The sequence below is a fragment of the Nonomuraea phyllanthi genome (assembly GCF_006334985.2).
Lineage (GTDB): Bacteria > Actinomycetota > Actinomycetes > Streptosporangiales > Streptosporangiaceae > Nonomuraea > Nonomuraea phyllanthi.
The window spans coordinates 1-110,808 of record NZ_VDLX02000023.1 but is presented as its reverse complement, the minus strand read 5'-3'; the positions used below and the strand labels follow the sequence as shown (position 1 = coordinate 110,808).

At 70.9% G+C, this 110,808-nt stretch carries 117 protein-coding genes and 2 tRNA genes (1 of these 119 only partly in view); 55 read left to right on the top strand and 64 right to left on the bottom strand.

Annotated elements, in window-relative coordinates:
• On the top strand, positions 1–332 hold the 3' portion of the coding sequence (locus tag FH608_RS42820; RefSeq protein ID WP_193318940.1) for a nuclear transport factor 2 family protein. The gene continues 268 nt to the left of window position 1, outside the view; 332 of the gene's 600 nt are visible here — the last part of the coding sequence; its start codon lies off the left edge, out of view; the stop codon is at positions 330–332.
• Here FH608_RS42820 and FH608_RS42815 read toward each other — a convergent pair.
• Entirely contained in the window at positions 313–882 is a 570-nt protein-coding gene (locus FH608_RS42815; RefSeq protein ID WP_139636658.1) for a TetR/AcrR family transcriptional regulator, read from the bottom strand. The two genes, FH608_RS42820 and FH608_RS42815, sit on opposite strands and share 20 nt — an antisense overlap.
• Before the next feature lie 89 nt (positions 883–971).
• Between FH608_RS42815 and FH608_RS42810 the strand changes: the two genes are divergently transcribed.
• From FH608_RS42810 to FH608_RS52030, 3 genes are all read left to right on the top strand, one after another.
• Complete coding sequence (locus tag FH608_RS42810; RefSeq protein ID WP_226900412.1) at positions 972–2,405, top strand: MFS transporter; 1,434 nt, start codon at positions 972–974, stop codon at positions 2,403–2,405.
• Positions 2,406–2,510: 105 nt separating this feature from the next.
• Positions 2,511–2,681, top strand: a complete 171-nt coding sequence (locus tag FH608_RS52035) for a hypothetical protein (RefSeq protein WP_193318939.1) — start codon at positions 2,511–2,513, stop codon at positions 2,679–2,681.
• Positions 2,682–2,747: 66 nt separating this feature from the next.
• Positions 2,748–3,200 carry a hypothetical protein gene (locus FH608_RS52030; RefSeq protein WP_193318938.1) on the top strand — a complete coding sequence of 151 codons (453 nt, stop codon included), beginning with the start codon at positions 2,748–2,750 and terminating at the stop codon, positions 3,198–3,200.
• A gap of 237 nt (positions 3,201–3,437) precedes the next feature.
• Here FH608_RS52030 and FH608_RS42795 read toward each other — a convergent pair whose 3' ends face one another.
• On the bottom strand, positions 3,438–4,358 hold the full coding sequence (locus tag FH608_RS42795; RefSeq protein ID WP_139636651.1) for a phosphotransferase: 921 nt from the start codon (positions 4,356–4,358) through the stop codon (positions 3,438–3,440).
• A gap of 207 nt (positions 4,359–4,565) precedes the next feature.
• Here FH608_RS42795 and FH608_RS42790 point away from each other — a divergent pair, with 207 nt between their 5' ends.
• Together FH608_RS42790 and FH608_RS42785 are read left to right on the top strand one after the other, a co-directional pair.
• Positions 4,566–5,735 (top strand): MFS transporter, encoded by a 1,170-nt coding sequence (locus tag FH608_RS42790; RefSeq protein ID WP_264372951.1) that lies wholly within the window; start codon positions 4,566–4,568, stop codon positions 5,733–5,735.
• A 215-nt stretch (positions 5,736–5,950) separates the two neighbouring features.
• Positions 5,951–6,277: a hypothetical protein gene (locus tag FH608_RS42785; RefSeq protein WP_139636647.1), complete on the top strand. Its 327-nt coding sequence runs from the start codon at positions 5,951–5,953 to the stop codon at positions 6,275–6,277.
• A 150-nt stretch (positions 6,278–6,427) separates the two neighbouring features.
• Here FH608_RS42785 and FH608_RS42780 read toward each other — a convergent pair whose 3' ends face one another.
• Positions 6,428–7,222, bottom strand: a complete 795-nt coding sequence (locus tag FH608_RS42780; protein WP_139636645.1) for a type I restriction enzyme HsdR N-terminal domain-containing protein — start codon at positions 7,220–7,222, stop codon at positions 6,428–6,430.
• Positions 7,223–7,358: 136 nt separating this feature from the next.
• A complete protein-coding gene (locus FH608_RS52025) occupies positions 7,359–7,532 on the bottom strand; it encodes a hypothetical protein (protein ID WP_153261040.1) in 174 nt (57 codons plus the stop codon).
• A 413-nt stretch (positions 7,533–7,945) separates the two neighbouring features.
• On the opposite strand from FH608_RS52025, the gene FH608_RS42775 reads away from it, so the two are divergent.
• On the top strand, positions 7,946–8,827 hold the full coding sequence (locus tag FH608_RS42775) for a hypothetical protein (RefSeq protein WP_193318937.1): 882 nt from the start codon (positions 7,946–7,948) through the stop codon (positions 8,825–8,827).
• Between the two features lie 27 nt (positions 8,828–8,854).
• Here FH608_RS42775 and FH608_RS42770 read toward each other — a convergent pair whose 3' ends face one another.
• The 4 genes from FH608_RS42770 to FH608_RS53415 form a co-directional block, all read right to left on the bottom strand.
• Complete coding sequence (locus FH608_RS42770) at positions 8,855–9,040, bottom strand: hypothetical protein (protein ID WP_139636641.1); 186 nt, start codon at positions 9,038–9,040, stop codon at positions 8,855–8,857.
• Positions 9,041–9,287: 247 nt separating this feature from the next.
• Positions 9,288–9,773: an AAA family ATPase gene (locus FH608_RS42765; RefSeq protein ID WP_139636639.1), complete on the bottom strand. Its 486-nt coding sequence runs from the start codon at positions 9,771–9,773 to the stop codon at positions 9,288–9,290.
• 158 nt (positions 9,774–9,931) lie between these two features.
• Positions 9,932–10,294 (bottom strand): VOC family protein, encoded by a 363-nt coding sequence (locus FH608_RS42760; RefSeq protein ID WP_139636637.1) that lies wholly within the window; start codon positions 10,292–10,294, stop codon positions 9,932–9,934.
• 4 nt (positions 10,295–10,298) lie between these two features.
• A complete protein-coding gene (locus tag FH608_RS53415; protein WP_226900411.1) occupies positions 10,299–10,544 on the bottom strand; it encodes an SDR family oxidoreductase in 246 nt (81 codons plus the stop codon).
• A gap of 81 nt (positions 10,545–10,625) precedes the next feature.
• Between FH608_RS53415 and FH608_RS42750 the strand changes: the two genes are divergently transcribed.
• Both FH608_RS42750 and FH608_RS42745 read left to right on the top strand, forming a co-directional pair.
• Positions 10,626–11,198, top strand: a complete 573-nt coding sequence (locus FH608_RS42750) for a TetR/AcrR family transcriptional regulator (protein WP_139636635.1) — start codon at positions 10,626–10,628, stop codon at positions 11,196–11,198.
• A gap of 180 nt (positions 11,199–11,378) precedes the next feature.
• Positions 11,379–11,771: a DUF6461 domain-containing protein gene (locus FH608_RS42745; protein ID WP_139636633.1), complete on the top strand. Its 393-nt coding sequence runs from the start codon at positions 11,379–11,381 to the stop codon at positions 11,769–11,771.
• Positions 11,772–11,780: 9 nt separating this feature from the next.
• Here FH608_RS42745 and FH608_RS42740 read toward each other — a convergent pair whose 3' ends face one another.
• Complete coding sequence (locus FH608_RS42740) at positions 11,781–12,530, bottom strand: IclR family transcriptional regulator (protein WP_226900410.1); 750 nt, start codon at positions 12,528–12,530, stop codon at positions 11,781–11,783.
• A gap of 217 nt (positions 12,531–12,747) precedes the next feature.
• Between FH608_RS42740 and FH608_RS42735 the strand changes: the two genes are divergently transcribed.
• The 3 genes from FH608_RS42735 (at position 12,748) to FH608_RS42725 (ending at position 15,989) form a co-directional block, all read left to right on the top strand.
• A complete protein-coding gene (locus FH608_RS42735; RefSeq protein ID WP_139636629.1) occupies positions 12,748–13,959 on the top strand; it encodes an FAD-dependent oxidoreductase in 1,212 nt (403 codons plus the stop codon).
• Between the two features lie 72 nt (positions 13,960–14,031).
• The gene (locus FH608_RS42730) at positions 14,032–15,096 is read left to right on the top strand and encodes a maleylacetate reductase (protein WP_139636627.1); all 1,065 of its coding nucleotides are present in this window, start codon (positions 14,032–14,034) and stop codon (positions 15,094–15,096) included.
• Positions 15,093–15,989 carry a dioxygenase family protein gene (locus tag FH608_RS42725; RefSeq protein WP_139636625.1) on the top strand — a complete coding sequence of 299 codons (897 nt, stop codon included), beginning with the start codon at positions 15,093–15,095 and terminating at the stop codon, positions 15,987–15,989. Before FH608_RS42730 ends, FH608_RS42725 begins: the two co-directional genes overlap by 4 nt.
• 83 nt (positions 15,990–16,072) lie before the next feature.
• Here FH608_RS42725 and FH608_RS42720 read toward each other — a convergent pair whose 3' ends face one another.
• The 6 genes from FH608_RS42720 to FH608_RS42695 form a co-directional block, all read right to left on the bottom strand.
• Entirely contained in the window at positions 16,073–17,095 is a 1,023-nt protein-coding gene (locus FH608_RS42720) for an amidohydrolase family protein (protein WP_139636623.1), read from the bottom strand.
• A gap of 46 nt (positions 17,096–17,141) precedes the next feature.
• Positions 17,142–18,911 carry a thiamine pyrophosphate-binding protein gene (locus FH608_RS42715; protein WP_139636622.1) on the bottom strand — a complete coding sequence of 590 codons (1,770 nt, stop codon included), beginning with the start codon at positions 18,909–18,911 and terminating at the stop codon, positions 17,142–17,144.
• Positions 18,908–20,431: an aldehyde dehydrogenase family protein gene (locus tag FH608_RS42710; protein ID WP_139636620.1), complete on the bottom strand. Its 1,524-nt coding sequence runs from the start codon at positions 20,429–20,431 to the stop codon at positions 18,908–18,910. Before FH608_RS42710 ends, FH608_RS42715 begins: the two co-directional genes overlap by 4 nt.
• A 145-nt stretch (positions 20,432–20,576) precedes the next feature.
• Positions 20,577–21,440 carry an ABC transporter ATP-binding protein gene (locus FH608_RS42705; protein WP_226900409.1) on the bottom strand — a complete coding sequence of 288 codons (864 nt, stop codon included), beginning with the start codon at positions 21,438–21,440 and terminating at the stop codon, positions 20,577–20,579.
• A 20-nt stretch (positions 21,441–21,460) separates the two neighbouring features.
• Entirely contained in the window at positions 21,461–22,249 is a 789-nt protein-coding gene (locus FH608_RS42700; protein ID WP_226900408.1) for an ABC transporter permease, read from the bottom strand.
• Between the two features lie 41 nt (positions 22,250–22,290).
• Positions 22,291–23,370, bottom strand: coding sequence for an ABC transporter substrate-binding protein (locus FH608_RS42695; RefSeq protein ID WP_139636614.1), 1,080 nt, complete (start codon positions 23,368–23,370; stop codon positions 22,291–22,293).
• A gap of 502 nt (positions 23,371–23,872) precedes the next feature.
• Here FH608_RS42695 and FH608_RS42690 point away from each other — a divergent pair.
• Both FH608_RS42690 and FH608_RS42685 read left to right on the top strand, forming a co-directional pair.
• Positions 23,873–24,259: a type II toxin-antitoxin system RelE/ParE family toxin gene (locus FH608_RS42690; protein ID WP_139636612.1), complete on the top strand. Its 387-nt coding sequence runs from the start codon at positions 23,873–23,875 to the stop codon at positions 24,257–24,259.
• Positions 24,256–24,585 (top strand): helix-turn-helix domain-containing protein, encoded by a 330-nt coding sequence (locus FH608_RS42685; RefSeq protein ID WP_139636610.1) that lies wholly within the window; start codon positions 24,256–24,258, stop codon positions 24,583–24,585. Before FH608_RS42690 ends, FH608_RS42685 begins: the two co-directional genes overlap by 4 nt.
• Positions 24,586–24,750: 165 nt before the next feature.
• On the opposite strand, the gene FH608_RS42680 is transcribed toward FH608_RS42685, so the two are convergent.
• The 4 genes from FH608_RS42680 to FH608_RS42665 form a co-directional block, all read right to left on the bottom strand.
• Positions 24,751–24,823, bottom strand: a tRNA-Thr gene (locus FH608_RS42680).
• 20 nt (positions 24,824–24,843) lie between these two features.
• Positions 24,844–25,806 carry a 23S rRNA (guanosine(2251)-2'-O)-methyltransferase RlmB gene (gene rlmB / locus FH608_RS42675; protein ID WP_139636609.1) on the bottom strand — a complete coding sequence of 321 codons (963 nt, stop codon included), beginning with the start codon at positions 25,804–25,806 and terminating at the stop codon, positions 24,844–24,846.
• Positions 25,807–25,857: 51 nt separating this feature from the next.
• The gene (cysS, locus tag FH608_RS42670) at positions 25,858–27,249 is read right to left on the bottom strand and encodes a cysteine--tRNA ligase (RefSeq protein ID WP_139636607.1); all 1,392 of its coding nucleotides are present in this window, start codon (positions 27,247–27,249) and stop codon (positions 25,858–25,860) included.
• Between the two features lie 64 nt (positions 27,250–27,313).
• Positions 27,314–27,700: a PPOX class F420-dependent oxidoreductase gene (locus tag FH608_RS42665; RefSeq protein ID WP_139636606.1), complete on the bottom strand. Its 387-nt coding sequence runs from the start codon at positions 27,698–27,700 to the stop codon at positions 27,314–27,316.
• Positions 27,701–27,753: 53 nt separating this feature from the next.
• On the opposite strand from FH608_RS42665, the gene FH608_RS42660 reads away from it, so the two are divergent.
• On the top strand, positions 27,754–28,803 hold the full coding sequence (locus FH608_RS42660; protein WP_139636604.1) for a DUF2637 domain-containing protein: 1,050 nt from the start codon (positions 27,754–27,756) through the stop codon (positions 28,801–28,803).
• A 75-nt stretch (positions 28,804–28,878) separates the two neighbouring features.
• Here FH608_RS42660 and FH608_RS42655 read toward each other — a convergent pair whose 3' ends face one another.
• The 4 genes from FH608_RS42655 to FH608_RS42640 form a co-directional block, all read right to left on the bottom strand.
• Complete coding sequence (locus tag FH608_RS42655; protein ID WP_139636602.1) at positions 28,879–29,148, bottom strand: GlsB/YeaQ/YmgE family stress response membrane protein; 270 nt, start codon at positions 29,146–29,148, stop codon at positions 28,879–28,881.
• Positions 29,149–29,245: 97 nt separating this feature from the next.
• The gene (locus FH608_RS42650) at positions 29,246–29,548 is read right to left on the bottom strand and encodes a GlsB/YeaQ/YmgE family stress response membrane protein (RefSeq protein ID WP_139636600.1); all 303 of its coding nucleotides are present in this window, start codon (positions 29,546–29,548) and stop codon (positions 29,246–29,248) included.
• Between the two features lie 182 nt (positions 29,549–29,730).
• Complete coding sequence (gene ispF / locus FH608_RS42645) at positions 29,731–30,201, bottom strand: 2-C-methyl-D-erythritol 2,4-cyclodiphosphate synthase (protein WP_139636598.1); 471 nt, start codon at positions 30,199–30,201, stop codon at positions 29,731–29,733.
• A gap of 17 nt (positions 30,202–30,218) precedes the next feature.
• Positions 30,219–30,701, bottom strand: a complete 483-nt coding sequence (locus tag FH608_RS42640; RefSeq protein ID WP_020544658.1) for a CarD family transcriptional regulator — start codon at positions 30,699–30,701, stop codon at positions 30,219–30,221.
• A gap of 298 nt (positions 30,702–30,999) precedes the next feature.
• Here FH608_RS42640 and FH608_RS42635 point away from each other — a divergent pair, with 298 nt between their 5' ends.
• A complete protein-coding gene (locus FH608_RS42635) occupies positions 31,000–31,578 on the top strand; it encodes a copper chaperone PCu(A)C (protein WP_226900407.1) in 579 nt (192 codons plus the stop codon).
• A 52-nt stretch (positions 31,579–31,630) separates the two neighbouring features.
• Here the strand turns inward: FH608_RS42635 and FH608_RS42630 are convergent, their stop codons facing one another.
• Both FH608_RS42630 and FH608_RS42625 read right to left on the bottom strand, forming a co-directional pair.
• Positions 31,631–32,323, bottom strand: a complete 693-nt coding sequence (locus FH608_RS42630; protein WP_139636596.1) for a response regulator transcription factor — start codon at positions 32,321–32,323, stop codon at positions 31,631–31,633.
• Positions 32,320–33,492 carry a sensor histidine kinase gene (locus FH608_RS42625; RefSeq protein WP_139636772.1) on the bottom strand — a complete coding sequence of 391 codons (1,173 nt, stop codon included), beginning with the start codon at positions 33,490–33,492 and terminating at the stop codon, positions 32,320–32,322. Before FH608_RS42625 ends, FH608_RS42630 begins: the two co-directional genes overlap by 4 nt.
• A 132-nt stretch (positions 33,493–33,624) precedes the next feature.
• On the opposite strand from FH608_RS42625, the gene phoU reads away from it, so the two are divergent.
• The 3 genes from phoU to FH608_RS42610 all read left to right on the top strand — a co-directional run bounded on the left by phoU (position 33,625) and on the right by FH608_RS42610 (position 35,228).
• A complete protein-coding gene (gene phoU, locus FH608_RS42620; protein WP_139636594.1) occupies positions 33,625–34,269 on the top strand; it encodes a phosphate signaling complex protein PhoU in 645 nt (214 codons plus the stop codon).
• Positions 34,270–34,302: 33 nt separating this feature from the next.
• Entirely contained in the window at positions 34,303–34,578 is a 276-nt protein-coding gene (locus FH608_RS42615; protein WP_139636592.1) for a hypothetical protein, read from the top strand.
• An 86-nt stretch (positions 34,579–34,664) separates the two neighbouring features.
• A complete protein-coding gene (locus tag FH608_RS42610) occupies positions 34,665–35,228 on the top strand; it encodes an RDD family protein (RefSeq protein ID WP_139636590.1) in 564 nt (187 codons plus the stop codon).
• Between the two features lie 57 nt (positions 35,229–35,285).
• Here FH608_RS42610 and FH608_RS42605 read toward each other — a convergent pair whose 3' ends face one another.
• From FH608_RS42605 to mshA, 3 genes are read right to left on the bottom strand one after another with little or no spacing between them, the layout of a single operon-like run.
• Complete coding sequence (locus tag FH608_RS42605) at positions 35,286–36,029, bottom strand: phosphoglyceromutase (RefSeq protein WP_139636588.1); 744 nt, start codon at positions 36,027–36,029, stop codon at positions 35,286–35,288.
• A 16-nt stretch (positions 36,030–36,045) separates the two neighbouring features.
• The gene (locus FH608_RS42600; RefSeq protein WP_139636586.1) at positions 36,046–36,528 is read right to left on the bottom strand and encodes a type III secretion system chaperone family protein; all 483 of its coding nucleotides are present in this window, start codon (positions 36,526–36,528) and stop codon (positions 36,046–36,048) included.
• A 40-nt stretch (positions 36,529–36,568) separates the two neighbouring features.
• Positions 36,569–37,846: a D-inositol-3-phosphate glycosyltransferase gene (mshA, locus tag FH608_RS42595; protein WP_264372950.1), complete on the bottom strand. Its 1,278-nt coding sequence runs from the start codon at positions 37,844–37,846 to the stop codon at positions 36,569–36,571.
• Between the two features lie 154 nt (positions 37,847–38,000).
• On the opposite strand from mshA, the gene FH608_RS42590 reads away from it, so the two are divergent.
• Together FH608_RS42590 and FH608_RS42585 are read left to right on the top strand one after the other, a co-directional pair.
• Complete coding sequence (locus tag FH608_RS42590; RefSeq protein WP_139636584.1) at positions 38,001–38,744, top strand: SDR family NAD(P)-dependent oxidoreductase; 744 nt, start codon at positions 38,001–38,003, stop codon at positions 38,742–38,744.
• A gap of 156 nt (positions 38,745–38,900) precedes the next feature.
• Positions 38,901–39,707 (top strand): class I SAM-dependent methyltransferase, encoded by an 807-nt coding sequence (locus tag FH608_RS42585; RefSeq protein WP_139636582.1) that lies wholly within the window; start codon positions 38,901–38,903, stop codon positions 39,705–39,707.
• Between the two features lie 47 nt (positions 39,708–39,754).
• On the opposite strand, the gene FH608_RS42580 is transcribed toward FH608_RS42585, so the two are convergent.
• From FH608_RS42580 to FH608_RS42560, 5 genes are all read right to left on the bottom strand, one after another.
• The gene (locus tag FH608_RS42580) at positions 39,755–40,258 is read right to left on the bottom strand and encodes an O-acetyl-ADP-ribose deacetylase (protein WP_139636581.1); all 504 of its coding nucleotides are present in this window, start codon (positions 40,256–40,258) and stop codon (positions 39,755–39,757) included.
• Between the two features lie 102 nt (positions 40,259–40,360).
• A complete protein-coding gene (locus FH608_RS42575; RefSeq protein WP_139636580.1) occupies positions 40,361–41,302 on the bottom strand; it encodes a class I SAM-dependent methyltransferase in 942 nt (313 codons plus the stop codon).
• Between the two features lie 120 nt (positions 41,303–41,422).
• Positions 41,423–42,013 carry a helix-turn-helix domain-containing protein gene (locus FH608_RS42570; protein WP_226900405.1) on the bottom strand — a complete coding sequence of 197 codons (591 nt, stop codon included), beginning with the start codon at positions 42,011–42,013 and terminating at the stop codon, positions 41,423–41,425.
• Positions 42,014–42,058: 45 nt separating this feature from the next.
• Positions 42,059–43,984, bottom strand: coding sequence for a cytochrome c oxidase assembly protein (locus FH608_RS42565; RefSeq protein WP_139636575.1), 1,926 nt, complete (start codon positions 43,982–43,984; stop codon positions 42,059–42,061).
• Positions 43,985–43,987: 3 nt separating this feature from the next.
• The gene (locus FH608_RS42560) at positions 43,988–44,458 is read right to left on the bottom strand and encodes a DUF305 domain-containing protein (protein WP_193318936.1); all 471 of its coding nucleotides are present in this window, start codon (positions 44,456–44,458) and stop codon (positions 43,988–43,990) included.
• A gap of 124 nt (positions 44,459–44,582) precedes the next feature.
• Here FH608_RS42560 and FH608_RS42555 point away from each other — a divergent pair, with 124 nt between their 5' ends.
• The 6 genes from FH608_RS42555 to FH608_RS42530 all read left to right on the top strand — a co-directional run bounded on the left by FH608_RS42555 (position 44,583) and on the right by FH608_RS42530 (position 48,058).
• Entirely contained in the window at positions 44,583–44,939 is a 357-nt protein-coding gene (locus FH608_RS42555) for a BlaI/MecI/CopY family transcriptional regulator (protein ID WP_139636571.1), read from the top strand.
• The gene (locus FH608_RS42550; protein ID WP_139636569.1) at positions 44,936–45,841 is read left to right on the top strand and encodes a M56 family metallopeptidase; all 906 of its coding nucleotides are present in this window, start codon (positions 44,936–44,938) and stop codon (positions 45,839–45,841) included. The genes FH608_RS42555 and FH608_RS42550 overlap by 4 nt, the downstream gene beginning before the upstream one ends.
• A 62-nt stretch (positions 45,842–45,903) precedes the next feature.
• Positions 45,904–46,395, top strand: a complete 492-nt coding sequence (locus tag FH608_RS42545) for a helix-turn-helix domain-containing protein (RefSeq protein ID WP_139636567.1) — start codon at positions 45,904–45,906, stop codon at positions 46,393–46,395.
• Positions 46,396–46,398: 3 nt separating this feature from the next.
• Positions 46,399–46,818 carry a hypothetical protein gene (locus tag FH608_RS42540; RefSeq protein WP_139636565.1) on the top strand — a complete coding sequence of 140 codons (420 nt, stop codon included), beginning with the start codon at positions 46,399–46,401 and terminating at the stop codon, positions 46,816–46,818.
• A 119-nt stretch (positions 46,819–46,937) separates the two neighbouring features.
• Entirely contained in the window at positions 46,938–47,300 is a 363-nt protein-coding gene (locus tag FH608_RS42535) for a DUF2516 family protein (RefSeq protein ID WP_139636563.1), read from the top strand.
• Positions 47,301–47,323: 23 nt separating this feature from the next.
• Positions 47,324–48,058 carry an alanyl-tRNA editing protein gene (locus tag FH608_RS42530; protein WP_139636561.1) on the top strand — a complete coding sequence of 245 codons (735 nt, stop codon included), beginning with the start codon at positions 47,324–47,326 and terminating at the stop codon, positions 48,056–48,058.
• Positions 48,059–48,129: 71 nt separating this feature from the next.
• On the opposite strand, the gene FH608_RS42525 is transcribed toward FH608_RS42530, so the two are convergent.
• Entirely contained in the window at positions 48,130–49,035 is a 906-nt protein-coding gene (locus tag FH608_RS42525) for a TetR/AcrR family transcriptional regulator C-terminal domain-containing protein (protein ID WP_226900404.1), read from the bottom strand.
• 103 nt (positions 49,036–49,138) lie between these two features.
• On the opposite strand from FH608_RS42525, the gene FH608_RS42520 reads away from it, so the two are divergent.
• Positions 49,139–50,227 carry an FAD-dependent monooxygenase gene (locus FH608_RS42520; protein ID WP_139636557.1) on the top strand — a complete coding sequence of 363 codons (1,089 nt, stop codon included), beginning with the start codon at positions 49,139–49,141 and terminating at the stop codon, positions 50,225–50,227.
• A 28-nt stretch (positions 50,228–50,255) separates the two neighbouring features.
• Positions 50,256–51,863, top strand: a complete 1,608-nt coding sequence (locus tag FH608_RS42515; RefSeq protein WP_226900403.1) for a DUF2207 domain-containing protein — start codon at positions 50,256–50,258, stop codon at positions 51,861–51,863.
• Here FH608_RS42515 and FH608_RS42510 read toward each other — a convergent pair.
• Complete coding sequence (locus tag FH608_RS42510) at positions 51,860–52,768, bottom strand: asparaginase (protein WP_139636555.1); 909 nt, start codon at positions 52,766–52,768, stop codon at positions 51,860–51,862. The genes FH608_RS42515 and FH608_RS42510 overlap by 4 nt on opposite strands.
• Positions 52,769–52,827: 59 nt before the next feature.
• On the opposite strand from FH608_RS42510, the gene dtd reads away from it, so the two are divergent.
• Positions 52,828–53,253 (top strand): D-aminoacyl-tRNA deacylase, encoded by a 426-nt coding sequence (dtd, locus tag FH608_RS42505; protein WP_139636553.1) that lies wholly within the window; start codon positions 52,828–52,830, stop codon positions 53,251–53,253.
• Positions 53,254–53,386: 133 nt separating this feature from the next.
• Here the strand turns inward: dtd and ygfZ are convergent, their stop codons facing one another.
• The 4 genes from ygfZ to FH608_RS42485 all read right to left on the bottom strand — a co-directional run bounded on the left by ygfZ (position 53,387) and on the right by FH608_RS42485 (position 55,863).
• Positions 53,387–54,325 (bottom strand): CAF17-like 4Fe-4S cluster assembly/insertion protein YgfZ, encoded by a 939-nt coding sequence (gene ygfZ, locus FH608_RS42500; protein ID WP_139636551.1) that lies wholly within the window; start codon positions 54,323–54,325, stop codon positions 53,387–53,389.
• Positions 54,326–54,335: 10 nt separating this feature from the next.
• Positions 54,336–54,749 (bottom strand): Fur family transcriptional regulator, encoded by a 414-nt coding sequence (locus FH608_RS42495; protein WP_139636549.1) that lies wholly within the window; start codon positions 54,747–54,749, stop codon positions 54,336–54,338.
• 322 nt (positions 54,750–55,071) lie between these two features.
• Complete coding sequence (locus FH608_RS42490) at positions 55,072–55,368, bottom strand: DUF2470 domain-containing protein (protein ID WP_139636547.1); 297 nt, start codon at positions 55,366–55,368, stop codon at positions 55,072–55,074.
• Positions 55,369–55,374: 6 nt separating this feature from the next.
• The gene (locus FH608_RS42485; protein ID WP_139636545.1) at positions 55,375–55,863 is read right to left on the bottom strand and encodes an FABP family protein; all 489 of its coding nucleotides are present in this window, start codon (positions 55,861–55,863) and stop codon (positions 55,375–55,377) included.
• A gap of 185 nt (positions 55,864–56,048) precedes the next feature.
• Here FH608_RS42485 and FH608_RS42480 point away from each other — a divergent pair, with 185 nt between their 5' ends.
• The 3 genes from FH608_RS42480 to FH608_RS42470 all read left to right on the top strand — a co-directional run bounded on the left by FH608_RS42480 (position 56,049) and on the right by FH608_RS42470 (position 60,030).
• The gene (locus tag FH608_RS42480) at positions 56,049–57,233 is read left to right on the top strand and encodes an RNA-guided endonuclease InsQ/TnpB family protein (RefSeq protein ID WP_226900402.1); all 1,185 of its coding nucleotides are present in this window, start codon (positions 56,049–56,051) and stop codon (positions 57,231–57,233) included.
• A 205-nt stretch (positions 57,234–57,438) separates the two neighbouring features.
• Complete coding sequence (locus tag FH608_RS42475; protein ID WP_317135614.1) at positions 57,439–59,658, top strand: transglycosylase domain-containing protein; 2,220 nt, start codon at positions 57,439–57,441, stop codon at positions 59,656–59,658.
• Positions 59,659–59,667: 9 nt separating this feature from the next.
• A complete protein-coding gene (locus tag FH608_RS42470; RefSeq protein WP_139636541.1) occupies positions 59,668–60,030 on the top strand; it encodes a DsrE family protein in 363 nt (120 codons plus the stop codon).
• A gap of 28 nt (positions 60,031–60,058) precedes the next feature.
• Here FH608_RS42470 and FH608_RS42465 read toward each other — a convergent pair whose 3' ends face one another.
• From FH608_RS42465 to FH608_RS42450, 4 genes are all read right to left on the bottom strand, one after another.
• Positions 60,059–60,772 (bottom strand): type 1 glutamine amidotransferase, encoded by a 714-nt coding sequence (locus tag FH608_RS42465; RefSeq protein ID WP_139636539.1) that lies wholly within the window; start codon positions 60,770–60,772, stop codon positions 60,059–60,061.
• Positions 60,762–61,991 (bottom strand): Mur ligase family protein, encoded by a 1,230-nt coding sequence (locus tag FH608_RS42460; RefSeq protein WP_139636537.1) that lies wholly within the window; start codon positions 61,989–61,991, stop codon positions 60,762–60,764. The genes FH608_RS42465 and FH608_RS42460 overlap by 11 nt, the downstream gene beginning before the upstream one ends.
• A 163-nt stretch (positions 61,992–62,154) precedes the next feature.
• Positions 62,155–65,034, bottom strand: a complete 2,880-nt coding sequence (locus FH608_RS42455; protein WP_226900401.1) for an ATP-binding protein — start codon at positions 65,032–65,034, stop codon at positions 62,155–62,157.
• 168 nt (positions 65,035–65,202) lie between these two features.
• Entirely contained in the window at positions 65,203–67,152 is a 1,950-nt protein-coding gene (locus FH608_RS42450) for a hypothetical protein (protein WP_139636533.1), read from the bottom strand.
• Positions 67,153–67,331: 179 nt separating this feature from the next.
• Here FH608_RS42450 and FH608_RS42445 point away from each other — a divergent pair, with 179 nt between their 5' ends.
• From FH608_RS42445 to FH608_RS42435, 3 genes are read left to right on the top strand one after another with little or no spacing between them, the layout of a single operon-like run.
• A complete protein-coding gene (locus FH608_RS42445; protein WP_139636531.1) occupies positions 67,332–67,994 on the top strand; it encodes a hypothetical protein in 663 nt (220 codons plus the stop codon).
• Complete coding sequence (locus FH608_RS42440; protein WP_139636530.1) at positions 67,991–68,644, top strand: hypothetical protein; 654 nt, start codon at positions 67,991–67,993, stop codon at positions 68,642–68,644. Before FH608_RS42445 ends, FH608_RS42440 begins: the two co-directional genes overlap by 4 nt.
• Before the next feature lie 7 nt (positions 68,645–68,651).
• A complete protein-coding gene (locus tag FH608_RS42435; protein ID WP_139636529.1) occupies positions 68,652–70,448 on the top strand; it encodes a hypothetical protein in 1,797 nt (598 codons plus the stop codon).
• Positions 70,449–70,469: 21 nt separating this feature from the next.
• Here FH608_RS42435 and FH608_RS42430 read toward each other — a convergent pair whose 3' ends face one another.
• Positions 70,470–71,711, bottom strand: coding sequence for a hypothetical protein (locus FH608_RS42430; RefSeq protein ID WP_139636527.1), 1,242 nt, complete (start codon positions 71,709–71,711; stop codon positions 70,470–70,472).
• 226 nt (positions 71,712–71,937) lie between these two features.
• On the opposite strand from FH608_RS42430, the gene FH608_RS42425 reads away from it, so the two are divergent.
• Positions 71,938–72,486 (top strand): helix-turn-helix domain-containing protein, encoded by a 549-nt coding sequence (locus FH608_RS42425; RefSeq protein WP_139636524.1) that lies wholly within the window; start codon positions 71,938–71,940, stop codon positions 72,484–72,486.
• A 95-nt stretch (positions 72,487–72,581) separates the two neighbouring features.
• Here FH608_RS42425 and FH608_RS42420 read toward each other — a convergent pair whose 3' ends face one another.
• The 8 genes from FH608_RS42420 to FH608_RS42385 form a co-directional block, all read right to left on the bottom strand.
• Positions 72,582–72,887, bottom strand: a complete 306-nt coding sequence (locus FH608_RS42420) for a DUF1416 domain-containing protein (RefSeq protein ID WP_139636522.1) — start codon at positions 72,885–72,887, stop codon at positions 72,582–72,584.
• Positions 72,887–73,726 carry a sulfurtransferase gene (locus FH608_RS42415; RefSeq protein WP_139636520.1) on the bottom strand — a complete coding sequence of 280 codons (840 nt, stop codon included), beginning with the start codon at positions 73,724–73,726 and terminating at the stop codon, positions 72,887–72,889. Before FH608_RS42415 ends, FH608_RS42420 begins: the two co-directional genes overlap by 1 nt.
• Positions 73,723–74,136 (bottom strand): DUF4395 family protein, encoded by a 414-nt coding sequence (locus FH608_RS42410; protein ID WP_139636518.1) that lies wholly within the window; start codon positions 74,134–74,136, stop codon positions 73,723–73,725. Before FH608_RS42410 ends, FH608_RS42415 begins: the two co-directional genes overlap by 4 nt.
• Positions 74,137–74,307: 171 nt before the next feature.
• Complete coding sequence (locus FH608_RS42405; RefSeq protein ID WP_139636764.1) at positions 74,308–74,685, bottom strand: thioredoxin family protein; 378 nt, start codon at positions 74,683–74,685, stop codon at positions 74,308–74,310.
• A 189-nt stretch (positions 74,686–74,874) separates the two neighbouring features.
• Positions 74,875–75,681, bottom strand: a complete 807-nt coding sequence (locus FH608_RS42400) for an anti-sigma factor family protein (protein WP_139636516.1) — start codon at positions 75,679–75,681, stop codon at positions 74,875–74,877.
• On the bottom strand, positions 75,678–76,190 hold the full coding sequence (locus FH608_RS42395; RefSeq protein ID WP_139636515.1) for a sigma-70 family RNA polymerase sigma factor: 513 nt from the start codon (positions 76,188–76,190) through the stop codon (positions 75,678–75,680). Before FH608_RS42395 ends, FH608_RS42400 begins: the two co-directional genes overlap by 4 nt.
• Positions 76,191–76,299: 109 nt before the next feature.
• A complete protein-coding gene (locus FH608_RS42390; protein WP_139636513.1) occupies positions 76,300–76,965 on the bottom strand; it encodes an LmeA family phospholipid-binding protein in 666 nt (221 codons plus the stop codon).
• Between the two features lie 74 nt (positions 76,966–77,039).
• Positions 77,040–77,291, bottom strand: a complete 252-nt coding sequence (locus tag FH608_RS42385; protein ID WP_139636511.1) for a MoaD/ThiS family protein — start codon at positions 77,289–77,291, stop codon at positions 77,040–77,042.
• A gap of 176 nt (positions 77,292–77,467) precedes the next feature.
• Here FH608_RS42385 and FH608_RS42380 point away from each other — a divergent pair, with 176 nt between their 5' ends.
• Positions 77,468–78,160 carry a winged helix-turn-helix transcriptional regulator gene (locus FH608_RS42380; protein ID WP_139636509.1) on the top strand — a complete coding sequence of 231 codons (693 nt, stop codon included), beginning with the start codon at positions 77,468–77,470 and terminating at the stop codon, positions 78,158–78,160.
• Positions 78,161–78,298: 138 nt separating this feature from the next.
• Here FH608_RS42380 and FH608_RS42375 read toward each other — a convergent pair whose 3' ends face one another.
• Together FH608_RS42375 and FH608_RS42370 are read right to left on the bottom strand one after the other, a co-directional pair.
• Positions 78,299–78,961, bottom strand: coding sequence for a 2'-5' RNA ligase family protein (locus tag FH608_RS42375; RefSeq protein WP_139636507.1), 663 nt, complete (start codon positions 78,959–78,961; stop codon positions 78,299–78,301).
• A 393-nt stretch (positions 78,962–79,354) separates the two neighbouring features.
• A complete protein-coding gene (locus tag FH608_RS42370; RefSeq protein WP_139636505.1) occupies positions 79,355–80,518 on the bottom strand; it encodes an FUSC family protein in 1,164 nt (387 codons plus the stop codon).
• 94 nt (positions 80,519–80,612) lie between these two features.
• Here FH608_RS42370 and FH608_RS42365 point away from each other — a divergent pair, with 94 nt between their 5' ends.
• On the top strand, positions 80,613–81,218 hold the full coding sequence (locus tag FH608_RS42365; RefSeq protein ID WP_139636503.1) for a dienelactone hydrolase family protein: 606 nt from the start codon (positions 80,613–80,615) through the stop codon (positions 81,216–81,218).
• A gap of 22 nt (positions 81,219–81,240) precedes the next feature.
• Here FH608_RS42365 and FH608_RS42360 read toward each other — a convergent pair whose 3' ends face one another.
• Complete coding sequence (locus FH608_RS42360; RefSeq protein WP_139636501.1) at positions 81,241–81,936, bottom strand: anti-sigma factor; 696 nt, start codon at positions 81,934–81,936, stop codon at positions 81,241–81,243.
• A gap of 108 nt (positions 81,937–82,044) precedes the next feature.
• Positions 82,045–82,569 (bottom strand): sigma-70 family RNA polymerase sigma factor, encoded by a 525-nt coding sequence (locus FH608_RS42355; RefSeq protein WP_226900400.1) that lies wholly within the window; start codon positions 82,567–82,569, stop codon positions 82,045–82,047.
• A gap of 353 nt (positions 82,570–82,922) precedes the next feature.
• Between FH608_RS42355 and FH608_RS42350 the strand changes: the two genes are divergently transcribed.
• From FH608_RS42350 to FH608_RS42335, 4 genes are all read left to right on the top strand, one after another.
• Positions 82,923–83,387, top strand: coding sequence for a MarR family winged helix-turn-helix transcriptional regulator (locus FH608_RS42350; RefSeq protein WP_139636499.1), 465 nt, complete (start codon positions 82,923–82,925; stop codon positions 83,385–83,387).
• Between the two features lie 80 nt (positions 83,388–83,467).
• The gene (locus FH608_RS42345; protein WP_226900399.1) at positions 83,468–84,565 is read left to right on the top strand and encodes an NAD(P)/FAD-dependent oxidoreductase; all 1,098 of its coding nucleotides are present in this window, start codon (positions 83,468–83,470) and stop codon (positions 84,563–84,565) included.
• Between the two features lie 36 nt (positions 84,566–84,601).
• Positions 84,602–85,507: an LLM class flavin-dependent oxidoreductase gene (locus FH608_RS42340; protein WP_139636497.1), complete on the top strand. Its 906-nt coding sequence runs from the start codon at positions 84,602–84,604 to the stop codon at positions 85,505–85,507.
• Positions 85,508–85,627: 120 nt separating this feature from the next.
• A complete protein-coding gene (locus tag FH608_RS42335; RefSeq protein WP_139636495.1) occupies positions 85,628–86,848 on the top strand; it encodes an MFS transporter in 1,221 nt (406 codons plus the stop codon).
• 94 nt (positions 86,849–86,942) lie between these two features.
• On the opposite strand, the gene FH608_RS42330 is transcribed toward FH608_RS42335, so the two are convergent.
• A complete protein-coding gene (locus FH608_RS42330; RefSeq protein WP_226900398.1) occupies positions 86,943–87,890 on the bottom strand; it encodes a DNA polymerase domain-containing protein in 948 nt (315 codons plus the stop codon).
• Positions 87,891–87,939: 49 nt separating this feature from the next.
• Here FH608_RS42330 and FH608_RS42325 point away from each other — a divergent pair, with 49 nt between their 5' ends.
• Positions 87,940–88,536: a histidine phosphatase family protein gene (locus FH608_RS42325; RefSeq protein ID WP_139636493.1), complete on the top strand. Its 597-nt coding sequence runs from the start codon at positions 87,940–87,942 to the stop codon at positions 88,534–88,536.
• Between the two features lie 78 nt (positions 88,537–88,614).
• Here the strand turns inward: FH608_RS42325 and FH608_RS42320 are convergent, their stop codons facing one another.
• On the bottom strand, positions 88,615–92,352 hold the full coding sequence (locus FH608_RS42320) for a S8 family serine peptidase (RefSeq protein ID WP_193318935.1): 3,738 nt from the start codon (positions 92,350–92,352) through the stop codon (positions 88,615–88,617).
• A gap of 158 nt (positions 92,353–92,510) precedes the next feature.
• Here FH608_RS42320 and FH608_RS54255 point away from each other — a divergent pair, with 158 nt between their 5' ends.
• The 3 genes from FH608_RS54255 (at position 92,511) to FH608_RS42305 (ending at position 97,874) form a co-directional block, all read left to right on the top strand.
• Positions 92,511–95,609 carry a helix-turn-helix transcriptional regulator gene (locus FH608_RS54255; RefSeq protein ID WP_139636489.1) on the top strand — a complete coding sequence of 1,033 codons (3,099 nt, stop codon included), beginning with the start codon at positions 92,511–92,513 and terminating at the stop codon, positions 95,607–95,609.
• Between the two features lie 145 nt (positions 95,610–95,754).
• Positions 95,755–96,132 carry a hypothetical protein gene (locus FH608_RS42310; RefSeq protein WP_139636487.1) on the top strand — a complete coding sequence of 126 codons (378 nt, stop codon included), beginning with the start codon at positions 95,755–95,757 and terminating at the stop codon, positions 96,130–96,132.
• 89 nt (positions 96,133–96,221) lie between these two features.
• Positions 96,222–97,874 carry an FAD-binding dehydrogenase gene (locus FH608_RS42305; RefSeq protein ID WP_139636485.1) on the top strand — a complete coding sequence of 551 codons (1,653 nt, stop codon included), beginning with the start codon at positions 96,222–96,224 and terminating at the stop codon, positions 97,872–97,874.
• 209 nt (positions 97,875–98,083) lie between these two features.
• Here the strand turns inward: FH608_RS42305 and FH608_RS42300 are convergent, their stop codons facing one another.
• The gene (locus FH608_RS42300) at positions 98,084–99,118 is read right to left on the bottom strand and encodes a Rossmann-fold NAD(P)-binding domain-containing protein (RefSeq protein WP_139636483.1); all 1,035 of its coding nucleotides are present in this window, start codon (positions 99,116–99,118) and stop codon (positions 98,084–98,086) included.
• Between the two features lie 153 nt (positions 99,119–99,271).
• Here FH608_RS42300 and FH608_RS42295 point away from each other — a divergent pair, with 153 nt between their 5' ends.
• Positions 99,272–100,636 (top strand): sensor histidine kinase, encoded by a 1,365-nt coding sequence (locus FH608_RS42295; protein WP_139636481.1) that lies wholly within the window; start codon positions 99,272–99,274, stop codon positions 100,634–100,636.
• Positions 100,637–100,657: 21 nt separating this feature from the next.
• A complete protein-coding gene (locus FH608_RS42290; RefSeq protein WP_193318934.1) occupies positions 100,658–100,963 on the top strand; it encodes a pyrophosphohydrolase domain-containing protein in 306 nt (101 codons plus the stop codon).
• A gap of 240 nt (positions 100,964–101,203) precedes the next feature.
• Here FH608_RS42290 and FH608_RS42285 read toward each other — a convergent pair whose 3' ends face one another.
• Positions 101,204–102,991, bottom strand: a complete 1,788-nt coding sequence (locus FH608_RS42285) for a bifunctional metallophosphatase/5'-nucleotidase (RefSeq protein ID WP_139636479.1) — start codon at positions 102,989–102,991, stop codon at positions 101,204–101,206.
• Between the two features lie 108 nt (positions 102,992–103,099).
• Between FH608_RS42285 and mshD the strand changes: the two genes are divergently transcribed.
• Positions 103,100–104,029, top strand: coding sequence for a mycothiol synthase (gene mshD, locus FH608_RS42280; RefSeq protein ID WP_226900397.1), 930 nt, complete (start codon positions 103,100–103,102; stop codon positions 104,027–104,029).
• Here the strand turns inward: mshD and FH608_RS42275 are convergent.
• The 3 genes from FH608_RS42275 to dcd all read right to left on the bottom strand — a co-directional run bounded on the left by FH608_RS42275 (position 104,004) and on the right by dcd (position 106,419).
• Complete coding sequence (locus FH608_RS42275) at positions 104,004–105,008, bottom strand: inorganic phosphate transporter (RefSeq protein ID WP_139636475.1); 1,005 nt, start codon at positions 105,006–105,008, stop codon at positions 104,004–104,006. The two genes, mshD and FH608_RS42275, sit on opposite strands and share 26 nt — an antisense overlap.
• Before the next feature lie 6 nt (positions 105,009–105,014).
• Positions 105,015–105,632: a DUF47 domain-containing protein gene (locus tag FH608_RS42270; protein WP_043625094.1), complete on the bottom strand. Its 618-nt coding sequence runs from the start codon at positions 105,630–105,632 to the stop codon at positions 105,015–105,017.
• A gap of 211 nt (positions 105,633–105,843) precedes the next feature.
• Positions 105,844–106,419: a dCTP deaminase gene (gene dcd / locus FH608_RS42265; RefSeq protein ID WP_139636474.1), complete on the bottom strand. Its 576-nt coding sequence runs from the start codon at positions 106,417–106,419 to the stop codon at positions 105,844–105,846.
• A gap of 106 nt (positions 106,420–106,525) precedes the next feature.
• Here dcd and FH608_RS42260 point away from each other — a divergent pair.
• The 3 genes from FH608_RS42260 (at position 106,526) to FH608_RS42250 (ending at position 108,308) form a co-directional block, all read left to right on the top strand.
• A tRNA-Gly gene (locus tag FH608_RS42260) sits at positions 106,526–106,596 on the top strand.
• 379 nt (positions 106,597–106,975) lie between these two features.
• Complete coding sequence (locus tag FH608_RS42255; RefSeq protein WP_139636472.1) at positions 106,976–107,572, top strand: hypothetical protein; 597 nt, start codon at positions 106,976–106,978, stop codon at positions 107,570–107,572.
• A gap of 463 nt (positions 107,573–108,035) precedes the next feature.
• Entirely contained in the window at positions 108,036–108,308 is a 273-nt protein-coding gene (locus tag FH608_RS42250) for a hypothetical protein (protein WP_226900396.1), read from the top strand.
• Between the two features lie 651 nt (positions 108,309–108,959).
• On the opposite strand, the gene FH608_RS42245 is transcribed toward FH608_RS42250, so the two are convergent.
• Positions 108,960–109,259, bottom strand: a complete 300-nt coding sequence (locus FH608_RS42245) for a helix-turn-helix domain-containing protein (protein WP_193318933.1) — start codon at positions 109,257–109,259, stop codon at positions 108,960–108,962.
• 477 nt (positions 109,260–109,736) lie between these two features.
• Here FH608_RS42245 and FH608_RS53400 point away from each other — a divergent pair, with 477 nt between their 5' ends.
• Both FH608_RS53400 and FH608_RS53395 read left to right on the top strand, forming a co-directional pair.
• Entirely contained in the window at positions 109,737–110,216 is a 480-nt protein-coding gene (locus FH608_RS53400) for an IS110 family transposase (protein WP_226900395.1), read from the top strand.
• Positions 110,217–110,321: 105 nt separating this feature from the next.
• Positions 110,322–110,684, top strand: a complete 363-nt coding sequence (locus FH608_RS53395; protein WP_226900394.1) for an IS110 family transposase — start codon at positions 110,322–110,324, stop codon at positions 110,682–110,684.
• Positions 110,685–110,808 lie beyond the last annotated feature (124 nt).

Sequence of the window (110,808 nt, the reverse complement as noted above, 5' to 3'; positions counted from 1 at the left end):
CCGTTGATTGGGTGGGGTCTGAACACGTCGCGGGACTCCGACCTTGCGGTCAGGCCCCGTTCCCAGCCTTGGCGCTCTCGGGTTCGGGAAGGTCGGGGATCTGGCCGAGCGCGCAGGCCTTGGAGCGAGGCGCTGAAGGACTTCCAGGCCATCGCGGCCGCGGCGGCGAGGCCGACGCGCTGAACGGCCTGGCCACCGTCGCACTGGCGCTCGGCGAGTTCGACCAGGCCGAGCAGCTGTACGGCGCGGCCCTCGAGGCGGCGGTCGAGATGGGCAACTGCGCAGAGCAGTCACGCGCCGCGCCGGACCGGATCAGGCGAGCAACCGCTTGACCAATCCGTCGAGGTAGTCAGGCGTGAGCGGGCCCGCGTCGAACAGGACGCGCATGTAGATCGGCGCCAGGAGATGGTCAAGCACCTCCAGTACGTCAGGCGGGTCCTCGCCGCGGGCGCGGGCGCGGTCGAGCATGGCCTGCAACTGCCTGGTGCGGTCGGCCAGGAGCTCGTCGCGCGCCTGAAGGCCCTGCTGACCCTCGCCTGACAGCGCGATGGTCAGCCGCACCAGCGCCAGACCGTCGGGTCCGGTGACCTCGCGGGCCACGTTGGCGGCGTGGGTCCGCAGGTCACCGGCCAGGCTGCCGGTGTCAGGCATAGGCGACTGCGCGTTGAGCCGGGTCAGGAGCACATCGCTGAGCAGGGCTTGGAGGTTGCCCCACCGGCGGTAGAGGCTGGTGTCGGCCACGCCCGCGCGGGCCGCGATGTCGCCGACTGTGAAGTTTCCGTAGCCGCGCTCGCTGACCAGGTCGGTAACGGCCTGGTGCACCGCCGCGCGAACCCGGGCGCTGCGCCCGCCGGGCCGCCTGGCCCGCCCCTGCTCATCCATACCTCCACCTTAACGCAGTCGAGACTTGCGTTAGAGCTCATAGGAGTCTATGTTAACGCAGTCATTGACTGCTTTTAGGAGGGATGTGTGTGAAAGCGTTGCTCACCCTGACCTGTGCAGGTCAGTTCATGGTGCTGCTCGACAACACGATCGTCGGCGCCGCCCTGCCCGACATGCAGCAGCGGCTCCACACCGGGCTGACCGGCCTGCAGTGGATCGTCGACGCCTACGTGCTGCTGGTGGCCATGCTGCTGCTGTCGGGCGGCGTCTTCGCCGACCGGTTCGGCCGCAGGCGGGTGTTCCTGGCCGGGGTGGTGGTGTTCACGGTCGCGTCGGTGGTGTGTTCGCTCGCGCCCTCGATCGACTGGCTGATCGCCGGGCGGGTGCTGCAGGGCGTCGGGGCCGCGGCGCTGAGCCCCGCCTCGCTAGCGCTGCTCGCCACCGCGTATCCCGCCCAGAGGGACCGCGTCAGAGCGATCGGGTTGTGGGCCGGGTTCAGCGGCATCGGCCTGGCCGCCGGACCTCTGGCGGGCGGGATCCTTGTGGAGTCCTTCGGCTGGCCCGCCATCTTCCTGGTCAACGTGCCCATCGGGGCGGTCCTGCTGCTGGCCGGGCTGCGCGTGCTGGGGGAGTCCCGCAACCCGAGCGCACCGCCGATCGACGTCCCCGGCACGGTCCTGTCCGTCGCGGGCGTGGGCGCTGTGACCTACGGGCTGATCGAGGGCGGTTCCCGGGGCTGGACCTCGCCGGTGATTCTGGGCAGCTTCGCCGCCGGGCTGGTGCTGCTGGCCGCGTTCGTCGTGGTCGAGGGTCGTGTGTCGACGCCGATGCTGCCGCTCCGGCTGTTCCGTCAGCGGCTGTTCACAGTGTCCAACACAGCGATGGTCGTGGTCGGGTTCGCGCTGATGGGGTCGTCGTTCTTCTTCTCCCAGTTCTTCGTCTACGTCCAGGGCACTTCGATCCTGGTTGCCGGGCTGCGGACCCTGCCCACCTCGCTGGCCATGGTGATCGTCAGCCCGTACGCGGGCCGGCTCGCAGCCAGATACGGCTTCCGCGTCGTCGTCGGCATCGGCCTGGCGCTGGCCGGGCTGGGGCTGCTGGCGCTGGGCTTCGTCCACGCCGATACCGGCTACGGGAGCATGTGGTGGCGGCTGGTGGTCGTCGGCATTGGGTTCGCTCTTACCATGTCGCCGCTGACCGGGGCCGCCATCCAGGCGGTCAGCCCGCGGGAAGGCGGCCTCGCCTCGGGCGTCAGCAGCACCACCCGGCAGATCGGCGCGGTGCTCGGCGTGGCGGTGCTCGGGGCGATCGTCCACACGCGGGAATCCGGCGGCGCCTCCTTCGATTCCGGCCTCAACAGCGCCTTCCTCGCGGCGGGTGGAGTGACGCTGGCCTGCGCCGTATTCACCGGCCTGTGGCTGACCGCGGCCCGGACACCGAGGGGTGTCCAGGCCGAACAGTCAGGAGGCCAAGCAGTCAGTGAGCCGCCGCTGACAGCTCCTCCCAGCCGGCCCACGTCTTGAGCCGCTCGCGTAAGCCCGCTGGGTCACCGCAGCCCTTCGGTGCCGAAGAACGCCCGCAGCGGCGAGCGAGCCGCCGGCTATGGGGCGACAAGGATTTGGGACCGCATGCTCGCGCAGTCCCGCGTCGGGCGGCTGGAGGTCGGGCAGTTCTACGCCGCGAGCGACGGCATCCCCGAGCTCCTGATCCGCACCCCGCAATGCCTGAGCCACCATCCCGCCGACCCGCTCACCGAACAGGAGATCATGCACCGCGCTTCGGGAAACTCGCCCCATTGAGCAGGTCGGGAGACTCGACGTTACTTTGAAAGCAATCGGTTTCTGCGAAGTCGGTACAATTCCGCGATGATCACGCTTTTTCGCATCATTCTCGGGCTCGTCGCGGCAATTGCATTCATCGCGGCGTTCGAAACCCTCGGCAGGGCGTTCGAGACGAACCCCATGGCCGCGTACACCGAGCCAGAGCAGGTGTGCACGATAAGGACCGAGGACAAGGTCACCACAGAAACGTGCCAGAACGCGACAGCCAGCGCGCTCGGTGGGGTCGTCGCCGCGGTGATCGGCGGCGCCGCGATGATCACGGCTGCGGTGCTTCGGGAGCCGCAGCCCCGGCAGCCGGTCGCCCCGCCGCCGGCCATGGCCGGTCCCCACCCGCAGCAGCCGCAGTGGCAGCAACCGAACGGCCCCCAGCACGGCGGGCCCCAGACCAGCGGTCCCCAGACCGGCGGCCCTCAGCCCGGCGGCCCTCAGACCAGCGGACCCCAGCCCGGCGGCCCCGCGCCCTGGCAGCCGCGATGAGCCCGGTCACGTGCCCTCGCCCAGCGAGCCCGTTCCACGCACGGAGTCCGGTCCGACCATGAAGGCGCCCTCTTTCCAAGCGCGTCTCCAGCAGCGAAGAGCAGCCCGAACTCGCCGCACTTCAGACTTCTCGGCAGCGCGCGCCAATCGAGCCACCTGACCGCCCGCGTACCTGAATGCGAAGGGCGCCCCCATTCGGCGATTTCCCGAAGTTCAGGGGGAAACGGCTCCCGCCGGCTATGCGTTCGCTCGGCGGAGGCGTTCGGCCGACTGGGCGCGGACGGCGTCACAGGACACCGGGGTGTCGCCGTGCAGAGCCTCCCAGCGGGCGTTGTGCGCCGCCGGCCACAGGCCGGCCGCCCACGCGATCTCCCGCTCCTCCTCGGTGAACCGGCGCCCGCGCAGTTCCTGATAGGTCTCCAGGAACGCGGCGGAGCTCTCGATCGGGGCCAGGGTCGGTGGCGAGACGCTGGCGAACGCCCCGCAGGCCGCGCCCGCCAGCGCCGCCTCCGGCTGCCACGCCAGGCTGTCCCAGTCGTGCACGGCCCACACCTCCCCGTCGTGCCAGCGGAGGTTCTGCGCTTCGAAGTCGGCGTGGCCCAGGACGCACGGCAGGCCGGTGGCGAGCATCCGCTTGCGGACCCGCTCGGCCGTGTCGACGACGTACGCGGGCACGGCACCCTGATCCAGGTCGTCCAGCTCCCTCATCGCCGGCCACACCCCGGGCTCGGCGTGGTCCCACCGTACCCAGCGCGGATTCGGCAGCGGCGGCGCGACGGCCACCTCGGCCAACTCGGCCATCAGCCGGGCGAACACCGACGCGTACCGTACGGCGACCTCCGGCGAGTCGCCGCACAGCAGCTCGCCACCCGGTCGGGACTCCTCGGCGTGCACGGCCAGCGCACCGACACCGACGGCGGGCGTGAGCGGCCGGGCGCACGGAAACCCCCGCTCCGCCAACCGGGCCTGCGCGGCGACGCACGACGCGGCCCGGCCGTCGTCCTCCCGCGCCTTCACCACGACCTCCCGCCCGCCGGCCAGCCGCAGCCCGTACACCGCCGACGTCTGCCGCGCCTCGAACAGCACGCCGACCGGCTCGTCCCCCAACTGGTCCACGCACCAGACCGGCAGCCAGCCCGGCAGATCATCCAACGGCACGATCAGCACTGTGCCACGCGCGCCGAGCGCAACGGAAGCGGCCCCGGCAAGGGCTTCGGAGGCTTTCACCTTCCGCTGCCTGAGAAGAGCCGCATACGAACACGAAAACGCGTTGCCGTGGATGCCCTCGAAACGTATGGTTGTTCGCTCGTGATCACAGTGGTGGAGCGAGTTCTGCCTGCCCGGCTAGGGACAGGATTCCGGTGGTTGCTGGCCTCGAGCTGGCTGACGAATCTCGGTGACGGGGTCGCGGCCGCCGCGGGCCCGCTGCTGATCGCGACGCTGACCCGCGACCCGCTGATGATCTCGCTGTCGGCCCTGGTGAGCTGGGCGCCGCCGCTGATGTTCAGCCTGTACGCGGGCGTGCTGTCGGATCGGTACAACCGGCGCAGAATCGTGCTCGTCGCGAACGCGGCGCGGGCCGTGGTGCTGGCGGCGCTGGTGGCGCTCATGGTGACCGGCACCGTGACCGTGGCGACCGCCCTGATAGCGCTCACACTCCGGTCCGTCGCCGAGGTGTTCGCCGACAACGCGACGGCCACGCTGACGCCCATGATGGTCAGCAACGACGACCTCCTCATCGCCAACGCCCGCCTGGGCACGGGATTCATCACGCTCAACCAGCTCGCCGGCCCGCCGATCGGCGCGGCGCTGTTCGGCCTCGGCCTGACCTGGCCGTTCGCGAGCCAGCTGCTCCTGGTGCTGGCAGGGATCGTCCTGGTCACCCGGATCACGCTGCCGCCGCACGGCCGGCAGGCCGACGATCCCACGCCGGACACCGTACGCGAGCTCATCGCCGGGTTCACCTGGACCATCCGGCACGCGGCGGTCCGCACGCTGGCGCTCACCATCCTGATCTTCAACTTCACGTTCGGCGCGGCCTGGTCGGTCCTCGTCCTCTACACCCAGGAACAGCTCGGCCTCGGCGCCATCGGTTTCGGCCTGATGACCACCATCGGCGGAATCGGCGGCCTGATCGGCACCGGTTTGTACGGGACCATCACCCGCAGGATGAGCCTCGGCGCCCTGATGCGGATCGGGCTCATTATCGAAACGCTCACCCACCTGGGCCTGGCCCTGACCCATTCGCCGTGGGTCGCCGGAGGCATCTTCCTGGCCTTCGGCGCGCACGCGTTCATCTGGGGCACGACCTCGGTCACCATCCGCCAGCGCGCGGTGCCACGCGAACTCCAAGGCCGGGTGGGCAGCGTCAACACCATCTGCGTCTACGCCGGCCTGGTGGTCGGCTCGCTCATCGGCGGCGTCCTGGCCACCCGCTTCGGCGTCGCGGCACCCTTCTGGTTCGCCTTCGCCGGTTCCGCCGTGTTCGTGGTGCTGCTCTGGCGGCAACTCATGTTCATCTCCCACGACGACTGAGATGCTCCTGAGATCAGAAAGGCCGAACCGCTTTCACACCAGAGGCGTCACATGCCGCAAAGGCCCCGAACAGAGGGAGACGCCCGACGCCGCCGCTCGCCTCCGGAGTGACAACCACAACCGGGTACCGCCCGGCGCGACGCGTACTCGCCGCACTCGCGCTCGCCGCCGCGACCGGGTGCTTCCCGCTCCCGTCCGAGCCGGCTCCCGGGGGCATGACCGGAGTCACGGTCAACGCCGATCTCACCGCACCTCCCCTGACCGGATCCACGGTCTCCCTGGATCTGGAGCACATTCCCCCGGGATGGTCCCTGACCAGCGGCGATCTGGATTTCGTCAGGGGGCGGAAATACACGGGGAGCGCCTACAACTCGAAAACGCATGTGCGGATGTACGACGTGGTCTTCACCACGGCGAGCAAGAAGAGGGTCCGGCCGGGGCAGGTCATCATCACGGAGTACGGTGAACAGGACGGCGAGACCGGCCACGACGTCCTCGTCTCCACCGCCGAATTCACCGCCCGGGCCCCGCACTTCTGCTGACCCCGCTCTCCCGCGATCTCCGCGAGCTCGGCCATGCGGCGAGCAACTTCTCGACACCGGAGTCTCGGTGGCCCATCGTGACAGCCGATCACCCCGGCCACATGCGGCGGCGGGTGCCGAACTCGGCGGTCGCAACGGCCTCGCCTCCCCTCAGGCCAGGGTTTCCGGCCTGAGCACCTCGTCGCGCAGGATCCGGTCGATCTCGCCGGCATCAGCGTTGTGACTCGTCTGACGTCGGAGTTCCTTCCGCACAGCGTCAATGACCACATCGGATCGAAGCACCTGCGCCAAAGACTTGGGCGATGTAGCAGCGCGTGCCCGCCACAGATCATCGATCAGCCGACGCTTGAACGCCTCTTTCGTGAGGTAGAAAAGCGCGTCCGTCTTGCTCCCCAAGCTGTCGTCACCGAGCATGTCCACTTCGAGGGCCAGATCGATGACGACGGGAAGGCCTGCCGTCATGTGGTACGCCTGCCACACCTGCCCATTCGAAAGAATCATCCATTCGACGCCCTCGTTCACCGCGTACATCTGCACCTGGCGCAGGTGTCTGACGTTGAGCTTCTGGCTGCAGCGCTTGACCTCGATGAAGGCGACCAACTGCTTGTCGATGCGGATGCCGTAGTCCGCGAACTCGCCCTTGACCTGATATTCCGTGGTCAGTTCTTCGTATTTGTCGTATCCGAGGCCGTCACAGAGGAAATCGGTGATGAGAAGTCGGGTGTCCCCCTCGTTCGCATCACGAGCCACAAGGTCGCTGAGGGGCTTGTTGTAGCGCCTGACCGCCGCCCGGACACGATCTCGCGCATCGGTCTCCCATTTCGGAGCCGTGCGAGCCGTGGAGGCCTTCCTCGCAGGAGAGGTCGCCGCCGCCCCCTTGGACACTTCCAAGGTGCTGACGGACTGCTCGTTGCCGACGATCGCCTTCGCTGCCTGCTCAGTCATGGCTCCACCTGCGAGTAGTAGTGACAAGGCAGGTTAGAGCGAGCCGAGAGATCAACACATCAGCTATTTCCAATCGATACAGAAATGACTCTCGAAACAGCGGTGCCAAATCCGATAAATACACCAAAATGTCCAGCTAAGACCTTTTCCAGTGGCCGAGTTTGTCCAGATGGAGGTTCGGCGTCGCATTCGGTGGCACCGATCCGACGTGGTAGCTGTCGCGCCGCTTGGTCTGCTCATCGCTGCGCTGCCATGCGAGGCGCCGGCCGCACAGACTGTCGCCCTCGGGCGACATCAACGCCACAGCCACGGGCCTCACGGTGGATCGAACAAGTCAGCCGTCAAAGGATCATGCGATGGCCATCGCCATTTCACGACGCCAACCCTGTGACCAGGCCAAACTCGCATACAACTCCATGGACGTAACCCCATCGGAGACGCTGCCCGAACCAACTGCCCGAACTCCCCGTCTCACCATTTAGCTCCGGACCGGGAGGAACTGTCATCCAAGACGACAGAGCGGCGATAGGTGGCACAGCATTGACGGAGTCCCGACCAGAACCCACGTCAGCCGTACTACGGCTATTGCACCGGGCCTGGCGTCCTCCGGCGCATTCCGACCGGCCCCCGCCCATCTGGAACTGGCCCCCGTTGCAGCGGAGGTTCTTCCCCGACAGGCCTTCTCTCTTTCCCAACAGGCTCGTCCCGCTGCTGCTCCTGCTGGTGGTTTTCGTGGCCGCGCGGTGGCTCCTCTACCTCCTGGCGCTGTACTACTTCTTCCGCAGCGCCCGCCTTCTCGTCTGGCACCTTTTCGGCGACGCTGCCCCTTCAGATGTGCAGGACCCGACGGTGACGCGCATCAAGAGGCTTCGGACGTGGACGGCGCCCACGGTGTCGCTCGTTCTCCTCGCGTCATTCGCCCCGGAAGACGTCCTCCAGGAGAAAGTCTCCGAACCCCTTTTTACTCTTATCGTCGCACCCTGGCTGCTCGTCGCCACCGCGACCGTCGTCATCGGGATTCTCATCCGCTGCGCGCCGCCCGAACAGCGCCCGGCCATGCGCACGGCTCTGCGAAAGCCGCTGCGCAAGCTCGGCTATTACGCGGGCACCTTGCTCCTCCCCTATGGCCTCCTCATCGGCTTCGTATTGTGGGGACCTGAGGGCGGGGTCGACCTGAACGACGCCGGCTGGCCGATCCAGGCGGCCGTGGCGGCGTTCGTCTGGTTGGCCCTCGTCTTCCTGTTCGCCTCCGCCAGGGTCGTACGGACCGGCTTCGGCCTGGACACCGTGCACCCCGCGCTCCCCGCCTTGCTCACCGGCATCCTGGTCTGGGAGTGCTTCGCCCTCAACGGAATGCCCGGCGGACCGCCGGCGGTCGCATGCCTGCTGTTCCTCGGCGGCCCGATCATGGTGAGCGCCATCGTGTGGTGGGAACTCCACCGGCTCCGCGTCTCCCACGGGGTGACCCTGCGCGGAGGCCGTCCGGCCGGCAGTGTCCGGGATCAGTTCGCAGGTGAGCGAGTGGGAGGCGGAGACAGCGATCTCATCCGGTCAGCCGCCCACATGTACCACGCCGCCGAGCGGCGTGATGTCCGGGGCGGCTGAACGGGCGGACGTGGGTCTGCTGAAACATCAGGCACGGGATTTGCTGAACCAGCGCTGAGCCGAGGGCATGAGGAACAGGACGATGACGGCGTAGGCGAGTATGTGGGAGCCGAGCAGCGCCTTCCAGGTCACAGTGGAGAAGAGCGCCAAGTCGAGGATGGTGGCGCCGATCATCGACAGGTGCACGGCGACGATTGCCCACCGTAGGCGCATGCGGCGGCTCGACCACCGGCTCAACAACCACCCGAGAAGGGTGGTGCTTCCTGCGGCGTAGATCAGGGCAGGCAGAACGCCCCAATCCAAGGTGGAGAAGGAGGGCAGAGCGCGTTTTCCTCATGATTCTGCCCCGTTCGATAGGTGCGGCCCCGCAATCGGGCCGGCAGGGCTGGCAGATCGTTCCCCGGGCTGACCGGCTCCTACGATTCACGCGCCAGACCCCGCAGGCACCCGGTCATCCACGTCAGCCCGGAGATGGTTCGTCGAAAAGAGCAAGCTCGTCATCGTCGGGAGCCTGGAAGAGCTTCGCATACTCCTCGAGCAGTTCGCGGCTGATCGGGACCGTCCCCGGCTCCCCCTTCCCGTTGCGGGCCTCGAGGCGGCGGCACAGCTCATCGATCGGCGCGGCAAGGTAGCGCAGTTCGACGGCGACACCGAGTGCGCGCGCTCTCGAACGCTTCTCGTCGCGCTCAGAACGCGCCCAGAAGCCGAACTCCAGGATCACACTCTGCCCCAGCCTCAACAGATCCTGGGCATGCTCCCAGAACCGCCGCTCAAGCCGGTCGCGTGCCTGTTCGTCGAACAGGTCGATGCCGAGACTGGCCATCCATTCGTCCGGGCACAGGCGCACCGCTGGAACCTCGTCCGCCAGGCGCTTGGCCAGCGTCGTCTTCCCGGAGCCAGGCAGCCCGCACAGCAAGATCAGCCTGGATTCGCGGCTCGCATTCATCAGGCACCTCCACACGCGGCGGCAAACTACTCCGGCATACTCGCGCAACGATCCCGGCCGGCGGAATGGGTGGCCCGGGTGCGGCTGGGCAAGTGGGAAGGCGCAGGGTGCATTCGCCGAAACAGCACCGGCTCGGTCGTCCGTGCTCGCTTCCGGGGTCAGGCCGAGCGAACGCAGAAGGGATGTCCGGCCGGGCTGGCGTACACGCGCGAACCAGCGGGCGCGACGACATCGCCGGCCGGCCGCAGCCGGCGGCCGCCGGCGTCGAGCACCCGCCTGTCCGCGGTCGCCGCGTCGTCCGTGGCGAGGTCGAAGTGCACCTGCTGGGCGGCGCCGCCTGGCCACTGCGGCGGCACATGCCCCGGAGCGTGCTGGATCACGATCATGGGAAGGCCGTCGATCTGCAGGAAGTGGTGCGTCCCCGTCCTCGTGATCGAGCCGCCGAACAGCCGGTGCCAGAACGAGCTCTCGCTCTCCAGGTCCGCGGCGTCCACCACCAGGGACGTCAAGCTGAAGGTCATGGTGTTACTCCTCGAATCTCGTACGTGGCACATTCAGGTGGTCCACGATCTGCTGCTTGGCCTCGTCGACGCCCACGCCCTGGCTGTCGGCCATGTGTCGGAGATGGTCGACCGCTCCCTCCGATGACGACGAAGCCAGGGTCGGCATGGGTGCGGCGGCGAAGCGACGAGCCGTCGCCTCCCCGAGCCCTCGGCTGCCGCCGGTCACGAGCACCCGCAGGCCGGCGAGCGTGTCGTGCTCGATCGTCACGGGCGTACTCCTTCAGTAAGGTGAACCCGACTCCGGAAACTGTACACGCAAGCGGAGTCGGACTCACCTTATGGAGGACTGTTGCCGTCATCACGTCCACTGCGCGCCGACGCCCGCCGCAACCGCGAAGCGCTCCTGGCCGCGGCACGCGAGGCGTTCCTCGCCGACGGCGACGCCACCGTGGAGGAGATCGCCCGCCGAGCCGAGGTGGCCGTCGGCACGCTGTACCGCCACTTCGAAACGCGCGAGGCGCTCGTCGCGGAGGTGTACCGCCAGGAGGTCGCCGAGCTCTGCGCAGCCCCCGCCCGGCTGCTCACGCACCATGCCCCGGACGAAGCACTGCGCACCTTCCTGCTGCTGCTCGTGGAGCACGCGGCAGTCGGCAGAGGAATGGGCGAGGCGCTGGAAAGCATCATGGCAACCGATTCGCCCGTCTTCGACGACGCGCGCGACGAGATGGCCCGCGCCCTCGACGACCTTCTCGCCGCAGGTGCCGCGGCCGGTCTCGTCCGCAGCGGCATCAGCGGGCGCGTCGTGCTGCGCGCCCTCGGCGGCATCTGCGGGCTGCGCGCCAAAGGCTGGAAGGACGACGCGGTACGCATCGCCACGATCCTTTATGACGGGCTGCGCTACGGCGCGGCGAACCACGGCTAGATCGCCACAACACACCCGAGTCGAGGTCATCACATCGCGAGGAGGCCCGGCAGGTCTTCACAGGCGACAAGTAGGGGACTTTGCGTCGCGGGCCATGGGACCACACGAAGAGCGATGCCGCCACAGCGACGAACGGTATTGCGTACCAAGCCTGTCGGTGGCGGCCGGCAGCATGACGGCATGGCGATGCGGCCCTTCGATGTCTCCTGGCTCCGCGGCGAATACTCCGAGGAGTACTACGGCTTCATTACATCCGTACCACGCCTGAACAGGTGGTTGCCCGCCTCGGCGGTCGGTGGGAGGACTTCGTACCGGGCCCCTTCCCCGACGACCCGGATCACTACCCAGGCCCTGGGGAGCCTCTCGGCGTCACCACCATCGGCGACTGGACGGGTGTTCGACCCTGACTGGCTCGGCACCCGCGAAGACGTGATCACGAAACTCTCCGAGGGCACCCGCCTTGTCCCCCAAGCCGCTCTCGGCATCGAGGACATGGACTACTTCTCCTGGTGTGAGGACGGCGAGATCAGATTCGCCTGGGGCGGCGATGACGGCGGTCATCGATCCCCGTGACCCCCGGGTTCAGCCCTGCCGGACCTTGATGCCCGGTCGCCATCCCAGCATCCTCGAGATGGCCAGCCCGCTCGTGATGACCGAGGGAAGAACGGCCTGCGCCTGCACGGACCCCGACCGTACGACGACGGAGAGGGCGGCGACGACGCGCCCTTCACCGTTCATGATCCGTGCGGCGATGGAGTCGGCGCCCTCGGTCAGCTCGCCACGGACCATGGCGCAGCCGGTGCGGCGGCACTCGGCCAGCTCGCGCCGGAGCGCGTCCGGGTCGACGACCGTCTCGGAGTTGAACCGTTCCAGCTCCCCGTCGAGAACCTCCCGCACCAGGTCAGGGTCGGCGTGGCTGAGCAGGATCTTGCCGACTCCTGAGCAGTGCAGCGGCAGCCGGCCGCCCACCTGGGAGACCAGCCCCAGCGCGGACGGCGCGGACAGGCGCTCCAGGATGACGGCCTCGTGTCCTTCGAGGACCGCGAGCTGCACGTGCTGGTGGAGCGCGGTGTAGAGGTCCTCCATGTACGGCTGCGCCATCGTGCGCAGCGACTCGGTCAGCGGGGCCAGGGTGCCGAGCTGCCACAGCCTGAGCCCGACGGCGAATCGGCCGTTGGCGCGCTGTTCGAGCGCCCCGACCTTCGTCAGCTCCAGGACGAGCCGGCGAGCGGTCGGGTGCGGCAGGCCGGTCTTCCGCGCCAACTCGGCGAGGCTCAGCTCGGTCTCGCCCGGCGCGAAGGAGAACAGCAGGTCGAGCAGCCGAGAACTCACGCTTCGTCCTGGTTCGCTGGTACGCGGCACGTCGCACCTCGCTTCCTCGGCTCGGTTCCCGCGGATGCCGAAATGTTCGTTCAATGATTTATCAGCCTCCCGGCCCATCGGGGAAGTGCAGCATGAGGCACCGGGGCCGACGGGGAGTGAGTGACCATGCCGAGCGCCAGGGAGACGCCCCGTCGGATCGGGGACCGAGAACCGGAGGAGTTTGAGGATGACGCTACGCACGGCCGGACAGCCCAGGATCGCCATCGTGGGCGGTGGCATCGGGGGTCTCGCCACCGCGGTGTTCCTCCACCGCGAGGGGCTCCCCTGCACCGTCTACGAACAGGCGCCACAGCTGGCCGAGGTGGGTGCCGGCCTGGTGATCTCCCCCAACGCGGCCCGCCAGTTGCGCAGGCTCGGCGTCATGGAAACCCTGCGCGAGCGTGCCGTGCAGCTCGACACCGGCTGGGAGTTCCGCCGCTGGGAGGACGGGACGGTGCTGTCGTCGGAGAACCTGACCGACGCCTGCGAGCGCCTCTACGGGGAGCAGACCTACACCGCGCACCGGGCCGACGTGCTCAACGCCATCAAGGCGCAGGTGCCGCCCGAGAGCGTCGCGCTCGGTCACAAGTGCGTCGGGCTGGACACCGGCGCCACGCCGCGGCTGCACTTCGCCGACAGGCGGACGGTGGAGGCCGACGTCGTCATCGGTGCGGACGGGATCCACTCCGTCGTACGCGGTGCCCTGTTCGCGGCGACGCCGGCGACGTACTCGGGAATCTGCGCCTTCCGGGCGCTCGTCCCGGCGGCCAAGGCGCCGGAGTTCGCCCTGCGGCCCGCGCAGACGCTGTGGATCGGTCCCGACCACCATCTCGTGCACTATCCGGTGTCGGCCGGTGAGCTGGTCAACCTCGTCGCCTTCGCTCCCGCCGGCGACTACACCGTGGAGTCGTGGACGGCGACCGCGACGGTGGAGGAATTCCTGGCCGAGTTCGACGGCTGGGACCGGCGGCTGGTCCATCTGATCCGGGCCGCCGGAACGCCCGGACGATGGGCGCTGCTGGACCGGGCGCCCCTGCCGCGGTGGTCCGAGGGCGGGATCACGCTCCTCGGCGACGCCGCCCACCCGATGTTCCCCTTCTTCGCCCAGGGCGCCGCCCAGGCGCTCGAAGACGCCGCCGTGCTGGCGCGCTGCATCGCGACGGGCCTGGACGACCTGGCCGGTGCGCTCAAGCGGTACGAGGAGCTGCGCATCCCCCGTACGACCCGGCTGCAGACCGTGAGCCACGGGCGCTCCCACATCAACCACCTTCCCGACGGTCCCGAGCAGCGGGAGCGCGACGCGGCCTTCGCCGAGCACGATCCCCTCGTCGCCAACGCGTGGATCTACAACTACGATCCGGACGTCGCGCTGGAGGGCGGGGTGACCGCGCAGCGGTGACCGCCAATGATCATCACCGAGCCGCGGGAGTGCTGCCACAGCGCGCGGGAAGCAGAGCAGGAGGGAGCCTTGATGAGATTCACCCATGAGACGCTGCCGCAACGGGTGGTCTTCGCCCCCGGCGACGCGCCCGCGGCGGTGGCCCGCGAGGTGGCCGCGCTCGGGGCCCGGCGGGTCATGGTCATCGCCGCCCCCGCCGAATCCTCGCTCGCCGACGCCGTGTCGGCCGGGATCCCGGTCGCCGTACGGCACGACGAGGTCGTCATGCACGTGCCCGTCGAGGTCGCGGAACGGGCACGGGACGCCGCGGTCAAGGCCGGCGCCGACGCGCTGCTCTGCGTCGGTGGCGGCTCCACGACGGGGCTGGCCAAGGCGGTCGCCCTGACCGGCTCCCCGGCGGAGGGGCTGCCCATCATCGCGGTGCCGACGACGTACGCCGGATCCGAGGCGACGAACGTCTGGGGGCTCACCGAGGGCGAGACCAAGACGACCGGCGTGGACGACCGCGTCCTGCCCCGCTCCATCGTGTACGACGCGTCGCTCATGCTGACGCTGCCCCCGGAGATGTCGGTCGCGTCCGGCCTCAACGCGATGGCCCACTGCGTCGACTCGATGTGGGGGCCGCGTACCGACCCGATCGACCAGGCGCTGGCCGGCGAGGGCAGCCACGCGCTGAGACACGGCCTGCCCGCCGTGGTCGCCGACCCTTCCGGGATCGAGGGCCGCGAGCGGACCCTCTACGGCGCCTACCTGGCCGCCGTCGCGTTCGCGTCCGCCGGGTCGGGCATGCACCACAAGATCTGCCACGTACTGGGCGGGATGTACAACCTGCCCCACGCGCAGACCCACGCCGTCGTCCTCCCGCACGTGCTCGCCTTCAACGCGCCGAACGCGCCGGAGGCGGAGCGCCGCATCGCGCGGGCCTTGGGCAGCGCGACGGCGTCGGAGGGGCTGGCGGACCTTTACGCGACCGTCCACGCGCCGATCGCGCTGAGGGACTACGGCATGCCGGAGGACGGCCTCGCCAGGGCGGTGGCCCCGATCATGGCCGCCATCCCCGAGAACAACCCCACACCCGTCACCGAGGAGAACCTCACCGCTCTGCTCCGAGCGGCCTGGGAAGGAGCGACATCATGACCGCCGCGCACCGCGAAGTGTCCGCCGAGCAGGCCGCCCGTGAGGAGGAGCTGGTCGAGCGGGTGGCGCGCTCGTTCGACACCTGCCGCGACCCGCGGCTGAAGGAGCTGATGGTCGGCCTGGTCCGGCACGTCCACGCCTACATCCGCGAGACGCGGCTGACCGAGGAGGAGTGGCGCGAGGGGATCGCGTTCCTGACCGCCGCCGGCCACATCACCGACGACAGGCGGCAGGAGTTCATCCTGCTCTCCGACGTGCTCGGCGCCTCCATGCAGACCATCGCGGTCAACAACCAGGCGTACGGGGACGCGACCGAGGCGACCGTGGTCGGGCCGTTCTTCGTCGAAGGGGCGCCGGAGATCGCCAACGGCGGCGACATGTCCTTCGGCGCGCCCGGTGAGCCGTGCTGGGTCGAGGGCACCGTCGTCGGGCCTGACGGCAAGCCGCTGCCCGGCGCCCGGATCGAGGTCTGGGAGGCCGACGAGGACGGCCGTTACGACGTCCAGTACGACGACGAGCGGACCTCCGCGCGGGCGCACCTGTTCACCGACGGCGAGGGAAAGTACCGGTTCTGGGGGATCACCCCGACGCCGTATCCCATCCCGCACGACGGACCCGTCGGCCGGATGCTGGAAGCGGTCGGCCGCTCCCCGATGCGTGCTTCGCACCTGCACTTCATGGTCTCGTACGAGGGCTGCCGGACGCTGGTGACGCACATCTTCGTACGCGGCGACGCGCTGCTGGGCTCCGACGCCGTCTTCGGGGTCAAGGAGTCCCTGGTCAGGGACTTCCAGCGACAGCCGGCCGGCACGCCCACCCCTGACGGCCGGGCCGTCGACGGCACCTGGTCGCGGACGCGCTTCGACATCGCGCTGGCCCCCGCCGGCGCGTGAGCCCGGAGGGCGGGCGCAGGCCGTAGGAGGCCGCGGCCGGCACCCCCTTCCCGGGGCGCCGGCCGCGGTCGCATGTCAGAGCCTCACGACGTGGTCAGGCCGAACAGCCGGACGGCGTTGTCGTGGTAGATGTCCTGCCGCTGGTCGGCGCTGAGGTCCAGCTCCTCGATGTTCTTGATCGTCGCGCGGATGAAGCCCGGCCCCTTCTCGGGGTCGTACGGGCTGTCCGACGCGAACACCACCCGGTCGTGGCCGTAGAACCGGATCGAGGTGCGGAGCGCGTCCCCGGCGCCGAAGCAGGCGGTGTCGACGTAGAAGTTCTTGAAGTACTCGAAGGGCCGCTTCGTCAGCGGGTACCCCTCCACGTCCGCCTTCTGGCTCTCCGGCGTCCGGCTGCCCAGCTGGTCCCAGCCGGCGCCGACCCGCCCGGCGAAGTGCGGGATCATGGCTCCGCCGTGGTGGATCAGGAACTTCAGGTCCGGCCAGCGCTCGAAGGCGCCGGAGAAGACCATGCGGGCCATGAACGCGGACAGGTCGTACTCCCAGCCCAGCGCCCACCAGATCTCGAACTTGGAGCGTTCCTCGGTCGGGTAGTCGGGCCAGGACGAGTTCCTGTTGGGGTGGACCTGGATCATCTTCCCGCTGCCGGAGAGCGTCTCCCAGAACGCGTCGTAGCGCGGGTCGTCCATCGGCCCGCGGTTGACGTGGCAGTAGATCTGCACCCCGACCGCGTTCAGGCTGTTGAAGGCGTAGTCGACCTCCTTGATCGCCTGATCGACGTCGTCGAGCGAGACGGCGGCGCAGAACCCCGCGAACCTGTCGGGGTGGTTCGCGACCAGTTCCGCCATGCCCTCGTTGGCGATGCGCGCCATCTCGGCGTTGCGCTCGGCGGGGCCCAGGTCCTCGAGGGGCGGTGAGGCCACGTTGATGATCTGCTTGTAGTCCCCGAACTCGTCCATCTGGCGGAACCGTACGTCCAGGTCCGTCAGGGCGGGGATGTCACGGGTGCGCTTCTGAAGATTCAAGATGGCGGCGCTGTCGTTGATCGCGAAGAAGCGATCGGCGTAGGCGCGGGGTAGCAGGTGACAGAACGAATCGATCTTCATGAGAGAGAACTCCTTGGTGAGGACGGTCAGGTCGGCTTCTTGGTCGTCACGGCCCGAGGTCGAAGGGGTCGGTCATGATCTCGATGACGGCCGGCCCGGGCCTCTCGGCCGCGCCGCGCATCGCCTTGCCCAGCTCTCCAGCCGAGCGCACCCGTACGGCATGCGCCCCGAACCCCTGCGCCACCGTGGCCAGCGAGGGGCCGGCGAGGTCGACGAACAGCTCGCGCTCCCGAGGGGTGACCCCGCCCGTGAAGCGCCGGATCGCCGCCCCCACCGCGGCGTAGGACTCGTTGTTGACGACGAGGTAGGTCACGTCGATGCCATGGCGCACCGCCGTCCACAAGCCCTGGAGACCGAACTGGAAGGAACCGTCCCCGCACACGGCGACGACACGCCGGGAGGGATCGGCGAGCTTGATCCCCATGGCGGCACCGACGCCCCAGCCCAGCGAGCCCGACGACGTGGTGTGCATGGACGCCGCTGTCCGTTCCACGGCATGGAGCAGCGCCAGACCTGACGTGGTGGCATCCCCCACCACCACCGTGTCCTCGTCCAGCTCGGACGAGAGCGCCTCCATGACGGCCGCGACCGTGGTCGCTCCCGAGGCCGCCACTCCCGGGGCCGCTTCCGAGCTCTCGGGAGCGCCAGGGCCGCGCGACATGATCTCCGCATGCTCGGCCACGGCCGCCCGAAGGTGCCTCCCGTCTCCCGGGACGCAGCCGCCCGCCGCCTCCGGCAGGTCCGCCAGGGCCTCCAGCAGGTCCGCCAGGAACGCGCCGGAGTCGGCCGCGACGCCCAGGTCGGCGCCGTAGATCTTGCCCACCTCGGCCGGGTCAGCGTGAACGTGGATCACCGCCGCGGCGGGCGGCAGGCTGGAGCGGGCCGGCGCCTCGAACTCGGTGAAGCATCGCGCGCCGAGGAACAGCACCAGATCGGACTCCGCGACGGACCGGCGCCCCGGGTCGTAGAGCCCGGCGTAGTGGGGATGCCGCGACGGCAGCACCGTGCGCTCGAACCCGCGCCGGTCCTCGGCGAAGACCGGGATCCGGAGCGTCTCGGCCAGCCGCGCGACGTCGCGCACCGCGTCCGCTCCGGCCCGGGCGACGTCCGCGCCGGCCACGACGATCGGGCGCGCGGCGGCTCGGAGCAGGTGGAGCGCCTTCTGGAGGGCCGCGCGGGAGGGCCTTGCGGCGGCGTCGACCGCCAGTCGCCCGGAGTCGCGAGACCAGGCGTCGGCCGGGCTCTCGATCAGGTCCTGGGACAGGCCGACCCAGGTGGGTCCAGCCGGTGACGCCGTCGCCACCTGCAACGCGCGGGCGACGTCGAAGCCGATGTCGTGGCTGCGCAGGCTCTGCCAGTCCCATTTCGCGTCCTGGCGGACGTAGTCCCGCATGTGCGTCGATGTGGTGAAACCGCCGCGGCTCTGGATCTGTGCCGGTTTCAGCCCGTTCAGGACCAGCACCGGGCTCAGGGCGAGCCGGGCCGCGGACAGGTGGCCGAGGCCGTTGGCGAGGCCCACGTTGGCATGCAGGTAGGCCACGGCGGGGCGGCCCGTCACCCGTGCCATGCCGTCGGCCATGGACACCGCGATGGACTCGTGCGTGGTGAGCACGACGTCGATCCCGGGGGTCCGGGCCGCGGCGTGCAGGAAGGCGGCCTCGGTGCTGCCCGGGCAGATGAAGACGTACCGGATGTCCCAGTCGAGCAGCGTCTGGACCAGCTGTTCGGCGGCGAGCGCCGGAGCGGGGTCACCGGGCGCGCGGTCGACAGCCGAGGTCGGGTCAGCGGGGGCGCCGGCGCGGGTCTCGGCGGTCATCGCTTCCTCATGTCCTCTCTCTGCGCGATGACCTGTAGCTCCGTGTACTCGTGGATCCCCTCGACCGCGTGGCCGCGGCCGATCCCGCTCTGCTTGAACCCGCCGAAGGGCATGTCGACGGCCGAGGCGCCGACGCGGTGGACGTTGACGAAGACGGTGCCCGCCTCCAGCCTGGCGGCGACGTCGAACGCCTCGGCCTCGTCGTCGGACCAGACGGACGCCGCCAGGCCGTACTCGGTGTCGTTGGCCATCTCCACGGCCTCGTCGACCGAGGAGTAGGCGACGACCGGCACCAGCGGCCCGAACTGTTCCTCCTGGACCAGCCTGGCGCCATTGCCGAGGCCGGTGACGAGCCGCGGCTGGAACCAGTACCCGTCCGGCGAGCAGTGCTCCGACAGCCGGCCCAGGGGGACGGCGCTCCCGCCGCCGGCCAGCGCGTCGTCGAGCAGGCCAGTCACGACGGCGAGCTGACGGGCGTTGTTGAGCGGGCCGAGCGTCGCGCTCCCGTCCGAGGGCGGGCCGACGACCATGTCGGCGCACCCGTCGGCGAAGGCCCGGCAGAACTCGGCGTGGCGGTCGGCGGGCACGTAGATCCGCTTCGGGGCGTAGCAGATCTGGCCCGCGTTCGTCAGCGTCCCGCGTACCAGTTCGTCGATCAGCTCCGCGTCGATCGTGCGTCCGGGGAGCACCACGGCGGGGTCGTTGCCGCCCAGTTCGAGGCTGACGCTCTTGAGCGTCCCGCTCGCCGCGGCCATGACCTTGCGGCCCGTGGCGGTGCTGCCGGTGAACGCGACCTTGCGTACGGACGGATGGGTGGTGAGCAGCTCTCCGATGGCGGCGTCACCCGCCAGGATGTTCAGCACGCCCGGAGGCAGCAGCTCCGCCAGCGGAGACAGGGACGCCCGCAGGGCGAGGGGCGAGGACTCGGGCAGCTTCAGCACGACCGCGTTGCCGGCCAGGAGCGCCGGCGCCACCATGAGCTGCGCCAGGAGGACCGGGTAGTTCCACGGGACCATGACGGCGACGACACCCATCGGGACCCGCCGCCGGATCTGCCGGCCGCGCCGGTCGTCCAGCACGACGGGATCGAGGGCCGCGGCCTGGCCGGCATGCCATTCCAGGATGCCTCTCGCTCCCTCGAGCTCCACCCGGGCCTCGGCGGGCGGCTTGCCCTGCTCCCAGGAGAGCAGCTCCGAGAGCCGCGGCGCGTCGCGCTTCAGCGCCTCCGCCGCCCGGGCCAGGATCTCGGCGCGCGACGCGGCACTGGTGCGAGCCCACTGCGCGGCGCTCTGCCTGGCGGCCTCGACAGCGGCCAGGGCCTGCTCCGGGGAGGCGATGTGGCACCGGCCCACGATCTGGCGGGGATCGCTCGGGGCCGGGATCTCCACGACCGACTCCCCCTGCACGGGCCTGCCCGCGATCAGCAGCGTGGCCTCGGTGTGGTGGAGCCGGCCCGGTCCGGCGGATTGCTCGGTCTCGACCGAGGTGGGCGGCCCGCCGAGGTCGTGAAGCTGTGGCATGTTCGATCCTGTCCGCGTAGTTGTCTCCCGGCCGACGCTGTGGGGTGCCGTTGTTCCCTGGCCGGCGCTGTCGGGTGCCGTTGTTCCCTGGCCGGCGCTGTCGGGTGCCGTTGTCTCCTGGGCAGCGCCGTCGGGTGCCGTACCGTCACCGCCTGCGGCGGCGCCCGGTCGCCGGCGCGGCCGCCGCCTGCCGCTGGCTGCGGGAGACCTCGTCCCGCAGGTGCTGCCAGATGTCGTAGACGATGTCGCCGTACTCCTCCAGATGCCGCAGCTCGAGGACGTCCCGGGGCCGCTCGAAGGGCACGTCGACGAAGGCCTTCGCCTGTCCTGGCTGGGCCGACATGACCATGATGCGATCGGCCAGGGTCACCGCCTCGTCGACGCTGTGGGTGATGAAGACGACCGTCTTGCGGGTCTCGTCCCAGATCCGCAGCAGCTCGGCCTGCAGCAGCGTCTTGTTCTGCTCGTCGAGGGCGGAGAACGGCTCGTCCATCAGCAGTACGTCCGGATCGTTCGCGAAGGCGCGCGCGATGGACACCCGCTGCCGCATCCCACCCGAGAGTTGGTGCGGGTACGCGTCGGCGAAGGCCGACAGGCCGGTCTTCTCCAGGTAGTGGCCGACGGACTCGCGGATCTCCGCCCGAGGGACGCCGCGCATGGTCAGCCCGAACGCGGCGTTGTCCCACACACTCATCCAGGGGAAGATCGAGTCGCCCTGGAAGACCATCGAGTTCCCGGGACGTCCCTCGCCTCCGTGACGGACCTCGACGGCGCCGGACGTCGGGCTTTCCAGCGCGGCCAGCATGCGGAGCAGCGTCGTCTTGCCGCATCCGCTCGGGCCGACGATGACGAGGAACTGCCCGCGTGGGATGTCCAGGTCCAACGAGTCCAGCGCCGTCACCGTCGAACCCCGGACGTCGAACTGCTTGGTGAGCCCGCGGATGCTGATGTGGACATCCGCCGGGTCCTTGTCGCTCACCGCGGCGGCCGGTCCGGTTGTGGAGGCCACGTCTCTACCTTCGTCCACAGTCACTTGCCGTTCCTCCATGGAGTGAGGCGGGCACCGATGGCGCCGAGCAGCAACGCCAGGAGGTAGCCGATGACCGCGATCACCAGCAGGCCCACGTACATGGTCTCGACCGAGTAGACCTGCCAGGCGTTCCAGATCATGTAGCCCAGCCCGCTCTGCGCACCCACCATCTCCGCGATGGCGATGAGGATCAGTCCCAGCCCGACACCGAGTTCGATTCCGGTCAGGATGCTCGGCATCGCCCCGGGGATCGCGACCTTGCGGAAGACGTTCCAGCGGCTGGCTCCGAAGTTGCTGGCGACGTCGTAGTAGATCGGGGAGACGTTCGCCACCCCGGCGGCCGTGTTGAGCGCCACCGGATAGAAGACGCCGATGGCCACCATGACGATCTTCGAGGGCTCGTCCAGGCCGAAGATCAGCAGGATGAGCGGTAGCAGGGCGCTCTTGGGGATGGGGTACGTACCCGAGACCAGGGGTTGCAGGGCCGCCCGGACGGGCCGGTAGAGACCCATCGCGATGCCCAGCGCCAGACCGGGCACCAGGCCGACCCAGAAACCGATGAACAGGCGGCGCAGGCTGGCCCACGTGTTCGTCCAGAGCTCCCCGGACTGGGCCAGCACGCCCATCTGGTGGAAGATCGAGCTCGGCGCGGGGAAGAACCTGGTGTCGATCGCGCCCGCTCTCGCGGCCAGCTCCCAGATCAGCAGGAGGCCGACCGGCGTGAGGACGGCGAGCGTCCGCTCAAGCCGTCGTGACGGCAGAAGCCTCCTGACCGGTCGCGTGGCCACGGGTTCGGCACCCGGTGCGGCGGGCTTCCGCGCTACCTGCGTCATTTCCCTCCCGCCTGATCACTCTGCCCGGCGGCGCCGGCGCCCTCCACGTACTTCATGTCGACCAGCTTCGAGAAGTCCGGCTGCACGTCGGACTCCAGCAGGCCCTGGTCCTTGAAGAACTGGTAGTCGCGCTCCAGGCTCTCCTTGTTCACCGACGCGTCGGCGGACACGAAAGGCGGTGTCGTCTTGCCGAAGGTCTCAGGAGCGAGCCCGATCTTGTCCGCGACGATCGAGGCGACCTCCTCGCCCTGCGCTCCCTTCCATCCGCCGTTCTGAACCGCGTCGTGGTAGTACTTCGCCGCCTTCGCGTACGCGTTCATGAAGCATTGGGCGACGCGCGACCGTTCTGAGGAGAACTTGGCGCTGTAGAGGAGCACCGAGATCTGCTGGTTGTCGTAGACCTTCGTCGAGTCGAACATGCGCACCGCGGCCCCCGACTGCTCGGCGACCGTCGCGAACGGCTCGATCGTGGCGGCCGCGTCGATCGAGCCGTTCTGGAAGGCCGCGACCTGTTGCGGGAAGGCCACGTACTTGTGGCTGACGTCGTCGTACGTGAGGTTCCCCGACCCCAGGACGGCGGAGACCATGGACGACGTCGCCGTCGCCTGCGCCGGCTCCGCCACCTTCAGACCCTTGAGATCCCCGATCTCCTTCACCTTGCCCGAGTCGACGAGGTCCTTCCGGACGAGAATGGGCAGGAAGTCATAGCCGCCCGCGAGTTTCGCCTTGTCAGCCACGATGCGCACGTCGATGCCGCGAGCCACGGCATTGTAGAAGCCGGCCGACGGCGCGCCTGCTCCGATGTCCAGCTGGCCGGACCCCAGGGGCGCGATCATCTTCGCGGCGGAGTCGAACTTCACGGACTCCACCTGGAGGCCCTGGTCGGCGAAGTAACCCTTCTTGTCCGCGATGAACAGGATCGCGTCGGAAGAGCTGTTGAGCGCACCCATTCTGACGTGGGCGTTCTGGCAACTGTTGGCATCAGCCCCACCGTCGCCTCCGCACGCCGTCAGCAGCGGGAAGGCCATCACGCTTGCGAGCGCCGCGGTGAGATGACGATGAGACAGGTTGAGCATGAGGGGGAGTCCTTCTCGGTCTCGGGGATGGCACACCAGCGCTTTCGTCTCGTGGTCGCGTGAGTCCGGGCACGTAAGTGACGAGTCTGCATTCCCGCAGGCCTGTGGCAACCGCCATGGTCATTCAATGAACGGGACCCTGCGGCAGCGGCCACTCGGCTACTCCCGGGCGGGCGGCTACGCCATCTCCAAGAACGGGACCTCACGGGCAGGCTGGAGGTTCACTACAGTTCAGCACCGGACGGCCACTGCGGCTGAATCTCCCAAGCGCGGATCTTTCTGATCCGTCTGTCCGACCCGCATCTCTCAAGCCTGTATCTTCCAGCCCAACGCGCAGGGCGAGTCGGACACGAGGGCGGAGCGCAGGGCTCGGCACCTCCCAGCTGGCCGCAGTCGTCCGGCCGGACGTGGCCAGTTCGTGCACGAAGCCGTCTATCAGTCCGGACACCAGGAGAGGACCCATCCGCTAGCCTGGACATAAGTCACACGTTATAGTGCATGCATGGCCTGGGAGATCGTGCTGCTTGAGCCCGTCGAATCGTGGTTCCTCAAGCTCTGCGAGAGCGACCCAGACTCCGCCGTTCTGATCGAGAGAGCCATCGACCGCCTTGCAGAGGTCGGCCCCGCTCTCGGGCGTCCGCTGGTCGACACCCTGATAGACGGCGACATGAGCAACCTCAAGGAGCTACGGCCAGGCTCACGGAAGCGAAGCGAGATTAGAATCGTGTTCGTTTTCGATCCGGACAGGGAAGCTATCTTCCTCGTAGCGGGCGACAAAGCGGGCAGATGGTCGCGCTGGTACGAGGAAGCGATCCCACTGGCCAAAGCACGCTACACCGAATACCGCGCCGCGAAGTCGGCCGAGACGAAGGGGGAGGACAAGCGATGAGCCCAGGACGCAACTGGCGTGAGGTCAAGGCGGAAGCGCACCGGTTGTACCCCGAACTGGCCGACCCCCAGCGGCAGACCGACGCCGATGCCCATCTGGATGCCTACGTCGCCGGCCACCACCTGAAGGAACTGCGTAAATCGGTCGGCAAGACGCAGTCCGAGGTGGCTGCTGCTCTCGGGATCTCGCAAGCACGCGTATCCCAGATCGAGAACGGCGATCTGGACTCGATGGAACTCGAGACCATCCGCGCCTACGCAGCCGCCCTTGGTGGCCACGTCGATGTGACGATCAGCGTTGGACCTCACTCGGTACGCGTCGCTTGACCTTGAATCGCGGCCAGTAGTGCGCAGCGTTGTCGGTGATGTCAGCCCGTGTTCGAACAGCCGGAACGCCCTACAGGGGCACGTGTTAGCAAGATCTCGATATTGTTCTGACAAACCAAGAAGCCCCTGACGGCATATCGCCTGTCCAGGGGCTTCCTGCTGCAGAGCCGACGAGGGGAATCGAACCCCTGACCTTCTGTTTACAAGACAGATGCTCTGCCGATTGAGCTACGTCGGCGCGGCCTACCAGTGTAGACGCTAGCGACGCCTGTGACGAGCGACTTCATACAGCGCCACCCCCGCCGCCACCCCCGCGTTGAGGGACTCGGCGGCGGCGTGCATCGGGATGCGGGTCACCACGTCGCACTGCTCGCGCACCAGGCGTGAAAGGCCCTTGCCCTCGGAGCCCACGACGATTACCAGGGGCTCGCTGAGCAGGTCGACGTTGTCGAGGTCGGTCTGGCCGGCGCCGTCGAGGCCGATGACGAACAGGCCCGCCTCGCGGTATTCGCGGAGGGCGGCGGTGAGGTTGGCGGCGCGGGCCACGCGGATGGTGGCGAGCGTGCCCGCGGAGGTCTTCCAGGCCCCGCCCGTCACGCCGGCCGAGCGGCGGGAGGGGATGAGGAGGCCGTGGGCGCCGAAGGCGGTGGCGGAGCGGGCGATGGCGCCGAGGTTGCGCGGGTCGGTGACCGAGTCGAGGGCGACGATCAGAGGCGTCTCGGCGGCGTCTCGGGCCAGGTCCACGAGGTCGGAGGGGTGCGCGTAGTCGTACGCCGGGATCTGGAGCGCCACCCCCTGGTGGACGCCGCCCTCCGTGAGGCGGTCGAGCTTGTCGCGGGTCACCTCCAGCAGGGCGATCCCGCGCTCCGCCGCGATCCTGATGGAGTCGCGTACGCGGTCGTCGTTGTCGATGCGCTGGGCGACGTAGAGGGCGTTGGACGGCACGCCGGCCTGCAGGGCCTCGAGCACCGGGTTGCGGCCGCCGATGTATTCGGGGGCGTCTTCCGAGCGCCGCTGCCGGGCGGGGGCGGGACGGCGCCCGCCCCCGCGCTCCTCGCGCGCGATGCGCTCGGTGCGGGCCTTGTCCTTGTACCAGTGGCGCATCTCGGCGGGCGGGGTCGCGCCCCTGCCCTCGAGCCCGCGGCGGCCCTGCCCCCCGGTGCCTTTGGACGGGCCCTTTTTCTTCGCGGGCCTGCCCGAAGCCCTACCGCCTGCTGCCATGGGAACAAGGGTACTCGGGCCGCCGGGCACCTGATCCCACGCCGGAAGGCGTCAGTGGGTGAGCTCCCAGCGGGCGCCGTGAGGAGTGTCCTCGACCGTGATGCCCGCCGCCGCCAGCTGGCTCCTGATCGCGTCGGCCGCGGCGTAGTCTTTGCGCTCCCTGGCCGCCTTGCGCTGCTCCAGCGCCACCGCCACCAGCGCGTCCACCACCGGGGCCAGGTCGGACCCGGCGCCGCGCCACTGCGGGGAGCGGGGGTCGAGGCCGAGCACGTCGAGCATGTTCTGGGTCTCGGCGAGCAGCCGGGCCACGGCCTCCTTGTCGCCCTTCGACAGCGCCACGTTGCCCTCGCGCACCACCTCGTGCACGACCGCGAGCGCCTGGGGCGTGCCGAGGTCGTCGTTGAGGGCGTCCACGAACGCCTGCGGCAGCGGCGCGTCCGCGTCGACGTCGTGGATGACCTCGGCGGCGCGCGTCACGAAGCCCTCGATGCGCTGGTACGCGGCGGCGGCCTCGCGCAGGGCCTCCTCCGAGTAGTCGATCGGGGAGCGGTAGTGGGGCGCCGCCAGGTAGTAGCGCAGCTCCACCGGCCGGACCTTCTGCACCATCTCGGGGATCAGCAGCGAGTTGCCAAGCGACTTGCTCATCTTCTCGGCGCCGATCTTGACCAGGCCGTTGTGCATCCAGTGGCGCGCGAAGCCGTCGCCGGCCGCCTTGGACTGGGCGATCTCGTTCTCGTGGTGCGGGAAGATCAGGTCGATCCCGCCACCGTGGATGTCGAAGGTCGGACCGAGGTATTTCGTCGCCATGGCCGAGCACTCCAGGTGCCAGCCGGGACGCCCGGGACCCCAGGGGGTGGGCCAGGTCGGCTCGCCCGGCTTCTCCCCCTTCCACAGGGCGAAGTCGCGGGTGTCGCGCTTGCAGGACTCGTCGTCGGTGTCGGCGGCGGCCCGCATGTTGTCCAGCTTCTGGTTGGAGAGCTCGCCGTAGTGGTCGGCGTAGGACTGCACGTCGAAGTAGACGTCGCCGCCGGACGCGTACGCGTGACCGCGCTCGATCAGCCGCTCCATCAGCGTGATCATCTCGGGCACGTGCCCGGTGGCGCGCGGCTCGACGGTCGGCGGCAGGCAGCCCAGCGTCTCGTACGCCCAGGTGAAGGCCCGCTGGTTGCGCTCGGCCACGACGAACCAGGGCACGCCCTCCTCGGCCGCCACCCTGATGATCTTGTCGTCGATGTCGGTGACGTTGCGGCAGAACGTCACGTCATATCCGGAACGGGTGAGCCAGCGGCGGAGCACGTCGAAGTTCACACCCGAGCGGATGTGCCCGATATGCGGAGGAGCCTGCACGGTGGCCCCACACAGGTAAAGCGACGCCCGGCCGGCTTCGACCGGAACGAATTCGCGGATGGCGCGCGTGCTGGTGTCGTAGATGTGCAGGCTCACGAACGCAAGGCTAACGCCTCAGACGCTTGGTCACGCCGATATATCCCGCCGTGACATCGACAAATCAGCCCCGCAGCGTGACGCGCTCCGGAGAGATCCGTACGATGAGCCGCTCAGTGCCCGGTTTGTCCTCCCACGACCGCCCCCGGTACTTCTGCGAGAGCTCCTCGATGAGCGCCCCCGAAGGATCGGGCGTCATGGTCACACGCCCGCGTACCTCTACATATCTGTACGGGTCATCCGGGTCGATGACCAGCAGGCTCGCCCGCGGGTCCCGCTCGAAATTGCGCGGCTTCGTGCGGCCCTTCACGGTGGAGAAGAGCACGTCGTCGCCATCCGTACGCACCCACACGACGGTCGACTGCGGACCACCGTCCGGGTTGATACTGGTCACCGTCGCATAATTCGGGGCATCCAAGAGTTTGCGTGCATCTTCCGACAGCTCGGCCATGTATCTCCCTTGATCGGTCCTGGCCCCCATTCTTCTGTAGGCTCGAAACCGCCATGGACGTGACTCCCCCCTCTACGCTCCGCCGGCTGGGCCTCGCTCTGGCCGGGCTCGCCGTCGCCGCCCTGACCGGGGCCGCGTGCGCGCTCTCGTTCGACGACCTGCGCGCGCTGGCCGTCACCGGCGCCGGCGGGCAGGACCTCGCCTTCCTCTATCCCGCGGCCTTCGACGCCCTGCTCGTGATCGCGCTGCTCGACGTGCTGCTGCTGCGCTCGGCCCGGCTGTTAGTTCGCGTCCAGGCGGCGTTCGTGCTGGTCGTGCTCATCGCGGGAGCCGCGGCGGCGAACGTGGCGACGGCGCTGCGGTTCGCGTTCGACGAGCGGCAGGCGGCCGTCGGCGTGGCGCTGGCACCCTGGGTCATGCTGGCCGTGGCGCTGTGGCTCTGGCTGCTGCTGATCAAGCACGTGCAGGCGCATCGGGTGGAGGCCGGTGACGGCGCCGCTGAGACGGATCTCGTCCCCTTCCCTCCGCAGCCCCCCGCTGAGGGGCCGGCGCCAGAGATCCGGGAAGCCCGGCCAGAGCTCCGGGAAGTCCAGAAGGTCCGGGAGGAACCGCCGGGGCCGCAGAACGCCCCTGTGGCCGTTCAGGACGTTCAGGAAGTCCCGGTGGCAGCGGCCGAGCAGGAGGCGCCGGAAGCGCCGGTGGTGGGTCGTCAGGTCACCGAATGGCCCGTCCAGAACGACGACGCGCCCGAGCCGGCAGCCATCACTCCCGAGCCGGAGCCCATCACTCCCGAGCCCGAGACGCGCGCCCCCGAGGCGGAGACGTACGCGCCTGAGCCCGAGACCCGTCCCCTGCGCTGGGGCGATCGGGTGAAGCCGGCAGACGTCCTCGTGCACCCCCGCACGGACGAGAAGGACGCCGACACCCAGCCGCACCCCATCGTGGCGGAGGAGCCGCCCGATCCCGGGCACGGCCCCGAGCTGGCCGACGACGGCGAGCGGGAGGGCGACCACGAGGACGGCCACGAGGACGACCGCGAGCACGACGACGTCCCGGCGCCTTCCGGTCGCCTGCGCAGCACCCCGACGCCCCCCGAAGACTGACCCGACGCCCCCGAAGACTGAGCGGGCCCGCCCGGGACCTCACCTGGTCACCGAGCGGGCCCGTCGCTATTCCGCCTAGACCCTGGAGCCACGCCGCAGCCCCGCCACCAGGCCGACGCCGACCACCGCCAGCACCACCTGCATCACCAGCTCGATCCAGTCGATACCGGGGGTCGTCTCCACGCCGAGCACCTGCGCGATGGCCGTGCCGATCAGAGCGGCCACGATGCCGACGACGATGGTGAGGATCCAGCCGATGGCCTGCTTGCCGGGAAGCAGCAGACGACCGATGGCGCCGATCACGGCGCCGATCACGATGGCGCCAAGGATGGACTCGATTGTCATGACTCGAAACCTCCCCGCGGGAGTGAACGGTTCGCTCCCACGGTGAGGCCGCTACCCGATCTACCGGGTTTATGCGTACTTTTGACGAACGCCCAGGTCAGGTGGGTGTTCCGCGGGTTCCGCGGGTGCTCCGCCCGCCACGTCGGCCCATGCCCAGGCGCGTCACGATGAGCACGCCCACGATCGCCAGCAGGAGTTGGAGCAGGTGCTCGATCCAGTCGATGCCTCTCGTGTCGGCCCAGCCGACCGCCTGCGCGATCAGCGTGCCGATCAGGGCTGCCACGATGCCGACGAGGATCGTCAGGCCGATGGACATGTTCTGCTTGCCAGGCACGATCAGCCTGGCAAGGGCACCGATGATGGCGCCGATGATGATTGCTGAGACGATCGCGCCGATCATGTGTTGCTCCCCCCGAGACGTTCACATGTCTGCGGAAAGACCTACCCTCTGAGCAGGTGAGCAACCAAAGGGAGACGGCGGTCCGTACCGCGCCAGTGACGAACCGCCGCCTCCGGATTCAGCGGGCTGAACAGCGGCCCGCCGGGACACCCTCACGCATCCGTACGTAGGACGCCCGGCGTTCAGTGCAGGTTGACGACGAGAGCCGTCGCGAAAGCCGCGATGCCCTCACCGCGCCCGGTCAGCCCGAGCCCGTCGGTCGTGGTGGCGGACACGCTCACCGGCGCGCCCACGGCGGCGCTGAGCGCCTTCTCGGCCTCCGCGCGGCGCGGCGCCAGCCTGGGCCGGTTGCCGATCACCTGGATGGCCACGTTGCCGATCTCGAAACCCGCGGCGCGCACCTGGCGCGCCGTCTCCTCCAGCAGGGCGACGCCCGAGGCGCCGGCCCAGCGCGGGTCGGAGGTGCCGAAGAGCTGACCGAGATCGCCCAGCCCCGCGGCCGACAACAGCGCGTCGCAGGCGGCGTGGGCGGCGGCGTCGCCGTCGGAGTGGCCCTCCAGCCCGGCCTCGTCCGGCCAGTGCAGCCCCGCGAGGTTGAGCTCGCGGCCCGAGGCACCGGAAGCGAACGGGTGGACGTCGACACCGACGCCCACCCGGGGAAGATTGGTGTTCAGGAGTTGAGAACCTCGTCGAGCAGGGCCTCAGCCTTGTCCTCGTTGGTCTTCTCGGCCAGGGCGAGCTCACTGACCAGGATCTGGCGCGCCTTGGCGAGCATGCGCTTCTCGCCGGCTGACAGCCCGCGCTCACGGTCTCTGCGCCACAGGTCGCGAACCACTTCGGCGACCTTGTTCACATCGCCGGAAGCGAGCTTCTCCAGGTTGGCCTTGTAACGACGAGACCAGTTGGTCGGCTCTTCCGTGTGCGGCATCCGCAAGACGTCGAAAACGCGCTCAAGGCCTTCCTGGCCGACAACATCGCGCACACCGACGAGTTCTGCGTTTTCGGCTGGCACCTGGACGGTAAGGTCGCCCTTGTCGACCTTGAGCACCAGGTAGGTCTTTTCCTCACCCTTGATGGATCGCGTCGTGATTGCTTCGATCCGAGCAGCCCCATGGTGGGGGTAGACGACAGTGTCGCCGACCTGGAAAGTCATGTGACAAGTACCCCTTCCGCTGTACTCCAGGGTACCACGCATCCACAGCCTCCCGGAACAGTGAAATCCTCATAACTGCAGGTCAAGGCCGCATATTGGGGCTTGACAAGCGCTCAACTCTATGTCTGGGATTTCCGGACATAGCGAATGACCTGCAGGGGCGCGGATATGACCATGGATTGAGGTGGATATGGTGGGCGCGGCACATCACGCATGCGCGCTCCCTCCGCCCAGAGCATGCGGGAGCCCTCGGTAAGACCCTCGTAAGACCCCCCGTAAGACCAAGGAGAACCCGCCCGTGACCAGCCGTCGCTGGATTGTCGTAGCCGCCGCGTTCTTGGCAGCCCCCGTGCTCGCCGGCTGCGGGGCCGGATTCGACGCCAACACCAACAAGCCGTACGCGCCCAACGAGGCACAGGCGCTGATCGAGAACGGTGCTTACGGCACGCGCGGCATCCAGATCCCGCAGGCGTTCATCCTCGGCCCCGACTCGGGAGCCCAGATCCCCTGGCGCGGCTCGGCCCCGATCTACCTGAACATCCTCAACACCGCGGGCACCCCCGACACCCTGGAGGCGGTCAACGCGGGCGACATGGGGACGGTTAAGGTCACCGCGCCGATCCAGCTCCCGAGCAACCAGCTCGTGAACACCGGCAAGCCCACGCCCCAGATCATGCTCGAGTCGATCCCCAAGAGCCTCAGGGGCGGCGAAAGCGTCAAGCTGGACCTCCAGTTCGCCAACGCCGGGATCGTGTCCCTGCACGTGCCTGTGGTCACGCGCAGCCGCGAGTTCACGGAGTACCCGCCGGCCCCGGGCGCCACCGCGGCTCCCACGCCGACGCCGTCCGCGACCGCCGCGGAGGAAGAAGAGCACTGACAGGCGAAAACCCTTGTTCCGGTACGCGATCCGTACCGGGACAAGGGTTTCGTCATTCCTCGGTGGCGTCGAACTTGTAGCCCAGGCCCCGCACCGTGAGGATGCAGCGCGGGTTGGACGGGTCGGACTCGATCTTGGCGCGCAGGCGCTTGACGTGCACGTCAAGGGTCTTGGTGTCGCCCACGTAGTCGGCGCCCCAGACCCGGTCGATGAGCTGGCCGCGGGTCAGGACACGCCCCGCGTTGCGCAACAGCACCTCCAACAGCTCGAACTCCTTCAGCGGCAGCTGCACCTGCTCGCCGCGCACGGCGACGACGTGCCGGTCGACGTCCATCCGCACCGGGCCGACGGCCAGCACCGCCGTCTCCAGCTCCTCCGTCACGTCGCCCTGCCGGCGCAGGACCGCGCGGATGCGGGCCACCAGCTCGCGGGAGGAGAACGGCTTGGTGACGTAGTCGTCGGCGCCCAGCTCAAGGCCCACGACCTTGTCGATCTCGCTGTCCTTTGCCGTGAGCATGATCACCGGGACCTTTGAGCGCTGCCGGAGCGAGCGGCACACCTCGGTGCCGGGCAGACCCGGCAGCATCAGGTCGAGCAGCACCAGATCTGCTCCATTGCGGTCGAACGTGTCGAGCGCCTCGGGCCCGGTCACCGCGACCGACACCTCGAAGCCCTCTTTGCGCAGCATGTAGGACAGGGCGTCAGAGAAGGACTCCTCGTCCTCCACGACGAGTACACGGGTCATTTGGCTGTCTCCAGGGGAATCGAGGATGGTACTGCCACCGCCTTGCCGCCGAAGGCGGGCAGGCGGAGGGTGAAGGTGGAGCCGGACCCTTCCTTGCTCCAGACGGACACCTCGCCCGCGTGGGCGGCGGCGACGTGCTTGACGATGGCCAGGCCGAGCCCCGTGCCGCCGGTCGCGCGGGACCTGGCCGCGTCGACCCGGAAGAACCGCTCGAAGATGCGCTCCAGCGCCTCCTCGGGGATGCCGATGCCCTGGTCGCTGACGCTGATCTCCACCGAGTCGCCCGCGGGCCTGACGCTGACGACGACCCGGGTGTGCTCGGGGCTGTACGCCACGGCGTTGTCGATCAGGTTGCGCAGCGCGGTGGCCAGCAGCTCGTCGTCGCCCCAGATGCGCAGCCCCTCGGTGCCTCCCGACACGAGCGTGATGTCCTTGGCGGCGGCCCTGGTGTTGCAGTGGTCGATGGCGGCATGGACGGCCTCGTCGATCAGGACCTGGCCGGGCGTCGGGATGGGCTCGGCGCCCTGGATCCGGCTGAGGGTGATGAGGTCCTGGATGAGGTAGTTGAGCCGGGCCGCCTCCAGCTGCATGCGCCCGGCGAAGCGGCCGACCGCCTCGGGGTCGTCGGCGGCGTCCTGGATGGTCTCGGCCAGCAGGCTCATCGCGCCCACCGGGGTCTTCAGCTCGTGGCTGACGTTCGCGACGAAGTCACGGCGTACGGCCTCGACCCGGCGCCGCTCCGTCTGGTCCTCCGCCAGCACCAGCACCAGGCCGTGCGACCCCAGCGGGGCCACGCGCACCGCGAAGTTCGTGGTCTCCTGACCGAACTTGTGCCCGGCGACGTCGATCTCGCTCTCGCGGATCTCGCCGTCCCTGCGCACCTGCCGGGCCAGCGCCAGCAGCTCGGCCGCCACCAGCCGGTCCCCCTTGACCAGCCCGAACGCCCGCGCGGCCGAACTGGCGCGCAGCACCCTGTCGTGCGCGTCGAGCACCACGGCGGACGAGGGCAGCACCGCCAGCACGGACGCCACGCCCTGCGGCAGCGCCGTACCGGTCTCGACCGGGTCGGGGCCGGCGCCGCGCTTCGGTGCCTCGATCTGATTCCGGTAGAACAGGACCGCCAGCGCGCCCACCACGAACCCGGCCAGGGCCGCGAAGCTCATGGCCATCTCACTCATGTCTCCGATGGTAGGCGGCGTTTTCCCAGCAACAGACCCCCTCATCAGGGCATGAACGGCCTTTCCCGGAAAGTTCATCTGACGGTAGAGGTTCGTTCATCGACCGGCACGTACGGTGACGGCATGCGCGACGCGTACCACGAGGAACTTGATTCGCTGACCGACAAGCTGGTCGAGATGACCAGGCTCGTCCGCTCGGCCATATCCCGCGCCACCACGGCGCTGCTCGACTCCGACCTCCAGCTCGCCGAGAGCGTCATCTCCCGCGACCAGGAGGTGAACGCGATCTTCGACGAGATCGAGACGTCGATCTTCGAGCTGATGGCCAGGCAGCAGCCGGTCGCGGTGGACCTGCGGATGGTCATCACGGCGCTGCGCATGGGCACCGACCTGGAGCGCATGGGCGACCTCGCCGTCCACGTCGCCAAGGTCGCCCGCCTCCGCCACCCCGACTCGGCGATCCCGCCGGAGATCCGCTCGACGATCCTCGAGATGGGGCAGATCGCCGAGAACCTCGTCACCAAGGCCGGGAGCTGCGTGGCCTCCAGGGACGTGGAGTCGGCGCTGGAGCTGGAGCAGGACGACGACGCGATGGACCGGCTGCATCGCCGGCTGTTCAGGAACATCCTGTCCAAGGAGTGGGAGCACGGGGTGGAGCCGGCGATCGACATCACGTTGATCGGGCGGTATTACGAGCGGTACGCGGATCACGCGGTACGGGTGGCGGCGGACGTCGTCTACCTGGTCACGGGGTCGCGGCCCGGCTGAGGGTACCTTCCTGGTAGAGGAAGGGCGGTCCGGATGAGCGATCACGCCGAGAAGACCGGTCGGTGCTACGCGTGCAAGCGCACGTTCAGCTTCGACCCGAAAGAGGTCACCACATTCCTGATCGATCCCAGCACCGGCCTCCCGCCGGGGATCACCGTGCTGGGCTCTCTCCGTCCGGCCAGGCCGGAGGCCGTGGCCAGGTCGGCCGACGAGCCGATCTGCCCTGACTGCGTGGCCAGGGCGAAGCAGTACAGCGAGGAGAGCGGATCGGGCCGCCCCTGGGACAACCGGCCACCGAGCAGCAACTGAGCGCGCGGGACGTGCAACCATCCGATGGCGCGGAAAGGCTGCGCACCGCGACCCGGAGTCGCGGGCTGCCAGGAGGGCTCGATCGCATGCCGGAAGTGCTGAACGAACGGGGGAAGACGCGCGTTCGTCGGGCGGCTTTACGTCCGCGGCTGGTGGCGGCCGGTCTGGACTATCTCGTGATCGTCGCCTGGCTGGCGCTGCTCGCCGTGGTGTTCGTCCCGCTGTACCTCGCCGGGGTGCGGCCGTTCGACGGGCTCAGCACGGCGGGCACTGATCTCCTGATCTCCGTGCTGTCGGTGCTGCCTGTCGGCGCGTATCTGACCGTCGGCGAGGCGGGACGGCGGCAGGCCACCTGGGGCAAGCGCCGAGCCGGGCTTGTCGTGACCACCACCCGAGGTGAACGGCCCGGGGTGGCACGGATCGTGGGGCGCAATGCCGTGAAGCTGCTGCCGTGGCAGTGCGCTCACATGGCGGTGTCCCGGCTGGCAGGCGGTCACGAGACGACCGTCGGCACGCTCCTGCTGGTCGCGACGTATGCCCTGGCCGGCGCATCGATCGCGCTGCTGCTCATCCGCCGGGACCGGGCCGCCCTGCACGACGTCGTGGTGGCCACCCGGGTCGCGCCGTCGCCTTCCGCACGTCCTGCGTGACGCGCGGAAGGCCGTCCTTCGTGGGTCCCGGGCGAAACGAGACCTGTGCCTTCGGGGTCAGCGCCCCTGGTTGGCGACGGCTTCGATGGCGGACTTGGCGGCGTCCGGGTCGAGGTATTCGCCGCCCCGCTTCAGAGGCCGGAACTCGGAGTCGAGCTCGTACCGCAGGGGAATGCCCGTCGGGATGTTGAGCCCCGCGATCTCCTTGTCGCCGACGCCGTCGAGGTGCTTGACGAGGGCCCTCAGCGAGTTGCCGTGCGCCGCCACCAGGACCGTGCGGCCGGCCGACAGGTCGGGGACGATCTGGTCGTACCAGTACGGGAGCATGCGGTCGACCACGTCCTTCAGGCACTCCGTGCGGGGCATCAGCTCCGGCGGGAGAAGGGCGTAGCGGGGGTCGCCGGCCTGGGAGTATTCGTCGTCGTCGGCGATCGGGGGCGGCGGCACGTCGTAGGAGCGGCGCCACAGCATGAACTGCTCCTCGCCGAACTCCTCCCTCGTCTGGGCCTTGTTCTTGCCCTGGAGGGCGCCGTAGTGGCGCTCGTTGAGCCGCCAGCTCCGCTTGACGGGGAGCCAGAGCAGGTCGGCCTCCGCCAGCGACAGCTGGGCCGTCTGGATGGCCCTGGTCAGGAGGCTGGTGTGGACGATGTCCGGGCGCAGCCCGGCGTCCTGGAGGAGCTTGCCGCCGCGGCGTGCCTCGTCCTCGCCCTTGGCCGAGAGGCTCACGTCCACCCAGCCGGTGAACAGGCCTTTCGCGTTCCAGTCACTCTCGCCATGCCTAAGCAGCACCAAAGTCGCCATGTCGCCAATCCTAGGGTCAATACCGCTGCGGGTCGGCGAAGCGGGCGAACGCCTGCAGGTTGGCCAGCGACTCCCCGCGCTTGGCGCGCCACTCCCACTCCCGCCTGATGGACGAGGCGAACCCGAGCTCCAGCGCCCGGTCGAACCAGTCGTCCGAGTACGTCAGCACGCACCCGAGCAGCCGGTCCACCTCCTCCTCCGAGACGGCGGCCAGCGGCACCCGGCCCACGAGGTAGACGTCGCCCACGGGATCGAGCGAGAAGTGCACCCCGTACATCGTGCCGTTCTTGCCGAGCAGCCAGCGGTAGAACTCGGCGTGGTTCTCGTCGGGCTGGCGGCAGAAGAAGGCTTCGACGTGCAGGACCTGCTCCCCCACGATCAGCCAGGTCATGGTGGCGAGCTTGTGTTGTCCGGGCAGTTTGACCAGGAACGCCCCCGGCCGCGGCTCGTCGTAGGAGACGTCCGCGGCCTTGAGCGCGGCTTCGACGACATCGCGCATGCCGCCAGGATAGAAGGCCGCCAGAACAGAGGTACGGGGGCTAGAAGTTCAGGGCGACGGGCGTCTTGTGCAGATTCGCGATCGCACCGGCGTACACCTCCACCAACCGGGTCGCGGTCGACTGCCAGCCGAACGCGGCCGCGTGGGCGCGGGCGTCGCGCGCCAGCGTGTCGCGCAGGCGCGGCGAGGTGATGAGGCGGTGCAGCGCCGGCGCCCAGGCGGCCGGATCGTGGCCGTCCACGAGCACGCCCGAGACGCCGTCCCGTACGGCGGTGCGCAGCCCGCCCACGGCGGCGGCGGCCACGGGGGTGCCGCAGGCCTGCGACTCCAGCGCGACGAGGCCGAACGACTCGCTGTACGAGGGCACGACGGTCACCGAGGCCGCCCGGTACCAGTCGGCCAGCGCCTCCTGCGGAGCCGGGGGCACCAGGCGTACGACGTCGGAGATCCCGAGTTCGGTGGCCAGTTCGGCCAGGAGGGACGGCCGGGCCAGGCCGTTGCCGGACGGGCCGCCGACGCAGGCCACGACGAGGCGGTCTCGGAGCGACGGGTCGTCGATGAGCATCCTGGAGGCGGCGCGGAGCAGCACGTCAGGGGCCTTGAGCGGCTGGATGCGGCCGACGAAGAGCAGGACGTGCGCGTTCTGCGGCAGCCCGAGGCGGTGGCGGGCGGCGGCCTGTGAAGCGGGCCGGAAGACGGAGAGATTGACGCCGGGGTTCACGACGGCGACGCGCCGCTCGTCGGCGCCGTACAGGTCGATGAGCTCGCGCGCCTCGTCGGCGGTGTTGGCCACGAGGCGGTCGGCGACCTGCACGACCTGTTCCTCGCCGAACACGCGGGCCGGGGGCTCCGGCTTGTCGCCGCGGGCGAGGAGCAGGTTCTTGACCTTGGCCATGGTGTGCATGGTGTGCACGAGCGGCACGCCCCAGCGCTCCTTGGCCAGCCAGCCGACCTGGCCGGACAGCCAGTAGTGGGAGTGGATGACGTCGTAGCGGCCCGGGTCGTACATGGCCTCGGTGCGCAGCACCTCGGACAGGAACGCGCAGAGCTGTCCGGGAAGGTCGCTCCTGTCCATCTCCTCGTACGGGCCGGCGGTGAGATGGCGTACGAGGACGCCCGGGGCCAGCTCGGCCACGGGCGGCAGGTCACGGGCGGTGGCCCGGGTGAAGATCTCCACCTCCACGCCGTGCCGGGCCAGCCGCTTGGCGGACTCGACGATGTACACGTTCATGCCTCCGGCGTCGCCCGTTCCGGGCTGGTCCAGTGGCGATGTGTGCATGCTGATGGTCGCGACCCGGCTCACCCGTCGTCGCCTCACTCGACACCACCTCCACGCGGGTCAACTATCCAGATTTTTGCGACATTCCCGACATCAGGTCATAAGGCGTGTTTCTGGGCTACCGACGGGGTGCGGGCGGGCCGTGGAAGTCTCGGGATGAGAGGTGGGGTGGCGGGCTGGCAGGATGAAGGGCATGCGGAGAACGGCTGTGGTGACCGGGGCGAGCAGCGGGATCGGGGAGGCGACCGCGCGGCGGCTCGCCGCCGAGGGCTTCGAGGTGGTGGCGGCGGCACGCCGGCGCGAGCGGCTCGACAAGCTGGCCGCCGACGTGTCCTCGATCACGCCCGTGACGTTGGACGTGACCTCCCAGGAGTCGGTCGACGCGCTGGTGGGCTCGCTGGAGCGCTGCGACGTGCTGGTCAACAACGCGGGCGGCGCCCTCGGCCTCGAATCGGTGGCCGAGGGGCGGCTGGACGACTGGCAGCGGATGTACGACGTCAACGTGCTCGGCTCCCTGCGCATGACCCAGGCGCTCGTTCCGAGGCTCGTCGCGTCGGGCGACGGCGTCCTCGTGATGGTGACCTCGACGGCGGGTCTGGTGTCGTACGAGGGCGGGGGCGGCTACTGCGCGGCCAAGCACGCCCAGACCTCGATGGTGGAGACGCTCCGCCTCGAGCTGGTCGGGCAGCCGGTGCGGGTCGTGGAGATCGCGCCGGGGATGGTGCAGAGCGAGGGGTTCGCGGTCACCCGGTTCCGCGGCGACGAGGAGGCCGCGGCGCGGGTCTACGCGGGCGTGCCCGGCCCGCTGAGCTCCGACGACGTGGCCGACGCGATCGCCTGGTGCGTGACCCGCCCCGCCCACGTGAACATCGACCGCCTGGTCATCCGCCCGCGGGCCCAGGCCGCGCAGCACAGGCTGCACCGCGTCAGCGACTAGACCGGCCCGCGGCCCCGGTGGATCGCCCGCGTCACGCCGACGGCTGGACGGGGCAGGGCGGCTGAGCCTCGCTTCGGTCGCAGCGGTCCCATGATCCGCGACGGCGACGGTGGCGGCGGTCCGGAGGCCGCTGGACTCAAGGACGAAGAAGGTCGGGTGAAAGGGTCGAGGAAGGCGTCGCCGGTCGGCGCGGTCACCAGGGGGACGACCGGGCACAACCGGCTGCGGCGCTCCGACCGGTGGGTCGTCGCCGCCCACGGCCGGTTGTTGCGGGCGGCCGAGCGGCCGCTCGTCGTGGACCTCGGGTATGGAGCGTCGCACACCACGACGCTGGAACTGTTCTCGCGGCTGCGCCGGGCAGTGCCCGGGGTCGAGGTGGTCGGGATCGAGATCGACCCGGCCAGGGTGGCACTGGCGAAGCCGTACGAGCGGGAGGGGCTGAGCTTCCGGCTGGGCGGCTTCGAGCTGCCCGTCGCGCGCCCGCCGACGCTGGTGCGGGCCTTCAACGTGCTCAGGCAGTACGGCGAGGCCGAGGCGTGGCACTACTGGGATGTGCTCAGGGGCGGGCTGGCTCCGGGTGGAGTGCTGGTGGAGGGCACTTCATCCGAGAACGGGCGGCGAGCGGTATGGGTGGGGCTCTCATCGGAAGGACCCCGGACGATCACGTTCTCGGCGCGTTTCGATGCCTTCGAGCGCCCTTCGGACCTGGCCGACCGGCTGCCGAAGACGCTCATCCACCGGAACGTGCCCGGTGAGCGGATCCATGCGCTGTTGAGCGACTTCGACCATGCCTGGGCGGTGAGCGCGCCATATGGGGCTCATGGGGTGCGGCAGCGGTGGCTGGCCGCCGTACGGGTGCTGTCCACGTCCTGGCCGGTGCCCATGAGCCCGCCCCTGGGCGGCCCGGCCAGGTGGCGGCTCGGCGAGCTGACCCTTCCCTGGTCCGCCGTCGACCCGCGCTGAAAGCCGTTGACCGTGTTGGGCCGCCGCCGGGAAACCCGCTCAGGCCGTCAGAGGTGCGCCTCGAAGACGGCGTAGGCCGCATCGTCGAACAGCACGAAACGGAGGTCGTCCACGGACGTGTCGGCCTGCCGCACCGCGGCGAGGGCGATCCGCGCCGCGCCGTCCATGGGCCAGCCGTACAGCCCGGTCGAGATCGCGGGGAACGCCACCGACCTGGCACCCAGCGAGTCGGCCACCCGCAGCGACTCGTGGTAGCAGGCGGCCAGCAGCTCGGAGCGGTCCTCCGACCTGGAGTAGACCGGCCCGACGGTGTGGATCACCCATTTGGCCGCCAGCCGCCCGGCGGTCGTGGCCACCGCCTGCCCGGTGCGCAGGCCCCTGCCGTAGTGGCCGGCCCGCAGCTTCCTGCACTCCTCCAGGATCTCCGGCCCGCCGCGGCGGTGGATGGCGCCGTCCACCCCTCCTCCGCCCATGAGCGAGGAGTTGGCGGCGTTGACGATGGCGTCCGTGCGCTGTTCGGTGATGTCGCCGCGCACCAGCGTGATGTCCATCTTCCTGAGACTGCCACCTCGATGCGATCGCCGCTGACGGCCGGCAGCGAACCCTGGCGGCCTCAGCCGTCCTGGCCGGCGGGCAAGGTGCCGGATCGCGGGTCAGGGGCGGCGTGCGGCCCAGACGGTGCGTTCGGTGCGTACCGAGAGGTCGTCGCGGCGCAGGATGCTGTGCGGGCCGTCCGTGTCGAGCAGCCGGTCGAGCGCGGCGAGGTCCTCGGCCGGGAGCTCTTCGGCGGCGGCGCCGCGGACGCGCCGCAGGGTGGCCAGGGCGTAGTGGCCGATGGCTTCGCTGCCGGCGCCGTCGATGTTCACGGTGATGGTGCGCTCGCCGGCGAGGGCGAACCCGGCGGCGGTGAGCAGCGGCCCCCAGTCGGCGCCGCGGAAGGGCATGTGTTCGGCGTGGAGGCGGTCGGTCACGGCGTGGCAGCGGTCCTCCAGGCCGGGCCGGTCCTCGGGGGCGTCCGCCGGCAGGAAGCGGGGCAACCCGGCCAGCTCGACGACGGCGAACAGGCCTCCGGGCGTGAGCATGTCGCGGACGGTGCGCAGGGCGTGGCCGGGGTCGGCCAGGTGGTGCATCGAGGCCGAGGCCCAGACCAGGTCCGGCGTGCCGAGGTCGGGCCAGCCGGCCGCGTCGAGGTCGGCCTGCACCGTGCGCACCCGGTCGTCGACGCCCCGGGCGCACGCCTTCTCGCGGAGGCGCTGGAGGTGTTCGGGGGAGGCGTCGACGGCGATCATGTGGGCCTCGGGGAAGCGGTCCAGGAGGGCGAAGGTGCCCGCTCCCGTGCCGCAGCCGAGGTCGACGATCCGGCGCGGGCCGGTCTCCAAGGGCAGCCATGCGGTGATGCCGGCGATGTGCCCGGCGAGGACGTCGGCGTCCAGGTCGAGGATCTCTGCCTGGCCGGCGTCGTCCTGCTGGTGGTGGCCGGGCCGCGTGCCGTGGTCGGAGGTGTGGTGGTGGCCGGGCCGCGTGCCGTGATCCGAAGTGTGGGAGTGGCCGGGCCGCGTGCCGTGATCCGGAGTGTGCTGGTGTGCGTGCGTCATGCCGTCACCGTACGGCGCGTTTGCCTGTGCGGCATGACTTCTCCCGGAATGCGCAAGATACCGGCTCCAGGCGGTGCGCGACACGCAAGGCGCACCGGTACGGGAGGGCGCGCGCTGCCGTCAGCCACCGATGTCAGGGGTGTCGCCGTCACCGTCACGCTGGTGCCCGCGGCGGGCATCACGGTCGAAGATGCCGAGGATCTCGCACGGTCCCCCTTCGGCGCCGATGGCGTGCGGCATCATCGTGGGGAACTCGGCGGCCTGGTTGGGCTCGAGGCGGAAGCGCCGGTGGCCCAGCATGAGGATCGCGGTGCCGGAGAGAACGACCATCCATTCCCGGCCGGGGTGGGCGCGCATGCGCGACGGGTTGTCGGGCGGTGGCTCGGTCATGCGCTGGCGTACGACGCTCATGCCGGGGTCGCCCTTCACGGGCCAGCGCATCAGGCCGTGCGCACTGTCGATCATCGGGCTGGTGACCACGTCGTCGGCGGCGGTCTCGACGAGCTGGTCGAGCGTGGTGTCCAGGGCGCGGGCGAGGGTGACGAGCTGGTCGAGAGCGAGGCGGCGCCGGCCGTTCTCGATGCGGCTCAGCGAGGACTGGCTGAGGTTGGCGCGGCCGGCCAGCTCCTCCAGCGACCAGCCCTGCGCGACCCGCAGGGCGCGGATGCGCTTGCGTACGAGGCTGTCCAGCTCTCCGTCCTCTTGCTTCATGCGCAACATCGTATGCGCGGCTCGCAAGCCGGATGGGGCTCGCGGTCAACCGTCCGTACGGATCCTTCCCGTCCGCCGTTCCAGCGCCAGGGCCAGTATGGCCAGCACCGGCGGCGGGAGCAGCACGCACACGGCTCCGGCCAGGCGCTGGTCGGCGAGGAGGTCCGGCGCACCGGCCGGGGCGGCGAGGGAGAGCCAGTCGGACGCGACCGCGGGCCCGAGCAGCAGCGCCACGCCGAGGGCCAGATGGACCGCCGCCACGGCGGCCAGCAGCCGGACGCGGGCGGCCCACGGGACCGGGCCGGGCAGCGGGTCCGCGCTCACCACCACCCTGAACACGAGCAGGCCGAGTCCCAGGAACAGCAGCGAGGTCAGCAGGTGAGGGGCGTAACCGGACAGGGACCAGGACAGCCACGGCGTGCCGTACAGGAGGAGGACCGCCACGGCGTAGCCCGCCAGCAGGACGGCGGGACGGGAGAGCAACCGGAGACCGAGGCCGGAGTGCCCGGCGGCTCCGGTGGCGGGTGTGAGCGGCGCGGCCGCGGCCCTGGCTACGGGTGTGAGCGGCGCGGCCGCGGCCCTGGCGGCGAGGGCGAAGGGCCGGCCCAGAACTCTGGTGGCGAGGGTGAGTGGCGCGGCCAGGCAGAGGAGCAGCGGGGCGAGGACCGCCAGCACGGTGTGCTGGAGCGTGTACGCCGACACCATCACGCGCGCGTAGCTCCCGACCCCGCCGAGCAGCACCAGCGCGGTCAGCGCCAGGCCCGCGTACCAGGCGAGCGTCCGGCCGGCCGGCCAGGAGCCGGCCCTGCGCACGCCCACCCCGTACGCGACCGCGGGCAGCGCGAGGAGCAGCAGGACGGTCGGGTCGAGGCGGATCTCGGTGAGCAGCGCGCCGGGGGTGAACGGCGCGAGCGCGAGGTGCTCGTGGCCGCCGGCGCTCCCCTCGGGCGGCGGCGTACGGGACAGGCCGACGGCCAGGCCCATGGCCGCCGCCATCACGCCCACCTCCCCCACCGTCAGCCGCACGAACGTACGGCGGACGCCGCGGTCGGCGACGCCCGCGACCGTGCGGCGGCGGTGACTCCAGCCGAACAGCCCGAGGAGGGCGAGCACGGCGACCTTGGCCAGCACGAGCTGCCCGTACGTGCTCTGCCAGAGGTCGGAAGGGGCGGCGAGGCGCACCCACGCGCCGGCCGCGCCGGAGACGGCCACGGCGGCGAAGCACCACAACGCGAGCGCGCTGAAGCGGGGCAGCACCACGGGGAGGTCGGCGGAGCGGCGGAAGTGGACGAGCACCGCGACCAGCCCGCCGACCCAGATCGAGACCGGCACCAGGTGCGCCATCATGGCGGAGACGGCGAGGTCGTGGTCGCCCGCCGAGGCGGCGTGCCCCACGTAGGCGGGCGGCAGCAGCGCGAACACGGCGACCGCGAGCCGCGCCACCACCGCGAACCTGCCCGTCGCCGGACGCTGCCCCGTCGCGGCCACGACCGCGGCGGCGGCCAGGACCATGAGCAGGGCCCTGGTCTGCGGGACGGTCGTGCCGAAGCCCAGCAGCTCAGGAGTGGCGAGCAGGTCGGGGACGGGCAGCGGGATGAGGTTCGACAGGGTCAGGACGTAGCCGAGCGCGGCGGCCAGCGCCCAGCCGAGCGCCCACCGCCCGGCCGCGCGCCCGCAGGCCCCCGACTCCCGGGAGCCGACAGGAGCCAGCAGGGCGGCCGTGAGCGTGCCGACGCAGCCGACGGCGCACAGGTCGTGGCAGAAGCGGACGAGCGGCAGCCCCCACGCCGTGAGCGGGCCCGCGGTGGGCAGCCCGGGGATCTCCGGCTCGACGGCCCCGCCGAACCGCAGCACCGCCACCAGCACCACGACGCCCGCGGCCGCCACCAGGGCGGCACAGATCGCGACACGGACACGGACTCCGGCGCGGGCGCGGACCGGCAGGAAGGCGGTCGGGTAGGTCCTGGCCATGGCTCACCCCGCGCGTCCGGCGACGTCGGCCAGTTCGGCCCGCTGCGCCTTGGTGATCGCGTCGGCCAGTTCCAGGGTGGGGCCGTGCCGGCCCGTCTTCTTGACGGTCTCCGCCATGTGGACGCCGTGCTCCAGGTGCCCGGAGAGCGTCGCCAGCCATTTCCTGTCGAATCCCGGCCCGGCCGGGAGATCCGCGCCGGGCTGGGTGGCCGGCTCCGGGGGCACCGGCTCCCGCCAGGAGCGCAGCCAGGACGACATCATCGCGATGTCCGCCTTCTCCTCGGCGATGAGCTTCTTGCTCAGGTCGCGCACGTACGAGGACTCGCCCCGCTCCGCCGCCACCTCGGCCAGCCGGATCGTCTGCTGGTGATGGGTGATCATCTCCTGGTTGAAGACCACGTCCGCGTCCACGTGGTCGACCGAGGTGTCCGCGCGCTCCGCGCATCCCGCCGCCCCCAGCAGGCCGAGCAGCATCGCAATCGCCGTCCTCCAACGCATGCCTGGAGATACGCGGAGTGGCGCGCGAGGGTTCAGGCGTGGCAGGGTTCACACAGCCCTGAATGCCTGCTCGACACATTGTAGAGCTAATCTGAAGGGCGTGAAGGGTCTTGGCGAGCTTGAACGCAGCATCATGGACATCCTCTGGGCGGGCGGCAGCGCCCTGACCGCCCGCGAGGTCGGCAGGCTCATCGCCGACCGCGACCTTGCCCCCACCACGGTGATGACCGTGCTCGACCGCCTCACCCGCAAGGGCTTCCTCGAGCGCACCCGTGACGGCCGCGCCTGGAGATATCAGCCGGCGGAAAGCCGCGACGCCTACATCGCCGAGCTTATGCTGGAAGCCTTGGATCTGACGGGCGACCGGTCGGCCGCCCTGACCCGTTTCGCCCAGGCCGTGTCGGGGCCCGAGGCGGAGATCCTGCGCAGAGCCCTCACGGAGCTGGAGGAAGAGTGATCACGGCAGTGGTGCTGGCGGCGCTCGCCACGGCGTGCGCGGTCGGCTCCTGGCGTTTCACCACGGCCGCGTGGACCTCACGGGCTCCCCGCCTGGCCATCATCGTCTGGCAGTCCCTGGGCGTCGCCTGGGGGCTGGCCACCACCGGCGCCATGCTCGCCTACGCGGTCCAGCCGTACGGCATGGGCGTCCTTCCCGGGCTGACGGCGTTCATCCAGGGCGAGCGGCCGGCGCAGGCGTGGGACGCCCTCCACGTGCTGGCCCTGATCGCCGGGCTGACGTCGCTGACCGTGCTGGTCGCGGTGCTGCTCACCGCGGGCGTGCAGGCGCTGCGGGCGCGCCGACGGCATCGCATGCTGCTCGCGCTGATCGCGCGTGACGACCCGGGCGTGCCGGGCGTGCGGGTGCTCGACCATCCCGGTGCCGCCGCCTACTGCGTGCCGGGGCTGCGCTCGCAGGTCGTGGTGAGCGAGGGCGCGCTCAAGCTGCTGTCGGAGGACGAGCTCGCGGCCGTGCTCGCGCACGAGGCCGCGCACGTGCGGGAGCGGCACGACCTGGTGCTGCTGCCGTTCGCCGCGCTGCGCAGGGCGATGCCCTGGTCGAAGGTGGTGGCCGACGCGCAGGCGCAGGTGGAGCTGCTGATCGAGATGGCCGCCGACGACCGCGCCCGGCGCTACTGCTCGCCGCGCAGGCTGGCGACGGCGCTGCTCAGGTTCGGTACGGCGGGCGCCATGCCCACCCCGCACGGCATGCTCGGCATGCATGCCCAGAATGTCATGGCCAGGGTCGACCGGCTGATCAAGCCGGGTCCCGAGCTGGCCACTCCGGTGCGTTACGCGTACATCGCGCTGTCTGTGAGTTTGGTCACCAGCACGCCGTTCCTCTGGGTCTTCCAGCTCTGAGCGCTTGCTGCTGTTAACCACTCTGCTTGCAATTGCAAGCAGAGTGGGGCAGACTATGAGGCATGGCGCTACCCAAGGTCGGTTCGATCGGCGAATACATCCGCGAGCAGAGGCAGCAGGCGAAGATCTCGCTGAGGCAGCTCGCGGAGGCGGCGGGGGTCTCCAACCCCTACCTGAGCCAGATCGAGCGCGGGCTGCGCAAGCCGAGCGCGGAGATCCTCAACCAGATCGCCAAGGGTCTGCGCATCTCCTCGCAGGCGCTCTACGTGCAGGCGGGCCTCATCGAGGACCGCGAGCCGCCAAGTGACGTCATCACGGCAATCAGGGCCGACACGCATCTCACCGAGCGGCAACGCCAGGTGCTGATTGATATCTATGAGTCGTTCCGCAAGGAGAAGCGCGCCGAAGACGAGCAGACCTCCCAGAATGCTCGCCCTCGGCACGACTCCGCATCGGACGACGTGACATTGCCGGAGGAGTTGCGCGCCGCTCTTGAGCCCTATGCGGCGGCCTCCGGCGACGACAACGTCACCCAGGAAACCAAGGAAGGTTAACCCATGACCCTCGCGACCGAGGTAAAGAAGCTCACCGAATCCAAGCCGTTCTACGCCGTCGCCGGCGCCGGCGACTTCGCCGTGGAGAAGCTGCGCGAGCTGCCGGAGCAGCTGCAGCGGCTCCAGTCGCGCCGCACCGAGCTCACCAAGGACCTGCCTGAGCGGGCCCGCGCGTACGCCGACAGGGCCGAGGGCTTCGCCAGGGAGTTTCCCGACAAGGCCCGCGAATACGCCGGCCAGCTGTCCAACCGCGCCACCGAGGTCTACGAGGACTTCGCCACGCGCGGCCGCAAGATCGTCAGCCGGGCCAGCGGCAACGCCGCGCTGGAGCTCGAGGACATGTCCGAGGCCGCCGAGCCGCCCGTCGCCAAGCCGGTGACGCCGGTCAGGAAGCCTCGTACCACCAGGACCACCAAGGCCTGACCCGACAGGACGGCCCGTCTCCTTCCGGGAGACGGGCTTTCCGCATTGGGGTGCCCGCTTGTCGGGGGCGCCTATTAGGCTGAAGCCGTCTCGTCGCGGCGTTGTGCGGAGCCAACAACATGAGTCTGATCAACGGTGTCTTCAACCTTCTCTTCCTGGTGCTGGCCGCCATCATCTTCGGCATGTCGGTCTACGCGCTCGTGCACGCCCTGCGGGTGCCGACGGCCGCGTTCGTCTCGGCGGGCAAGCTCCAGAAGCCGATCTGGCTGCTGATCCTCGCGCTGGCCACGCTGTTCTCCGGCGCGGGCGCGTGGAGCTACCTCAACGCCTTCCTCTTCGTCGGCGGGGCGCAGTTCATCGGCATCGGTCTCGGCATCTTCTCGATCCTGGCGGTCATCGCGGCCACGGTCTACATCGTGGACGTCAAGCCGGCCGTCAAGGGCATGGGAGGCCGGGGCAGCGGCCCCTACGGGCCGTGGTGACCGGGCGGCGCTAGGGTTCCGCCATGACCACTGACCTCCACGGGCGCACGCAGCGGCTCGAACTGTCCGATCAGGCCCTCCGCGACTTCGAGGCCGTCGTGCTCGACGCGACGCCCGACGGGATCGTGCTGAACCGGTCGGCGTTCTATCCGGGCGGCGGCGGCCAGCCGGCCGATCACGGCGTGCTGCTCTGGCAGGGCGTCGAGACCCGCATCGTCGGGGCGCGCAAGGGCGACGACCTCCACCTGATCCCGGCCGAGGGCGACCCGATCCCGCCCGCCGGCACCGTGGTGCGGGCGGCGGTGGCCGACGAGCGCCGCTCGGCCCTCATGCGCACGCACTCGGGTCTCCACGTGCTGTGCGGGGTGGTGTTCAGGGACTACGGCTGCCTGGTCACCGGCGGCAACATGGACGAGCTGAGCGCCCGGATGGACTTCAACCTGCCGGAGGTGCCTCCAGGGTTCAAGGAGGCCGTCGAGGACGCCTGCAACGCCGAGATCGTCGCCGACCGGCGCATCGACGTGCGCGTCCTGCCACGCGAGCAGGCCTTCGAGATTCCCGACATCATCCGCACGGCCACCAACCTCGTGCCCGAGAGCGTGCAGGACGTGCGCATCGTCGACATCGTGGGGCTCGACACGCAGGCCGACGGCGGCACCCACGTGGCCTCCACCAAGCAGATCGGCCACATCAAGGTCGCCAAGATCGAGAGCAAGGGCCGCGGCTTCCGCCGCCTGCGCATCCGGATCGCCGACTAGCCGAGCCCCTCGCGCATTCAGATCGCCGATCAGCCGAGCTCTCGCGCATCGGGGTCGAGCCGGTCGGCCGTTCAGGTCTGCGGCTGGTCGATGAGCATGGCCAGGCCGTCGAGCAGCGGGCCCAGCCCGAACTCGAAGAACCGGTCGAGGTCGAGGTCGAAGTCGCCGCCGAGCTCGTCGATGAGCCGCCCGAACGCGGGATATCTCGCGGCGAGCGCGCCCATGCTCTCCTCCTGCTCCTCCAGCCACTCGTCGGCGGTGAGCCCGGTGGCGGCCTGGGCCCGCTGCTCCAGCTCGATGTTGGCGGCGATGCCCTGCACGTAGCTGTAGACCAGGACGTGGACGTACATCTTGGTCTCGGCGTCGAGCGCGGTGTCCTGCAGCGCCGCCATGACGAACTCGGTGTGCTTGAGGAGGCTGGGTGAGGGCAGCGGCCGGCTGAGCGAGGTGACCGTGGCCATCCAGGGGTGCGCTCGGTAGCCGGCCCACTGGAGCCGCGCGGTCGTCTCCAGCCTGGCCCGCCAGCCGTCCGGGGGCCGCTCGGGCAGCGGGAAGTCGTCGATCAGGGCGTCGACCATCAGCAGGACCAGGTCGTCCTTGCCGGCCACGTGGCGGTAGAGGGACATGGTGGCCATGCCGAGCCGGTCGGCCACGCCGCGCATGGTGAGCTCGTGGAGCCCGGCGGCGTCGGCGATCTCGATGGCGGCCCGCACGATGCGGTCACGGGTCACGACATTTCCAGAAATGTCGGGCCGCTGCATCGCGGTGCGCGGCGCGACCACCGTGCCCACCCGCGGCTCCGCGACCACCACGCCCTCCTGGGCGAGCAGCGTGAGCGCCTTGGCGGCGGTCGCCAGCGCGACCCCCCAGTCCCTGGCCAGCTGCCTGGTCGAGGGCACCCGGTCTCCCGGGCGGAGCCTGCCGTCGGCGACCCGCCGCTTGATGTCGGCGACGATCCTGGCGTAGGGCGCGGTCATCCTCATCCTCCTGTACTAGTACAGATCCTCCCAGCATACCCTTGTGAGCTGCTGTTCGTACGTCGTACATTCAGCGTACGCGGTTCACATCAAGGAGGACTTCATGAAGGCACTCATCTCGGGCGCGAGCGTCGGCGGCCCCGTCCTGGCGTACTGGCTGGGGCGGCACGGATTCGAGACGACGCTGGTCGAGCGGGCCCCGGCACCGCGCAGGGGCGGCCAGGCCATCGACATCAGGGGCGCCGCGCTGGACGTGGTCGCGAGGATGGGCGTCATCGACGAGATCAGGGCGCTGCGGACCACCATGCGCGGCATGTCCATGGTCGACCGCGACGGCAACGAGGTCATGCGCAGCGAGGAGGGCACGATCAGCGGCGGCCGGTTCGACAGCCCGGACATCGAGATCATGCGCGACGACCTGACCGCCGTCCTGGCCGGGGCGTCGGGCGCCCGGTACGTCTACGGCGACTCGATCGCCAGCCTCGACCAGGATGCCGGCGGCGTGGACGTGACGTTCGAGAGCGGCGGCCGGGCCCGCTACGACTACGTCTTCGGCGCCGACGGCCTGCACTCCAACGTCCGCAACCTGGTCTTCGGTCCCGAGCAGCCGCTCCTCACCCACCTCGGCACGTACCTGTCGATCTTCACCGCCGACAACTTCCTCGGCCTGGACCACTGGCAGACCTGGTTCAGCGACGGCGCGGCGGGCGGCGCCGTCTACAGCGACAGGGACACCGACGTGATGCGGGTGAATCTCGGCTTCGGAGCCGAGCCGATCGACTACGACCACCGCGACATCGACCAGCAGAAGCGCCTGGTCGAGGAGCACTGCTCGGGCATGGGCTGGGAGGTGGCCAGGCTGATCGAGGCCATGTGGAAGGCCGACGACTTCTACTTCGACGCCATGGCCCAGGTCAAGATGGAGCACTGGACGAGGGGCAGGGTCGCGCTCGTCGGCGACGCCGGCTACTGCGCCTCGCCGCTGTCCGGACAGGGCACGAGCCTGGCGCTGGTGGGGGCGTACGTCCTGGCGCAGGAGCTCGGCCGCGACCCGGAGGCGGCCTTCGACCGGTACGAGCAGCGCATGCGCCCGTTCATCGAGCGGAACCAGGCACTCGCCGTCGAGAACCCCGGCCGGGGCGCCTCCCCGGAGAGCGTTCAGCGGGCTGCAACCAGCATCACACTGGATTGACAGGGATGAACCGATACGATTTGCCGCCATGGGTATCAGGCTCACGATGGCCGCTCTGGGGGCCACCGCTCTGACGTTGACCGCCGCCCCCGCGTACGCAGCGGAGGCAGGGATCACGGACGAGGTGACGATGACCCTCGGCAAGGACGGCACCCTGCACGTGGTCGAGAAGATCAGCGGGGCGCCGGGCGAGATCAAGCGGACCTTCATCACCAGGACGCGGTACGACGACGACACCGACCGCCTCTACCAGATCTCGAACGTCAAGGGCGGCACCCTGGCGGGCGACGTGCTCACCGTGAAAGGGGACGGAACGGTCGAGTACGACGTCAAGGGGGCGGTGGGGGCCTCGGGCGGCGTCCAGGAGCTGCGCTGGTTCGCGGTGAACGGCTGGGACCAGCAGGTCGCCAAGGCCACGGTCAAGGTGAGCGGCCCCGGGCAGGTCCAGAACCTGTCCTGCTTCGCCGGGGAACTGACCTCGGCCATCGGCTGCACCTCGGCCTCCATGGACCACTCGGCCACTCAGGCCGACTTCGAGCAGGAGAACCTCGCACCCGGCCAGGCCCTGACCGTGGTCATCGGCTACCCGGAGGGGTCCAGCCAGGGCGCCCCCATCTTCGAGCGGCGCTTCTCCCTGGCCTCCGCGTTCACCTTGAACGCCATCACCGGCGGCGCCCTGGCCGGGCTGCTGGTGCTGCTGCTCGGCGGCATCGGGCTGCTCTACTGGACGCGCGGGCGCGACGCCCGGGTCGCGGGCGGTAGCGGCGGCCCGGTCGATCCGGTGCAGAACGGGCACTTCTCCCCGCCTGACGGGGTGCGGCCCGGCCAGATCGGCACGCTCGTGGACGAGCAGGCCGACGTGGTCGACGTGACCGCCACGATCGTGGACCTCGCGGTGCGCGGCTACCTGCGGATCGACGAGCAGCCCCGCCAGACGTACGACGCGCCTGACTGGATGCTGGTCAGGCTGCCGAACGCGCAGGTCAACGCGCTGCTGCCGTACGAGCGGGCGCTGTACGACGCCATCTTCGACGGGCGTGACGCGGTGCTGCTGTCACAGCTGTCCGGCTCGTTCGCGTCCCACCTGGGCAAGGTGCGCGACGCCCTGTACGCCGACGTGGTCACGCAGGGCTGGTTCGCCCGGCGCCCGGACACCGAGCGGACCCGGTGGACGACGATCGGCGTGGTGCTCATCGGAGCAGGACTCCTGGCCACGGTCGGCCTGGCCTGGTTCACCACGTACGGGCTGCTCGGGCTGGCCGTCATCATCGCGGGCGGCGCGCTGGCCGTCGGCGGCCAGTACATGCCGGCCAAGACCGCCAAGGGCTCGGCGGCGCTGGCCCACACGATGGGCTTCCGGCAGTACCTGTTCTCGGGCGAGCTGGGCGAGGTGCCCGAGCAGCACCGGGTGGAGCTGTTCTCCCGCTACCTGCCGTACGCGGTGATCTTCGACGGGGTCGAGCACTGGTCGCGCGTGGTGGCCTCGGTCACGGGCAACGGCCACCAGGCCGACAACCTGTACTGGTATCACGGGCCCGCGGAGTGGGACCTGTCGAAGTTCGCCGGGTCGATGCGCACGTTCACCACGACGACCTCGGGCGCCATCTCCGCGAGCCGCCAGTTCCGCACCCTCTAGCGGATCCGCAGCTCACCGACGGGACGCCCGCCGCCGAGCACCGGCGGGGCGCCCAGCTCGGCCAGCTCCGGCGCGTCCAGGCCCAGCGAGCGCAGGGCCGCCACCGTGACCGGGACGCGGGCGCGCGACGACCCGTCCTCGATCTTGACGGTGCCCGCGCGCCCGTCCTCGAAGACGAACGCATCGAACGCCTCGGCCCCCGCCTTCAGCATCAGGCCGGGCAGCGCGCGCATGAGCTTCGCCTCCGGCCTGTCGGTGCCCGAGGTCCACTCGGGGTAGGTGGTCATGGCCTCGAAGATCTTGCGTTCGTACGAGTCGGGCGAGGACAGCGGGAACGCCCGGAACGCCTTGGTCATCCCGAGCATCGAGACGAAGTGCAGCGGTGCCCCGCACCCGTCCACGCCCGTGGCGGCGATCCGCTCGCCGGTCAGGTCCTCCACGGTCTCGCGGATCGCCCGCTGGAGCGGGTGCTTCGGCTCCAGGTACGAGTCGGTCGGCCAGTCGTTGAGCACGCAGGTGGCCAGCATCGCGGAGTGCTTGCCGGAGCAGTTCATCTGGACGCGCCCGCGCTCGGTCACCGCGCGGTCGAACGGGTAGTCCTCAGGGCAGCGCAGCGCCGACTCGTCCAGCCCCGCGCCCGCCAGGATCTTCCTGACGCCGTCCACGTGGAACGGCTCACCCGAGTGGGACGCGCAGGCCAGCGCCAGCAGCTCGTCCTCCAGCCGCAGACCGGCGCGGAGCATGCCGAGCGCCTGGAGCGGCTTCATCGACGACCGCGGCGACGCGGGAACGTGCACCGCGCCCTTCGCCTCGACCGGGCGTCCCTGCGCGTCCACGGTCAGCATGCGCGCCTGATGCGTGGACTCCACGAACCCGGACCGGACGACTTCCACAATCATCGACATTTCGCTCCCCTTTCGGGACGAGTCTACGGATCGCGATTCCTGGTCCAGAATGGGTTCCCATGCGAGCAGTGGTGCAGAGGGTGAGTTCGGCGTCGGTCGTGGTCGACGGGCACACGGTCGGGGCCATCTCGGAACCGGGGCTGCTGGTGCTGGTGGGCGTCACCCACACCGACACGCGGGCCGCCGCCGCCAAGCTCGCCGCGAAGCTGTGGGGGCTGCGCATCCTGCACGGCGAGAAGTCCTGCTCGGACGTGTCGGCGCCGCTCCTGGTGATCAGCCAGTTCACGCTGTACGGCGACGCGCGCAAGGGCCGCCGGCCCACGTGGCAGGCGGCCGCCCCAGGGCCGGTCGCGGAGCCGCTGGTGGAGGCGGTGGTGGAGGAGCTGCGCGGGCTGGGGGCGCACGTGGAGACGGGGGTCTTCGGGGCCGACATGAAGGTGTCGCTCGTCAACGACGGCCCGATCACCCTCGTCCTGGACGTCTGACGCCCGCACGCCGGTCAGGACGTCCGACGCCCCGTCCGGACGCCCGACGTCCGCGTCAGGCGTCAGCGGAGCGTCAGGCGTCAGGCGTCAGGCGTCAGGCGTCAGGCGTCAGCGGAGCATCAAGCGTCACGCGTCAGCGGATGCGGCGGCGGAGCGAGGGGTCGATGGCGACGTTGCGGCCCGCGTCCGGCGGCACCACGACCTCCTGGGCCGCCGCCACCCCGCCCGCCAGCAGCGGAGCGTCGACCGGCACCGTGCGCTTGACCACGGCCAGCGCGATCGGCCCCAGCTCGTGGTGCCGGGCGGCCGAACCCACCACGCCGACCTCCTGGCTCTCGAAGATCACCGGGGCGCCGTGCGGGGGCAGCGTGTCGACGCTGCCGTCGAGGTGCAGGAAGACCAGCCGGCGCGGCGGGTGGCCGAGGTTGTGCACCCGGGCGACGGTCTCCTGGCCGCGGTAGCAGCCCTTCGACAGGTGCACGGCCGTGCCGATCCAGCCCACCTCGTGGGGGATCGTCTTGTGGTCGGTCTCGAACCCCAGCCGCGGCCGGTGCGACTCGATCCGCAGCGCCTCGTACGCCCACAGCCCCGCCAGCGGCCGCCCCAGGTGGCCGGGCAGCTCGTCGCGCGGCACCAGGAAGTCTTCCGTGGCCGTGGACAGCACGGCCAGGTCGTCGGCCCGCGACACCTCCACCCGGAGCATGAACCGCATCCGGTCGAGGTAGTCGATCAGGCTCTGCGCGGTGCCCGGCTCGACGTGGGCCAGCACGCTCTCGCCGTCGTCGACCAGCGTCAGGTGGTGCAGCACGTGGCCCTGCAGGTCGAGGTCGAGCGTCTGGGTCCACTCGCCGGGGCGGAGGGTGTCGAGCTTCTGCGAGGTCAGGTCGTTGAGCCATTTCAGCCGGTCGGCGCCGGAGACGCGGACCACCTCGCGGTTGCTGCGGTCGACGACCGCCTCTCCCTTGGCCAGCGCGCGCTGCTCGGCGAACAGGTCGCCGTAGTGTGCGGCTACGTCGGAGTCGGGCCCGTCGGCGGCGACGGCCCCGGGGAGGTCGAGCAGAGGGCTACGCATGCCCTCCAGGCTATCGGCAGTCGCAGCAGCGGCCGAAGACGGTCAGGTGGTGGACGTCGGCGACGAAACCCAGCTCCTCGTCCAGCCCCTTGACCAGCCCCTCGGCCAGCTCGGGACGGACCTCGATCACCTTGTCGCAGCCCCGGCACACCAGGTGCACGTGGTCGGCCTCGGCGGCCAGGTGGTAGGTCGGAGCGCCGTGCCCCAGGTGGGTGTGGGTGACCAGGCCCAGCTCTTCGAGCAGCTCCAGCGTGCGGTAGACGGTCGAGATGTTCACCCCGCGGGCGGTCTCGCGGACCTTGACGCAGATCTCCTCAGGAGTGGCGTGCTCCAGCGCCTTGACCGCCTCCAGGACGAGCTGGCGCTGCGGGGTGACCCGGTAGCCCTTGGCGCGGAGTTCCTCGTGCCACTGCGTCTCCGTCATGCACAGAGTCTACGGCGCTGTCAACGGCCCGATATATTCGCTTGCTCCTTCCGTCCGTGAGCGCATAGCGTCGTTGGTACGCGGAAAGGAGGTGGTCCAAACAATGGTGAATCATAGTTGGGCTAGCGAGGTGGTTGTCCGCTAGCGTCCGCGGACTGTTGTCTCGTGACGTACGCGAATACGAGGCAACCACCGGGGCCCCCGGCAGCCGGAGGGCGGGATCCTGATCCCGACCATGGTCCATCCGGCCCGCCTGCTCGGCAGGCGGAGTTGGCCTGGGGCCCTTCTTCATGTCCGGCCCAAGGACGCACGGGCCGGGGGGTCAGTGCTCGCCGCGGCCCGCGATGCCGAGCCTGTCGCACGCCTCCCGGTAGAGCCGCACCACGGCTTTGCGCACCTGGGCGCGCTCCGTGAGCGTCTCGCCCCAGGGCACCCGCACCCGCTCCCCGCCGTCGACGGTGAACTCGATCGCCTCCGCGTCGACGTCGCTCGTCACGGCGGACGTGGCGCCGGGACGACCGCCGAGCGCCCGCACGATGATCAGCGAGTCGTCGGCGTGGTCGTCGTTCATGTGGCGCTTGATCGCCTCGACGGCGTCAGCGGTGAAGGGCGTGCTCATATCGGGTCAGGCCACCTTCTTCAGCTCGGCCGACATGTGGTCGGTCAGCGGGTGCCCCACGGCCGCCATCTCGTACGCCCACATCAGGTTGCCGTTGACCAGCCCGTAGAGCCGGTGGCCCGCGGTGTACTCCTTGGCCGTGGCGGTGCGGGCGACGACGTCCGTGCGGAGCTCGATCTTGTGGAAGACGACCTCGCCGATGTAGATCTCGACGATCCCGGTCGGGTGCGAGAGCACCACCTCGATCTGCCTGCCCGGCTGGGGCCGCCAGTAGCCCGACTCGGTGGCCAGCGGCCTGACCCGGTTCCCGTCGGCGTCGAGCAGCCAGGTGCGGCTCACGTAGGACAGGAACGGCTTCCCGTTGTGCCCGAACTCGATCTCCTGGCCGAAGTTGAAGCTCTCGATCGTCGGGTAGCCGCCCACCCCGGCGCCCTCCCAGCGGCCGAGCAGGAACGCGATGGGCTCCAGGTCGGGGTGCACTTCAGGTTGTTCCATCAGACCCTCCCGAGGGGACCGTCGCCTTGAGGTGACGGGGGAATCGGGAGCGGGAGGGCTGTCAAGGCCCGGGCGTGCCGTGATCTGTCAGGTCTGCGCATCACAGGTGTCCTTCCTGGTTTTGTCGGTGCGTGTCTGTAGCGTGGTCGTCGCGTTACTGTTCGTGAGTGGTTCGGGAGGTGGGTGTGCGCCGTTCGTTCAGATTCCTGCTGCGGCCCACCGCCCGGCAGGCGGCGGCGCTGGCAGCGTGCCTGGAGGATCACCGGCAGCTGTACAACGCCGCCCTGGAGCACCGCCGCACGGCCTACGCCAAGGCCGGGGTCACGGTCGGCTACGGCGAGCAGTCGGGCGAGTTGAAGCACATCCGCGGCGACGACCCCGACGGGCAGGGCCGCTGGAGCTTCTCCTCCCAGCAGGCAACCCTGCGCCGCCTCGACAACGCGTTCGCAGCGTTCTTCCGGCGCGTCCGCGACGGCCGCACCCCGGGCTTTCCCCGGTTCAAGGGCCAGGGCAGGTTCGACACGGTGCAGTGGCCCAAGGACGGCGACGGCTGCCGGTGGGACTCCCAGCCCGCACACCCCACCGCGACCTACGTCCGGCTCCAGGGCATCGGCCACGTCCGCGTCCACCAGCACCGGGCGGTCAAGGGCCGCGTGAAGACGATCGCGGTGAAGCGGGAGGGCAGGCGCTGGTACGTGGTGCTGTCGTGCGACGACGTGCCCGCGCAGCCCTTGCCCGCCACCGGCGCGGTCGCCGGGATCGACCTGGGCGTCGCCTCGCTCGTCACCACCTCCGGCGGGGAGCACGTGGCCAACCCCCGCCACCTGGCCGCGACCGCCGAACGTCTCGCGAGGGCGCAGCGCGACCTGGCCCGCAAGAAGCGGGGCTCCAGGCGGCGGCGCAAGGCGGTGGCTCGCGTCGCCGCTGCGCATGCCAAGGTGCGCCGCCAGCGGCTGGACGGCGCGCACAAGGCCGCGCTCGCCCTGGTCCGCGCCTACGACATGATCGCGCACGAGGATCTGCGGATCGCGGGCATGACCCGCTCGGCGTCCGGCACGATCGAGGCCCCCGGCCGCAACGTCGCCGCCAAGGCCGGTCTCAACCGTTCGATCCTGGACGCGGGTTGGGGGGTGTTCCTGACGATCCTCGCGTACAAGGCTGAAAGCGCCGGTCGAGAGCTGATCGCAGTCAACCCTGCCAACACCTCCCGCACGTGCGCCCGCTGCGGGCACTGCGCGAAGGACAACCGCCTCACCCAGGCCGAGTTCCGGTGCGTGGCGTGCGGGCATGCCGCGCACGCCGACGTGAACGCGGCGGCCAACATCCTCAGGGCAGGGCTTGCCCTTCGCCAGGCTTCGGAAGCGGCTTAGCGAGAAGCCACTCCCCTCAGGGAGCGGAGGAGTCACGGTCCCCAAGCGTAGTGGCCGGGAAAGGCGGCGATCGACGCCGCCGGGGCTGCGGTGATATCCGATTGGATATCGATTGCGGCGGCATATCGGTCTTGGACATGAGGAACGGCCCTGTGCTGTCATGACGCGCATGTCCCGTTCGAGCCGTTTGCTGAGCCTTGCCCGCTTGACCGGCGCCGCCGTGGCCGCCGGCGCGCTGGTCGCCGCCATCGCGCTGCCCGCCGTGGGCGGCTCGGGCAGCCTGGTCGTCTCGGCCGCCGACACGCTCAACCTCAAGCCGGCCGCGCTCGAAGAGCCGCCCCTGACCCAGACCTCCGTCGTGTACGACGCCAAGGGCAACCGCATCGCCCAGTTCTACGCCGAGAACCGCAAGGTCGTCGCCCTGGACCAGATCGCCGACGTGATGAAGACGGCGATCGTCGCCATCGAGGACTACCGCTTCTACGAGCACGGCGCGATCGACTTCGAGGGCACGATCCGGGCCCTCGCCACGAACCTCACCTCGGGCGGCATCGCCCAGGGCGGCTCGTCGATCACCCAGCAGTACGTCAAGCAGGTCCTGCTGAACTCGGCCGACACCGAGGAGGGCAAGAGCAAGGCGCTGGAGGCCAGCTACGCGCGCAAGCTCAACGAACTGCGGTACGCGATGGGCGTCGAAGAGAAGTACTCCAAGGACGAGATTCTCCGCAGATATCTGAACATCGCGTACTTCGGCGCGGGCGCCAACGGCGTGGAAGCCGCGGCCCGGCGCTTCTTCGGCGTCCCGGCGGCCCGCCTGAGTCTGGCCCAGGCGGCGACCCTAGCCGGCGCCGTCCAGAACCCCAACAGCACCGACCCCCAGCTCGGCAAGCAGGCCAGGAAGCGGCTGCTGGAGCGCCGCGACGTGGTGCTGGACCGAATGGCGGACCTCGGCAGGATCACACCGGAGCAGGCGGCGCGCGCCAAGGCGGAGGAGCTCGGCTACAAGGGCGTCAGGGCGCCCAACGGGTGCGAGGACAGCCCGTACCCCTATTTCTGCGAGTACGTACGCTATGAGCTCCTCACCGACCCCGCCTTCGGCAGGACCCGGCAGATCAGGGAGCAGCGGTTCGAGCGCGGCGGCCTGAAGATCTACACGACCCTCGACCCGGCGGCGCAGCGGGCGGCCGAGACGGCGATCAAGAAGCACGTGTACGCCTCCGACCACGCCGTCGCCGCCGAGGCGCTGGTCGAGCCGGGCACCGGCAAGATCAGGGCGATGGCCGCCAGCCGCCCCTTCGGCCGGTCGGCCAGGCGCAACGAGATCTCCTACAACGCGGTGGCCGACAAGCGGCACGGCGGTCTGATCGGCTTCCAGGCGGGCTCGACGTTCAAGACGTTCACCCTGATCACGGCGCTCGAACGGGGCATGCGGATCGACGACGGGATCAAGGTGACCAACGCCTACACCGCCCCCGGTTACGCCTCGTTCAAGAACTGCAAGGGGCAGAACATGGGCATCCCGTCCTGGACCGTCACCAACGACGAGGGAACGCCCGGCTTCAAGACGCTGGCGACCGGCACGTGGGGCTCGGTGAACACCTTCTTCATGGCGCTGGAGCAGCGGGTCGGCCTCTGCGAGACGGTGGAGACGGCCAAGTCGCTGGGCATCGCGCGGGCGGACGGCGGCCCGTTGCAGGAGTACGAGACGTTCACCCTCGGCATCAACGAGATGGACCCGGTGACGGTGGCGAGCGCGTACGCGGCCGTCGCGGCGCGCGGCACGTACTGCGCGCCCATGGCCATCGCCAAGGTGAGCGAGGCGGGCAAGGCCACCTCGTACGAGCCGTCGTGCCGCGAGGCGCTGGACCCGGAGGTGGCCGACGCCACCGCGCACGTCCTGTCCGGCGTGCTCACCAAGGGCACGATGAGCGGCGTCGGCGGCCTCGGCCGCCCGGCGGCCGGCAAGACGGGCACCACGGACGGGTACGCGACGGCCTGGTTCGCCGGGTTCACCCCCGACCTGGCGGGGGCGGTCAGCATCGGGGACCCGCGCGGCTCCCAGCGGTACAAGCTGACCGGGGTGACGATCGGCGGCCGGTACTTCGGCGCGGTGGCCGGCGCCACGCTGCCCGGGCCGATCTGGAAGGACACCATGATCGCGGCGCTGAAGGACGTGCCGGCCTCGGACTTCACCCCCGTGAACACGGCCCGCTTCGGCGGCTGCGACCAGAACTGCGCACCGGCCCGCGCCGACCGGCCACAGGAAGGCCGGCCGCAGGAGGGCGGGCCGCGCGAGGCCGGGCCGGAGGACGGCGGGCCGGAGAGCGACGGTCCGCCCGAGAGCAGGGCGGAGACCGGCGGTCCACGCGGGCCGGGCTCGGCGGAGCATCCGAACGGAGGCCACCGGGGCGGGCCGTGGCGTTAGGCTGCTGATATGGGACGTTCGCTCGTGATCAAGGTGACCGCCGGGGCCGACGCGCCCGAGCGGTGCAACCAGGCGTTCAACGTCGCGGCCACCGCCCTCGCGAGCGGTGTGCCCGTTTCGCTCTGGCTGACCGGCGAGTCGGCGTGGTTCGCGCTGCCGGGCAAGGCCAAGGAGTTCAGCCTGCCGCACGCCGCGCCGCTCGCCGACCTGCTCGACGCCGTGCTGGCCGCCGGGCAGGTGACGCTGTGCACCCAGTGCGCGACCCGCCGGGGCATCACCGCCGACGACCTCATCGAGGGGGTCCGCATCGCGGGCGCCCCGGCCTTCGTCGAGGAAGTGCTCCGCGAAGGCGTCCAGGCACTCGTCTACTGACGCGCGCCCGGCGCCCCCGCGAGCGGGGTCAGCTCTGGAGGACCTTCGCGAGGCGCTCCTGGCGCAGGGCCTCGTACCTGGAGTCGTCGAGCGGCGCCAGCTCCCCCACCCGCCACGACAGCAGCAGGTCGGCCAGGGCCGGGTTGCGGGCCAGCGCGGGCCCGTGCAGGTAGGTGCCGACCACGTGGCCCGCGTAGCAGCCCTCGAAGCCGTCGCCGTTGCCCACGCCCACGCTGGTCTTGGACAGCGCCCGGACGCCGGGACCGAGGTGGGTGACGCCCATGTGGTTCTCGAAGCCGGTCAGCGTGGGCAGGCCGAGCGCCGCGTCCACCTCCGCCACCAGCTCGCCCACCGCGCGGGCGGGGCCGCGGGAGCTCGCGATGTCGAGCAGGCCGATGCCGTCGACCGGCTGACCCTCCTCGCCGCCGAACCTGCTGCCCATGATCTGATAGCCGGCGCACACCGCCAGCAGCGCCGCCCCGCCGGCCACGGCGCGGTGCAGGCCGCCGTCGCGGCGCAGCCGCTCGGCCGCGAGGATCTGCGGGCGGTCCTCGCCGCCGCCGATGAGGTAGACGTCGCCGGTCTCGGGCACCGGGTCCGCCGAGCGTACGTGGATCGTCTCCGTCTCGATGCCCCGCCGCTGCGCGCGCTGCTCCAGGACGAGCACGTTGCCCTGGTCTCCGTACGTGCTCAGCAGGTCGGGGTAGATCCAGACGATGCGCAGGGCGCTGTCAGACGGCACGGCCGAACTCCGATCGGATCTGCTGGAAGGCGGTGTAGTTGGCGATCACGTCGACGCGTCCGGGCGGCTGCATGGCGAGGGCCTCGTTGAACGAGTCGCAGAGCGTGAACGGCACGTCCGCCACGTCGAGCCGGAGCGCCAGGTCGAGGCGGCGCTCCCCGGTCACGAACACGGGCCGGCCGCGCAGGATGCGGTAGTCGATGTCCCACAGCCACGAGGTGTCGCGCCCGTCGGGGCCCTGCGCGTTGACCGACAGGATGATCGGCAGCCCCGGATCGGCCACGTCGAACGCCTCCAGCCAGCCCGCCGGGTTCTTCGCCAGCAGCAGCCGCGCGTGGCGCCCGTCGCGCTCGACCGTGGTGTAGCGGCCGGCCACCGAGGTGACCTCGCGCAGCCGGGGCAGCGCGCGCTCCACCGGCACCCCGAACGCCTCGGCCACGGCCAGCGCCATCACCGCGTTGGACCGGTTGGCCAGGCCGGGCAGCTGCAGGTCGAGCTGCCAGCGCTGCCCGCGCGGGTCGACGGCCACCTCGTCGTCGACCGCCCACTGCGGCTCCGGCCGGTGGAACGTGCATTCCCGGCACGCCCAGTCGGCGTCCTTGCGGTCGAGGGGGCCGCCGCACTCGGGGCAGCACCACGAGTCCTCCTTCCACCGCTGGCCGCCGGCGACCCAGGTGACCTTGGCGGCCGTGGAGGCGCCCCAGGTCACCAGCGGGTCGTCGCAGTTGGCGATGACGTGGGTGGGCTTGCCGGACAGGGCCCTGCGCCACTTCTGCGCGAGCAGCCAGATCTCCCCTGCGCGGTCCATCTGGTCGCGGCTGAGATTCATCAGGCACACGACACCGGCGCCGGTGGTGTTGAGCACCTCGGGCAGGTATTTCTCGTCCACCTCCAGCACGCCGTAAGGGGCGCCCTTGTGCTGGGAGAGCGCCGAGACGTGGCCCGCCGGCATGTTGGCGCCGAACGCGTTGGTCGCCACCTGGCCGAGCTCGAGCAGCGCCGAGGTGATCAGCCGGGTCGTGGTGGTCTTGCCGTTGGTGGCGCTGACCAGGGCCAGCTTGCGGTCGCGGGCCAGCTTACGCAGGAGGTCGGGCTCGAGCAGCAGGCCCACTCGCCCGCCGATCACCGAGCCGTCCCCGCGCCCGGTCATCCTGGACAGCGTGGCGGCACTGCGGCCCAGAGCGCTGGCGAGCTGCGCACGCAGAGGAAGCTGGGTCATGCCCAAGGATCCTAGTCCGGGTTGGCGGTTAGTTCGGAGACGCACACGAAAACGCGGCCCGGTTGGTGGCCCGGGCGAAGCGGGCGGCCAAGCTCGCCGCGACGGGTGAGCCCCCCGCCCCCGACGCCGGCTCAGGACAGCGCGCAAGGGGTCAGGGAGGCGCTCAGGACAGGCTCGGGGCGGTGACGTCGGCGAAGGTGATCTCCGGGGCGCCGCCGTGGTCGAACGGCAGCACGAAGCGCCTGGGCCACGACAGCACCCCTTCCAGCCAGCCCGCCCCCATCGTCTGTCCCACGTGCCGCACCCGGGCCGACGACTCGATCCCGATCGCCACGGCCGTGATGTCGCGCTGCACCGCCTCGTTCTCGTCGTCGCCCAGGATGACCCGCCACGCCAGGGCCCGGTTGCGGTCCACCTCCATCGAGAGCGGGTGGTGCCGCAGCGCCTTGGCGCGGTGGCCGAGCAGCTCGGTGTGGACGAGGTCCGGCGCGGAGCCGTTGCCGTTCGGCGGCTGGCGGAACAGCGCGTACTCCATGGGCGGCGCCGGGCTGCGCAGGTTGGGGGCGGGCAGGCCGTACGGGAAGAGCCTGTCGACCTCGTGCAGCCAGCGGACCTGCGGGATCACCCAGGAGGCGCCCGGCCGCTCCCCGCCGCCTTCGAGCCCCGCGAGCAGGCGGGTGGCGGTCTCGCCGGCCTTCTCCGTGAGGAGCGACGGGTCGAACCAGCTCCGCAGCGACCAGGCGCGCCGCTGCACCGAGCGCTCGATCAGGGTCGCGAGCAGGCACTCCCTGCGCCGCGCCGGCAGGTCGGCCCAGGCGGCCGACAGGACGCGCGGCACGCCGGGCAGCGGCCGGTTGGTGACGAAGGCGAGCACGACCGTGTCGCACCAGATCCGCAGCCAGGCCCAGTCGGGCGCGTCGGCCAGCACGTCGGCCTCGCGCAGCTCGACCAGCGTGCACGCCTGCCCCGTGCGGCAGGTGGCGCCGCACGCCGCGGACCGGCGGCCCCGGATGGGCGGCGGCGGCCCCGGCAGCACCTTCTCCCTGGACTCCCCCAGCGGCACGCGCACCCGCAGCGGCCGGTCCATCCCGTCGGCGAAGACGGCGGCCGAGCCGGGCTGCAGCGAGACGACGTGGCGGGACTGCTCGTCGCTCAGGTTCATGGCGGCGCCGACGAGCTTCCTGTCGTCCTCCGCGGGCAACCGGTGCACGACCTTCAGCGCGGTGTTCTTGACCACGTCGGAGACGAGCTTGGTCGGGATCTGCTCGGCCACCACGATGCCCTCGCCGTACGCGCGGATCTCCGCGAGCAGGCCGGCCAGCAGCTCGACCGCGTGCGTGGACGCCCGGCCGTGGCCGCGGTCGCGCAGCAGCCGGTGCGCCTCCTCGATCACGATGACGTGGCGCAGCCCGTGGGACCTCTCCCTGCGGGCTCTCATGCGCAGGTGCTCGACGATCCTGATGATCAGCGTGCCCATGAGGAACGCCTTGTCCTCGTCGTTGGCCACGTCCTCGATCGCGAGCACGACGTCCCGTTCGAGCAGGCCGCCGATGTCGGCGGGGTGGCCGCCCTCGAAGAAGCGCCCGGCCGAGCCGACCCGCAGGGACCTGAGCCTGAGCGAGATGAAGCCCTCGACGTCGGCCTGGACCTCGCGGCCGTAGCCGATCTCCTTGATCACGTCCATGGCGTGCTGCTGGAGCTGTTCGAGGGTGGGGACGCTGGGCGGGACGTTCGCGCCGGGCACGGCGCCGCCGGTGACGACGTCCCAGCCGGTCGCCTCGTAGACGCGCTGGAGCGCGAGCGACATGATCTGCGGGAACGGCTCCTCGGCGTCGAACGCGGCCATGAACAGCGCCCTGACCATGTCGATGTGGGCCTGGACGGGGTAGCCGGGCTCCGGTTCGAGCGGGTTGATGCTGAACGGCACGCCGTCGGGAGCCGACGGGTTGATGACCGTGACCTGCCCCTCCACCCGCCCCGCCATGGCCGCGTACTCGGACTTGGCGGGCTCGATCGCCAGCCACGGGATGCGCGCCCTGCTGAGCTGCTCCAGCAGGTGGCGCACCGTCTGCGACTTGCCGGAGCCGGTCGCGCCCGTGACGAACGCGTGCCGGTTGAGCGTGGCCAGCGGCACCCGGAACGAGCCGACCGCCCGGTCCTGCCCGTCCAGGATCTCGCCCAGCTCCAGCTCGCCGCCGTCCGCCTCGGACGTCACGTCGAAGAAGCCGGATTCGAGCACGCGCACGCCCGGCACCTCGCGCCTGGGCAGCCCGGCGAGCGCCGCCAGCGCCCCCGCGGTCGCGGCGAACGGGGCGGCGGCGCCGTCGGCCGGGTCCTGCATGGTGATGGCCAGCGCCTCGGGCAGGCCGTAGGCCGCGCCGTGCGAGCTGCGCAGCCGGTACGGGTGATGGCTCATCTCGACCGACCCGACCAGCACGGGCGCGATCTGCCGCAGCTCCTCGGCGGTGGCGCCGCCGGCCAGCACGCGTACGTTCCAGAGCCCCGCCTCCCTGAACGAGTCCAGCTCCTGCATGCGCCGCTCGGCCCGCTCGGCGTCGAACCGGGAGCGCTCGGAGGCGTCGCCGTACTGCCTGAGCACGTTCAGCTGGGTACGCAGGTGCGCCACCTCGGCGTCGAGCAGGTCGGTCGGCTCCGCCACCACCAGCCAGGCGAACGGCCGCGACATGAGCGTCACCAGCGTCGACTCGAACAGCGTCGGCCGCCTCAGCTCGTCGGGATCGAACTCGCGCCCCTTGCTGCCCAGCGGCGGCGCCTGCCGCCCGGGGCACGGCGTCCACACCAGGTCCGCCAGGTCGGCGAGGTACTCCTCGTCGAGCTGCACCCCGCGCGCCCCGCCGGGGAACAGCAGCGGCTGCGGCCCGCTCGGGCGCTCGGGCACGTCGGTGGCCCGGCGCGGCTGGCGCGGCGGCGACAGCGGCCCGGCGTTGGTGATCAGTTCGAGCGGCGCACCGGACCCCCGCGACAGCCACCCGATGACGAACGGCCGGTCGCGCTGCGCCGCCGACAGCACCGCGGGCAGCACGGTGACGAAATCCCATTCCGCTGACGAGCTTCGCGAGGGTGCTGCGATCGACTGGATTCGATACCAGGGCCCACTCAGCGACACACTCGGCTGCATTTCATTTCCCCCACAGACGGTTCTTTGTTAAATTCCGCCAGCCGTCAGCTCGTCGCCTTGACATTGACCATGTCATTGCCTGCCCTTGCGCCAGTCCAGGCGTGGCGGTGGCGGTCCGAGGTTGGGCGGGGGCTCCTCCTCGCCGTCCCGCGCCGTGGGGTCGAGCGCCAGGACGGCCTCGCGTACCTCCTCCAGCTCGCCGAGGGTGGTCTTGGGGAAGGTGAGGATGGCGGGGTTGGCGTCCGCGAGGCGTACCCGGCGGCCCTGGGCCGTCGCGTCCGTGACGATGACGGAGGTCGTGGGCAGCTGCTGGAGCTGGTGCGGCTCGACGAGGAACTCGCGCGAGCGCTGCAGCACCCGCTCCTTCTCGGAGATCTTGTCGGCGGTCCTGCCCCACTCGGTCGACTCGGTGATGTCGCCGGCCAGGTCGGCGTGGCTCTCGTCCCTGGCCTCCCTGTCGTCGTCCATCTGCGCGATCGTCGAGGTGTAGCCGCCGTCGAGGCCGGGCAGCGACTCGCTGATCGTCTCGGTGAGCTGGGCCAGCTCCAGCCGGTGCTCGGTGCCGACGTGCTCGCTGGCGACCCGGGCGTCCTCGGCGTTGCCGAGCCGCATGAACGCCACCGCCGCGTGCCCCCTGCCGAGCCGCTCCCGCACCGTCGGGGTGAGGGACCTGTAGGTCAGGACCAGCCCCGTACGGGAGGTCTCGCAGGCGTCCATCAGCCGGTCGAGCACGTCGCCCCTGAGCTTGTCCGCGCCCGCCACGATGATCGTGTGGTACCAGGGCCGGTCGGAGGCGGGCGACTGGCGCAGGATGTGGGTGAGAGCGGTGGCGACGTACGTGCCGAGCACCCGGTTGCCGAACACGCCGGCCTGCCGGTCCATGCTCACCACCCGCAGCCTGGCCGGCGGCAGCCGCACGGCCTGCGTGCCCAGGGTCTCCAGCTTGCGCAGCTGCGACTCCAGCGCCCAGGCCCGCTCGATCACCACCCGGTCGCTCACACCCCGGCCGAACAGCGTGCCGATGCGCTCGAGCTGGGTCGCCGTGATCAGCCCGAACCGCAGGTCGTCGCGCGGGTCGCCCACCTGCGCCAGGGCCCGCAGCGCGGCCGTGACCTGGCTGATCGTGGCGTTCTCGCCGAGCACCTCCAGCACCCGCTCCAGGATCGCGTTGTCGAAGCTGAGGTCGCGCGTGGTGCGGTGCTCCTCGCTCACGCTCACCACGTGCGCCAGGACGTCCGCGAACGCCTCGGGCTTGAGCGTGGCGCCCAGGTCGAGCTTGGGCAGGTCGACCGGCAACACCCAGACCAGCGGGTCGTCGCCGCCCTTGCGGGCCAGCTCGATCAGGTCCTTGGCGATCGCGCCCTCCGACAGGTCCAGCACGGTTAGATGGCCGCCGGTGTAGAGCCGCGTGGCCCCGAGCAGCGTGATCAGCGCCGACCAGCCGGGCAGCGTGCCGCCCGCCACGTCGATGCGGTCGATCTCGTCCGGCACCGCCACCGCGTACCAGGTGAGCTGCCTGTCGTGGCGCTCCTTGGACTCCTGCCACTCGCGGTAGCGCTGGGCGTGCTCCTCCTGCGCCCGGAACAGCTCCTTGTCACGTTCCTCGCGCTGCCGCTCGTTCCTGGCCTGCTGCTCCAGCACGCGGTACTTGACCGCCCTGTCGCCCTGCAGCAGCGCGTAACTGCAGATCGCCGCCACCCCGCCGGCCGCGGTGAGCCCGGCCAGCGCGAACGGCCACGCCAGGTAGCCCCCGACGCCGGCGCCGAGGATGAGCACGGACAGCACCAGCATGAACATCCGGAAGACCCGTACCGGGCGGTTGAGCATGTCCTCCTGCATCCGCTCGCGGCGCAGCAGCTCCTGCTCGGCGGGGTCGGGCCGGGCGGCGGCGTCCGGCGGCTCCTCGGCCGGCGATGGGCGTTTGGGTGGCGGTCCCGGGTCGGGGTGCAGCAGGATGTACTGCCAGCCCAGGTAGATGCGGTCCGCCTGCAGCTGGGCATGCTCGGGATGCACGTCCGTCACGTGACCCTCCGGCCGCCGATATGTCGTTAGAGGTCAGGACCGGCCCTTCCAGCCCTTTTCGCTCCGTGACAGCGTATGAGCTTTGAGCCCCGTAGCGGCAGGGTTTCTCGGCAATTCTCCCCGTCCGATGGGAGCATTGCGGCAGATGAGACAAGCGAGACCTATTACCATCCTTACTCATGACGGAACCCTCCGGCGCAAGCAGTAACAAACCCAGACGCCCGGTAGTGGTGCCCGCCTTCGCCCTCGTGGCGTTCACCGCCGTCGGCATCACCGCCATGCTGGGCGGGCTGCGCGAGGCCCCCGACGAGCCCGACCCGCTGGGCCAGGGCGCGGTGCTCGACCAGGGCCTCTACTCCACCAAGTTCGTCGAGTCCCGGGTGACGGTGGAGAGGGCGACGTCGGTGGTCGACGAGGACAAGCGCTTCGTCGAGCTGGTCTTCGACGTCACCAACAAGGGCGACGAGACCGCCCAGGTCGGCCTGCCCGCCCAGAAGATCGAGCAGGCGTTCGCCATGACGTCCTTCGCCTCGTCGCTGGTGAAGATCACGCCGGCCTTCGACAAGGAGGCGGGACCGTTCGCCTTCGCGCGGGCCAAGGGCGGCGAGACCCGCCAGCTGCAACCCGACATGGCCAGCCAGGTCATCGTGCGCTTCCGGCTCAAGCCAGGCGAGCAGCCGCCCGCGAAGATCAGCATGGACGTGGCGTCGTTCGAGCTCGAAGCCGGCGCCAACGACAACGTGCCGCGCTGGCAGATGGTCGCCCAGGAGGTGGGCGACAAGTGGATCCCCGAAATCAAGGCGCGGGTGACGCTCAACGTCAAGAAGGGTGACGCCGCGTGACCACGACACAACCGAGATCGGCCGCCGTGCCCGGCCGGCGCGCCGCCGGCGGCAGACGGGCCCCCCGGGAGCGCGGCACGGGGTCCCGGCTGCTCGGCCTCCTCGCGGGCCTCGCGATGCTGGCCGCCGCCGTGGCCGTCCAGACCCTGCACAAGAGCGAGGGTGAACAGGCCGACCCGCTCACGTACACCGGGGTCAAGGGGGAGGCCGTGGACGCCCGGCGCTTCACCGTGCGCCTCGACTCGTTCATGGCGGCCAAGTCGATCCAGAGCGGCCGCACGACCATCGGGACCGACAACATCTTCCTCATCGTCAGCGCCTCCGCCAAGTCCAGCCGCAAGCCCTACCACCTGGGGCAGCCCGTGCTGCTGACCGCCGACGGCAAGCGCTTCGACGCGACCGACCGGGTCAACAGCGACCTGACCCTGGCCAACGTGTGGGTGCAGCCGGACATCTGGGTGAGCGGGAAGTTCTTCTTCGAGGTGCCGGCTTCCGTGCTGCCGGGGGCGCGGGTGGTGTTCTCGCTGCCGGGCGGGTTCCTGGTGGAGTCGTACCAGCCGGAGGTCGAGGTGGACCTCGGCCTGGACGAGGAGGGCGCGCGCAAGCTCGTGGCCTCGCCGCAGAGCGTCTACTCGACCGACAAGAAATGATCCCACGATGAGTGCGAACGAGCGCGACTGGTTCTCGCCCAAGAACGAGCGGCGGCGCGAGGACGACCCCTCCCCGTCCCCGCCTCCGCCGCCGCCCAGCCAGGAGCCGCCCGCCGGGCTCGGCCCCCGGGCCTCCTCGCCGCCCGGACCGGGGCGGGGTTCCGGCGCGCCGCTTCCGGAGCCGCCGTCCTGGGAGGCGACCCCGCCCGGTGCCGAGACCGCGCCCGTCCCCCGGGTGCCGTCCGTTGACGAGACCGCACCCGTTCCCCGGGTGCCACCCGTGGGAGAGCCACCCCTGGGGGAGCCGCCCGGCCAGGGGACGCCGCCGCCGCGCCACGGCGGGCGCCGCGGCCGGGCGACGCCGCCTCCCGGGTACGACGCGCTGGACGACCAGCCGGGCGACTGGGGGCAGGACCCGCTGGGCTGGCCGAGCACGCCGCCGCGCGGCCCGCAGCCGCCGTACGGGCGGGGACCGGCGCACGGCCGGCCGTCGTACGAGCAGGACCCGGCGCACGATCGGCCGGCCTATGGGCGCGGGCCGGCACACGGGCAGCACGCGGCGCAGGAGCAGTATCCGGGTTACGGGCAGGAACCCGCCCACGGACCGCAACCGACGCACGGGCAGCAGCCGGCACACGGGCAGCAGCCGGCGCATGGACAGCAGCCGGCGCATGGACAGCAAGGGCAGCAGCCGGCGCACGGGCCGAGGGTGCCGCCGCGGCATGGGGCGCCGCAGGGGCGGGCCAGGCACGGACAGCCGGACCAGCAGGTGTGGCCGCCCGCCCAGCGCGAGCCCATCGGCGGCGTCACGCAGCCGCTCCCGGCCGTACAGGAGCCTTTCGAGACACGGCAGAGCGCGCCGCCGGCCGGCGCGCCGCCGCACGCCCCCGCCACGCCCTTCCCCCCGCGCCCGGGCGCCGTCCCTCCTCCCGGACCGCCGCTCCACCCGGAGGACCCGTTCGGGTCCCGGCAGCAGGCCCAGGGACCGTACGCGGCGCACCCGGGCGAGGCGCCGCACGCCACGCACCCGAGCGAAGGGCCGTACGGCGCGCACCCGGGCGAGGGACCGTACGCCACGCACCCGGGCGAAGGGTCGTACGCCGCGCACCCGACCGAGGGACCGTACGCGGCGCGGCACCCGGAGGCGGCGCAGCTTTCCGACGGGGCGCAGCAGACCGAAGGAGCGCATGGCCCCGAGAGCGCGCGGCGGGCCCCGAGCGGCGGGGCGCCCAAGGCGCGGCGGAAGCGGACCGTGCTGATCGCCGCGGGCGCCGTCGTCGTGTCGCTCCTCACCATGGGCGCCCAGTCGTACGACGGCTACCTCTTCTACGAGACGAGCACCACCAAGGAGACCAAGGAGATCATCGTGGCCGCCGGCCAGGCGGGCAGGGTGAACAACATCGAGTACCGGGCCACGATCTCGCCCGCCAAGCCGCCCGAGGACAGCAAGCACGGCCCCGAGGTGACCTGGCTGCAGGTCGACATCACGAAGAAGGTGCTCGACGAGGCCAACGCCACCATGACGGCCAAGCCCACCGAGATCCAGTTGGACGACCGCACCGGCCGGGTCTGGACGGTGGTGGCGCAGGAGGTGGGCGAGCTGCCGACGGACCGGCTGGTGGTGGGCAAGGCGTACAAGATCCAGGGTCTGGCGCTCGTGCCGACCCCGGTGGCGAACGAGGTGGAGCTGTCGTTCCGGCCGAGCACCTACCGGTCGGACACGCCCATCGACGACCTGTTCAGCCGGGAGGCCGTGGAGAAGATGGAGAAGGACGTGGAGGTCCTGCGCTTCAGGCGCCGCTGACGCCCGCCGTCCGGCTCGGGGTCACACGTCGGAGAGCGGCTCGCCGCTGAGGCGGGCCCTGGTGGCGGCGAGGTCGTACGTGGCCGCGAGCAGCGCCATGGTCAGCACGGTCACGATCATCTCGGCCAGAAAGGCCACCGGCGGCTCCATGATGGCCCCGGACCACTCGTCACGCGTCCCCATCAGCGTCAGCAGGGCTCGTTCCGCGTACTGCCCGGCCACCGAGAGGCTCACGTAGCACAGGCACATCATGCCGAACAGCGCCGCGCCGCTCTTGAAGATCATCCGCAGGGAGTTGGCCAACGGCAGCCAGCGGTCCTTGAACCCGCTGGTGAGCTGGTCGAACGACTTCTGCGTGAGGTCGTGGCTGCCTTCGAGCCGTTCCACGCCCCGCTCCAGGCGGGTGCCCCTGACCAGGTGGCGGGTCTCGTCGGAGTACGCGCCGAAGACGAGCATGGCCACGGTGAGCCAGGCCAGCGGGACGGCCACGGCGTCGAGGATCAGCGGCCAGACGTCGCCGAAGACGTCGGTGACGGTCTTCCAGATCGGCACGCTCTTCTGCGCCTCCGTCCAGATCTCCTCCGAGCCGGCGACCACGCTGCGGTGCTCCATCCACTCCTTGCGCGCGTCGGCGAAGGCGAGGGTGGCGTTGAGGCCGTAGAAGACGAACGCGAACTCGGAGAACGCGGCGAGGAAGCCGTACAGCTTGCCCTTGCCCTTCTCCACGAACCTGGCGAAGAGCCACTTCAGGCCGAACGTGACGACCATCGCTCCGAGCGAGACCCGCCAGTCCAGGTCGACGAGCGAGCGGCCGACGTCCGAGTCCTCACCGAAGAACGACGCGTCGGTCTGGTCGTAGAAGTGGTGGAACATGTCCATCTGGTACACGTCCCGCATGTCCTCCGTCTGGAACCCCCAGGCCAGATAGAGCACCGCGAACGCCGGGGCCACCCGGTCGAGCACCCGGAAGAACCGTTCCTGGTCCAGACCGTCGTCGGCCCTGGCGCGCATCTCCCACAGCGCGTCGCGCAGGGCGTACAGCATGCCGGTGGTGACGGTCATCGCCGACATGACGATGAACGTGAGCAGCGTCATCACGGCGACGAGCCGGACCTGCCGGAAGTCGCCGTACGCGATCTCGGTGGCGCCGTACAGCAGCACGAAACGCGCCAGCTCGCCGGCAGCGAACCAGAAGGCGAGCGGCAGGGCGCACCTGCCCGCCAGCCGCAGCGTGTGGAGGGGCAGCGAGTACGGCGACGGCATCTTCTGAGCCGGCGTTGGCCCAGGTCGGGGCGGCGCCGTCACACCTGTCGAACCGGACATTTTCAGAATCGTATCGGTCTGTCCCTTCTGCCGCAGCCGCAACTGGCGAAAGGCGACCCTTCCCGATGAGCGCACGCGCGCCGGTGCGGGTGCGGTCTCCCGGCAGTGACAAAACCGTCATCGGCAGGAGGGCAGCCAGGGAGCGTGGCGCGCGCACCATGACGGTATGGAGCCTCAGCCCGCAATGGACGCCGACCCCCGCGTGGTGGGAGACCGCCTGCGGCGGCTGCGTCACGAACGCGGCGTGTCGCTGTCGGAGCTCGCCAAGCGCTCGGGCGTCGACAAGGCCACGCTCGCCGACGTGGAGATCGGCGCGCACAACCCCGCACTCCAGACGCTCTGGGCCATCACGGCGCAGCTCGGAGTGCCGATCGCGGCGCTGCTCGACGCGCCGCCCGAGCCGCGGATCATGCGCGGGACGGCGATGGAGGCGGAACTGCTGGAGGTGTTCGAGGACGAGCGCGTCACGTACGAGCTCTACCGGGTGAGCGTGCCGCCCGGCCTCACCCAGACCTCGCCCGCGCACCACGAGGGGGTGAGCGAGCACGTCACGGTCTTCAGCGGCACCCTCAGCGCCGGGCCCATCCACGAGCCGCTCACGGCCCGTGCCGGGGACCACATCTCGTGGCTCTCCGACGTGCCGCACGGCTACCGCGCGCACGGCCCCGACGTCGTACGCGCCACGCTCCTGATGCGCTACCCGGTCCCTCCCTGACCGCCGCGGCCCGCGCACGCGAAAGGGCCCGCGTCCGCAGCGGACGCGGGCCCCCAGGCCGACGAGCAGGGCCGATCAGCAGGCCCAGCAGCAGGTCAGACGGCGACCGCGAGCGAGGAGACCTCGCCCAGCTTCGCCTCCACCTTGATGTCCCTCGTGACGCCGCCGCCCGCGATGATGCGGACGGTCCAGTCGCCGGGAGCGGCGAAAAAGCGGAAGACGCCCTCGTCGGACACCACGACCTCGCCGGTGAACTCGCCGGAGTGGTCGAGCAGGCGGGCGTACGCCGTGCCGGCGCCCGAGACCACGCCCTGGATCACGGCCTGGGTGGACAGGTCGATCCCGGCCGGCAGCGCGATGGTCTGCTCCGGCGCTCCGCAACCCTGTGCAGTCGTCGTCATCAGCGGGCCTCCCCCAGCTCGATCGGCACGCCCACGAGCGAGCCGTACTCGGTCCATGAACCGTCGTAGTTCTTCACGTTGTCCTGCTCCAGCAGCTCGTGGAGCACGAACCAGGTGTGCGCGGAACGCTCGCCGATGCGGCAGTAGGCGATGGTGTCCTTGCCGAAGTCGACCCCGGCCTCGCCGTAGAGCGTGCGCAGGTCGTCGTCGGACTTGAACGTGCCGTCGTCGTTGGCCGCCTTGGACCACGGGATGTTGCGGGCGGTGGGCACGTGGCCGGCGCGCTGCGCCTGCTCCTGCGGGAGGTGCGCGGGAGCGAGCAGCTTGCCGGTGAACTCGTCGGGCGAGCGCACGTCGACCAGGTTGAGCTTGCCGACGGCGGCGACCACGTCGTCGCGGAAGGCGCGGATCTTGGCGTCCTGCTCCTGGGCGACGTACTGCGTCTTGGCCCGCTGCGGCACGTCGCGCACCAGCTCGCGGGAGTCGAGCTCCCACTTCTTGCGCCCGCCGTCGAGCAGCTTGACGTTGTCGTGGCCGTACAGCTTGAAGTACCAGTACGCGTAGGCGGCAAACCAGTTGTTGTTGCCGCCGTAGAGCACGACGGTGTCATCGTTGGAGATGCCGCGGTCGGACAGCAGGGCCTCGAAACCGGTCTTGTCCACGAAGTCGCGGCGCACCGGGTCCTGCAGGTCCTGCCGCCAGTCGACCTTCACGGCGCCACGGATGTGGCCCTTGTCGTAGGCGCTGACGTCTTCGTCGACCTCGACGAGGACGATTCCAGGGGTGTCGAGGTTGGCCTCGACCCAGTCGGCGTCCACCAGGGCGGCGGAGCGGCTCATTGGGAAACCTCCATGTTGGCGGCGGGCAGTAGACGGCGAATGAGCAGGTACGTTGCGCAGCCGGGGAAGGATCCGATGGCTGCGTTGAGGAAGGCGGCGAGGAGAGCCAGGGCCGAGGCCGCGAGGGCCACCGGCGTGATCCGGGCGAGGTGTCCGGCCGGCCCCGCGACCGCGAGGACAGGCCCCACCCCCTGCGTGAAGCGGGGCGGTCGGGCGTCCTCGGTCTCCTTCGGGGCACTCGTGACGAGCGCCTTGAAGAGCATCGAGTCGGGGGAGCGCCACGCGAATCCGAGCGCGAAGACCGCCGCCAGGGCGGCGAGCGGCCAGGCACTCCCCGTCACCAGGACGAGGGCGAGAACCAGGGTGGTGATGGCCGCGCCGAAGCGCAGCGCTCTGGGATCGGCACGCATCGAAGGATGCTCCTGAAGGGTCGACGGGGCGGACCTGACGTCCGCGGGATCGTCCTCAGGCAGCGCGACAGAGCGCGGTGGTCACGCGGCAGAAATCGACCGCGCGCCGCTTCGTGAGCAGCTCTGTCGATGGGTTCATGCCGACGACACTACTCGGCGTCTCGTCATCTGTCACATCTCGTCCGGTTGGTGAGACGAATCTTGAGACGGTTCTTGCCCGGGCGGCCCGGTCACGGCCGCCGCCAGCGCGGCCAGGACGTCGGCCTTGCGCGGCAGGCCGGCGGCCCTCTCGACGATCCTCCCGCCGGCGTCGAGCACGAGGACGGTGGGCGTGCTCACGACGTCGAGGCGCCGTACGAGGTCGAGCCGGGACTCGGCGTCGATCTCGACGTGGCGCACGCCCGGCACCAGGTCGCTCACGCCGGCGAGGATCCGCCTGGTCGCGCGGCACGGCTGGCAGAAGGCGGTGGAGAACTGCACGAGCGTGGCCCGTTCCCCCAGATCGGCCCCTGCCCCGAGGTCGGCGGCGGACAGTCGTTCGCCGCCCATGCCGGAGTCCGCGTCGCGGATCCGTCCGTCGGGACGCAGCGTCACCACCCCCACCACCGAGCCGGGCGCCAGGGCGGCGGCGCCACCAACAAGCCGGTCATCGAGCCGGTCATCGAGCCGGTCATCGAGCCGGTCATCGAGCCGGTCATCGAGCCGGTCATCGAGAGGTGCAACCGCGTGCGCTCCCGATTACTTCCCCACCGGCACCCGGACGAGCACCCTGCCCGCCTGGTCGACCACGTCGAACCGGGCGATGGCGCTCATGGGCAGCGAGGTCTCGCGCTTGAACACGGTGTTGTCACGGTACGTGCCGCTGTCGATCACCCAGCTCTCCGTCAGGTCGCGCCGGCCGTCGGCGGCCAGGACGCGCAGCCTGCACGTCGTGCCCACGGGCACGCCGCCGACCCGCACGGTCAGCTCCGTGCCGCCCCCGTCGCCCGGATAGGCGGAGATCGTGGCGGAACGACCGGCGTTCCGCCCGGCGAACTCGCGGCCCTGCACCGCCTTGCTGGGCTCCTTGCGCGGCGCCATGGTGGAGAAGGCGCTGGCCGACGGTTCCGCCTCCTTGCTGAGAGCCCTCTGCTGGCCCTCCTGAGGCGCGTCCGCCATCGTCCGCGGCGACGGCGTGGCCATCGCGGGCGCCGCCGCGCTCTGCTCCTGCCGGACGCCCCCGGTCACGGCCGTCAGGACGGAGCCGCCGATCGCCAGCGCCGCCACGGACGCGGCCGCCACCAGCAGCAGCCGGCCGCGCCTGGTCCGCCTCGCGCGGTCGTTCAGGAGCCGGTCGAGCACCCGCCGCGGCGGGCTCGCCACCAGCTGCACGTCGCGCTCGGACACCTTGCCAAGAAACGACGCCACACCTTCGAGGTCGAGCAGCTCGGCCCCGCACTCATCGCAGGTCGCCAGGTGCTGGTCGACCTCCAGCGCCTCCTCCGGGTCCAGCGCGCCCAGGGCGTGCGCGCCCAGGGCCAGCCGTACCTCCTCGCACGTCATCATGGCGCCAACCCCCGCTCCTCGAGGGCGAGCTTGAGCGCCCGCAACGCGTAGTACGTGCGGGACTTGACCGTGCCCGGCGGAATGCCCAGCGTCGCCGACGCCTCCTTCACCGATCGCCCCCGGTAGTAGACCTCCAGCAGCACCTCGCGGTGCTCCTGCCTGAGCGCGGCCAGCGCCTCCGCGACGGCCCACGACTCAACCGCTCGCTCCAGGTCGTCGTCGGCGGGGATGACCGCCAGCGCCTCGTCCCCGGTCTCCTGCGGTCTGGCCTTCTTGGCCCGATGCTGGTCCACGACGAGATTACGGGCCACCGTGAACAGCCACGCGCGGATCGGCCGGCCGGACAGGGCCTCGGGATGTCGCCAGGCCCGCAACAGGGTCTCCTGCACGACGTCCTCCGCCCGGCCCGAGTCACCGGTCAGTCTCAGAACGTAGCCGTAGAGTGGCCCGGCGTGCTCGTCGAAGAGGGTCCTCACGAGTTCCTCGTCGGCGGTTCCGGCCGTGCTCACGGGACCTCCTTCGTCGGCCCCGTGAGCAGTGTGCTGCTGTGCCGATTGGCTCGCTCGCTGCGCTCGCTCACGCTCCTCTTCACGTACGCGAGGCCGGTCCGGTTCGATGTCACCCACGAATCGGCACGTCAGACGCTTCCGCCGAGAACTCGAGGCCGTCGGGCACGCTCTTGACCCCGGTCACCTTCACGTCGAACGGCAGCTTGCCCTTGAACGGGATGGTGTAGGCGACGAACTGCGCCAGCTGGTCGGGCACGCCCTCGATCTTCTCGGCCCGCAGCCTGATGCCCCCGTCGGCGACCTCGACGCGCATCTCGGCGTTGAACTTCACCTTGGTCGCCCCGACCGTCAGCTCGCCCGACGCCGTGAGCCGCTCCCCGTTCGCGCCGATCTTGACGCCGTCCGGGGCGTACTTGTCGATCGTCTTCCTGGTCAGGGTGCCGCTGACGGTCACGCGCCCGGCCTGGACGTTGGCCCTGTTCTGGAGGATGTCGGCCAGGGGGGCCGTCACGTCGTAGGCGGCGCCCCGCAGATTCTTGACCGGCACGCCGCCGTAGTCGAACGTGCCGAGGTCGAAACGCACCTCCTGGTAGTGCCCCGAGACGGCCTGGGTGAGGAAGGGGATGCCCTCGATCGTCACGGTCGGCGTGCCAGAGAGGTCGGTCGAGGCGGCGATCCTGTTCGCCAGGTCGCGCTCGACCCCGGCCACGGCCACCCGGTCGACGGCGACAAGGAGGATGACCAGCACGATCAGCGAATAGACCAGCTTGCGCATGGGGCTCCCTGTCTGTTGCGGGGGGTCAAGAGCCTACCGACCTGGCATCAACCCTTCCCCAACGAAGCGGCTCGTCACCCGCCCGCGAACGGCGGCAGCACTTCGACGACCACGCCGTCGGCGAGGACGACCTCGTCGTGCGAGCGCTTGCCCACCGGGGATCCGTCCACGAGGAACGAGCAGCGCTTCACCACCCGGGCCAGTTCTGCACGATTCTGTGTGATTTTCGCCATGAGTTCGCCAAGAGTGACCGCGTCGAACGGTTCCTCCGCCATACCGGCCGCTTCCTTGGCCGCCGCCCAATAACGCACTTTTCCCGTGGCCATAGGCACCTCACAATCGGTTCGTGGTCCATTGTGCGTCTTTCTTAACGCGCTTGTTTCGATGGAAGAGCTGTTCAGACGGTGGACACTCCAAGGTCGCCACCTGGTCGTGGGATATCCTCGCGTACAGGACCTGGGCGACGTAGCCCCCGGGTCCTTGCGTGTTTGAGGAGGCCGTGATGAGCAATCTGCTCCTGCTGACCAACGCCCTCGAGCCGTCCGCCGAGGTGCTGCCGGCGCTGGGCCTGCTGCTCCACTCGGTCCGGGTCTCTCCCGCGGAGGCGTCCGCCTTGATCGACACGCCCCCGGCCGACGCGGTTCTCGTCGACGCGCGCAAGGAGCTCGCGCAGGCCAAGAGTTTGTGCCGGCTGATCCGTACGACCGGCATCGACTGCCCCCTCCTGGTGATCGTGACCGAGGGCGGGCTGGCGGCGATGACCGCGGAGTGGGGCGTGGACGACGTGCTGCTCGACAGCGCCGGTCCGGCCGAGGTGGAGGCGCGCCTGCGCATGGCGACGGGCCGCATCTCGCAGGCCGCCGCCGAAGAGGTGCCCGACGAGATCCGCAGTGGAGACCTCTCGATCGACGAGGCCACCTACACGGCGCGGCTGCGCGGCCAGGTGCTCGACCTCACGTTCAAGGAGTTCGAGCTGCTGAAATACCTCGCCCAGCACCCCGGCAGGGTCTTCACGCGGGCCCAGCTGCTGCAGGAGGTCTGGGGCTACGACTACTTCGGCGGCACCCGGACGGTCGACGTCCATGTGCGGCGCCTGCGCGCCAAGCTCGGCACCGAATACGAATCGCTCATCGGGACGGTCCGCAACGTCGGCTACCGCTTCGTCCCCGACCGCCAGGAAAACGCGACCGTCTGACGCTCGCGGCCTCGACGCGGCCGTCTTACCCTCGCCGCCTCGACGCGGCCATCCGACGCTCGCGGCCCTGGCCCCGGCCTGACACGTGCGGCCCTGGCCCCGGCCACCTGACACGTGCGGCCTTGACACCGGCCGCCCTCACGCCAGCCGCGCCTCTTCCAGCGCGTTCACCGTGATGCCGGCGCCCGTGTGGACAAACTGCACGATCTCCGCCGTGTCCAGCTCGGCCACGCCGAAGTCCACGCCGACGTGGGCGTCGCACCACTCGACGATCCGGCGGGGGTCGTCGAGCGGGGCGGCGAAGTGCGCCAAGCTGACGTACCAGCGGTCGCGTACGCGTCCGTGCTCCAGGTCCCGCACGCCGCGCGCCTCCATCGCGTGACCCAGCCGCTCGCGCAGCCTGACCAGCGTGTCGTCCTCGGGGTGACCGCAGGCCACGACGCCGCCCGCGTGCGGGCTCACCCCCGTCAGCCGCACCTTCGCGGGCGCCAGCCCCGAGGCGGCCTCGGCCAGCGCCGCGCCGTACACCTCCCGCACGGGGTCTCCGGCGGGGATGCGGTGGCGGTACGGCTCCAGGGTGCGCAGGGTGACGTGCAGGGTCCGGCGGCCGTGCACCCAGTGCCCCGGCGCCTCGATGCTCGCGGCCAGCGCGGCCAGCCGGTCGAGTACGTCGCCGGAGGGTCGCAGCACGGCCGAGGCGCCCCACCGCCGCGCGCCCTCCACCATCGGCGAGTCGTGGGTCGCCCGGCCCGCCAGCAGGGCGGCCCGTCCCCTGGCCCGGAACTCGGCGAAGTCACACATCCGGCGGATTATAGGGATCAATAGCGCTATAAGGATCAATAGCGCCAGACCGGGTCAAGGACGCAGGCCCAGGCGGACGATGGCGAGCATGCGGGCCCTGGCCACCGGGTCACGGGCGCTTCGCTCGCGGTCGCGGGCGGCCGCATCCCGCCACCCCGCTGACCTCGGCTGACTCGCCCACACCGCCGCCCCCACCCGGGGTGACCCGCCCATGCCGCCGCCCGACCCCGGCTGACCCGCTCATGCCGCAGGACCCGCCCACGCCGCGGGGCCCGCCCACTCCGCGGACCCAGTTCGCCCCCCGGCCCGGGGCCAGGTCCGGCCGGTCCCGGGGCCAGGTCCGCCCGGTCCCGGGGCCAGGTCCGCCCGGTCCAGGGGAAGGCGTCCTGGTGCTCAGCCCCGGGGGAAGACGTCCTGGTGTGGGCCGTCGTCCGGGTCGAACTCCTGGCGGATCCTGGCGCACTCCTCCAGCAGGAACCCGTACAGCACCCGCAGTTCACCCGGCTCCATCGCGTCGAACTCCCTCGCCATCCGCTCCTGCTCCGCGCCGCGCAGCGCGGCGCGCAGGTCATTCAGGTCCTCCCCGGCGCCCCCGCCGGCCTGGAGCCGCCCGAACGCGCGGAAGGCCCGCGAGAGGGCCTCCATCTCGTCGGCCAGGGTCGGGGGCAGCGCCGATCCGGCCGGGAGGCCGCGGACGCCGGCCTTCACGTCGGCCAGTCCCCGCGCCACCCCCCTGAGCTGCTGGCAGGCGTGGCCCAGGCAGGTGGCGGCCGCCGCCACCTGCCTGACCCGCCGGTCGTAGCGGCGCCGCCTGGGCGCCAGCCGGATCGACTCCTCCGCCTGGTCGGCCGTCGCCTCGACGTCCTCCACGCGTCCCGACAGCCGCCGGGCACGGACCAGCCAGTCCCCGGCCTTGGGCTCGTCCCAGCTGTCCTTCAGTCCCGCGGACATGTCAGCGGCCAGGTCGGACAGCTCCCCCGACAGCTCGCACAACTCCTTCACGGCCCGTTGCAGGAAGCGCGGTGGCAGGACGAGGAGGTTCGCCGCGATGCCGAGGGCGGCGCCGAGCAGCACGTCCGCGAGCCGCGCGAATCCGTACGTCTTCCCCAGCGCGAACACCAGCAGCGCCGTGATCGGGATCTGCACGTTCTGGGGCGGCAGCTTCAGCAGGCGGGACAGCACCAGGCCCGTCACGACGAGCACCGCCAGCGCCACCGCGTTGGCGCCGATCAGCCAGGTCAGCGCGGAGGCCGCGCCCAGGCCGGCGAGGATGGCCGCGACCTGCTGGGCGCCGCGCACGACCGTGCTGTACGCGGTGGCCGAGATCGTGAGCAGCACGCCGATCGGCACGAGTACCGGGAGCTCCAGCTTGAGGACGTACGCCGCCAGCCACCACCCCACGACGCAGGTGCCGGTCAGCTTGGCCGCCAGGATCAGCTCCTCCCGCTCCATGCGCAGCCAGCGCCAGAACCCCAGGCGCCGCAGCTGCCCGAGCGCCGACGCCCCGCTGGACAGGACGCGTGCGAGCGGGGAGCCGCCCTGGTCACGCCGCTCCATTCCGCATGTGTGCCCTGTCACGCGCCGGATAGAGCCGGGCCTGTTCGGGCAGGTGCACAGGGAGGACGTCGCCGCAGGAGAGGGGTGAGGAAACGTGGCCGGGGATCTGGTCGTTCCTGACGCCGCTCAGGGAGTGGTGGTCTTCGCGCACGGCAGCGGCAGCAGCCGGCTGAGCCCGCGCAACCGTTACGTCGCCGAGGTGCTCAACAAGGCGGGGCTGGGCACGCTGCTGTTCGACCTGCTCACTCCCGATGAGGAGGCCGACAGGGCGAACGTCTTCGACATCGCGCTGCTCGCCGAGCGGCTGCTGCAGCGCACGGCGTGGCTGCGGGAGGAGGAGTCGGCGGCCGGGCTGCCCATCGGCTACTTCGGCGCCAGCACGGGCGCGGCGGCGGCGCTGTGGGCGGCGGCCGAGCCCGGCAACGAGATCGCCGCCGTCGTCTCGCGCGGCGGGCGTCCCGACCTGGCGGGGCCGCGGCTCGCCGCCGTACGCGCCCCCACCCTGCTCGTCGTGGGCGGCCGCGACCCGATCGTGGTGAAGCTGAACGAGGAGGCGCGGCGGCACCTGCGTGCCGAGAGCCGCATCACCGTGGTGCCCGGCGCGACTCACCTGTTCGAGGAGCCCGGCGCGCTCGAATCGGTCGCGGAGCACGCCCGGGAGTGGTTCTCGACCCACTTCTCCGGGCCCCACCTCGAATGATCAGGCGCGCCGGGCCGCTCGGTCACACCTGGACGGTGGCCAGGGTGCGGCCGTCGAACGTCTCGATCGTGAAGTGGTTGAGGTCGTCCTCGGGGAGGCTGGTGCCGCCGTGCAGCACCAGCGGGCCGGGGGCGCCCGGCACGCCGTACCCCTTGTCCGGCACTCCCCAGCTCGCCACCGTCTCGGAGCGCCCGTCGTCGCCCACCGCCATGAGCCGGCACTGCAGCGGGCCCCTGACCCCTTTGAGCTCCAGCGCGACGTGAGTGCCCCATCCCTTGTCCTCCAGCCCGACCACGGCGGACACGCCGGTGGCGGGGTCGGTGGCGGAGTACCTGCGGCCCGTCATGAGCAGCGCGTTGGCCGGGCTGTGGACGCTGTCGGGGCTGGGACCGCCGGTCGCCGCGTTGACCGCGAGGAACGCGCCGGCCGCGACGATCAGGCAGGCGGCGGCCGACATGAACGTCCGGTGCAGGCGCCGGCGGCGGCGCTCCGCGGCGGCCCTGCGCACCAGGAGCGACTCGACCTGCGGGTCGGGCGGGTGGGGCAGCAGGTCGTCCGGGTGCACGCTCTTGATCAGCTCCCCCATCGCCGCGACCTCGCCCACCTCCTCCGCGCAACTCGGGCACCCGGCCAGGTGCCGCTCGAACGCGGCGCGCTCGTCGTCGCCGAGCAGGCCCAGCGCGTACGCCGCCACATCCTCGTGACGCACCTCGGTCATGGCGCCGCCGCCCCCTCGCCGTCGTGACGCACCACTGTCGCGCCACCCCCCTTACCTGCGTGACGCATCACCGTCGCGCCACCCCCTTGCCTTCGTGACGCACCACTCTCATGGCAGCGTCACCCCCCTTTCCTCCAGCGCCACCCGTAACGCGCGCATGGCGTAGTACACGCGGGACTTCACGGTGCCCACCGGCACACCGATCGTCTCCGCCGCCTCCTGGACCGTGCGATCCAGCAGGAACGTCTCCGTGAGGACCTGCCGATGGGCGGGCGAGAGCGAGAGCATGGCGTCCGTCACGACGATCTCGCGCAGCAGCCGATCGTCCTCCCCCGCGACGGCGTTGGCGCGTTCCGGAACGTCCTCGACGGTGTCCAGCGGGCGCGTGCCGGAGCGCCGGCGGTTGTCGATCACCACCCGGCGGGCCACGGTCGCGAGCCACGGCATCAGGGACCCGGAGTCGGTACGCAGGTCGTGGAGGTTGCGCCAGGCGCGTACCAGCGTCTCCTGCACGACGTCCTCGGCCCAGCGCCGGTCGCCCCCCGTCAGGCGCACGGCGAAGGCCATCAGAGGCGCACCGTATTCCCGGTACAGGGCTCTGACCATGGCCTCATCGGTCACGCGGTGATTCACGCCGCGGCTCCTCGGATATCCCGAAATATCCCACCGATACTGGAATTCTCACTGTAGCCAGCAGAAGGCCGGAGGACCGGCACTTTCCCCTTCTCGGACCGCCGCCCGGCAGGGGGCCACCCGGCGGCGGCCCCGCATCAGGCCGTCGAGGACCCGCGGGTACGGCAGCCGATCTCCGTGCGGCCAGGACCGAGCACGGCAGCCGTCCCGGTTCGACCGGACCGAGCACAGCCGTCTCCGCGCGGCCCCGGCCGAGCACGAACGTCCCCGTCCGGCCCTGACCGGTGCCGCTCGCGCACCTCCCATCGAAAGAGAAGCAGTAGTTCGTCCTGCGAATTTGTTACTCTTGGTCGGTGAGCAAAGATGTCGAAGGCCAGATCGGGGTGGTGGCTGGTCTGGTGCGGTCCGCTTTCCTCGTGGACGCCGTGTACGCCGACTCCGCCCGCGAGTACGGCCTGACCCAGCAGCAGGGCCAGTTGCTGTGCGTCCTCATGCCTCAGCCGTACGGCATGAGCGAGCTGGGCGCGACGCTCGGCCTGGCCAAGTCGAGCCTGACCGGCCTGGTCGACCGCAGCGAGCGCAACGGCCTGGTGCAGCGCAAGCCCGACCCGCACGACTCCCGCGCCGTGCGGGTGGCCCTCACCAGGCGCGGGGCCAAGCTGGCGGACGAGTTCTACACCGAGACCTGCCGCCGCATCGAGGAGCTGACCGCCGAGTTCGCCCCCGAGGAGCGCGCCGCCCTCGCGGCCCTGCTCGCCCGCGTCGTGGCGGACAACAAGGTCCCGAGCGTCTTCATGGAACCGGATCTCCCACGCTGACCGAAATGGGGTTGCAGTTCGTGTTGCGAACCAATATTGTTCGTAACACGAACTCAACCCCTTTCTGTGTTGGAGTGGTAATGATGGGTCGTACGGTTGTCATCGTCGGCGGCGGTTACGGCGGTTCCGCGCTCGCCAGGGCGCTCGACGGCGAGGCCGACGTCGTCCTCGTCGAGCCGCGTGACGCGTTCGTCAACTCGGCGGGATCGCTGCGGGCTCTGACGCGGCCCGACTGGGCGCCGCGCATGTTCTTCCCCTACGAGCAGTGGCTCAGGCGCGGCACGGTGGTGCGCGAGCGGGCGGTCTCGGCCGACCCCGGCGGCGTCACCCTCTCCTCCGGCCGGCGGATCGAGGCCGACTACCTGGTTCTCGCCACCGGCTCCAGCTACGCCTACCCGGCCAAGCCCGCCGCCGACTCCACCGAGGAGGTCCTGGACGACCTGCTGCGGACCCACAAGGAGCTGGCGGGGTCCGACCGGGTGCTCATCCTCGGCGCCGGGCCGGTCGGCCTGGAACTGGCCGGCGAGATCAAGGAGGTGTGGCCGCGCAAGCACGTGACCATCGCCGACCCGGCCGAACGGCTCCTGCCGGCCTTCCCCGCCGAGATGCGTGACGAGCTGCGCCGCCAGCTCGACGAGCTCGGCATCGACCTGCGGCTGGGCGCCGGCCTGAGCGCGCCCCCGGCGACCGCGCCCGGCCGGGCGGAGACGTTCACCGTCACCACCACCGCCGGCGACGCGATCAGCGCCGACATCTGGTTCCGCGCCCACGGCGTACGGATCAACAGCGACTATCTCGCGGGCGGCGAGCTGACGGCGCGCACGCCCCGGGGGCAGGTGCCCGTCACCGGCACCCTCAACGTGCGCGGCTACGAGCACGTCTACGCCATCGGCGACATCACCGACGTCGCCGAGGCCAAGATGGCCGGCTACGCGATGCAGCACGCCGAGGTGGTGGCCCGCAACATCCTCGCCCAGCTGCGCGGCGAGCGGCCGGAGGCCACCTACCGGCCGCTGCCCCACCCCATGATCCTGCTGCCCCTCGGCCCGCGCGGGGGCGTCGGCCAGCTGCCCGGCCCCGACGGGCCGGTCGTCGTCCCGGTCGAGACGGTCTCGGCGTACAAGGGCGCCGACCTGTTCACCGGCCGCTTCGTCGAGCAGTTCGGCGCGGCCGCCTGAAGGCATACCTGATCGTTCTCTTCGAGAGGCAGAACCATGTCCATACCTGACGTCGTCTTCGGTTTCGGCACCCATCCAGAGATCGACGACATACCCGAGCTGTTGCGCATGACCCAGCAGGCCGACCGGGACGGCCTCGACCTCTTCACCCTGTCGGACCACCCCTACATCGGCGGGCGCGTCGACGCCTACGCCGCGCTCGGCTTCGTCCTCGGCCGCACGGAGCGCATCGCCGGCTTCGCCAACGTCACCAACCTGCCGACCCGGCCTCCCGCCATGCTGGCGAGGACGGTGACGTCGCTGTCGGCGCTGTCGGGCGGCCGGATCGTGCTCGGCATGGGCGCGGGCGGGCTGTGGGACCGCATCACCGACATGGGGGTGCCCCGCCTGTCGCCCGGCGCCGCCGTGGACGCCTTCGAGGAGGCGATCGTCCTGGTCAAGCTGCTGTCGGGCGGCGGCCCTGCGGTGACCTACCAGGGCGAGCACTACCAGGTGCACCGGATCGAGCCCGCCCCCGTCGCCGCGCCGCCCGTGTGGACCGGATCGGTCGGCCGCAAGTCCCTCGCCGCCACCGGCCGGGTGGCCGACGGCTGGATCCCCGGCCACGCGGCCGACTGGCTCAGCGAGCGCTACCGCGAGTCCAGGCCGGTCATCGACGAGGCGGCGGCGTCCGCCGGCCGCGATCCGGGCGAGGTCCGCACGGTCTTCAACCTCCCCGGGCGCATCACCGACCGGCCGCTGCCCGCCACCCGCGACCGCGACGGCCGCTGGCTCGGCGGCTCCGTCGCCCAGTGGGTCGAGGAGCTGACCGGGGCGGTGCTGGAGCACGGCGCGTCCGGCTTCACGCTCTTCGCCGCCGGCCACGGCGCCACCGACCTCACCAGCCTGGCCCGCTGGGCGCGGGAGATCGCCCCCGCCGTGCGGGAGGCGACCGCCGAGTAGCGCGGTCGTGACGGTCCTTTCGCGGCGGGTCGGCGACCCGCGGCCTAGGACCATCGACGTAGTCCCTCTGGGTCCGGCAGCCGATCCGGGACCGCCTCCCACCTGCCGATACTCCTCCTCATGTCGATCGCCACCGCGGAGCGCCGATCAGGCGTGCGTCCGTTCCTCGTCGGGATGTTCGTGGACGCCCTGGGCAGCGGCCTGTACGTCCCGCTCACCCTGCTGTTCATCCATGCGGTCACCGGCCTGCCCATGACCGTGGTCGGGCTGGGGGTGACGGCCGCCGCCGCGGCGGGGCTGGCCGCCAACCCGGTGGCGGGCGTGCTCATCGACCGGTTCGACGCGCGGCGCGTGCTGATCGGCACGTACGTGCTGCGCGGGCTCGGCTTCGCCGCGTACCCCTTCGTGGACGGCTTCGCCGCGCTGCTCGTGGTCGCCGCGCTGGTCGCGATCGGCGACCGCGCCTACTATCCCGCCTCCGGCGGCTACGTCTCGGTCCTCGCCACGGGCGCCGCCCGGGACCGGCTGTACGCGCTGATGTCGACGGCCAGGAACGTCGCGTTCGGCCTGGGCGGGCTGCTGTCGGCGGGGGCGGTGTCGCTCGGCGGCACGACCGGCTTCGTGATCATCGCCGCTGTCAACGCGGCCAGCTTCCTCGTGGCCACCGGCTGCCTCGTCCTGTCCGGGCGGCACGCCCCGGCGGAGCCGGCGCCCGCGGAGCGCGGCGGCTACCGGCAGGTGCTGGCGGACGGGCCGTTCCTCGGGCTGGTGGCGGCCGAGCAGGCGTTCACGCTGACGCGCATGGTCCTTCCCGTCGCGCTGCCGGTGTACGCGGTCACGGTGCTCGACGCCCCCGCCTGGCTCCTCGGCCCGCTGTACACGGTCAACACGATCCTGGTGGCCGTGGGGCAGCTGGCGGTCAGGCGACGGCAGCGCGCCGCCCGCCGTACGCATGCGATGGCCCTCGGCGGGGCGGTCCTGATCGTGTCGTGCGTCGCGTACGCCGCGGCTGCCGCGTTCCCTCCGGGACCGCCGCGCGTCGGCGCCCTGGTGGTGGCCACCCTCGTCTTCACCACGGGCGAGCTGATGCACGCCACCCCGTCGTGGGCCCTGGCCGCCGCGGCGGCACCGGCCGCGCTGCGGGGGCGCTACCTGGCGATCCACCAGCAGACGTGGGCGATCGGGGCCGTCGTCGCGCCCGCCGCGTTCTCGGCCGTGCTGGGCGCCGCGCCCCTGCTGCTGTGGGTCGCGCTGGCGGTCGCGCTCGCGCTGGCCAGCCTCACCCTGCTGCGCCTCTCGCACCGCCTGCCGGCGGACGCCGTCGCCGCGCCGGGCGCCTGACGCGAACCCTCGACCGGACGTCCCAGCGCGGCGCACCCTCCTGACCCGCGTCACTCGCCGTGCCGGCCCGCGTCACTCGCCCACCTGGCCCGCGTCACTCGCCGCGGCGGGCGCGGGCGCGGCGCTTGCCCTCGTGCATCGCCTGGACGCGGGCGACCGGGATCGTGTGCCCCTCCTCCACGAGGTCGGCGGGCAGCCGCTGCGGCTCCGGCATGGCATCGACCCACGGGTCCTCGCCCTTGAGCAGCCCGGGAGCGGTGCGGATGGTGAAGTCGGCGGGCGTCACCTGGTCGAGCCGCGACCAGGCCACCGGGAACGACACCGGCACGCCGGGACGGATGCGCGGGCTGTAGGCGGCCACGACCGTGGCGCCGCCCGCCCTGGTCGAGTCGATGAACACCTTGCCGGCCCGGTCCTCCCTGATGAACGCCGTGGTGGCCAGCTCCGGGTCCAGCCGCTCGGCGCGGGCGCCCACCGCGCGGGTGGCCGCCGCCAGGTCCTCCACCGCGGTGCCCGCCGCCACGGGCACGAACACGTGCACGCCCTTGGCCCCACTGGTCTTCACCGCGCCCGCCAGCCCGGCGTCCTCCAGCGCCTGGCGCACGAGGTACGCCCCGCGCACGGCCAGCGGAAAGGCGTCGGAGCCCTCGGGCGGGTCGAGGTCGAGCACCATGTGCGTGGGCCGGGCACCCACGAACAGCGCCGGGTGGTACTCGACGGCCCGCTGGTTGGCGAACCACAGCAGCGTCCGGCGGTCGTCGCACAGCGCGTACGTCACCCGCCTGCGCGACGCCTCGGCCCAGACGGAGATCGACCGCACCCAGTCGGGGGCGTACTTCGGCAGGTTCTTCTGCATGAAGGGCTCCTGCCCCGGGCGCACGCGGACGACGGACAGCGCCCGGTCGCGCAGCGCGGGGAGGATCCGGTCCGCGACGGCGTCGAGGTAGTCGACCAGGTCGCGCTTGGTCGCCCCCGCCCCGTCGAAGAGCGGCTGGTCGAGGTTGGTGAGCGCGACACCGTCACGCGTCTCGTCGCTGGCCACGCGCCCTACCATGCCCATGGCACGCGTCCGAGGTCAACAAAGGAGCCCGATGACCCGCTACCTCTACCTCACCCGCCACGGCGAGGCCACGCCGGACGAGAGCGGCCTGACGCCGGCCGGCCGCCGCCAGGCCACGCTCCTCGGCGAGCGGCTGCGGGACGTGCCCTTCTCCGCCGTCCACCACGGCCCGCTCCCCAGGGCCGCCCAGACCGTGGGCCTGATCTCCGAGCACCTCCCGGGCGTTCCCGTGCGTGTCTCCGAGGCCGCCGGCGACTACGTCCCGTACGTGCCGGCGGCCGGCGAGCTGCCCCCGGAGCACGCCGGCCGGCTGCTCGGCTTCCTCGATCAGTTCCCGGACGGCGACGGCTCGCGGCTCGCCCGCGAGGCCGAGGAGCTGTTCACCGGGCCGGTGGAGGGCACCCGCCACGACCTGGTCGTCACCCACAACTTCCTGATCGGCTGGCTCGTCCGCGCCGCGCTCGACGCCCCGGACTGGCGCTGGCTCGGGCTCAACCACGGCAACGCCGCCCTCACGGTCATCAGGTACGGCCGGGACCGCCCGTCATCCGTCCTGCTCTACAACGACATGGGCCACCTGCCCGCCGAGCTGCGGTGGACCGGTTTCCCGCCCGAGCTGCGGCTCTAGCCGCGAGGGGCCCGCGGCGGAACGGCAGAGAGGCCGGCCGACCGCGTGAGCGGTCGACCGGCCTCCCAGGTCAGAGGATCAGGGTTGCTTCCACGGCTCGAAGTAGGCCACGGTGCCGAAGTCGACCTCCGTGCCGAACTGCGGGTCGCCGCTGGTCGAGGTGGCCCCGGTCACGAAGATCCGCACGCCGGTGCCGTCGGCGGCGTCCACGGCCAGCGCGTGCGGCTGGTCCGCCGCGGCCGCGATGCCGTCGTACCGTCCCGTCCAGATCTCCTGACCGGTGGCGGCGTCGTACGCGACCGTGACGTAGTCGTTGCCCCTGGCCGCGTCGTCCGAGCTCTGCCCGGTGATGACGGCCTTGCTCCCGTCCGGGGTCACGGCGACGTCCCACGCGTAGTCCTCGCCCTTCGCCAGCCCGTCGCGGCGCTGCACCCAGGCGCGCTGCCCCGTGGCGAGGTCGTAGGCGACCGTGGTGAAGTCGGAACCCGTGCCCTCGCCCTCGGTGTTGCCGGTGACGTACAGCCTGCCGCCGTCGGGGGCGATGGTGACGGCGTGCGGGGTGTCGCTGCCGTGTTTCGGGCCGTCGTACTGGTCGCTCCAGAGCTCCTTTCCTGTGGAGAGGTCGTACGCGACGATGGTGAAGTCGGTCTGCGTGTTCTGGTTCACGGTGGAGCCCGTGACGTAGACCGCCTTGGCGTCGGCCGTCATGCCGGAGGGGATGTCGATCCCGTTGTCCGTGCCGTTGCGCGTGGCCGTCCAGAGCTGGTCGCCGGTGGCCGCGTCGTACGCCACGGTGCCCCAGTCGGTCAGGCCGGTGCCCTCCGGGCCCTTGGTCTGGCCGGTGACGAAGAGCTTGGTCCCGTCCTGGCTCACCGCGATCTCGCGGGCGTCGTCGGTGTCCTGTCCGGGGCCGTCGTACTGCTTCGTCCACGTACGCTGCCCGTTGTCGGCGTTGTACGCGATCGTGACGTAGTCCAGCTCGCCGCCGTCGAGCGTCGTCGCACCGGTGATGTAGACCGTCTTGCCGTCCGGGCTGATCGTGAGCGCGTTGGACCAGTCGGAGCCGCTGCCCGACCCGGTGTAGCGGTCGGTCCACACCTCCGCGCCCGTGGCGGTGTCGTACGCGATCGTGACGGTGTCGTTGCCGGTGTCCGTCCCGGCGCTCATGCCGGTGACGTACAGCCTGCTCCCGTCAGGGCTCACCCTGAGCGCCGTCGGCTCGTCGAAGCTCTTCCCCGGGCCGGCGTAGCTCTGGCTCCACAGCCGGCGGCCGGTGGCCGCGTCGTGGGCGACCGTGGAGATGCTCGGGCTGAGCGCCCCCGGGGTGGACCCGTACGAGGCGCCCGACACGTACACCCGCTTGCCCGCCGGGTCGAGCACGATCTGCTCGGCGGAGTCCTGGCCGCCCGGGTTGCCGTAGATGGCCGACCAGGTCTCGGGGACCGGCCGGACGAGCACGGGAACCCGTACGGTGTGCTTGCGGTCCTTCCACGTGAGCCGGCCGCCGGTGTAGACGCTCATCGGCGCCGTGGTCCGCGTGAACGTGACCGTGAACGACTTGGTCTGCCCCGGGCTCAGCGTGAGCCTGCTCGGCGAGACCTCGGCCGTGATCCCGTCCAGTCCCTCGACGGAGGCGGTGTACGTGGTGCGCGACTGCCCCACGTTGGTCACCGAGCGCTTGACCGTCTGGGTGCCGGGCAGACTGCCGACCGAGATGGAGGGGCCGTTGAAATCGCTCGGGTCGAGCGAGTAACCCTGCTTCTCCAGCGCCTCGCACACCTTCTGCTCGACGCCGCTGGTCGTCGCGCACAGGAACGCCGCCCAGTCGGTGACCCCGCTGTCGTAGACGAGGCCGGGGTCGGCCGCGCTGTTCGGGGCGATGTGGCCGGCGCCCTGCCCGAAGATCACCTTCGGGTCGGTGCCCGGCCCGTCCAGCACGTCCGTGCCGCTGGTCATCAGCGCCGACTTGATGGCCATCGGCGACCAGCGCGGGTGCAGGTCCTTCAGCAGCGCGGCGATGCCGGCGACGTGCGGGGCCGACATGGAGGTGCCGCTGGACATGCCGAAGTCGTACCCGTTGTTGCCCGTCGGCGCCATGGCCGCCAGGATGTCCTGCCCTGGGGCGGTCAGGTCGGGCTTCAGCAGGTCGCCGCCCGCGGCGGACAGCGGTCCCCTGGAGGAGAAGGCCGCGATGTACGGGGCGGGCACGTCGTCGCTGATCCTGGCCTCGTCGATCGTGGCCGTCGCGCCCTCCGTGGCCGCGTAGTCCTTAACGGCCTGCCGGTCCTTCACCGCGAGATGCACGGTGGGGATGGCGTGCAGGTCGGCGTTGAGGGAGTTCTCGTCCACGTTGACCAGCACCATGCCGACGCCGCCCGCCTCGGCCACGGCCACGCTCTTGTCGACGCGCGGCGTGACCCCGCGGTCACAGATGACGATCTTGCCCTGCACCTTGGCCGGGTCGAGGACCGGCGTGCCGCCGTTGTCCTTGGCCGCGTAGCACTGCGCCACCTTGGTCGGGTCGGCGTCCGGCAGTCCCACCGCCGTGGCGTCGACCAGCGGCGCCGGGCCGGCCTTCGCCGCCAGCGAGGACCCGGTGTACGTGGTGCCGTTGCCGAGCGTCACCGACCCCTGCGTGCCCCGGTTGTGGGTGCCCGCGGCGACCGTGGTCACCCACGGGGAGGGGTGGTTGACCGTCGACGCGGCCGGACCCTCGTTGCCGGCGGACGCCGAGACGAAGATGCCCGCCTCCGCCGCCGACAGGAACGCCATCTCCGCCGGGTCGAGGAGGTCCGAGGTCGTCCCCGAGACGGAGTAGTTGATGACGTCCACGCCGTCCGCCACCGCCTGGTCGATGGCGGCGACCAGGTCGGAGTAGTAGCCGTTGGCCGTCGAGGCGTCCTGCGCCGACCAGAGCGCCTTGTAGACGGCCACCCTGGCGCGCGGCGCCATGCCGCTGATCTCGCCGAACGCGGCGGCCGGACCCGTCACGGCCACGCCGTGGTTGCCCGCCGCCGTCGAGGCCGTGTGCGTGCCGTGCCCGTTGTAGTCGACCGGCGACACGAACTCCCAGGGCAGTGCCTCCTTCACGCCGGCGTCACCGCCCCAGCCCGCGTCGAAGTGCCGCGCCGAGACGATCTTCCCGTTGCACACCGCCGGGTCGGTCTGCGGGCACTCGCCGTGGAAGCCGTGGACCCGCTTGTACGGCGCGCCGCTCTCGTCGGGGTTGGCGAAGCTCTTGCCGGCCGGCGTGATGCCGGTGTCGATCACGCCGATGACCAGGCCGTCGCCCGCGCCCTTGCCCTTGCCGTGCCGGCCGCCGTCGGGGCCGCCGAGCTGGTCCCAGAGGCCGCCGCGGGCGTCGAGGCCGAGGAAGTGCGGCGTCGAGGACGTCTGGACCTCCACCTTTTTGTCCTCGGTCACGGTCAGCACATCGGGCATCGCCCGCAGCTGGTTCGCCTGCGCGGCGGTCAGCTTGGCGGCGAAACCGCCGAAGGAGTAGACGTACTCGTAGAGTTTCTTGCCGCCGCCGACCTTCTTCAGCGCGGCGTCGTGCCGGCCGCGCAGGTGGTCGGCGTACTTCCGCACGTCGGTGGAGCCGGGGTCGATCTTCTCGCCCTGCTGGGGTTTGGTGGTGGCCAGGCCGGCCACGTCACCTTCGTACGTCGCGACGGGATCCGCCGCCATCCGCACGATGTAGGTCTTCTGCTCCTCGGGTGCCGCTTGCGCCTCGGCCGTGACCGGCCAGGCCACCGCGATCAGCGCGACCGCCGCTACGAATAAGCGGCGCCCGCGCTCGGATCCGGACAGGTCCATTGTCGCCCTTCCATGCATCGCCGCTGATCACGCGGACGAACGCTGAGGCTAATGACGGGCGACCCGGGCGGGCATCCGTACCGTATACGGATTTTTGGCATCCGGTACCCTGTTCCCCACTGATCTAGCGCACATCCGGGCAGGTAGGGGGTGGGGGCATGCCCCGCGTGGCCCCCTCGGGCTCCCTGTCCGACGTGCTCGTCGGGCGCCGCTCCGAGCTCGCGCTGCTCCGTACCGTCATCGCCGCGCCGCCCTCGCTCGCCGTCATCGAGGGCGAGGCGGGCATCGGCAAGAGCCGCCTGGTCGGCGAGCTGCTCGCGGCGCCGGGGCGGGCCGGGGCGCGGCTGCTCGTGGGGCAGTGCGAGCAGCTGCAGGAGCCGCTGCCGCTGTCCCCGCTGCTCGACGCCTTCCGCGCCGTGGGCAGCCACCCGGGGCCGCTCAATCCGGTGGTGGGCGCGCTGGCGCCGCTCCTGCCCGAGCTGGCCGAGCACCTGCCGCCGCCGCTGCCCCCGCTGCCCGACCAGCGGGCGGAGCGGCACCGGGTGTTCCGAGCCGCCGTGGCCCTGCTCGACCACCTGAGCCCGCTGGTGCTCGTGCTGGAGGACATGCACTGGGCCGACGCCGGCACCCACGACTTCCTCGCCTTCCTCGCCGCCCACCAGCCGCGCGACGTCTCGGTGATCGTCACCGTCCGCACCGGCACCGGGCCGCTGCCGGTCCGCGAGGCGTTCGCCCGCGCGCCCTCGGGCCCCGCCCGGGTCGTCGGCCTCACCCCGTTGAGCCCGCCCGAGGTGGACGAGCTGGCGCGGAGCATCCTCAAGACCGAGCTGCCCCGTACGTTCTCCGCCCCGCTCTACGAGACGACCGGCGGCATCCCGTTCGTCGTGGAGGAGGTGCTCCGCACGCTGCTGGAACGCCTGCCCGCCGGCGAGATCCCCGGCCGCCCCGACGTGCTGGCCGGCCTGGCCGTCCCCACCGTGCTCCGCGACGTCATGCTGCAGCGCCTGTCCTCGCTCGACGGCACGGCGCAGGAGATCCTCGGCGCCGCCGCTGTCATCGGCCTGACCCCTGACGACCAGCTGCTCGCGGACGTCACGGACCGCGACCCCCTGGAGATCGCCAGAGCGCTCGCGTCGGCGCAGGCCGTGGGGCTGCTGCACGAGGAGGACGGGCGGTCCAGGTTCCGCCACACGCTGGCGCGGCAGATCGTGTACGGGTCCGTGGCCGCGTCGGGGCGGCGCTGGCTGCACCTGAGGACCGCGCAGGCCCTGGAGTCCGTGACCGGCCCCCGGCCGGTGGCCCGGCTCGCCCACCACTACCGGCACGCCGGACGTACCGCCGAGTTCGTCGCCAACGCGGAGGCCGCCGCCGACACGGCGCTGTCCCACGGCGACGACGCCACGGCGGCGCGCTTCCTGCTCCAGGCGCTGGAGGTCGGCTCGCTGGAGCGCGAGCACCGCGTCCGGCTGGCCGTCAAGCTGGGCCGGTCGGCGGTGGACGGCCTGGCGCACGCGGAAGCCGTCCCCATACTCGAACGCCTCCTCGCCACCGAGCCGCTCCCCGCCCACCTGCGCGGCGAGCTGCGCTTCGCGCTCGGCCGCCTGCTCCGGCAGCAGGGCGAGGCGCGGGCGGGCTACCTCGAGATCGAGCGGGCCATCGACGACCTCGCCGAGCGGCCCGAGCTGCTGGGCCGGGCGCTGGCCGTGCTCGCCGCTCCGGAGACCGTGGTGGACCGGCACGTGAGCGAGCACGCCGCGCGCTGCGACGCCGCCGAGGAGGCCGCCCGCCGCAGCGGCGACCCGGACGTGGACATCGCGGTACGCATCGCGCGCGCGTCCCTCCTGCTGGAACAGGGCGACCCGGAGAGCTGGCGGCTGATCGACGACCTGCTGCGCGACGACCGGCTCAGGAGCGTGCCGCGCGAGCATGCCCGCGCCTGCCTCAACTGGGCCCAGGGCGCGCTGCACATCGGCCGGCTGGAACGGGGCGAGGCCCTGCTGGCGGAGGGGCGGCGGGTGGCGGACGCGGCCGAGTACCTGCGGGTCACGGAGGTCGTGGAGCTGGTGCAGGCGGCGGCCGACCGGGCGGCCGGGCGCTGGGACGGCCTGGAGCCCCGGCTCCGCCGCCCAGGCGGCCGCTGGGACGGCCCGGACCCTCGCCACGGAGTCGCCCGGCCGGCCGGCGCGCCCGGCACGGTCGCTTCCCCCGGCACGGTCGCTTCCCCCGGCACGGTCGCTTCCCCCGGCACGGTCGCTTCCCCGGGCGCGACGGCCTTGCCCGGTGCGGTGGCCTTGCCCGGTGCGGCGGCCGGGCTCGCCCTGATGACGACGTTCCCGGCCGCGTGGCTGGACTCCGGGCTGCTGCGGGGCGGGCTGTTGGCGGCGACCGGCCCGGCCGAGGACGCGGTCGCGTGCCTGGGCGAGGTCATCGCGCTCGCCGAACGGGTCGGCGCCGTGTGGCCGCTCATCCCCGCCCGGATGACGATGGCCCGCCTCCTCCTCACCCTGGACGACACCTCTGGCGCCACCGAGCACGCCATCGCCGCGCTCGCCCTGGTACGCGCCAAGGGCACCTGGGTGTGGGGCGCGGAGACCGTACTGTGCCTGGTGGACGCGCTGGGCCAGACGCCGGAGACGGTGCGGCTGGTGGACGAGCTGGACGCCGGCCTGCGCGGCGCCGACGCCCCGATCGCGCGGGCCGCCCTCCTGACCGCCCGCGCCGTGCTCTCCCCGGACCCCTCCGAGGCCGACCGGCTGCTCGACGCGGCGCGTACCGTCCTCGGCGAGGCCGGGCTGCGCTACGAGGAGGCCCAGGCCGGGGAGCGCCTCGGCCGCCGGCGCTGCGAGCGCGGCGCGCCGGGCGGCGGCGACCTGCTCGAAGGCGCGCTGCGCCACTACGCGGAGATGGGGGCCGACCGGGACATCGCCCGCGTCTGCCGGGTCATGCGGCAGAACGGCGTGCCCATCCCGTACCCGTGGCGGGGCGGGCGGCCCTCGCACGGGCAGGCGCTGTCGTCGCGGGAACGCGAGGTGGCGCTGCTGGCGGCGGAGGGCAAGACGAACCAGGAGATCGCCACCGAGCTGTTCCTGTCGCGGCGTACGGTCGAGAGCCACATCGCCAGCGCGCTGCGCAAGCTCGGGGTGCCGTCGCGCAAGGAGCTCCGCGCGCTCGCCGATGACGGAGACGGCCTGGCCGGGCTCCGCGCCCGGGACGGCCGAGACGACCGGGACGGCCTCACCGGCCTCCGCGACCGATAGTGCGCGCGGCCGGATCGGGCAAAATCCGAACCCGCTTCACCCATCGGCCGACCCTGATCATGGACCGCTTGCCATCATGTGCTCACACGAAGGGGCCCGTCCACCGCGCGGCGGCGTCCCCCTAGTCCGGGCAAGGTGGGAACGAGTGGACGTAGAGGCGGAGATCCTCGAGTTGAGACGCCGGGTGGAGGCTCTCGAAACCATCGTGCGCTCCGGCCTCGGCCCCCGGCAGCCTGGCGCCGTCCCGGCGCAGGCCGGGCCGCGCCCGCGCGACGTGCCGGTCCACGTCTCGGAGACCTCGATCGGGCTGGCCGAGCTGAAGGCGGAGGTCGCCGACGTGCGCACGGAGGTCAGCCAGGACTTCGAGGCCCTCATCGTGGAGCTCGCCGGGCTGCGCGCGCAGACGAACGAGAACGTCCGCTCCGCCCAGTCCGAGATCCTCGGCAAGCTCGACTCCCTGCGCTGCGAGATGATCGACCTCGCCCTCCGGCTCGACCGCCTGCTGGAGATCAACGGCCCGTGAGCCGTCGTCTCCCGTGACGCCGTGCCGGTTGCGCCCGGCTCGCGGCGCCCCGCTTGTGACCACGATCCGGCAGGCGGGATCATCGGCACATGAACGCTGACGTCATCGTCGTCGGAGCGGGCCTGGCCGGCCTGGTGGCGACCTGCGAGCTCACCGCCAAGGGCAAGAGGGTCGCCGTGGTCGACCAGGAGAGCGCCGCCAACCTCGGCGGCCAGGCCTTCTGGTCCTTCGGCGGCCTGTTCCTCGTCGACTCGCCGCAGCAGCGGCGGATGGGTGTGAAGGACTCCTTCGAGCTGGCCTGGAACGACTGGCAGGGCAGCGCGCGGTTCGACCGGCTGGAGGACGAGGACTCCTGGGCCGTCCGGTGGGCGCGCGCCTATGTGGAGTTCGCCGCCGGGGAGAAGCGGGCCTGGCTCGACCGCCTCGGCGTCAAGCTGCTGCCCACCGTCGGCTGGGCCGAGCGCGGCGACCTGCGGGCGGACGGGCACGGCAACTCCGTGCCGCGCTTCCACGTCACGTGGGGCACGGGGCCGGGCGTGCTGCGGCCGTTCGTGGCCGGGGTGCGGCAGGCGGCCGAGCGCGGGCTGGTCACGTTCTACCATCGCCACCGGGTGGACGAGCTGGTCGTGAGCGGCGGCGCCGTGCGCGGGGTGCGGGGCACGCTGCTCGCCGAGGACGGCTCGCCGCGCGGCGTCGCCTCCAACCGCGACCAGGTCGGCGACTTCGAACTCGCCGCGCCGGCCGTGATCGTCACGAGTGGCGGCATCGGCGGCGACCACGACCTGGTACGCCGTTACTGGCCCGAGCGCATGGGCCGCGCCCCCGAGAGCATGGTGACCGGCGTGCCCGCGTACGTCGACGGCCGGATGCTCGACATCAGCGCCAAGGCCGGAGCGCGGCTGGTCAACCGCGACCGCATGTGGCACTACACCGAGGGCGTGCGCAACTGGGACCCGGTCTGGCCCGGCCACGGCATCCGGATCCTGCCCGGCCCCTCCTCGATGTGGTTCGACGCGCTGGGGCGGCGGCTGCCCGACCCCTGCCTGCCCGGGTACGACACGCTCAGCACGCTGCGCCACCTGCGCGGCACCGGGCACGACCACTCGTGGTTCGTGCTGACGCAGAAGATCATCGAGAAGGAGTTCGCGCTGTCGGGCTCCGAGCAGAACCCCGACATCACGAGCAACGACCGCCGGGCCTTCCTGCGCGAACGCCTGCTGGGCAAGGGCGCCCCCGGCCCGGTGGCCGCGTTCCTGCGCCACGGCGCGGACTTCGTGGTGGCCACCACGCTGGAGGAGCTGGTGGCCAAGATGAACCGGCTCACGCCCGAGCCGCTGCTCGACGCCGGCCTCGTGCGCCGCCAGATCGAGGCCCGCGACCTGCAGCTCGCCAACCCGTACAGCAAGGACTCCCAGGTGCAGGGCATCCGCAACGCGCGCCGCTATCTCGGCGACCGGCTGGGCCGCACCGCCGCGCCGCACCGGATCCTCGACCCGGCCGCGGGGCCGCTGATCGGGGTCATGCTGCACGTCCTCACCCGCAAGACGCTCGGCGGCATCCAGACCGACCTCGACTCGCGCGTCCTCGGCCTGGACGGGCAGCCGATCGACGGGTTGTTCGCGGCGGGGGAGGTCGCCGGGTTCGGCGGGGGCGGGGTGCACGGCTACAACGCCCTCGAAGGCACCTTCCTCGGCGGCTGCCTCTTCTCCGGCCGCCAAGCCGGCCGCGCCGCCGCCCGCTGACCATCGACGCGAACCACCCCTGGCACGCGCCGCCACCGGCTGACCTCCGGCGCGAGCCGCCCACGCCGCCACACGCTGACCTCCGGCGCGAGCCGCCCACGCCGCCACACGCTGACCTCCGGCGCGAGCCGCCCCTGGCCGCGCGCCGCCACCGGCTGACCCGGCGCGGGCCTTCCCTGACGGCCGGCTGGGCGGCCCTTCGCGTCACGTCACCCCCGCGCCTGGCGGAGCAGCCGGGCCTCCACCTCCGGGTCGAGGCCGACGGCCGGGCGGTCGGGGCGCGTCGGGGGCCGGCCGCCGATGCTCCGCAGCCAGCTCCACGTGTCGGCCACCGTCTCCTCCACCGGCCGGAAGCGCAGCCCCGCCGCCACCGCCTTGTCCACCGCACCGCCGTGCATGTAGGCGTGCTCCTCCCCCACCAGCCAGATCGGCAGGTCCGTCCACGGCGCCACGCCCGTCGCCAGGATCGCCTCGGTGTCCAGCCACCGCAACTCGGCATCGGACCCGGTCACCTTCACGCAGGTCTCCAGCAGCTCCCCCATGGTCACGAACCCCGGCGGGCTCACCACGTTGTAGGCCCCGCCGAGCCCGCGCCGGCCGGCGTCGAGGCACCAGGTGGCCAGGTCGCGCGCGTCGACGTACTGCAGGCCGAGATCCCGGGGCCCCGGGGCGAGCACCGGGCCGCCGCGCGCGATCCTGGTCAGCCACCACGGCAGGCGCCCGACGTTCTCGTACGGGCCCAGGATCAGCCCGGCACGGGCCAGCAGCGCCCGGTCGCCGAAGGCCGCGACGGCGCCCAGTTCGGCCGCCGCCTTGTTCCTGGCGTAGTCACCGTCACTGCCACCGTCACCGTCGCTGTCGCCATCGTCGCTGCCGCTGTCGCCGTCGCCCACCGACGCCGCCACGACCGGCGCGCTCTCGTCCGCCCCGAACGGCGCCGGGTAGGCGTAGACCGAGCGGCTGGAGACGTAGACGTAGTGGCCCGCCCGATCGGCCAGCAGCGCCGCGGCCTCCCTGACCGGGGCCGGGGCCCACGACCAGGTGTCGACCACCACGTCCCACTCGCCGCGCGCCAGCGAGGCCAGCCCTCCGGGCGCCGCGCGGTCGCCGCGCAGGGCGGTCACGCCCGCCGGCGGCTCATGGCTGCCCCGGTTGAACGTCGTCACCTCCCAGCCCAGCGCCAGCGCCTCCTCGACGACCGCCCGCCCGACGAACTCCGTGCCACCCAGCACCAACAGCCTCATGCCGCCACCTTGGCCCGCCGGCTCCCGGCGCGGTAGAGGAGCACGCCCTCAGCGGAATCGCCACTGGCGAAAGCCCAGGAGGCCTACGCGGTGTGATGTTGCGAGCGCCGTCCGCGGGTAAAAGTCACAGACAGTGACGCAGAGGGGGGATGGGTGAGACGGCTCCTTCCGCGCTCGATCCGGGCGCGTCTGACCGCGGTCGCGACACTCGCCGCGGCGCTGGTCTTCACCGTCACGTCCGTCATCACGCTCACCACCGCGCCCGACAACCTGCGTGGCGTCGTCCAGTCCAGGGTCGAGCTGGCCGTGCGGCGGGTCGCGGCCGAGGCCCGCATCGGGGAGCTGACCCCGGTGGTGCATCCCCCGGCCCGCGTCGGCCTGATGGAGGTCGTCGCGGCCGACGGCACGGTGATCGCGAGCAGCCCCGGCTTCCCCCAGGGGCTGCGCCTGGCGACCGCTTCCCCGCCGAGGTCCGAGACCGTCGAGACCTCCGAACGCGAGATCTACCGCGGGCCCGACGACCCCCGTGCCCACTACCTGGTCATGGCGATGACGACGCGGACGCCGCGCGGCCCCGTCACCGTGTACGGGGCGTCGTCGCTGAGCGACGTCGACCGGGCGCTCCGCTGGATCTACCTGCTGACGTTCCTCGGCACGCCGCTCATCCTGGTGAGCGTGGCGGGCATCACCTGGCTCACGGTCGGGTCGGCCCTGCGCCCCGTCGAACGCATCCGCGCCGAGATGGCCGAGATCACCGGCCAGGATCTCACCAGGCGGGTGCCCGTGCCGGAAACCGGCGACGAGATCGCCGACCTGGCCACCACCACGAACGACACCCTCGACCGCCTCGAACGCTCGGCCGAGACCCAGCGCCGCTTCGTCGCCGACGCCTCGCACGAGCTGCGCAGCCCCATCTCCGCCCTGCGCGCCCAGCTGGAGGTGGCCAACGCCTACCCGGAGGAGACCGACTGGAAGACCACGGGCGAGCGCGCCCTGGCCGCCGCCGACCGCCTCACCGGCATCATCGACGAGCTGCTGATGCTCGCCAGGCTGGACGCGGGCGCGGTCGCGGAGCGCCGCGTGGTGGACCTGGCGCAGGTGGCCGACCACCAGGTACGCCGCCGCGAAGGCTCCCGCGTGCCCGTCCTCCCCGATTTGTGTGCCGCGGCCCCCGTCCTCGGCTCCCCCATGCAGCTCGACCGCCTCCTCACGAACCTCCTCGACAACGCCGTCAGGCACGCCGCCACCAGGGTCGACCTGGAGGTGTCGGTGCGGGGTGACAAGGTGGTCGTGACGGTGACCGACGACGGCGAGGGCATCCCGCCGCAGGACCGCGAGCGGGTCTTCGAGCGCTTCACCCGCCTGGAGAGCGCCAGGGCCAAGGACAAGGGCGGCAGCGGGCTCGGCCTGCCGCTCTCCCGCGAGATCGCCATGGCCCACGGCGGCACCCTCACCCTCACCGGCCACGCGCCGGGCGCCCGCTTCACGGCCGTCCTTCCGCTGTACGGGCCGCCGTGATCGGCTTCTACACTCTGCGGCATGGACCTCAGCCGGCTGGCCGCCGAAATCGAGCCCATCTCCCAGCGGTACGCGGAGAAGATCGGGGTCGACCGTGACGACACCTGGTTCCTGCTCAAGCTCCAGGAGGAGATCGGCGAGCTGACCCAGGCGTTCCTCATGCGCTCGGGCCGGGCCAGGACCAAGGGCCGCACGGCGGAGGAGCTCGACGCCGGGTTCCGTGAGGAGCTGGCAGACGTGCTCTGCCACGTGATCCTCATGGCCCACCACCACGGGGTGGACCTGGAGGCGGAGGTCGAGCGCAAGTGGCTGGCCTGGAAGCCGTAGCACCCGGGGTCAGGCGCCGCCCACCCGGCCGGTGCGGGTCGCACCCAGCGCCCGAGGTCAGGCGCCGCCCACCCAGGCGGTGAACGTCGCGCCGTTGCGGCGGCCGGCCACGTGCGGGTCAGCGGGCGTCACCCTGGAGGCCCTCGGCCACGTGCGGCGGGTGGCGGTGGGGCGGCTGTGCCGTACCAGAACGTGAAGGAGGCCCGCCCGGAAGAGACCGGACGGGCCGCGAAAAGGGGATCAGGCTACGGCGGTGATGCGGTCGGTGGCGGGCGGGGCGATCGGGTTGTGCTGGCCGAGGTAGTCGACGAAGGCGTCGATGTCGAGCGGCCCGCTCCACAGGTCGGTCCCGTCCTGGAAGCCGAGGAACGCGTCACCGCCCCCCACGAGGAAGTTGTTCGCCGCGACCCGGATCGACTGCGTGTCCGTCACCGGCACCCCGTCGATCTTCATGTCGGACACCTTGGAGCCCCAGGGCGCGCCGGCGCTGTAGGTGTAGGTGAAGTTCGCCGAGGGCTGCAGGATCTTGGTGAACGCCTGGTTGTTGGGCCCGCCGGTGAACTGCTGCTCCAGCACCGTCTTGAGCTGGGCACCGGTGAGCGTGACGACCTGCATGAGGTTGTTGAACGGCTGCACCGTGAACGCCTCGCCGTACGTCACGACGCCGTCGCCCTCACCGGCCGGGGACGACGCGTGCGTCAGGGACGCCCGCACGCCGCCCGGGTTCATCAGGGCGATCTGCGCGTTGCCGCCGGTCTTGGTGGCGGCGAGCTGGGCGTCGGCGATGAGGTCGCCGAGCGCGGACTCGCCGGAGGGCGCGGCCGTGTTCGTGATGTCGGTGGTGATCGTGCCGACGGCCTTGTTGGCGACGGGCGCGACGCGGTCCTTCCACGTCTGCACGAACGCCGAAATTTCGGGATCTGGGGTGACTGTGCGGGTCACGACGTGGTTGTCCGCGACGACCGAAGCGCGGTCGATGTCGCGGGTCCTGGCGTTGACCTTCAGGTCGACCTGCGTGATGACCCGTCCGAACGAGCCGCCCTGCGAGAACAGGCGATCATGGCCCGCCGGGTCCTTGACCGTGCACACGTACGCCTGGTGCGAGTGCCCGCTGAGCACGATGTCGATCTCCGGGTCCACCTGCGTGGCGATGCGGTTGCCCGCCCCCGGGACGGCGCTGCACGCGTCGGGCGACTGGCCGGCGTTCACCTGGTCGCCCTCGTGCACGAGCACGACCTGTGCCTTCACCCCGACCAGCTTGAGCAGCTTGGAGGCCACGTTGGCGGCCTTCACCTCGTCCACGAACTTGAGGTCCTTGATGCCCTCGCTCGTGACGATGTTCGGCGTGGTCTGCGTGACGAGGCCGATGAAGCCGATCGGCACGCCGTTCATCCACTTGATGCTGACCGGCGGCAGCGCGGGCACGCCCCAGTCGCGCAGCATGTGCTTGATCGCCCCCGGCTTCGCGCCGCCGAGCGCCGCCAGCGCGTCGCTCTTCTCGTGGGGGTTCTTGAACAGGACGTTCGCGCCCACGTAGTCGAACGCCGCGCCCTTCCACTCGCCGGCGGGCGAGCAGCCGTCCACCGGGTGGCAGCCGCCCTTCATGATCCGCCGCAGCTCCGTGTAGCCCTCGTCGAACTCGTGGTTGCCCACCGCGGCCACCTTGAGCCCCAGCTTGCCCATGAACTCGACGGACGGCTCGTCGTGGTAGGCCGCCGAGATCAGCGGCGTCGCCCCGATGAGGTCGCCCTGGGCGACCGCGATGGTGTTCTTGTCGGCCAGGGCCTTCATGTGCGCGGCGATGTACACCGCGCCGCCGGCCTCGACGGTCTGGCCGTTCTCGTCCACCATGCGGCCCGAGGAACCGGTAGGGGGTTCGAGGTTGCCGTGGAAGTCGTTGAGCGCCAGCAGCCGGACGGGGACCGTCCTGGGGGCCTTGCTCGCGTCCGCCGGCAGGGCGGCGAGCATGACCGCACCCGAGGCGACGGCTCCGGCCAGAGCCAGCCGGAGGAAGGAACGAGACGTCATGGACCAAGACGTTACGGCGCGAACCTATGCGGCCAATGTCGCAAAGGTAACGATTTGCCAGGCTGTCACATGGCGTTATTTGCCAGTCATACGCCTAGAGTTCGTTCTGTGAGTGCGCGCGTGAAGGTCAGGGAACGGCTCGATGACACCGAGGTCGCCGGGGTGCTCGCCCTGGTGGAGGCGGCGACGGAGGCCGACGGCGTCCGCCCGCTGAACGAACACGTCATGCTCCACCTCCGCTACGGCGGCGACCCGCGGGCCAGGTCCCTGCTGCTGGAGTCCGGCGGCACGCTCGCGGGCTACGCCCACATCGACCCCACAGACGAGGTCGAGGGCCCGAGCGTCGAGCTCGTCCTCCACCCCGACCACCGCCGCCAGGGCCACGGCACTCGGCTGCTGGAGTCCGTCATGGAGCTGACGGACGGCAGGCCGCGCCTGTGGGCGCACGGCGATCACCCGGGGGCCGCGGGGCTGGCGGCCAGGTTCGGCTTCGAGCGGGTGCGCTCGCTCTGGCAGATGCGCCGCTCCCTCTTCGCCCCGCTCGCCGCCTTCTCCCTGCCGGAGGGGGTGAGCCTGCGCACGTTCGTGCCGGGTCAGGACGAGGAGGCATGGCTCAAGGTCAACGCCGCGGCCTTCGCCCACCACCCCGAACAGGGCGCCTGGACGATGGACGACCTGCTGCAGCGCGAGCAGGAGCCGTGGTTCGACCCGGAGGGGTTCTTCCTCGCCTTCCGCGGCGACCGGCTGGCCGGCTTCCACTGGACGAAGATCCACGGCTCGACGTCCCACGGCCACGAACCCCTCGGCGAGGTGTACGTCGTGGGCGTCGACCCCACGCAGCAGGGCACCGGCCTGGGCAAGGTGCTCACCCTGGCCGGGCTGAGCCACCTGCGCTCGCGCGGCCTCGCCCAGGCGATGCTGTACGTGGACGAGGCCAACACGGCCGCGATCAGGCTCTACGAGTCCCTCGGCTTCAACCGCTGGGACGTCGACGTGATGTACGCCCCCGCCCCTACTCCACCAGGGCGTGAAGGATGAAGTAGGACACGGCGGCCACCAGGGCGGCGGCCGGAATGGTGAGGATCCAGGCGGTCACGATGTTCCCCGCGACGCCCCACCGTACGGCGCTGAGCCGCTTGGTGGCCCCCACACCCATGATCGCCGAAGTGATCGTGTGCGTGGTGGAGATCGGCGCGCCGAACTGGATGGCCGCCCCGTACAGCACGGTCGCCGCCGCGGCCTCCGCGGCGAAACCCTGGGGCGGGTCGAGCGCGATGATCCGCCGTCCCAGCGTCCGCATGATGCGCCAGCCGCCGGCGTACGTACCGAGGGAGATCGCCCCAGCCGCGGCCAGGATGACCCACTGCGGGATGGGGTCGGACGGCGAGGCGAACCCGCCGACGGTGAGCGCCAGGAAGATGACGCCCATGGTCTTCTGCGCGTCCTGGAGCCCGTGGCCGAGCGCCATCGCCGCCGCCGAGACGGTCTGCGCGTAGCGGAAGCCCCGGTTGGTCTTGCCCGGCTGGCTGTTGCGGAAGATCCAGTAAATCGCGATCATGACCAGCGCGGCCAGCGTGAACCCGATCAGCGGCGACAGGACCATCGGGATGACGACCTTCTCGACGACGCCGTTCCAGTGCACCACGCTGGCCGAGGCCAGCGCAGAGCCCACCAGGCCGCCGATGAGCGCGTGGCTGGAGGAGGAGGGGAGGCCGAAGTACCACGTGATCAGGTTCCAGACGATCGCCCCGATGAGGGCCGCGGCCACGACGACCAGCCCATGAGGCCCGTTGGGAGCGTCGATGATCCCTTTGCCGACCGTCTGGGCGACCTGGGTGCCGAGGTGTGCGCCGATGAAGTTCATGGCCGCCGCCATGAACAGCGCGGCTCTGGGGGTCAGTGCCCGGGTCGAGACGGAGGTAGCGATGGCGTTCGCCGCGTCATGGAACCCGTTGGTGTAGTCGAAGGCCAGGGAGATGACGACCACGCCGATGACGAGGGCGAGCGTGAGGTCCACCAGGGCCTAGCTTTCCTTGACCGCGATCGACTCGACGGTGTTGGCCACGTGCTCGAAGGCGTCGGCCGCCTCTTCGAGGGCGTCGACGACCTCCTTCATCTTCATCACGGTGAGCGCGTCGTACTCCCCGCTGAACAGCTTGGCCAGCAGCCTCCGGTAGACCTGGTCGCCCTGGTTCTCGAGGCGGTTGACCTCGATCCAGTACTCGTTGAGGTTCTTCATGGACCGCAGCCGCGGCATGGCCTCCGCCGTCAGCTCGGCGGCCCGCTCCAGCACCTCGACCTGCCGGACGACGTCCTTCGGCAGGTGGTCGAGCTGGTAGAGGACGATGAGGTCGGAGGCGGCCTCCATGGCGTCCATCACGTCGTCGAGATTGGAGGCGAGACGGTAGATGTCCTCGCGGTCGAACGGAGTGATGAAGCTCTCGTTGAGCCGGTTCATGATCGCATGGGTGCGTTCGTCACCGGCGTGCTCGCAAGCGCGCATCTTCTCGGCCAGGGCCTCCCGGTCCGATCCGTCGCTGATGATCTCGACCAGCAGGCGGGATGCGGTGACCAGATTGTTCGCGGAATCGGCGAACAGGTCGTAGTAGCTGTCCTCACGTGGCGTGAGACGCAGGCGCACGTCGTTCTCCAGATGTGCGGGGATGGTCCGTGTCAGAGGGTACGGGTTACCAGGCGAAATGCGAACTTCATGTCCCCTTCTCCTTCTGGCTACCCTGCGTAGGTTGTGCGACACCACGACAGAGAGTACTTTGGCGCCCTTCCTCCGGCGCACCGGGGGAGCTTCCTGGCGCTCACCTCGGGCTACGCGCCAGATCTTCGTCAGACCTTCGTCAGACCTTCGTCCGATGAAAGTCCCTGAACGACCGTGATGGAGTCGGCCCCCGCTGCCCCTGATACCGCGAGCCGTACTTCTCCGACCCGTAGGGATGCTCGGCGGGCGAGCTGAGCCGGAACACGCACAACTGCCCGATCTTCATGCCCGGCCAGAGCTTGATCGGCAACGTGGCCACGTTCGACAGCTCCAACGTGACATGCCCGCTGAACCCCGGATCGATGAACCCCGCCGTCGAATGCGTCAGCAACCCCAGCCGCCCGAGCGAGCTCTTCCCCTCCAGCCGCGACGCGAGACGATCCGACAGCGTCACCATCTCGTAGGTGGAGGCCAGCACGAACTCCCCCGGATGCAGGATGAACGGCTCCTCCCCGGCCGGCTCGACCACCCGCGTGAGATCCGGCTGCTCCACCGACGGGTCGATGTGCGGGTAGCGATGGTTCTCGAACACCCGGAAGAACCGGTCGAGCCGTACGTCGATGCTGGAGGGCTGGATCATCTCCGGATCGAAGGGATCGAGCGCCAACCGCCCGGCGTCGATCTCAGCAAGGATGTCGCGGTCAGATAGCAGCACGGTGAGCAACTTACCGCCCGCCCGGAAACTCTGGGGGATCGGGATTGCAGTTGCACGCCAAGTTTCCGCTACAGTGGTGGACGCAGGCTCCGGAGGCCGGGGCCGTGCGGGTGTAGTTCAATGGTAGAACATCAGCTTCCCAAGCTGACAGCGCGGGTTCGATTCCCGTCACCCGCTCTCACTACGAAAAGCCAGGTCAGGGATGGATTCCCGACCTGGCTTTGATGGTTTCTGGAGCCGTTTTCGATCTTCCGTGCCCGTTACGTGCCCGATCCGTCTGGATCTTGCTCGTCCGGCTCGGGTTCTTCGGGCATCAGGGCCTCCTCAGCGAGCTTGCCGAGAGCGTCTGCGATGGCTCTGTCGCGCTCCATCGCGGTGTGCTGATCAAGCGGCGGCGCTGCGCGCCGCCGACGGCCCTCCGCCGCCCGCCGCCCGGGCGTGCGGCCTGGGGGCCGGTCCCGGACGGCAGCGGCCCGGGCCGTCGCTTAGGAGCCCCGCGCGTGGACGGCCGAATAACACGTGGGCCATACCCGCAAGCAGGTGCAAACTGGGCCTCATGCCTCCAGCCAACCTCAGCGAGACGGAGTACCTGCGTCACATCGAACTGCTCGCCCGCGATGTCATACACGCCGCAAACGAAGAAGGATGGCTGACCTACGACCGCGACGCGACACCCGCCACCGCACTCCACCGAGCCGTGAACGAACTGGCCCGCCAGATCCACCACTACCACTTCAGCGGAGACGGCTGCCTGGAAGACGATCTCCCGCCCATGCAGCTCGCAGGGATCGTCCTCCTCCACCCGAAGACGATCCCCCCGGACATGGAGGGGACCTACGAAGAAATCTGCACCCGACTGGGAATACCTCCGGCAGCAGACGGCTGGGCCGTCTGGAACACCTGGGGCGACGATCGGCAACCCATCTCCGTCATCCTGGCCGACACCGACGGAACCGAAGGCATCCTCACCGACTGGGCCCACGGCATCGAGGTCTACCCACCCGCACCACTGCCGGCCCAAGTCGTCCTGACCCGGCAAGGATGGCTCACACCCATGACGCTCTCTCCCCTCAGCACCCGAAAGCTCGGCATCACACGGCCTCCCTATTGGACACCCAATGCCTCCGGCGGGGGCACTCCAGCTCCGGGATGATCGCCGCTTCGCAGGGGCGGGACGTAAGTGGCTGAGGTGGAAGCTTGATCATCCCGTCCACCATCGACCCGGGACAAGCCGAGCAGACCAGGGCCACGGGGCCAAGGTCGTTCGTCCGGCGGGGCGCTCTACCTTGTCCCCGTGGCCCTGGCCCGCTTCCCCTTCGGGCGGGTCGACGGCAGACGGGATGATCAGGCGGGCGGGGCGCGCGCGTCACGCGGAAAACACCAGGTCGCGGGCTGATCGTCGTGGCATTAGGGTGCCATTAAGGGCGGTAACGAGGGGTCAACCACGGTCACTCACGACCGGCCTCAGACCCAGGTCAACGCCCCCACGAGCCAAGACCCCCGCAATTCCCAAGCTGACAGCGCGGGTTCGATTCCCATCACCCGCTCCACGTGCGAAGGCCTAGGTCGGGACGCTGATCCAGACTCGCACCTTGGTCATTTTTAGGGTTATGTCCATGTCCCGTCGCGAGCGTTCTAACAGGCGGCGCATACTGGTGGAGATGAAGTCAGCCAGCGGCGCGCCCCGTCGCCACCTGTCCACAAGTCCCTTCAAGCCCCCGCCCCCCGCCTCGCCTGCCGAGCGGTTCAGCGTGAACGACCAAGTGACCCATGATCGGTATGGTCTCGGCGTCGTCATCGCTGTAGAAGACGAGATCGCTGTGTTCGTCGATTTCGGATCGCGGCAGGAACGAATCACTACACCGTTCAACAAGCTGTACAAACTCTGAGACCGCTATCACACGGGGAAAACACACAGCGCGAGCACATCCACGCCAGCGTCTAGCTCGGCCGAGCCGACGTCCACAGGACCGTGTGGAGACGTTCTTTCCTCGGCCCGGCCATACGAGCATAGGTATACCGCGAGGAAGCAGAAGCCATGCCCCCTGCCCGTTGCATGCCCGTCAGTGAGGACCAAGAGGGACTCATAGGGAGCCGTGGCTACTCAATAGGCGTTGCGGGATGTGCACGGGATGATCTCCGTTTTCGGCTGACCCCCGACGCCTCATTCCGCAGATCAGAGGCCATGCGAAGCCCATGAAGGGTCATCCACTTCTAATCCGACGCCCATCGGAGCCACGTGCCCGTTGCGTGCCCGTTCGGTCGGCGACCAGCGGGGAATCACGGGAAGTCACGGTCACTCGACCGGCATACGCCCAGGTGAGCCTTTCCCCAGCTCAGGAAGCATGATCTTGAAAGATTTCCCAAGCTGACAGCGCGGGTTCGATTCCCGTCACCCGCTCTCACTACGAAAGCCAGGTCAGGGATGGATTCCCGACCTGGCTCTGATCGTTTCTGAGGGCTGTTCTCGATCTTCCGTGCAACTAGCGATGCAGTACCGGTAGTAGGGATGTGACTGCCGGCACTGCTTTCGAGCGAGATCAGCCGGCCTCACGCAGCGGTTGGAACTCTACGCTGAGCCGCATCTCCCGAGCCTCTGCCAGACGCTCCAACATGGGGATGGTCGGCATGGTCCCTCCTGCCTCGAACCGTGCAACCGCCGACTGCTGCAGCCCAGTGCGCTCCGCTAGTTCAGCCTGGGTCAGTCCAAGTTGCTCGCGCCGCAGCCTCACGGCCTCGCCCAGTTCGAACCGGATCTTGGCCGCCTCGTAGGCCGCTCCGGCACCGGGACGACTCATTATTTCGGACTTCCTGTCGGCCCAAGTCCTGCGCTCGCTCACTCCGCTCACTCCTCATCAGTGGTGTGCGCCTCAGCGATACACCGCTGTATGGCCCGCCACGCACGATCGATCTCAGTGGTCTGCCAAGCTGGAAACCTGATCGGCCGCCCTCGATCGGCCCGGGGCAAGCCGAGCGGGCCAGGGCGGCGGCAGACGGGATGATCTCAGTGTCACGCTTGTAGTGCCCGCTGGTGCGGGTCCAGGACGCCTGGTGACTCAGGAATGATCTGCCGGAACGTGCATGGCTTGTGCCTGACCTGTCCAGGGCGGCCTGGTCCTCGGCATAGGCCGGGCCGGACGGCATGACTTGATAGGAGCCTGGCAGTTCCCTCAACTGAGATATGTCCGCCGACCAGCCCGGATGTCGTCTGCATGAAGGAGACAACGTCCATGATGGTGATCGGTATCGATCCGCACAAGCGTACCCACACCGCGGTCGCCGTCGATGAAGTAGGCCGTTAGAAGGGCGAACGCACCGTGCAGGCCCGCGACCACGGACACGTCCAGCTGCTGATCTGGGCGCGCAAACTCGCTCCCGAGCAGCGCGTGTGGGCGGTGGAAGACGTCCGGCACGTCGCCGGCGGCCTGGTCCGCGACCTCCTGGCCGCTGGCGAGATCGTGATCCCCATGCCCCCGAACCGCACTGCAGGCGAGCGTCGCGGCGGTCGCGAACGGGGCAAGTCCGACCCGATCGACGCCCTGGCCACCGCACGTCTGGCCCTGCGCGAGCCCGACTTGCCGACCGCGCGGCTGGATGAGCAGACCCGGCCGATCCGCCTGCTCGTCGACCACCGGGAGGCGCTCGTCGCCGAGCGCACCAGGCTGATCAACCGACTGTTGTGGCTGGTCCACGACCTCGACCCGGACCTAGCGGCCGCGGTGACCAAACTCAAGCAGATCACCACCCGGCGCAAACTCACCGCCCGGCTCCAAGCCCTGCCGGCCACCACTGCCTGACGCGTCGCGCTCGCGCAGATTGCCCTCATCGACTCGCTCAGCATCGAGATCGACGCGATCGAAAAGGAGCTCAAACCGCTGGTTCAGGCCCGCGTTCCGCGCCTGATGGCGATCACCGGAGTGAACGTGGTGACCGCGGCCAAACTCCTGGGAGAAGTCGGCGACATCATCCGCTTTCGCAGCTCCGCAGCGTTCGCCCGCCACAACGGCACCGCCCCGATCCCCGTCTGGAGCGGAAACGACGACCGCCACCGGCTCAACCGGGGCGGCAACCGGCAACTCAACACCACCTTGCACCGCATCGCCATCACCCAGGCCCGCTGCCACGAAGGCGCACGAGCGCTGCTGAAACGACGCCAGGAAACCACCCGAGACACCTCCAAAGGCAGCTTCCGTGTCCTGAAACGGCACCTGTCAGACGTGATCTATCGCGCCCTTGTCCACGACCATAACCAGGCCGCACCCTGAGGTGCCCCGACCCTTCCGGACTCGGACCCAAGTAGGGTCAGAGACAGTCCGGAAAGGAAGCACGTGGCGAAGAAGCCGAGAATATATCCACCTGAGTTGCGAGCCGAAGTCGTGCAGGCCGTCA

Coding starts and splice junctions, on each gene's coding strand:
- FH608_RS42815 (WP_139636658.1), bottom strand. CDS start 882: ATGGATGAGCAGGGGCGGGCCAGGCGGCCCGGCGGGCGCAGCGCCCGG.
- FH608_RS52035 (WP_193318939.1), top strand. CDS start 2,511: ATGCTCGCGCAGTCCCGCGTCGGGCGGCTGGAGGTCGGGCAGTTCTAC.
- FH608_RS52030 (WP_193318938.1), top strand. CDS start 2,748: ATGATCACGCTTTTTCGCATCATTCTCGGGCTCGTCGCGGCAATTGCA.
- FH608_RS42785 (WP_139636647.1), top strand. CDS start 5,951: ATGACCGGAGTCACGGTCAACGCCGATCTCACCGCACCTCCCCTGACC.
- FH608_RS42780 (WP_139636645.1), bottom strand. CDS start 7,222: ATGACTGAGCAGGCAGCGAAGGCGATCGTCGGCAACGAGCAGTCCGTC.
- FH608_RS42770 (WP_139636641.1), bottom strand. CDS start 9,040: ATGCGCCTACGGTGGGCAATCGTCGCCGTGCACCTGTCGATGATCGGC.
- FH608_RS42765 (WP_139636639.1), bottom strand. CDS start 9,773: ATGAATGCGAGCCGCGAATCCAGGCTGATCTTGCTGTGCGGGCTGCCT.
- FH608_RS42760 (WP_139636637.1), bottom strand. CDS start 10,294: ATGACCTTCAGCTTGACGTCCCTGGTGGTGGACGCCGCGGACCTGGAG.
- FH608_RS42745 (WP_139636633.1), top strand. CDS start 11,379: ATGGCGATGCGGCCCTTCGATGTCTCCTGGCTCCGCGGCGAATACTCC.
- FH608_RS42735 (WP_139636629.1), top strand. CDS start 12,748: ATGACGCTACGCACGGCCGGACAGCCCAGGATCGCCATCGTGGGCGGT.
- FH608_RS42730 (WP_139636627.1), top strand. CDS start 14,032: ATGAGATTCACCCATGAGACGCTGCCGCAACGGGTGGTCTTCGCCCCC.
- FH608_RS42725 (WP_139636625.1), top strand. CDS start 15,093: ATGACCGCCGCGCACCGCGAAGTGTCCGCCGAGCAGGCCGCCCGTGAG.
- FH608_RS42720 (WP_139636623.1), bottom strand. CDS start 17,095: ATGAAGATCGATTCGTTCTGTCACCTGCTACCCCGCGCCTACGCCGAT.
- FH608_RS42715 (WP_139636622.1), bottom strand. CDS start 18,911: ATGACCGCCGAGACCCGCGCCGGCGCCCCCGCTGACCCGACCTCGGCT.
- FH608_RS42710 (WP_139636620.1), bottom strand. CDS start 20,431: ATGCCACAGCTTCACGACCTCGGCGGGCCGCCCACCTCGGTCGAGACC.
- FH608_RS42695 (WP_139636614.1), bottom strand. CDS start 23,370: ATGCTCAACCTGTCTCATCGTCATCTCACCGCGGCGCTCGCAAGCGTG.
- FH608_RS42690 (WP_139636612.1), top strand. CDS start 23,873: ATGGCCTGGGAGATCGTGCTGCTTGAGCCCGTCGAATCGTGGTTCCTC.
- FH608_RS42685 (WP_139636610.1), top strand. CDS start 24,256: ATGAGCCCAGGACGCAACTGGCGTGAGGTCAAGGCGGAAGCGCACCGG.
- rlmB (WP_139636609.1), bottom strand. CDS start 25,806: ATGGCAGCAGGCGGTAGGGCTTCGGGCAGGCCCGCGAAGAAAAAGGGC.
- FH608_RS42665 (WP_139636606.1), bottom strand. CDS start 27,700: ATGGCCGAGCTGTCGGAAGATGCACGCAAACTCTTGGATGCCCCGAAT.
- FH608_RS42660 (WP_139636604.1), top strand. CDS start 27,754: ATGGACGTGACTCCCCCCTCTACGCTCCGCCGGCTGGGCCTCGCTCTG.
- FH608_RS42655 (WP_139636602.1), bottom strand. CDS start 29,148: ATGACAATCGAGTCCATCCTTGGCGCCATCGTGATCGGCGCCGTGATC.
- FH608_RS42650 (WP_139636600.1), bottom strand. CDS start 29,548: ATGATCGGCGCGATCGTCTCAGCAATCATCATCGGCGCCATCATCGGT.
- FH608_RS42640 (WP_020544658.1), bottom strand. CDS start 30,701: ATGACTTTCCAGGTCGGCGACACTGTCGTCTACCCCCACCATGGGGCT.
- FH608_RS42630 (WP_139636596.1), bottom strand. CDS start 32,323: ATGACCCGTGTACTCGTCGTGGAGGACGAGGAGTCCTTCTCTGACGCC.
- FH608_RS42625 (WP_139636772.1), bottom strand. CDS start 33,492: ATGGCCATGAGCTTCGCGGCCCTGGCCGGGTTCGTGGTGGGCGCGCTG.
- phoU (WP_139636594.1), top strand. CDS start 33,625: ATGCGCGACGCGTACCACGAGGAACTTGATTCGCTGACCGACAAGCTG.
- FH608_RS42615 (WP_139636592.1), top strand. CDS start 34,303: ATGAGCGATCACGCCGAGAAGACCGGTCGGTGCTACGCGTGCAAGCGC.
- FH608_RS42610 (WP_139636590.1), top strand. CDS start 34,665: ATGCCGGAAGTGCTGAACGAACGGGGGAAGACGCGCGTTCGTCGGGCG.
- FH608_RS42605 (WP_139636588.1), bottom strand. CDS start 36,029: ATGGCGACTTTGGTGCTGCTTAGGCATGGCGAGAGTGACTGGAACGCG.
- FH608_RS42600 (WP_139636586.1), bottom strand. CDS start 36,528: ATGCGCGATGTCGTCGAAGCCGCGCTCAAGGCCGCGGACGTCTCCTAC.
- FH608_RS42590 (WP_139636584.1), top strand. CDS start 38,001: ATGCGGAGAACGGCTGTGGTGACCGGGGCGAGCAGCGGGATCGGGGAG.
- FH608_RS42580 (WP_139636581.1), bottom strand. CDS start 40,258: ATGGACATCACGCTGGTGCGCGGCGACATCACCGAACAGCGCACGGAC.
- FH608_RS42575 (WP_139636580.1), bottom strand. CDS start 41,302: ATGACGCACGCACACCAGCACACTCCGGATCACGGCACGCGGCCCGGC.
- FH608_RS42570 (WP_226900405.1), bottom strand. CDS start 42,013: ATGAAGCAAGAGGACGGAGAGCTGGACAGCCTCGTACGCAAGCGCATC.
- FH608_RS42565 (WP_139636575.1), bottom strand. CDS start 43,984: ATGGCCAGGACCTACCCGACCGCCTTCCTGCCGGTCCGCGCCCGCGCC.
- FH608_RS42560 (WP_193318936.1), bottom strand. CDS start 44,458: ATGCTGCTCGGCCTGCTGGGGGCGGCGGGATGCGCGGAGCGCGCGGAC.
- FH608_RS42545 (WP_139636567.1), top strand. CDS start 45,904: ATGGCGCTACCCAAGGTCGGTTCGATCGGCGAATACATCCGCGAGCAG.
- FH608_RS42540 (WP_139636565.1), top strand. CDS start 46,399: ATGACCCTCGCGACCGAGGTAAAGAAGCTCACCGAATCCAAGCCGTTC.
- FH608_RS42535 (WP_139636563.1), top strand. CDS start 46,938: ATGAGTCTGATCAACGGTGTCTTCAACCTTCTCTTCCTGGTGCTGGCC.
- FH608_RS42530 (WP_139636561.1), top strand. CDS start 47,324: ATGACCACTGACCTCCACGGGCGCACGCAGCGGCTCGAACTGTCCGAT.
- FH608_RS42525 (WP_226900404.1), bottom strand. CDS start 49,035: ATGACCGCGCCCTACGCCAGGATCGTCGCCGACATCAAGCGGCGGGTC.
- FH608_RS42520 (WP_139636557.1), top strand. CDS start 49,139: ATGAAGGCACTCATCTCGGGCGCGAGCGTCGGCGGCCCCGTCCTGGCG.
- FH608_RS42515 (WP_226900403.1), top strand. CDS start 50,256: ATGGGTATCAGGCTCACGATGGCCGCTCTGGGGGCCACCGCTCTGACG.
- FH608_RS42510 (WP_139636555.1), bottom strand. CDS start 52,768: ATGTCGATGATTGTGGAAGTCGTCCGGTCCGGGTTCGTGGAGTCCACG.
- dtd (WP_139636553.1), top strand. CDS start 52,828: ATGCGAGCAGTGGTGCAGAGGGTGAGTTCGGCGTCGGTCGTGGTCGAC.
- ygfZ (WP_139636551.1), bottom strand. CDS start 54,325: ATGCGTAGCCCTCTGCTCGACCTCCCCGGGGCCGTCGCCGCCGACGGG.
- FH608_RS42495 (WP_139636549.1), bottom strand. CDS start 54,749: ATGACGGAGACGCAGTGGCACGAGGAACTCCGCGCCAAGGGCTACCGG.
- FH608_RS42490 (WP_139636547.1), bottom strand. CDS start 55,368: ATGAGCACGCCCTTCACCGCTGACGCCGTCGAGGCGATCAAGCGCCAC.
- FH608_RS42485 (WP_139636545.1), bottom strand. CDS start 55,863: ATGGAACAACCTGAAGTGCACCCCGACCTGGAGCCCATCGCGTTCCTG.
- FH608_RS42470 (WP_139636541.1), top strand. CDS start 59,668: ATGGGACGTTCGCTCGTGATCAAGGTGACCGCCGGGGCCGACGCGCCC.
- FH608_RS42460 (WP_139636537.1), bottom strand. CDS start 61,991: ATGACCCAGCTTCCTCTGCGTGCGCAGCTCGCCAGCGCTCTGGGCCGC.
- FH608_RS42445 (WP_139636531.1), top strand. CDS start 67,332: ATGACGGAACCCTCCGGCGCAAGCAGTAACAAACCCAGACGCCCGGTA.
- FH608_RS42435 (WP_139636529.1), top strand. CDS start 68,652: ATGAGTGCGAACGAGCGCGACTGGTTCTCGCCCAAGAACGAGCGGCGG.
- FH608_RS42430 (WP_139636527.1), bottom strand. CDS start 71,711: ATGCCGTCGCCGTACTCGCTGCCCCTCCACACGCTGCGGCTGGCGGGC.
- FH608_RS42425 (WP_139636524.1), top strand. CDS start 71,938: ATGGAGCCTCAGCCCGCAATGGACGCCGACCCCCGCGTGGTGGGAGAC.
- FH608_RS42420 (WP_139636522.1), bottom strand. CDS start 72,887: ATGACGACGACTGCACAGGGTTGCGGAGCGCCGGAGCAGACCATCGCG.
- FH608_RS42415 (WP_139636520.1), bottom strand. CDS start 73,726: ATGAGCCGCTCCGCCGCCCTGGTGGACGCCGACTGGGTCGAGGCCAAC.
- FH608_RS42410 (WP_139636518.1), bottom strand. CDS start 74,136: ATGCGTGCCGATCCCAGAGCGCTGCGCTTCGGCGCGGCCATCACCACC.
- FH608_RS42405 (WP_139636764.1), bottom strand. CDS start 74,685: ATGGGCGGCGAACGACTGTCCGCCGCCGACCTCGGGGCAGGGGCCGAT.
- FH608_RS42400 (WP_139636516.1), bottom strand. CDS start 75,681: ATGATGACGTGCGAGGAGGTACGGCTGGCCCTGGGCGCGCACGCCCTG.
- FH608_RS42390 (WP_139636513.1), bottom strand. CDS start 76,965: ATGCGCAAGCTGGTCTATTCGCTGATCGTGCTGGTCATCCTCCTTGTC.
- FH608_RS42385 (WP_139636511.1), bottom strand. CDS start 77,291: ATGGCCACGGGAAAAGTGCGTTATTGGGCGGCGGCCAAGGAAGCGGCC.
- FH608_RS42380 (WP_139636509.1), top strand. CDS start 77,468: ATGAGCAATCTGCTCCTGCTGACCAACGCCCTCGAGCCGTCCGCCGAG.
- FH608_RS42375 (WP_139636507.1), bottom strand. CDS start 78,961: ATGTGTGACTTCGCCGAGTTCCGGGCCAGGGGACGGGCCGCCCTGCTG.
- FH608_RS42370 (WP_139636505.1), bottom strand. CDS start 80,518: ATGGAGCGGCGTGACCAGGGCGGCTCCCCGCTCGCACGCGTCCTGTCC.
- FH608_RS42360 (WP_139636501.1), bottom strand. CDS start 81,936: ATGACCGAGGTGCGTCACGAGGATGTGGCGGCGTACGCGCTGGGCCTG.
- FH608_RS42345 (WP_226900399.1), top strand. CDS start 83,468: ATGATGGGTCGTACGGTTGTCATCGTCGGCGGCGGTTACGGCGGTTCC.
- FH608_RS42340 (WP_139636497.1), top strand. CDS start 84,602: ATGTCCATACCTGACGTCGTCTTCGGTTTCGGCACCCATCCAGAGATC.
- FH608_RS42335 (WP_139636495.1), top strand. CDS start 85,628: ATGTCGATCGCCACCGCGGAGCGCCGATCAGGCGTGCGTCCGTTCCTC.
- FH608_RS42325 (WP_139636493.1), top strand. CDS start 87,940: ATGACCCGCTACCTCTACCTCACCCGCCACGGCGAGGCCACGCCGGAC.
- FH608_RS42320 (WP_193318935.1), bottom strand. CDS start 92,352: ATGGACCTGTCCGGATCCGAGCGCGGGCGCCGCTTATTCGTAGCGGCG.
- FH608_RS54255 (WP_139636489.1), top strand. CDS start 92,511: ATGCCCCGCGTGGCCCCCTCGGGCTCCCTGTCCGACGTGCTCGTCGGG.
- FH608_RS42305 (WP_139636485.1), top strand. CDS start 96,222: ATGAACGCTGACGTCATCGTCGTCGGAGCGGGCCTGGCCGGCCTGGTG.
- FH608_RS42300 (WP_139636483.1), bottom strand. CDS start 99,118: ATGAGGCTGTTGGTGCTGGGTGGCACGGAGTTCGTCGGGCGGGCGGTC.
- FH608_RS42290 (WP_193318934.1), top strand. CDS start 100,658: ATGGACCTCAGCCGGCTGGCCGCCGAAATCGAGCCCATCTCCCAGCGG.
- FH608_RS42285 (WP_139636479.1), bottom strand. CDS start 102,991: ATGACGTCTCGTTCCTTCCTCCGGCTGGCTCTGGCCGGAGCCGTCGCC.
- FH608_RS42255 (WP_139636472.1), top strand. CDS start 106,976: ATGCCTCCAGCCAACCTCAGCGAGACGGAGTACCTGCGTCACATCGAA.
- FH608_RS42250 (WP_226900396.1), top strand. CDS start 108,036: ATGTCCCGTCGCGAGCGTTCTAACAGGCGGCGCATACTGGTGGAGATG.
- FH608_RS53395 (WP_226900394.1), top strand. CDS start 110,322: ATGGCGATCACCGGAGTGAACGTGGTGACCGCGGCCAAACTCCTGGGA.